The 115,343-nt window shown below is 61.9% G+C and carries 97 protein-coding genes, 1 tRNA gene and 3 pseudogenes (1 of these 101 cut by a window edge); 34 read left to right on the forward strand and 67 right to left on the reverse strand.

Translation table 11 applies throughout. The annotated features are described in order from the left end of the window. Positions 1-52: 52 nt before the first annotated feature. The 4 genes from AC097P_RS21910 to AC097P_RS21925 form a co-directional block, all read right to left on the reverse strand. Positions 53-739, reverse strand: a complete 687-nt coding sequence (locus AC097P_RS21910; protein ID WP_479612569.1) for a TetR/AcrR family transcriptional regulator — start codon at positions 737-739, stop codon at positions 53-55. Between the two features lie 16 nt (positions 740-755). After that, positions 756-3,023 (reverse strand): xanthine dehydrogenase family protein molybdopterin-binding subunit, encoded by a 2,268-nt coding sequence (locus AC097P_RS21915; protein WP_479612570.1) that lies wholly within the window; start codon positions 3,021-3,023, stop codon positions 756-758. Next, positions 3,020-3,505 (reverse strand): (2Fe-2S)-binding protein, encoded by a 486-nt coding sequence (locus tag AC097P_RS21920; RefSeq protein ID WP_479612571.1) that lies wholly within the window; start codon positions 3,503-3,505, stop codon positions 3,020-3,022. Before AC097P_RS21920 ends, AC097P_RS21915 begins: the two co-directional genes overlap by 4 nt. A gap of 196 nt (positions 3,506-3,701) precedes the next feature. Then, the gene (locus AC097P_RS21925; RefSeq protein WP_479612572.1) at positions 3,702-5,330 is read right to left on the reverse strand and encodes an ABC transporter permease; all 1,629 of its coding nucleotides are present in this window, start codon (positions 5,328-5,330) and stop codon (positions 3,702-3,704) included. A 96-nt stretch (positions 5,331-5,426) separates the two neighbouring features. On the opposite strand from AC097P_RS21925, the gene AC097P_RS21930 reads away from it, so the two are divergent. Then, entirely contained in the window at positions 5,427-6,494 is a 1,068-nt protein-coding gene (locus AC097P_RS21930) for an ABC transporter ATP-binding protein (RefSeq protein WP_479612573.1), read from the forward strand. Between the two features lies 1 nt (position 6,495). Here the strand turns inward: AC097P_RS21930 and AC097P_RS21935 are convergent, their stop codons facing one another. From AC097P_RS21935 to AC097P_RS21960, 6 genes are read right to left on the reverse strand one after another with little or no spacing between them, the layout of a single operon-like run. Then, a complete protein-coding gene (locus AC097P_RS21935; RefSeq protein WP_479612662.1) occupies positions 6,496-7,230 on the reverse strand; it encodes a lysophospholipid acyltransferase family protein in 735 nt (244 codons plus the stop codon). A 21-nt stretch (positions 7,231-7,251) separates the two neighbouring features. Continuing rightward, positions 7,252-8,553 (reverse strand): dihydroorotase, encoded by a 1,302-nt coding sequence (locus AC097P_RS21940; RefSeq protein WP_479612574.1) that lies wholly within the window; start codon positions 8,551-8,553, stop codon positions 7,252-7,254. Next, a complete protein-coding gene (locus AC097P_RS21945) occupies positions 8,553-9,533 on the reverse strand; it encodes an aspartate carbamoyltransferase catalytic subunit (RefSeq protein ID WP_479612575.1) in 981 nt (326 codons plus the stop codon). Before AC097P_RS21945 ends, AC097P_RS21940 begins: the two co-directional genes overlap by 1 nt. Before the next feature lies 1 nt (position 9,534). Then, positions 9,535-10,083: a bifunctional pyr operon transcriptional regulator/uracil phosphoribosyltransferase PyrR gene (gene pyrR, locus AC097P_RS21950; RefSeq protein ID WP_479612663.1), complete on the reverse strand. Its 549-nt coding sequence runs from the start codon at positions 10,081-10,083 to the stop codon at positions 9,535-9,537. Positions 10,084-10,088: 5 nt separating this feature from the next. Beyond that, complete coding sequence (gene ruvX, locus AC097P_RS21955) at positions 10,089-10,514, reverse strand: Holliday junction resolvase RuvX (protein ID WP_479612576.1); 426 nt, start codon at positions 10,512-10,514, stop codon at positions 10,089-10,091. Further along, on the reverse strand, positions 10,511-11,110 hold the full coding sequence (locus AC097P_RS21960) for a YqgE/AlgH family protein (RefSeq protein WP_479612577.1): 600 nt from the start codon (positions 11,108-11,110) through the stop codon (positions 10,511-10,513). The genes ruvX and AC097P_RS21960 overlap by 4 nt, the downstream gene beginning before the upstream one ends. A 20-nt stretch (positions 11,111-11,130) precedes the next feature. Between AC097P_RS21960 and AC097P_RS21965 the strand changes: the two genes are divergently transcribed. Continuing rightward, positions 11,131-12,600 carry a cryptochrome/photolyase family protein gene (locus AC097P_RS21965; protein ID WP_479612578.1) on the forward strand — a complete coding sequence of 490 codons (1,470 nt, stop codon included), beginning with the start codon at positions 11,131-11,133 and terminating at the stop codon, positions 12,598-12,600. Here AC097P_RS21965 and AC097P_RS21970 read toward each other — a convergent pair. The 6 genes from AC097P_RS21970 to AC097P_RS21995 all read right to left on the reverse strand — a co-directional run bounded on the left by AC097P_RS21970 (position 12,597) and on the right by AC097P_RS21995 (position 22,571). After that, the gene (locus AC097P_RS21970) at positions 12,597-18,650 is read right to left on the reverse strand and encodes a hybrid sensor histidine kinase/response regulator (RefSeq protein WP_479612579.1); all 6,054 of its coding nucleotides are present in this window, start codon (positions 18,648-18,650) and stop codon (positions 12,597-12,599) included. The two genes, AC097P_RS21965 and AC097P_RS21970, sit on opposite strands and share 4 nt — an antisense overlap. 54 nt (positions 18,651-18,704) lie before the next feature. Continuing rightward, on the reverse strand, positions 18,705-20,999 hold the full coding sequence (locus AC097P_RS21975) for a methyl-accepting chemotaxis protein (RefSeq protein ID WP_479612580.1): 2,295 nt from the start codon (positions 20,997-20,999) through the stop codon (positions 18,705-18,707). A 21-nt stretch (positions 21,000-21,020) separates the two neighbouring features. Beyond that, entirely contained in the window at positions 21,021-21,551 is a 531-nt protein-coding gene (locus AC097P_RS21980) for a chemotaxis protein CheW (protein WP_479612581.1), read from the reverse strand. A gap of 12 nt (positions 21,552-21,563) precedes the next feature. Continuing rightward, positions 21,564-21,929, reverse strand: coding sequence for a response regulator (locus AC097P_RS21985; protein WP_209394348.1), 366 nt, complete (start codon positions 21,927-21,929; stop codon positions 21,564-21,566). Then, a complete protein-coding gene (locus tag AC097P_RS21990; RefSeq protein WP_479612582.1) occupies positions 21,929-22,327 on the reverse strand; it encodes a response regulator in 399 nt (132 codons plus the stop codon). Before AC097P_RS21990 ends, AC097P_RS21985 begins: the two co-directional genes overlap by 1 nt. A 70-nt stretch (positions 22,328-22,397) precedes the next feature. Beyond that, positions 22,398-22,571 (reverse strand): rubredoxin, encoded by a 174-nt coding sequence (locus AC097P_RS21995; RefSeq protein WP_479612583.1) that lies wholly within the window; start codon positions 22,569-22,571, stop codon positions 22,398-22,400. 119 nt (positions 22,572-22,690) lie between these two features. Between AC097P_RS21995 and thiD the strand changes: the two genes are divergently transcribed. Together thiD and hemL are read left to right on the forward strand one after the other, a co-directional pair. Next, positions 22,691-23,599: a bifunctional hydroxymethylpyrimidine kinase/phosphomethylpyrimidine kinase gene (thiD, locus tag AC097P_RS22000; RefSeq protein ID WP_479612584.1), complete on the forward strand. Its 909-nt coding sequence runs from the start codon at positions 22,691-22,693 to the stop codon at positions 23,597-23,599. Then, entirely contained in the window at positions 23,583-24,887 is a 1,305-nt protein-coding gene (hemL, locus tag AC097P_RS22005; protein WP_479612585.1) for a glutamate-1-semialdehyde 2,1-aminomutase, read from the forward strand. The genes thiD and hemL overlap by 17 nt, the downstream gene beginning before the upstream one ends. An 833-nt stretch (positions 24,888-25,720) precedes the next feature. On the opposite strand, the gene AC097P_RS22010 is transcribed toward hemL, so the two are convergent. From AC097P_RS22010 to dusB, 5 genes are all read right to left on the reverse strand, one after another. Then, a complete protein-coding gene (locus AC097P_RS22010) occupies positions 25,721-26,128 on the reverse strand; it encodes a DUF2752 domain-containing protein (RefSeq protein WP_479612586.1) in 408 nt (135 codons plus the stop codon). Beyond that, positions 26,121-26,699 (reverse strand): hypothetical protein, encoded by a 579-nt coding sequence (locus tag AC097P_RS22015; RefSeq protein WP_479612587.1) that lies wholly within the window; start codon positions 26,697-26,699, stop codon positions 26,121-26,123. Before AC097P_RS22015 ends, AC097P_RS22010 begins: the two co-directional genes overlap by 8 nt. Before the next feature lie 185 nt (positions 26,700-26,884). Then, complete coding sequence (gene purH / locus AC097P_RS22020) at positions 26,885-28,498, reverse strand: bifunctional phosphoribosylaminoimidazolecarboxamide formyltransferase/IMP cyclohydrolase (protein ID WP_479612588.1); 1,614 nt, start codon at positions 28,496-28,498, stop codon at positions 26,885-26,887. A gap of 71 nt (positions 28,499-28,569) precedes the next feature. Continuing rightward, positions 28,570-28,806 carry a helix-turn-helix domain-containing protein gene (locus tag AC097P_RS22025; RefSeq protein WP_479612589.1) on the reverse strand — a complete coding sequence of 79 codons (237 nt, stop codon included), beginning with the start codon at positions 28,804-28,806 and terminating at the stop codon, positions 28,570-28,572. Continuing rightward, positions 28,803-29,858 carry a tRNA dihydrouridine synthase DusB gene (dusB, locus tag AC097P_RS22030; RefSeq protein WP_479612590.1) on the reverse strand — a complete coding sequence of 352 codons (1,056 nt, stop codon included), beginning with the start codon at positions 29,856-29,858 and terminating at the stop codon, positions 28,803-28,805. The genes AC097P_RS22025 and dusB overlap by 4 nt, the downstream gene beginning before the upstream one ends. Before the next feature lie 180 nt (positions 29,859-30,038). On the opposite strand from dusB, the gene AC097P_RS22035 reads away from it, so the two are divergent. Further along, positions 30,039-30,512: a YqaA family protein gene (locus AC097P_RS22035; RefSeq protein ID WP_479612591.1), complete on the forward strand. Its 474-nt coding sequence runs from the start codon at positions 30,039-30,041 to the stop codon at positions 30,510-30,512. Positions 30,513-30,555: 43 nt separating this feature from the next. Here the strand turns inward: AC097P_RS22035 and AC097P_RS22040 are convergent, their stop codons facing one another. Beyond that, positions 30,556-31,452, reverse strand: a complete 897-nt coding sequence (locus AC097P_RS22040) for a DMT family transporter (RefSeq protein ID WP_479612592.1) — start codon at positions 31,450-31,452, stop codon at positions 30,556-30,558. 19 nt (positions 31,453-31,471) lie between these two features. After that, a complete protein-coding gene (gene ychF / locus AC097P_RS22045) occupies positions 31,472-32,563 on the reverse strand; it encodes a redox-regulated ATPase YchF (RefSeq protein WP_479612593.1) in 1,092 nt (363 codons plus the stop codon). 30 nt (positions 32,564-32,593) lie between these two features. On the opposite strand from ychF, the gene AC097P_RS22050 reads away from it, so the two are divergent. The 9 genes from AC097P_RS22050 to AC097P_RS22090 all read left to right on the forward strand — a co-directional run bounded on the left by AC097P_RS22050 (position 32,594) and on the right by AC097P_RS22090 (position 42,236). Further along, a complete protein-coding gene (locus tag AC097P_RS22050) occupies positions 32,594-34,357 on the forward strand; it encodes a sensor domain-containing diguanylate cyclase (protein WP_479612594.1) in 1,764 nt (587 codons plus the stop codon). Between the two features lie 53 nt (positions 34,358-34,410). Continuing rightward, positions 34,411-35,571: an FAD-dependent monooxygenase gene (locus tag AC097P_RS22055; protein ID WP_479612595.1), complete on the forward strand. Its 1,161-nt coding sequence runs from the start codon at positions 34,411-34,413 to the stop codon at positions 35,569-35,571. Between the two features lie 4 nt (positions 35,572-35,575). After that, the gene (locus AC097P_RS22060) at positions 35,576-36,292 is read left to right on the forward strand and encodes a DsbC family protein (RefSeq protein ID WP_479612596.1); all 717 of its coding nucleotides are present in this window, start codon (positions 35,576-35,578) and stop codon (positions 36,290-36,292) included. Positions 36,293-36,312: 20 nt separating this feature from the next. Further along, a complete protein-coding gene (locus AC097P_RS22065) occupies positions 36,313-38,196 on the forward strand; it encodes a M61 family metallopeptidase (RefSeq protein ID WP_479612597.1) in 1,884 nt (627 codons plus the stop codon). 25 nt (positions 38,197-38,221) lie between these two features. Beyond that, a complete protein-coding gene (locus AC097P_RS22070) occupies positions 38,222-39,001 on the forward strand; it encodes an enoyl-CoA hydratase (RefSeq protein ID WP_479612598.1) in 780 nt (259 codons plus the stop codon). A 25-nt stretch (positions 39,002-39,026) separates the two neighbouring features. Continuing rightward, a tRNA-Met gene (locus AC097P_RS22075) sits at positions 39,027-39,103 on the forward strand. Positions 39,104-39,219: 116 nt separating this feature from the next. Next, a complete protein-coding gene (locus AC097P_RS22080; protein ID WP_479612599.1) occupies positions 39,220-39,672 on the forward strand; it encodes a hypothetical protein in 453 nt (150 codons plus the stop codon). Between the two features lie 112 nt (positions 39,673-39,784). Then, complete coding sequence (gene miaB / locus AC097P_RS22085) at positions 39,785-41,134, forward strand: tRNA (N6-isopentenyl adenosine(37)-C2)-methylthiotransferase MiaB (protein WP_479612600.1); 1,350 nt, start codon at positions 39,785-39,787, stop codon at positions 41,132-41,134. A gap of 52 nt (positions 41,135-41,186) precedes the next feature. Next, entirely contained in the window at positions 41,187-42,236 is a 1,050-nt protein-coding gene (locus tag AC097P_RS22090; protein WP_479612601.1) for a DUF3108 domain-containing protein, read from the forward strand. A 69-nt stretch (positions 42,237-42,305) separates the two neighbouring features. On the opposite strand, the gene ffh is transcribed toward AC097P_RS22090, so the two are convergent. Next, positions 42,306-43,679, reverse strand: coding sequence for a signal recognition particle protein (ffh, locus tag AC097P_RS22095; RefSeq protein WP_479612602.1), 1,374 nt, complete (start codon positions 43,677-43,679; stop codon positions 42,306-42,308). Positions 43,680-43,758: 79 nt separating this feature from the next. On the opposite strand from ffh, the gene AC097P_RS22100 reads away from it, so the two are divergent. The 8 genes from AC097P_RS22100 (at position 43,759) to AC097P_RS22135 (ending at position 53,882) form a co-directional block, all read left to right on the forward strand. Beyond that, positions 43,759-44,562, forward strand: coding sequence for a cytochrome C assembly family protein (locus AC097P_RS22100; protein WP_479612603.1), 804 nt, complete (start codon positions 43,759-43,761; stop codon positions 44,560-44,562). Then, a complete protein-coding gene (locus tag AC097P_RS22105; RefSeq protein ID WP_479612604.1) occupies positions 44,559-44,786 on the forward strand; it encodes a PP0621 family protein in 228 nt (75 codons plus the stop codon). Before AC097P_RS22100 ends, AC097P_RS22105 begins: the two co-directional genes overlap by 4 nt. Continuing rightward, entirely contained in the window at positions 44,787-46,544 is a 1,758-nt protein-coding gene (locus AC097P_RS22110) for a two-component system sensor histidine kinase NtrB (protein ID WP_479612605.1), read from the forward strand. Beyond that, positions 46,523-48,010 (forward strand): sigma-54-dependent transcriptional regulator, encoded by a 1,488-nt coding sequence (locus AC097P_RS22115; RefSeq protein ID WP_479612606.1) that lies wholly within the window; start codon positions 46,523-46,525, stop codon positions 48,008-48,010. Before AC097P_RS22110 ends, AC097P_RS22115 begins: the two co-directional genes overlap by 22 nt. Beyond that, complete coding sequence (ampD, locus tag AC097P_RS22120; RefSeq protein ID WP_479612607.1) at positions 48,003-48,602, forward strand: 1,6-anhydro-N-acetylmuramyl-L-alanine amidase AmpD; 600 nt, start codon at positions 48,003-48,005, stop codon at positions 48,600-48,602. Before AC097P_RS22115 ends, ampD begins: the two co-directional genes overlap by 8 nt. 411 nt (positions 48,603-49,013) lie before the next feature. Further along, the gene (locus AC097P_RS22125; RefSeq protein ID WP_479612608.1) at positions 49,014-51,941 is read left to right on the forward strand and encodes a ribonucleoside-diphosphate reductase subunit alpha; all 2,928 of its coding nucleotides are present in this window, start codon (positions 49,014-49,016) and stop codon (positions 51,939-51,941) included. A gap of 119 nt (positions 51,942-52,060) precedes the next feature. After that, positions 52,061-53,197 (forward strand): ribonucleotide-diphosphate reductase subunit beta, encoded by a 1,137-nt coding sequence (locus AC097P_RS22130; protein WP_479612609.1) that lies wholly within the window; start codon positions 52,061-52,063, stop codon positions 53,195-53,197. Between the two features lie 169 nt (positions 53,198-53,366). Further along, complete coding sequence (locus AC097P_RS22135) at positions 53,367-53,882, forward strand: histone H1-like DNA-binding protein (RefSeq protein ID WP_479612664.1); 516 nt, start codon at positions 53,367-53,369, stop codon at positions 53,880-53,882. Between the two features lie 50 nt (positions 53,883-53,932). Here AC097P_RS22135 and AC097P_RS22140 read toward each other — a convergent pair whose 3' ends face one another. From AC097P_RS22140 to AC097P_RS22170, 7 genes and pseudogenes are all read right to left on the reverse strand, one after another. After that, positions 53,933-54,538 carry a DUF3426 domain-containing protein gene (locus AC097P_RS22140; RefSeq protein ID WP_479612665.1) on the reverse strand — a complete coding sequence of 202 codons (606 nt, stop codon included), beginning with the start codon at positions 54,536-54,538 and terminating at the stop codon, positions 53,933-53,935. A 375-nt stretch (positions 54,539-54,913) separates the two neighbouring features. Continuing rightward, positions 54,914-54,979, reverse strand: a pseudogene (locus AC097P_RS22145) (zinc-ribbon domain-containing protein); the annotation flags it as partial. A 33-nt stretch (positions 54,980-55,012) separates the two neighbouring features. After that, positions 55,013-55,891, reverse strand: coding sequence for a 50S ribosomal protein L11 methyltransferase (prmA, locus tag AC097P_RS22150; protein WP_479612666.1), 879 nt, complete (start codon positions 55,889-55,891; stop codon positions 55,013-55,015). A gap of 12 nt (positions 55,892-55,903) precedes the next feature. Then, the gene (accC, locus tag AC097P_RS22155; RefSeq protein WP_479612610.1) at positions 55,904-57,253 is read right to left on the reverse strand and encodes an acetyl-CoA carboxylase biotin carboxylase subunit; all 1,350 of its coding nucleotides are present in this window, start codon (positions 57,251-57,253) and stop codon (positions 55,904-55,906) included. Between the two features lie 23 nt (positions 57,254-57,276). Next, a complete protein-coding gene (gene accB, locus AC097P_RS22160) occupies positions 57,277-57,738 on the reverse strand; it encodes an acetyl-CoA carboxylase biotin carboxyl carrier protein (protein WP_479612611.1) in 462 nt (153 codons plus the stop codon). Between the two features lie 171 nt (positions 57,739-57,909). Beyond that, positions 57,910-58,485 (reverse strand): TlpA disulfide reductase family protein, encoded by a 576-nt coding sequence (locus AC097P_RS22165; RefSeq protein ID WP_479612612.1) that lies wholly within the window; start codon positions 58,483-58,485, stop codon positions 57,910-57,912. Further along, positions 58,482-59,075, reverse strand: a complete 594-nt coding sequence (locus AC097P_RS22170; protein WP_479612613.1) for a hypothetical protein — start codon at positions 59,073-59,075, stop codon at positions 58,482-58,484. Before AC097P_RS22170 ends, AC097P_RS22165 begins: the two co-directional genes overlap by 4 nt. Positions 59,076-59,246: 171 nt before the next feature. Between AC097P_RS22170 and mpl the strand changes: the two genes are divergently transcribed. The 4 genes from mpl (at position 59,247) to AC097P_RS22190 (ending at position 64,698) form a co-directional block, all read left to right on the forward strand. Continuing rightward, positions 59,247-60,767, forward strand: coding sequence for a UDP-N-acetylmuramate:L-alanyl-gamma-D-glutamyl-meso-diaminopimelate ligase (gene mpl, locus AC097P_RS22175; RefSeq protein WP_479612614.1), 1,521 nt, complete (start codon positions 59,247-59,249; stop codon positions 60,765-60,767). A gap of 90 nt (positions 60,768-60,857) precedes the next feature. Beyond that, entirely contained in the window at positions 60,858-62,807 is a 1,950-nt protein-coding gene (locus tag AC097P_RS22180; protein WP_479612615.1) for an acyl CoA:acetate/3-ketoacid CoA transferase, read from the forward strand. Positions 62,808-62,904: 97 nt separating this feature from the next. Continuing rightward, positions 62,905-64,158: a WD40/YVTN/BNR-like repeat-containing protein gene (locus AC097P_RS22185; protein ID WP_479612616.1), complete on the forward strand. Its 1,254-nt coding sequence runs from the start codon at positions 62,905-62,907 to the stop codon at positions 64,156-64,158. Between the two features lie 72 nt (positions 64,159-64,230). Continuing rightward, complete coding sequence (locus AC097P_RS22190; RefSeq protein ID WP_479612617.1) at positions 64,231-64,698, forward strand: hypothetical protein; 468 nt, start codon at positions 64,231-64,233, stop codon at positions 64,696-64,698. 21 nt (positions 64,699-64,719) lie between these two features. Here AC097P_RS22190 and AC097P_RS22195 read toward each other — a convergent pair whose 3' ends face one another. The 5 genes from AC097P_RS22195 to AC097P_RS22215 all read right to left on the reverse strand — a co-directional run bounded on the left by AC097P_RS22195 (position 64,720) and on the right by AC097P_RS22215 (position 70,287). Continuing rightward, positions 64,720-65,853 carry a 3-deoxy-7-phosphoheptulonate synthase gene (locus tag AC097P_RS22195; protein ID WP_479612618.1) on the reverse strand — a complete coding sequence of 378 codons (1,134 nt, stop codon included), beginning with the start codon at positions 65,851-65,853 and terminating at the stop codon, positions 64,720-64,722. 233 nt (positions 65,854-66,086) lie between these two features. Next, entirely contained in the window at positions 66,087-66,797 is a 711-nt protein-coding gene (locus AC097P_RS22200) for a hypothetical protein (protein WP_479612619.1), read from the reverse strand. Between the two features lie 46 nt (positions 66,798-66,843). Next, positions 66,844-68,304 carry a metalloprotease TldD gene (gene tldD / locus AC097P_RS22205; RefSeq protein WP_479612620.1) on the reverse strand — a complete coding sequence of 487 codons (1,461 nt, stop codon included), beginning with the start codon at positions 68,302-68,304 and terminating at the stop codon, positions 66,844-66,846. Positions 68,305-68,384: 80 nt separating this feature from the next. Next, positions 68,385-69,539, reverse strand: a complete 1,155-nt coding sequence (gene rodA / locus AC097P_RS22210; protein ID WP_479612621.1) for a rod shape-determining protein RodA — start codon at positions 69,537-69,539, stop codon at positions 68,385-68,387. Positions 69,540-69,600: 61 nt separating this feature from the next. After that, positions 69,601-70,287, reverse strand: a complete 687-nt coding sequence (locus AC097P_RS22215; protein WP_479612667.1) for a LuxR C-terminal-related transcriptional regulator — start codon at positions 70,285-70,287, stop codon at positions 69,601-69,603. A gap of 236 nt (positions 70,288-70,523) precedes the next feature. Between AC097P_RS22215 and AC097P_RS22220 the strand changes: the two genes are divergently transcribed. From AC097P_RS22220 to ruvC, 6 genes are all read left to right on the forward strand, one after another. Then, complete coding sequence (locus AC097P_RS22220) at positions 70,524-72,596, forward strand: ribonuclease catalytic domain-containing protein (RefSeq protein WP_479612622.1); 2,073 nt, start codon at positions 70,524-70,526, stop codon at positions 72,594-72,596. Between the two features lie 2 nt (positions 72,597-72,598). Next, positions 72,599-73,453: an energy transducer TonB gene (locus AC097P_RS22225; protein ID WP_479612668.1), complete on the forward strand. Its 855-nt coding sequence runs from the start codon at positions 72,599-72,601 to the stop codon at positions 73,451-73,453. 2 nt (positions 73,454-73,455) lie between these two features. Then, positions 73,456-74,211 (forward strand): transglycosylase domain-containing protein, encoded by a 756-nt coding sequence (locus AC097P_RS22230; RefSeq protein WP_479612623.1) that lies wholly within the window; start codon positions 73,456-73,458, stop codon positions 74,209-74,211. A 215-nt stretch (positions 74,212-74,426) separates the two neighbouring features. Beyond that, positions 74,427-75,038 (forward strand): lysophospholipid acyltransferase family protein, encoded by a 612-nt coding sequence (locus AC097P_RS22235; protein WP_479612624.1) that lies wholly within the window; start codon positions 74,427-74,429, stop codon positions 75,036-75,038. 36 nt (positions 75,039-75,074) lie between these two features. Next, positions 75,075-76,064 carry a phosphatidate cytidylyltransferase gene (locus tag AC097P_RS22240; protein ID WP_479612625.1) on the forward strand — a complete coding sequence of 330 codons (990 nt, stop codon included), beginning with the start codon at positions 75,075-75,077 and terminating at the stop codon, positions 76,062-76,064. Between the two features lie 48 nt (positions 76,065-76,112). Beyond that, positions 76,113-76,661, forward strand: a complete 549-nt coding sequence (gene ruvC / locus AC097P_RS22245) for a crossover junction endodeoxyribonuclease RuvC (RefSeq protein ID WP_479612626.1) — start codon at positions 76,113-76,115, stop codon at positions 76,659-76,661. Positions 76,662-76,748: 87 nt separating this feature from the next. Here ruvC and AC097P_RS22250 read toward each other — a convergent pair whose 3' ends face one another. From AC097P_RS22250 to dapF, 29 genes and pseudogenes are all read right to left on the reverse strand, one after another. After that, positions 76,749-77,489, reverse strand: coding sequence for a substrate-binding periplasmic protein (locus tag AC097P_RS22250; RefSeq protein WP_479612627.1), 741 nt, complete (start codon positions 77,487-77,489; stop codon positions 76,749-76,751). Between the two features lie 39 nt (positions 77,490-77,528). Continuing rightward, positions 77,529-78,417: pseudogene (locus AC097P_RS22255) on the reverse strand (methyl-accepting chemotaxis protein); the annotation flags it as partial. 707 nt (positions 78,418-79,124) lie between these two features. Continuing rightward, positions 79,125-79,301 carry a hypothetical protein gene (locus AC097P_RS22260; protein WP_479612628.1) on the reverse strand — a complete coding sequence of 59 codons (177 nt, stop codon included), beginning with the start codon at positions 79,299-79,301 and terminating at the stop codon, positions 79,125-79,127. A 22-nt stretch (positions 79,302-79,323) separates the two neighbouring features. Further along, positions 79,324-80,247 carry a UDP-3-O-acyl-N-acetylglucosamine deacetylase gene (gene lpxC, locus AC097P_RS22265; protein WP_479612629.1) on the reverse strand — a complete coding sequence of 308 codons (924 nt, stop codon included), beginning with the start codon at positions 80,245-80,247 and terminating at the stop codon, positions 79,324-79,326. A 95-nt stretch (positions 80,248-80,342) separates the two neighbouring features. After that, positions 80,343-81,566, reverse strand: coding sequence for a cell division protein FtsZ (gene ftsZ, locus AC097P_RS22270; RefSeq protein WP_479612630.1), 1,224 nt, complete (start codon positions 81,564-81,566; stop codon positions 80,343-80,345). A 215-nt stretch (positions 81,567-81,781) separates the two neighbouring features. Next, a complete protein-coding gene (gene ftsA / locus AC097P_RS22275; RefSeq protein ID WP_479612631.1) occupies positions 81,782-83,011 on the reverse strand; it encodes a cell division protein FtsA in 1,230 nt (409 codons plus the stop codon). A gap of 30 nt (positions 83,012-83,041) precedes the next feature. After that, entirely contained in the window at positions 83,042-83,827 is a 786-nt protein-coding gene (locus AC097P_RS22280) for a cell division protein FtsQ/DivIB (protein WP_479612632.1), read from the reverse strand. Then, entirely contained in the window at positions 83,824-84,774 is a 951-nt protein-coding gene (locus tag AC097P_RS22285; RefSeq protein WP_479612633.1) for a D-alanine--D-alanine ligase, read from the reverse strand. The genes AC097P_RS22280 and AC097P_RS22285 overlap by 4 nt, the downstream gene beginning before the upstream one ends. Continuing rightward, the gene (gene murC / locus AC097P_RS22290) at positions 84,771-86,204 is read right to left on the reverse strand and encodes a UDP-N-acetylmuramate--L-alanine ligase (RefSeq protein WP_479612634.1); all 1,434 of its coding nucleotides are present in this window, start codon (positions 86,202-86,204) and stop codon (positions 84,771-84,773) included. The genes AC097P_RS22285 and murC overlap by 4 nt, the downstream gene beginning before the upstream one ends. Further along, positions 86,201-87,358, reverse strand: coding sequence for an undecaprenyldiphospho-muramoylpentapeptide beta-N-acetylglucosaminyltransferase (gene murG / locus AC097P_RS22295; RefSeq protein ID WP_479612635.1), 1,158 nt, complete (start codon positions 87,356-87,358; stop codon positions 86,201-86,203). The genes murC and murG overlap by 4 nt, the downstream gene beginning before the upstream one ends. Further along, positions 87,355-88,590 (reverse strand): putative lipid II flippase FtsW, encoded by a 1,236-nt coding sequence (gene ftsW, locus AC097P_RS22300; RefSeq protein WP_479612669.1) that lies wholly within the window; start codon positions 88,588-88,590, stop codon positions 87,355-87,357. The genes murG and ftsW overlap by 4 nt, the downstream gene beginning before the upstream one ends. A gap of 17 nt (positions 88,591-88,607) precedes the next feature. Then, a complete protein-coding gene (locus AC097P_RS22305; protein ID WP_479612636.1) occupies positions 88,608-90,614 on the reverse strand; it encodes a Mur ligase family protein in 2,007 nt (668 codons plus the stop codon). Next, complete coding sequence (gene mraY / locus AC097P_RS22310) at positions 90,611-91,789, reverse strand: phospho-N-acetylmuramoyl-pentapeptide-transferase (RefSeq protein WP_479612637.1); 1,179 nt, start codon at positions 91,787-91,789, stop codon at positions 90,611-90,613. The genes AC097P_RS22305 and mraY overlap by 4 nt, the downstream gene beginning before the upstream one ends. 21 nt (positions 91,790-91,810) lie before the next feature. Then, positions 91,811-93,226 carry a UDP-N-acetylmuramoyl-tripeptide--D-alanyl-D-alanine ligase gene (locus AC097P_RS22315; protein ID WP_479612670.1) on the reverse strand — a complete coding sequence of 472 codons (1,416 nt, stop codon included), beginning with the start codon at positions 93,224-93,226 and terminating at the stop codon, positions 91,811-91,813. A 5-nt stretch (positions 93,227-93,231) separates the two neighbouring features. Continuing rightward, positions 93,232-94,770: a UDP-N-acetylmuramoyl-L-alanyl-D-glutamate--2,6-diaminopimelate ligase gene (locus AC097P_RS22320; RefSeq protein ID WP_479612638.1), complete on the reverse strand. Its 1,539-nt coding sequence runs from the start codon at positions 94,768-94,770 to the stop codon at positions 93,232-93,234. Beyond that, positions 94,770-96,512 (reverse strand): peptidoglycan D,D-transpeptidase FtsI family protein, encoded by a 1,743-nt coding sequence (locus AC097P_RS22325; protein ID WP_479612639.1) that lies wholly within the window; start codon positions 96,510-96,512, stop codon positions 94,770-94,772. Before AC097P_RS22325 ends, AC097P_RS22320 begins: the two co-directional genes overlap by 1 nt. Further along, complete coding sequence (ftsL, locus tag AC097P_RS22330) at positions 96,509-96,850, reverse strand: cell division protein FtsL (protein WP_479612640.1); 342 nt, start codon at positions 96,848-96,850, stop codon at positions 96,509-96,511. Before ftsL ends, AC097P_RS22325 begins: the two co-directional genes overlap by 4 nt. Further along, on the reverse strand, positions 96,847-97,782 hold the full coding sequence (gene rsmH, locus AC097P_RS22335) for a 16S rRNA (cytosine(1402)-N(4))-methyltransferase RsmH (RefSeq protein WP_479612641.1): 936 nt from the start codon (positions 97,780-97,782) through the stop codon (positions 96,847-96,849). Before rsmH ends, ftsL begins: the two co-directional genes overlap by 4 nt. A gap of 9 nt (positions 97,783-97,791) precedes the next feature. Then, positions 97,792-98,220 (reverse strand): division/cell wall cluster transcriptional repressor MraZ, encoded by a 429-nt coding sequence (mraZ, locus tag AC097P_RS22340; protein WP_209394280.1) that lies wholly within the window; start codon positions 98,218-98,220, stop codon positions 97,792-97,794. A 285-nt stretch (positions 98,221-98,505) separates the two neighbouring features. Continuing rightward, entirely contained in the window at positions 98,506-99,831 is a 1,326-nt protein-coding gene (gene hslU, locus AC097P_RS22345) for an ATP-dependent protease ATPase subunit HslU (RefSeq protein WP_479612642.1), read from the reverse strand. Then, positions 99,828-100,391 carry an ATP-dependent protease subunit HslV gene (gene hslV / locus AC097P_RS22350; RefSeq protein ID WP_479612643.1) on the reverse strand — a complete coding sequence of 188 codons (564 nt, stop codon included), beginning with the start codon at positions 100,389-100,391 and terminating at the stop codon, positions 99,828-99,830. The genes hslU and hslV overlap by 4 nt, the downstream gene beginning before the upstream one ends. Positions 100,392-100,402: 11 nt before the next feature. Next, positions 100,403-102,205: an STAS domain-containing protein gene (locus AC097P_RS22355; RefSeq protein ID WP_479612644.1), complete on the reverse strand. Its 1,803-nt coding sequence runs from the start codon at positions 102,203-102,205 to the stop codon at positions 100,403-100,405. Between the two features lie 46 nt (positions 102,206-102,251). Continuing rightward, positions 102,252-102,980: an RNA polymerase-binding protein DksA gene (dksA, locus tag AC097P_RS22360; RefSeq protein ID WP_479612671.1), complete on the reverse strand. Its 729-nt coding sequence runs from the start codon at positions 102,978-102,980 to the stop codon at positions 102,252-102,254. Between the two features lie 671 nt (positions 102,981-103,651). Beyond that, positions 103,652-104,716, reverse strand: a complete 1,065-nt coding sequence (locus AC097P_RS22365) for a CobW family GTP-binding protein (protein WP_479612645.1) — start codon at positions 104,714-104,716, stop codon at positions 103,652-103,654. Between the two features lie 211 nt (positions 104,717-104,927). After that, the gene (locus AC097P_RS22370) at positions 104,928-106,136 is read right to left on the reverse strand and encodes a class I SAM-dependent rRNA methyltransferase (protein WP_479612646.1); all 1,209 of its coding nucleotides are present in this window, start codon (positions 106,134-106,136) and stop codon (positions 104,928-104,930) included. A 22-nt stretch (positions 106,137-106,158) separates the two neighbouring features. Continuing rightward, a complete protein-coding gene (locus AC097P_RS22375; RefSeq protein ID WP_479612647.1) occupies positions 106,159-108,492 on the reverse strand; it encodes a hypothetical protein in 2,334 nt (777 codons plus the stop codon). A 463-nt stretch (positions 108,493-108,955) separates the two neighbouring features. Continuing rightward, positions 108,956-109,993, reverse strand: coding sequence for a tyrosine-type recombinase/integrase (locus AC097P_RS22380; protein WP_479612648.1), 1,038 nt, complete (start codon positions 109,991-109,993; stop codon positions 108,956-108,958). A gap of 3 nt (positions 109,994-109,996) precedes the next feature. After that, positions 109,997-110,698: a DUF484 family protein gene (locus AC097P_RS22385; protein WP_479612649.1), complete on the reverse strand. Its 702-nt coding sequence runs from the start codon at positions 110,696-110,698 to the stop codon at positions 109,997-109,999. Beyond that, entirely contained in the window at positions 110,695-111,576 is an 882-nt protein-coding gene (gene dapF, locus AC097P_RS22390) for a diaminopimelate epimerase (protein WP_479612650.1), read from the reverse strand. The genes AC097P_RS22385 and dapF overlap by 4 nt, the downstream gene beginning before the upstream one ends. 97 nt (positions 111,577-111,673) lie before the next feature. Here dapF and AC097P_RS22395 point away from each other — a divergent pair. Both AC097P_RS22395 and AC097P_RS22400 read left to right on the forward strand, forming a co-directional pair. Then, positions 111,674-112,723 (forward strand): annotated as a pseudogene (locus AC097P_RS22395) (MBL fold metallo-hydrolase); the annotation flags it as partial. Further along, a complete protein-coding gene (locus AC097P_RS22400) occupies positions 112,720-113,892 on the forward strand; it encodes an RNA pseudouridine synthase (protein WP_479612651.1) in 1,173 nt (390 codons plus the stop codon). The pseudogene AC097P_RS22395 and the gene AC097P_RS22400, both read left to right, overlap by 4 nt. A gap of 13 nt (positions 113,893-113,905) precedes the next feature. On the opposite strand, the gene AC097P_RS22405 is transcribed toward AC097P_RS22400, so the two are convergent. Then, positions 113,906-114,922, reverse strand: a complete 1,017-nt coding sequence (locus tag AC097P_RS22405) for a tetratricopeptide repeat protein (RefSeq protein WP_479612652.1) — start codon at positions 114,920-114,922, stop codon at positions 113,906-113,908. A 55-nt stretch (positions 114,923-114,977) separates the two neighbouring features. Next, positions 114,978-115,343: the 3' portion of a CBS domain-containing protein gene (locus AC097P_RS22410; protein ID WP_479612653.1), read on the reverse strand. 63 nt of this gene lie beyond the right edge of the window; 366 of the gene's 429 nt are visible here — the last part of the coding sequence; the start codon falls outside the window, past its right edge — the gene reads right to left on this strand; it ends in the stop codon at positions 114,978-114,980.

Here is a 115,343-nt window from a genome sequence, read left to right on the forward strand (position 1 = left end):
GCGCAAAGTGTGTGGCATGGGCGTTGAAACCAGGTTGTAGCGGCGGTGGTGCTCAGGCGCCGGGTGATACGGTCCCGCGCACCAGTGCGGCTAGCGTATCGCGCAAGAAGGGTTCGAAATCAATCTGCATGGACTGCAGATCGGGGTCGCTGGCCATGACGCGGGCAATCACCGGTGGTGGCTTGGACAGTTGCGCCAGGCTGATGACCAGCGCATGCAACTGCAGCATCAGCGTGCCGGCCTGCACCGCGGTCAGCCCCGGTAGCTTGTTGCAAACGGCCGCGCTGGCGCGTACCAGCAGGTCGCGCAGGAAGAGTTTGAAATCGCGCGCCGCGGCCTCGTCTATCTTGGGTTCAATCACCGTGTGCAACAGCACCAGCAGGCGCTGCAGCGTGGGGCGCTGGGCGACGCTGCGCGCCAGGGCTGCGGGTACGGCCTCCAGTGGCTGGTGCGCGCGCAGACGCTTGAGGGCCAGTTCCAGGTCTTGCAGCCACAGCAGCAACTCAGCCCGCACCAACTCCAGAAACAGCGTCTCCTTGGTGGCGAAATAAATATACGCCGTGCCCTTGGCCACGCCGGCGGCCTCGGCCACGCGGGCGATGGTGACGGCGTCGAAGTCGGCGTCGGCAAACAGCTGCGTGGCCGCCTCGATCAGGTGCGCGCGCCGCAGGTCCTTGTCTTCGGCACTGCGGGCGCGTTGCTGGCTGATGGTTTTCTTGGCTGGGGTGCTGCTGCGCATGGAGATGGAGAAGGCGTCAGACGGTAAACGGCAGCGCGCGCTGGCGCTTGCCGGTCAACGCAAACAGCGCATTGGCCACAGCCGGTGCCAGCGGTGGCACAGCGGGTTCGCCCACACCGGCGGGTGCGCGCGTGCTGGGCACGATCCAGGTTTCCACCACCGGGGCCTGGGCCAGTTGCACCATGGGGTAGTCGCCAAAATTGCTTTGCTGTACGGCACCGTCCTTGATGTCGATACGGCTGTGCAGCGCGGCGGTCAGCGCGAAGATGACCGCGCCTTCCATCTGCTGGGCCACCGTGTTGGGGTTGACGACGGTGCCGCAGTCCACCGCGCAGACCACGCGGTGCACGCGCGGCTTGCCGTCTTGCAACGACACCTCGGCCACCTCGGCGACGATGGAGCCAAAGGACTCGTGCAGCGCAATGCCGCGGGCGCGGCCTTCGGGCAGCGCGTTGCCCCACCCGGCCTTGTCGGCAGCCAGGTTCAGCACGGCGAGGTAACGCGGAGCGTCTTTCAGCAGTGCACGGCGGAATGCCAGCGGGTCTTGTTTGGTCTCTGCGGCCAGCTCGTCCATAAAGCCTTCGGAGAAAAAGGCGTTGTGCGAATGCCCGACGGAGCGCCAAAAACCCACCGGCACATCCAGGCGCGTGGCCACGTGTGACATGTGCTGGTCGGCAAAACCATAGGGCAGATCGAACAGGCCTTCGGCCGTGGTCTTGTCCGGCGTGTCCACCGGCCCCGACAAGGCCGGCAGGCCACGGGCGATCCAACGCGGCGTGATGGCGTCCCCCGCCGACTGGATGCGCAGGCTGGTGACTGCGCCTTCGGCATCGATGGCTGCGTGCAGGCTGGCCACATGCATGGGGCGGTAGAAGTCGTGCGTGGTGTCCTGCTCGCGCGACCAGCCCAGTTGCACGGGTTTGCCGCCGCAGGCCATGGCCACGCGCACGGCCTGGCCCACGTGGTCCACCTCCAACCGGCGGCCAAAGCCACCACCCAACAGCGTGGTGTGCAGCGTGACTTTGTCTTCTGACACACCAGCCACTTTGGCGGCGATGGCACGCGCCATGTCGGGCACCTGGGTGGGTGCCCATACCTCCACCCTGCCGTCTTTGACCTGGGCCGTGCAGTTCATCGGCTCCATCGTGGCGTGGGCCAGGTAGGGGGCGCGGTAGATGGCCTCTACCACCTTGGCAGCGCCGAACTCGGCCTTGACGGTAGAGCCTTGTTTATGGAAGACAAAGCCCTCATCGGTCTTGATTGCTTCCAGTAATTTGGCTTCAATGGCTTGGGTGTCCAGCGGCCCGGCTGCGCGCTGCTGCCACGTAGCGACCACGGCATCGGCGCCCTGGCGTGCGTGCCACGTGGTCTTGCCCACCACCGCAAAACCGGCGGTCGATCCGGCAAAAGATTCCAGCGGTAGAACCTGCTCTACACCGGTCACAGCCAGCGCGGCTTTCGTGTCCAGGCTGCCCACGGTGCCGCCCAGCATGGGCGCCATGCGGGCCTGCGCGTACAGCATGCCGGGCAGGCGCACGTCCAGCCCGAACTGGGCTGTGCCATTGGTCTTGGCGGGTATGTCACTGCGCGGGGCGGGCTTGCCGATCAGCGTCCAGTCCTTGCGGTCTTTCAGCACCACATTGGCAGGGGTTGTGCCCGCAGCACCGGGGGCGAAGGTGCCGTAGTGCGCGCTTTGGCCAGAGGCGTGGGACACGACACCGTCCTTCACCCGCAACTCGCCCACCGGCAGCTTCCACTGCGCGGCGGCCGCGCCCAGCAGGCTGGCACGTGCGGTGGCGGCGGCCATGCGCAGCGGGTCCCAAGCATCGGCCACGGTGGACGATCCGCCGGTGACGCTGATGCCCAGCTCACGCGCGACCTTGCCCACCAGCCATTCGCCGATCTTGACGGTGGTGGTCTTGTGGCCCTCTTCCGCATTCAGCGGGTGGAACGGCAGGCTGCCGACGAACATGGAGACATTGCCGTACACGGCATGCGGGCCGGCTTGCTCCAGGCGCACGCGGGCCAGTGGCACGTCCAGCTCTTCGGCTACCAGCATTGCCAGCGCGGTGTGGACGCCCTGACCCATTTCGGCGCGGGGCATGGCCAGGATGACGCTGCCGTCCGCGGCGATCTTGATCCAGCCGTTCAGCGCCACATCGCCCTGCGTGGGCAGCATCATGTCGGGTGTGCCCAGGCGTGAGCGGGCGGGCAACACGCCCCAGCCCACGACCAGCGCGCCGGTGGCGCCCAACGCGCTCAGTATCCAGGTGCGGCGCTTCATGCTGATGCTCCGGCAGTTGCAGGAGTAGCCGCAACGGTGGTACCAGCCGCGCGGTGGATGGCGGCACGCACACGCTGGTAGGTGCCGCAGCGGCAGATGTTGGTCATGGCCGCGTCGATGTCGGCGTCCGTTGGCTTTGGCTTGCTCTCCAAGAGCGCGGCAGCGGCCATCAGCATGCCGCTCTGGCAGTAGCCGCACTGGGGCACCTGCTCGGCAATCCACGCGGCTTGCAGTGCGTGGGGCATGTCGACCGTGCCCAGGGCTTCAATCGTGCGGATGGGTTTACCCGCCACGGCCGACACCGGGAACACGCAGGAGCGCACCGCCTCTCCACCCACCTGCACGGTGCAGGCACCGCATGCGGCAATACCGCAGCCGAACTTGGTGCCGGTCATGTTGAGCGTGTCACGCAACAACCAGAGCAGGGGCATCGCGGGGTCGGCATCCACCTGGACGGGTTTGCCGTTGATGTTCAATTCCATGGGTTCTCCTGCAGAGTTTTAGGTGACTGGTGGTCAGATAATAAGTGAACCTGGTTCATTTGGGAATAGGGTTTACCAGACCTGCGCGGATTGGGGCCTTCGTGGTGCAAGCCAAACCGGAGCAAATTGCTATATTTTTAATAGCTGCTTACGCCCGTCCTACGAGGGCTACAGCCCGAAAAGACTTGGATAAAACCTAGCGGGCCGGGCTGCCACGCAGCGTGCGGCTCAGCAAAATGACGGGTATCAACCCCACCAGCACCAGCGCCAGACAGGGCAATGCGGCCTCGCCCAGGCGCTCATCGCGCGCCAGCTGGTAGGCCACCACGGCCAGCGTGTCGCTGTTGAAGGGGCGCAGCACCAGCGTGGCGGGCAGTTCTTTCATGACGTCCACAAACACCAGCAAGGCAGCCGCAGCCACCGAGCGGCGCAACAGCGGCCAGTGCACGCGCAACAGAGTTTGCGCACCACTTGCTCCCAGCATGCGGGCCGAATCATCCAGGCTGGTGGGCAGGCGTGCATAACCGCTTTGCAGCGACTGCAGCGCCACGGCGCAAAACCGCACCAGGTAGGCCCACACAATGCCCACCGCCGTGGCGGTGACCCAGTAGCCGACCTGCCAATCCGGTGCCCAGGCCTGCAGCCAGCCCACCGGCAGCAGCAGGCCCACCACCACCACGGCGCCGGGTATCGCATAACCCAGCCCCGCGATGTGTGCCGCACCGCGCACCGCCCAGTGGCCGCTGCGCCGCACCTGGAAGGCCAGCGCCAACGCAATGGCCACAGCCAGCACGGCGGTGATGCTGGCCAAGCGCACGCTGTTGAGCGCCCATTCACCAAAGCGCGACCAGGGCAGGCCCGCCCAATCGGCCAACAGCGGGCGCAGCATGAACAACACCGGCAGCACAAAGCCCATCAATATTGGCGTGGCGCACAGCAGCCACACCCAGATGCGCCGGTGCCCCACCAGCGGCACGGCATGGGCATCCGCCGAGCCGGCACGCGCGCCCTTGGTGACAGCGAAGCGCATGCGGTGCTGCGCGCGGTGCTCCAGGCCCAGCAGCAGCGCCACCAACACCAGCAGCATGGTCGCCAGCTGGGCCGCGGCGATACGGTTGTCCATCGACAACCAGGCTTTGTAGATACCCGCGGTAAAGGTCTGGATGCCGAAGTAGCTGACGACGCCAAAGTCGGCCAGCGTCTCCATCAGCGCCAGCGCAATGCCTGCCGCCACCGCGGGCCGCGCCAGCGGCAGGGCCACCTCACGCAGGCGGCGGCGCAACGGTGCGCCCATCAGCCGCGCGGCCTCCATCAGGTGCACAGTGCGCTCGCCCAACGCGGTGCGGGCCAGCAGGTAGACATAGGGGTAGAGCGCGAAAGTGAACACCCAGGCGGCACCACCCACGTTGCGCACCTCGGGGAACATGCGACCCTGCGCACCCAGCGCGGCGCGCAAGCCGTTTTGCAGCGGGCCGCTGAACTGCAAAAAGTCGGTATATGCATAGGCCACCACGTAGGCCGGCATGGCCAGCGGCAGCAGCAGCGCCCACTCGAACACGCGCCGGCCCGGAAACTCGAACAGCGTCACCGCCGCCGCGGTGGCCAGGCCGACCACCGCTACACCTACGGTCACCATCAGGCATAGTTGTACCGTGGTCCACAAGTAGTCTGGCAGCACGGTGGCGGCCATCTCGCGCAGGATGTCTGCCGCCACGTTGGATGCTGCGCCCACCGGTAGCCAGGCGCCCAGCACGGCTACCACCGGCAGCAGGAGCACGGTGACCAGAACCAGCAGCAGTGCGCGGGACAGGAAGGAGGAGGTCAAGGGGGGAAAGACACCAGGGAACAAAGCTTAGAGATGACCCGATGGGCCAAACAAGCCACGCTAAATGGGAAATTGTAGTCACCTAAAATTGGCTGCATGTTCCTGAACCTGGCTCACCTGCAAGTCCAATACCCCGGCAGAACCCGGGCCGCCGTACAGGATGTATCGCTGGGACTGCGCGCCGGCGACATTGGTGTGTTGATAGGCCCCTCGGGCTGCGGCAAGACGACGCTGTTGCGTGCGGTAGCGGGGCTGGAGCCAGTCAGCGGTGGTGAGATCCAGCTGGCCGGTAGCACGGTCAGCAGCACCCAAACCCACGTGCCGGCAGAGAAGCGCCGCATCGGCATGGTGTTCCAGGATTACGCGTTGTTCCCCCACCTGGACGTGGGCCGCAACGTGGCCTTTGGTATCCACGACTGGCCGGCCGCAGAACGCAAGGCCCGCGTGGCCGAGGTGCTGGAATGGGTGGGCCTGGGCGATGCGCTCAAGCGCCACCCGCATGAACTCTCGGGTGGCCAGCAGCAACGCGTGGCGCTGGCCCGTGCGCTGGCGCCCAGGCCGCAACTCTTGTTACTGGACGAACCCTTCTCCAACCTGGATGTGGACTTGCGCGAACGCCTGGCCCACGAGGTGCGCGGCATCCTGAAGGTCGCCGGTGCCACCGCATTGTTTGTGACGCATGACCAGTTGGAAGCCTTTGCGATTGGCGACATGATCGGTGTCATGCACGAGGGTGCGCTGCACCAGTGGGAAGACGCCTATTCGCTGTACCACCGCCCGGCCACGCGTTTTGTCGCCGAGTTCATCGGCCACGGCGTGTTTGCACCCGCCACGCTGGTGGAGGTGGATGGCCAGGTGGCGGTACAGACCGCGCTGGGTGATCTGACCGATATGGCCGAATGCCCTCTTCCATCCGCTTACCCGCAGGGTGAATGCGATGTGCTGCTGCGCGCCGATGACATCGTGCACGACGACAACGCGCCGGTGAAGGCCGAGATTGTGCGCAAGGCGTTTCGCGGTTCTGAATTCTTATACACGCTGCGCCTGGCCAGCGGCCAGACCGTGCAGGCCCACGTGCCCAGCCACCACGACCACCGGCTGGGGGAGTGGATTGGCATCCGCACCGAGGTCGACCACGTGGTGACGTTTAAGCGCGAAGCTTGAGCTAACCCCTCAGATTGGCAATGGTGGTACGCAGATCGGCCGCCCAGGCGCGGCGGTCGCGGCCCTGCGCATGCTCGGGCGTGCCGAACTGCACCACTGCCACCACATTATCGGCACATACGGTGCGCCACAGTGATTGCCACAAGGTGTCATCACCCACATAACAGGGCGCAAAACTGATCTGCCCGCTGACCACATCCTTAAACTGCAACGCCACCGGCTGCACGGGTGCATTGGCCGAGATGGCGGCCTGCAGCAGGTTGGCATGGAAGGGTAAAAGCGTGGAGCCATCACCGGTCGTGCCTTCCGGAAAGATGGCCAACACATCACCGTCGCGCAGGCACTGGGCCATCTGGTGCACCACGCGCATGGCGTCGCGGCGCGATTCACGGGTGATGTACAGCGTGTCGGCCGCGTTGGCCAACGTAGAGATAAGAGGCCAGCGACCGATCTCCTCTTTGGACACAAAGCGGCAATGGCGCGTGGCGTGCATGACCACGATGTCGGCCCAGGAGATGTGATTGGCCACCAGCAGCATCGGGCCGTGCGCGGGCGGGTTGCCTTTGACCACCAATTGGATACCCAGGCAATCCAGCGCGGCACGGGCCCAGGCTTGAACCCGTGCATGTTTCTGCGGCGGGGTCAGGCGCGGCAACAGGGTGTAGATGGTCCAGATTCCACCCAATAGGTGCAGCACAAACCGCAGCAAGCGCGCACAGGCGCGCAAACGCCGCATCATGGCTGGCAGGCCCGACGACTATGCGGCTTGGTACGCAAGGTGGCCGCCTACAAAAGTGGCGCGCACGCGGCCTGGCAGTTCGTAGCCGCCAAAGGGCGTGTGCTGGCCCTGGCTGCGCAAAGCAGAGCCTTCGACCGTCCACGCCGCTTGGGGGTCGAACACGCAGATGTCTGCCGCGCCACCGACTACCAGGCGCCCTGCGCAGGACGCGAATGCGCCAAAGGCCTCGCCCACCACGCCAGCCGGGCGGTGGGTCACCGTGCCCAGGGCTTGCTCCAGCGGGGTGCCACTGTCTTGCGCCCATTTGAGGGTCAGGCTCAGCAGCAGCTCCAGACCGGTGGCGCCGGGTTCGGCCTCGGCAAAGGGCAAGGCCTTGCCGTCTTCCTTGACGGGTGTGTGGTCCGACACCAGCGCGTCGATCGTGCCATCGGCCAGTCCGGCGCGCAGGACGTCGCGGTCGCGCTGCTGGCGCAACGGCGGGGTCAGGCGCATGCGGCTGTCGAAGTAGCCCATGTCCATATCGGTCAGGTGCAGCGAGTTGATGCTGACGTCACAGGTGATCGGCAGCCCCTCGGCCTTGGCCTGGCGCACCAGCGCCACGCCGGCCGCGCTGCTGATGCGGCACAGGTGTACGCGCGCTTGCGTAGAGCGCACCAGCTCAAAAATGGTGTGCAGCGCAATGGTCTCGGCAGCGACCGGTATGCCGGACAGGCCCATGCGTGTGGCCAAGGGCCCGCTGGCGGCCACACCCTTGCCCAGGTACAGCTCTTGCGGGCGCAGCCACACGGTGTAGCCAAAGGTACTGGCGTACTGCAACGCGCGCAGCGTGGCCTGTGTGTTGGCCATGGGCACTTCGGCTTGGCTGAAGCCAATGCAACCGGCTTGTGTGAGGTGCAGCATCTCGGTCAGCACTTCGCCTTCCAGGTTGCGGGTCAGCGCGCCCAGCGGGAACAGCCGGGCCTGCTTCAGCAACTCGGCGCGGTGGCGCAGCATCTCGACCAAGCCGGCTTCGTCCAGCACCGGCTCGGTGTCGGGCGGGCAGACCACGGTGGTGACACCGCCTGCCACTGCAGCAGCCATCTCGGAGGCCAGCATGCCAGCGTGCTCTTGACCCGGCTCGCGCAGGCGCACTGCCAGATCGACCAGCCCGGGCATGACGATGCAGCCGGTGGCGTCTATCGTGGTGTCGGGGGCAAAGTCAGTTACTACGTTGTTGATAGCAACAATGTCAGCACCGACGAGGGCTACATCCGCATTTTGCTTAAGGCCACTGGCGGGATCGATGACCTGGCCGCCTGTGATCAGTGTTTTCTTGGACATCATTTGCTGCCTCGGGAATCGGCTTCGTTGCCAGCCACTATGCTCATCACCGCCATGCGCACGGCGATGCCGAAGGTCACCTGCGGCAGGATCACACTCTGCTTGCCGTCGACCACGGCGGAGTCAATCTCCACGCCGCGGTTGATGGGGCCGGGGTGCATGACGATGGCGTCTGGCTTGGCCAGCAGCAGCTTCTCGGGCGTCAGGCCAAAGCTCTTGAAGAACTCGTGCATGGACGGCAGCAGCGCACCACTCATGCGCTCGTTCTGCAGGCGCAGCATGATGATGACGTCGCAGTCCTTGATGCCCTCTTCCAGCGTGTGGCAGACACGCACACCCATATGCGACAGGTCGGAAGGGATCAGCGTCTTGGGGCCGACAACACGCACCTCGGCACAGCCCAGCGTGGTCAGCGCGTGGATGTCGGAGCGGGCCACACGCGAGTGCAGCACGTCGCCAACGATGGCCACCGTGAGGTTGGAGAAATCTTTCTTGAAGTGCCGGATCGTGAACATGTCCAGCAGGCCCTGGGTAGGGTGCGCATGGCGGCCGTCACCGGCGTTGATGACGTGTACGTGGGGAGCGACGTGCTGGGCGATCAGGTAGGGCGCGCCCGATTCGCTGTGGCGCACGACGAACATGTCGGCGGCCATCGCACTCAGATTCGCAATCGTGTCCAGCAGCGATTCACCCTTGGAGGCGGATGAGCGTGCGATGTCGAGGTTGATGACATCGGCCGACAGGCGTTTGGCGGCGATCTCGAACGTGGTGCGGGTGCGGGTGGAGTTCTCGAAGAACAGGTTGAACACGCTCTTGCCGCGCAGCAGCGGCACCTTCTTTACCTCGCGGTCGTTGACGGAGACGAAGTTGGCAGCCGTGTCGAGGATGTGGGTCAGCGTGGCTTTGGGCAGGCCTTCAACCGACAGCAGGTGGACGAGTTCGCCGTGTTTGTTGAGTTGGGGGTTGCGTTTGTAGAGCATGTCAGGCTTCTTTCACATCAAAGCTGAATGCGCCGGCATCGCTGCGCGCCAGGGCTAACGATTGATTGGCGGCGAGGGTCACACGGGCTGCGGCAAAGTTCGCTTCGATGGGCAGTTCGCGCCCTCCTCTGTCCACCAGCACCGCGAGTTTGACGCTGGCGGGACGGCCGTAGTCGAACAGCTCGTTGATGACCGCGCGTATCGTGCGGCCGGTGTAGAGCACGTCGTCCAGAATCAGGATGTCGGCGCCGTTCACGTCAAACGGCAGCACCGTCTGGCCACCGCTGGAGAGGCCGCGCTGTGCGAAATCGTCGCGGTGCATGGCCGATGAGATCTTGCCCGCGTCGCCTGGCAGCTTCATGTCTTGCTGCAGGCGTTCGGCCAGCCAGGCGCCGCCGGATGTGATGCCGACCAACCGTGTGTCCGCATGACAAATCAACTGCACGCCGCGCAGCAATTCCTTGTACAGCGCCTCCGCATCAAGCAATAAGGCCCCCACGCTCGTCGCGGGGGCGCTCCCGCCTTGGGACGGCCCGGCGGCGCTCGTCAATGTACTCACGGCAAACTCCTCAAAAACTGTTCCAAAATAATGCAGGCCGACGCGGCATCGGCGTCTTTGGCGCCAGAGGCCAAAGCCTCGGTCGTGCTGTAGCGTTCATCCACTTCAAACACTTGCAGCTTGAAGCGCCCATGCAGCTGCCGACCAAATTTTTGCGCCCGCGCCGTGTTCTCATGCGCGGCGCCATCGGGGTGGTAGGGCACGCCGATGACCAGGGCATCAGGCTGCCATTCCTTGACGTGCTTTTCGATCAGCGCAAAGCGGGCGTCGCCCTCGGCCTTGACCGTACCGACCGATGTGGCGGTGCGCATCATGCGGTTGCCAACGGCCACGCCCGTGCGCTTCATCCCAAAATCAATGGCTAGGAAAGTGTTCAAAGTCGGCGACACGGCTACGGGCGCAGCCGGTGTTATGCCGCTCATGCGTGGCCTACCTGGTTGGAGATCATCCAGGCCTGTAGGCCCAACAAGGCCAACGCCTTGTCATAGCGTTCCTCAACCGGCGTGTCAAAAATCACCGACTGGTCGGCATCGACGGTGAGCCAGCTGTTCTCGCCCAGCTCGGTTTCCAGTTGGCCTTCTCCCCAGGCTGAGTAGCCCAGTGATACCAGCACGCGCCGCGGGCCTGAGCCACTGGAAAGCGCTTCCAGCACGTCCTTGGAAGTGGTCATCTCCAGCCCGCCGGGAATACTCATGGTTGAGGCGTACAGAGATTGCTCGGGCTTGTCGGCCTCGGAAAACAGGGACTCGTGCAGCACAAAGCCGCGTTCCGTCTGCACTGGCCCACCCTGGAAGACGGGTTTGTCGGTCAGGTCCTGGCGCTGCAGCGGCAAATCAATCTTGCCAAAGAGCGTTTCCATCTTCAGTTCGGCCGGTTTGTTGATGACCAGCCCCAGGGCACCGCGAGACGTGTGCTCGCAGACGTAAACGACGCTTTTGGAAAATAGTGCATCTTCCAGCCCCGGCATTGCGATCAGGAAGTGATTCGTGAGGTTGATGGGTGCAGAATCGCCGGACATGATTGGATTTTAACGGCAGCATGCACACAGAATTTGACACCGGTTTGGTATGGTTTCGCCGCGACCTGCGCGTGCACGACAACGCGGCGCTCTGCGACGCACTGCAGCGCTGCGCCCAGGTGCACTGCGTGTTTGTACTAGACCGCGCCATCCTGGACGAACTGCCGCACGCGGACCGGCGCGTGGAGTTCATTCGCGAAACCTTGGTGGAACTGGACGCCAACCTGCGCGCACTGGCGGGAAAGCCGCGTGCTGGCTTGATTGTTATGCACGGCTTGGCGACCGAAACCCTACCGGCGCTAGCCGTGGAGTTGGGTGCCAATGCGGTTTTTGCGGCGCACGACTATGAGCCGCAGTCCATCGCCCGCGACTACACCGTGGAAGCTGCGCTGAGGGCGCAGCACATTGCGTTGCTGACGGTTAAAGACCACGTCATTTTTGAGCGCCGCGAAATACTGACGCAAACTGGAACGCCCTACGGCGTGTTCACCCCTTACAAACGGGCCTGGTTGGCGCGGCTAGGCGACGTGCCACCCGCGCAGCATGACTGCGAACCCCGCGCCGCGGCCCTGGCCGAGCGCCCCGCGGCCCATGCCCGCGCCGTACCCAGCTTGGAGAGCCTGGGCTTTGAGGCAACCAACCTCAAGGCCCTGGGCATCGCGCATGGGGCCGACGGAGCACACACATTGGTGGAAGACTTTGTGGGACGCATGGACCGGTATGGCGAAACGCGTGACTTCCCGGCCGTCAAAGGTCCAAGCTACCTGAGCGTGCACCTGCGCTTTGGCACGGTGTCCGTTCGGCAGTTGGTGGGCCGAGCCCTGCAACGGATGCTGGAGGGCAGCGTCGGCGCGTCGGTGTGGTTGGGTGAACTGATCTGGCGAGATTTCTACTTCCAGGTGCTGGCCAATTTCCCGCGCGTGGCGCACAGCGCTTTCAAGCCCGAGTACGACGCGATCGGCTGGGAGCAAGGGGAGCGCGCGCAGGCGCTCTTTACGGCGTGGTGCCAGGGCGCAACCGGATACCCACTGGTGGACGCGGCCATGGCCCAACTCAACCAGACCGGCTATATGCACAACCGTCTGCGCATGGTGACGGGCAGTTTTCTGGTCAAGCACTTGGGGCTGGACTGGCGCTGGGGCGAGCGCTACTTTGCGGAGAAGCTCAACGACTTTGATCTGTCGGCCAATAACGGCGGGTGGCAGTGGGTCAGCTCCAGCGGTTGCGATGCCCAGCCCTACTTCCGCATCTTCAACCCGATCAACCAGAGCGAAAAGTTTGACACCCAGGGCAAGTTCATCAAACGTTATCTGCCACAGCTCGCGGGGTTGAACGCCAAACACATCCACGCCCCCTGGAAGCTTGGGGCGGTGGAACTGGCAGCTGCGGGCGTGGAGTTAGGAAAAGCCTACCCGCGCCCGGTGGTGGACCATGCCGAGGCGCGCGCGCTGACGCTGCAGCGCTACGCAGTCGTCCGAAAAACCTCTTAGGAGGCCGCCACCGCGGTGGCGCAGTAGCTACGCACCAAACCGAGCAATTCGTCTTCTGAGTAAGGCTTGCCCAGGTAATGGTCCACACCCAGTTCCTTGGCGTGCTCGCGGTGCTTGCCGGCGATACGCGACGTGATCATGATGATAGGCAGATCGCGCAGCTTGGCATCTCCGCGGATGTTGCGGGCCAAGTCGAAGCCATCCATGCGCGGCATTTCGATATCGGACAACACCACCGTTGGTTTTTCTTCCTGCAACTTTTCCAGTGCATCCAAGCCATCGGAAGCCAGTGCCACGCGGTAGCCTTCTCGCTTGAGCAAACGCTGCGTCACACGGCGCACGGTGATGGAATCGTCGACCACCAATATCAGCGGCACCTGGTTGACAACGCCCACCAGCGTCTGAACAGGTGCTGCAGCGCCAGAACCGCTTTCGATCGCAGCGCCCTCCACCGACTTGTGCAATGCGCGGGCTTGTTCGCCGTAGACGGCGGCCAAGGCTACTGGGTTGTAGATCAGCGCTACGGCGCCGGATGCCAGCACCGACACGCCAGCCAAACCGGGTAACTGCGCCAGTTGGGGACCCAAGTTCTTGACCACAACTTCTCGGTTGCCCAAGATTTCATCGACGTGCAATGCCAGGCGCTGGCCCGCGCTGCGGAACACCGCAACGGAACGGGTTTTGGTCTGTGGCTCGGTGCTGTGGGCCGAGACCTGCAGCAAGGCGCCAGCCCAGAAGAAGGGCAGTATCTGTCCACCCATGTCGAAACCGTCGCGCTGGTAGGCCTGCTCCAACACGGCAGCGGGCGTACGCAACACAGTTTCCACCAGGCCGGATGGCACGCCGATCGTGAACTCGCCTACGCGCAGCATCACAACCTGGGTTACCGCTGTCGTCAAGGGCAAAATCACTTTGAACGTGGTGCCGCGTCCCTGTTCGGTCGCGGTTTCGATGCGGCCACCGAGTGCGTTGACTTCAGAACGCACGACGTCCATGCCAATACCGCGTCCGGACAGCTCGGTGACCTGATCGGCGGTCGAAAATCCGGGCGTGAAGATCAGGTTGGCGGCATCGCCATCGCTCAAGGCTTCATCTGCCGACAGTACGCCGTTGGCAATGGCCTTGGCGCGGATCTTGTCCAGATGCAAGCCGCCGCCATCGTCACTGAACGAAACCGACACGTCATTGCTTTCCTGGTTGACGTGAATGGTGATCGTGCCAACGGGCGCCTTACCGGCGGCAGTGCGGTCGGCTGCGCTTTCGACGCCATGCGCCACCGAGTTGCGCAGCATGTGTTCGAACGCTGGACCCATACGGTCCAGCACGCCGCGGTCCATTTCAATGGAGCCGCCAGTAATGTCCAACTTGACCTGTTTGCCGGAATCTTTGGAAGCCTGGCGAACGACGCCATACAGACGGTCGGAAATGCTTTCGAACTCGACCATGCGCGTACGCAACAGGTCGCGCTGCAGTTCACGGGCCTGGCGACCCTGTGCGATCAAATCGTCTTCCGCGCCTTCAATGGAACGCTGCAGATTGCGCTGCACCGTGGCCACGTCGTGTACGGATTCGGCCATCATGCGGGTCAATTCCTGCACGCGGGTAAAGCGGTCGAACTCCAACGGATCGAAGGCCTGCGCCGAATCCTTGGTCTGCGCCAAACGCGACTGCATCTGCGATTCCGATTGCAATTCGACGTCGCGCAATTGGTTGCGCAGGCGCTCCAGATTGCCGGTCAAATCGGTCAGCGATGCGCGCAACTGGGTCAGGCGTGCCTCCATACGGGCACGGGAAATCATCACTTCGCCAGCCTGGTTGACCAAGCGGTCCAACAACTGCGAGCGCACCCGCACGGAGTGGTGCGCGGTTTGGCGAACGGCCGTGACAGCAGCCAGGCCGCGGGGAGCAACGCGAACGGGCGCACTGACGGTAGGTACGGCGCCGGCCACGGGTGCAATGCTGCTGCTTGTGTCGACAACCAATTCAGCTGGCGCTTCCACGACAACCGGCGCACCGCCCAGGGCATTGAACGTTGCCTGCAGACCGTCGAAACGCGTCAACAGGGGTTCGAGCTGAACCTGCTGGATCTGATCGGTACCGATTTGCTCGATGCTCGATTCCATGCGGTGGGACATTTCCCCCAAACGCATGGCACCGGCCAAACGGGCACTGCCCTTGAGCGTGTGCAGTACACGCAGAACCTCGTTGCGCGCCTTGAGGTTGTCTGGCGCTCCGACCCACAGGCGCAGCGCTGTACCCAGCTGCGGCATGAGTTCAATAGCCTCTTCCTCGAAAATCGGGAACAGGTCGTCGTCGAGGTTGTCGCGGGCATCGATTTCGTCGTCGTCTTCGGCCTGCGCAATATTGAGCGGGGCCGCGACGACGGATACCGGTGCAGGTGCCGGAAAGGAGACTGGCTCCACGGCAATGGGGGCCTGAACAGCGGCTTCTGCCGGCGCAACGTCAGCAATGGCATGAACTTCCGGCTCTTCAACCACCGGCTGGGACAGGTCGTCGTCCAGCGTGTCGACAATCGAATCAATGGTCGGCGCGGGGAATTCGGTTTCAATGATGGCCTGTAGGGATGCCAACACGCCAGCGTCCGACTCCTTCAAGAACCCGGCGGCGAACTGGTGCAACAGGCGGCGAATATCTTCAGCCGCGTTGGAGAACACTTCGGCCTGCTCCGGCGTGCCCTGGCGGTGCAATTGCACATGCTGCAAAGCCTGCTCCAGCGCGCGGGCCATTTCCGACAAAGCTGTAAAGCCGACGGTTGCCGAACTGCCCAACAGCGAGTGCGCCAAGGACACCAGGGAATCGGGCAGCGGACGCTGCAGTTCCAATGCCCATTCGCTGAGCTCGATTTGCAAACGGCGAGACCATTCGTCGGCCTCGTTCAGGTAAACGTTGTACAGCGGAATGCTCAGGCGCAGATGGCCGATGACCTTGACCTGCTCATCGACTTCTTCGCCCGGTGCAGTCGCGTCTACCGGCACGGCCAACATTTCAGGCACGGCCAATTCGAGCTCGTCCAACGGGGCTTCGAGCACCGGTGTTTCGGGCTCGGGCTGCGGCTCCGCGACAGCTTCAAGCTCGACCAGGACTTGTTCTAGCAGTGCGATATCTTTGGTCGGCTCGGGTACTGGCTCCGCCTGAGGCTCGACGTACGCTTGTGCTGCTACTTCTGGCTCAGGCTCTATAAGTTCTGCATCGAGCGAGGCGTAGCCGTCGCTTGGCGCATCGGCGTGCACGGCGGGTGCTTGCTCGGCAGGCAATTCCAGCGCCGCAAAAGGTTCTTCCACGGGCGCAGGTGCAACAATTTCTTCGGGCACCACTTCGGGCTGGGCCGCACTCGCGCCGTCGCCAAAATCGAAGTCACCAAAGTCGATCTCTGTGACTTCGGTCGACTGACTGGCCTTGTCCGCATCGGACTGGCCATCGCGCGAAAACGCTTGGGTGTTCTCGAAACCAAAAGTTTGCGTCGATACGAAATCGGGCAGCGCTTCCTCTTCTACCGCTGGTGGTTCAATGAAGCTCGGCGCCTCCGCGACTGGCTCGACAGCAGCTGAACCTTCGGGTTCGGGCAACGCGAAAGCTTCCACCGCTTCAGACACTTCCGGCGCCTGCGCCACCTCGACCACTGCTGGCGAGGGCGTGACAGGCTGCGATGGTTGGGCCGCGGCTGGCGTGACCAGGGGAATCCAGACGCCCTGCAGGCGCAATGAATCAGAGGACTTTCGGAAATCCTGCGCGTTCCACTGCCCTGCGCTCTGGTTGGCGATGTCGTCAACCCAGCGGCCAAATGCTTGCATGGCCGTGCTGGCGGCAGTGATTAAATCCGGGCTGGCAGGACGCTGTTCGGCAAGCCAGTTGTTGAACAACTGCTCAAATGACCAAGCGGCCTCACCAAACTCATTGAGCCCTACCATGCGGGAGCTGCCCTTGAGCGTGTGGAACGCACGCCGCAGCGTGGTCTGGTCAGCAAGATTGGACGGGTCATCGACCAGGGCACTGACGGCCGCCAAGCCGTTGTGCACCACCTCGCGCGCCTCTTCCAGGAAAATGTCGATCAGCTCGACTTCGTCCTCAGACAACTCTTGTGCAGGTGCAGGTGCAGGTGAGGGCGTTGGGACCGATGCTGCCACGAGTGACGTAACGGGCAACGGGGTGGGCACTGCCAGGGCCTGCGTGGTATCGAACACGGCTTCGGCCACGGGCTGGGGCGGTGCCGCTGCCACGGGTGCCGCGGCGGCCGGTGGCTCTACGGGTGCTTCTTCTTCCGGTGCACGCTCGCGCCCCATCAGGGGTTTGAACTCACCCAACTCTTCGTCATAAACAAACAGTTTCTTTGCCAGCGCACGCTGGTAGCTCAGCATGTCGATCAGGAAGCCCATGGCTCCCAGGCTGTTGCCCAGCTTTTCGAATATGCCGCGGCGGGCGGTTGCTTCGTCGATATCGTCCACCAGGAACTGCTCGACACTGGAGCGCATACGCAACGCGGCCAGGGAAGGCTGGTCCAGACCCAACACCGAGAACACGCCGCGCATTTGCGCCAACTGGCTGGGCACTTCGCGCAACGGTGCCTTGTCGTGCGGATTGCGGAAAAACTGGTCCAGTGACTTTTCGACTTCGCCCAGGGTGGTACGCAATTCGTCCACCACGCTGCCCATGGTTTGGCGGTCGCTGACGCGGCGGTACAGCTCCTCCATCCATGCTTCCAGCGGCTCGGGCTGTCCGCCCGCGCTGACATGCTCCAGACGTACGGCCAGGCGGGCACTGCGCTCCGCCATGTTGGTTTCAGTCGGGTCCAAGTCGTCGTAGGCAGCTTCCAGATACAGGATTGCCGTGGCGACCTCCATGGCGACCGGTGCAACCGGCGCAGCACCGGAACGCACGGTGACGTCGATGGCACGGGTCAGTGCTCGGCCCAGTTCCCCGCTCTCGGGGTGCAGCTTGACGACGGATTCGGCAACCACGGCGAACTGCTCGGCAGCAACCTTCAGCCGGTTGGTATCGCCGCCAGCCAGTGCCGACCAGGTTTCTGCAGCTGCGGCAATGCGCTTGCGCGCCAACACCATCAAGGCCGGATCAAAGCGGCCAAACTGTTCGGTTTCGTATTGGACCGGTTTGGTTCTCTCCAACCCATAGGCGGTACGCACCGCTTTGAGCGCGGGTGCACGTTGCTCGGCCGTAGGTACCGACAACGAGCAGAAGAAGACCAGATCATGGGCCAAACGGTCAGAGATGGTCAAATCCCCGCGAGAGAGGGAGGTGTACTGGCGCAAAACCCGCGATGCCGCGCGCTTGGTATAGACGTCGTCGGGGCAAAGGCCCAGCGCCACGCCTTCGAAAAAAGCTGCACAGATGGCCCAGAATGTCCTGGGCTCTATCTGCGATTGACCCACTGCGAGTCCCGCGCACAAATCGCCCATGCGACGCGCAGACTTGTGGTCACCCGTACGCATAACGTGCAGCACAGCTTGGTCCATCTGGCTGCGCAATGCTGTAGTGAAGGTCTGCCCTTCAATGCCTGATTGCAACGGCACATCCAGCCAGCGCCATTCGGCGGGCCACAGGTCGGCCGGGTGGGCGCCTTCGCCCCCAACCAGCTCCACAACCGCGCGGTACTGGGGGAACAACGCCACCGAAGACGCAGTTTTGCCTTTGAGCACACCTTCGAGGTATTCGGTAAGCGCAAAGCTGGCACGCTCCACACGATTGGCAGCATCTTCGCTGCACAACTCGGGGCGTTGCACAAACTTCTGGGCCAGGCCTTCCATCGCCCGCAGCATCTTCGCTGGAGCGCTGAGGCCGACCATTTCCAGCGCACCTACTGCCTGGTGCAGTTGTTGCCGCGCAATTCGCAGGTGGCTGGCATCCAGTTCTGACAAATTTGAACCACGGGCCAGCTCCGCATCGCGAACGAAACGGCGCAGGGCCTTGGTTGCGCCGTCCAGGGACTTGCGAAGCTCGTCCAGCACCCAGGCCAAAGGGCCCAGGTCGCTGACCGCCAGTTCATTGTCGCCGGGAGCGGCAGAATTCGATGACATGGGTTCGGGCTCTCCTGGGATCTCTGTACAGATGGGACGCGCTTGGGTCCGCTATCAGCTAATTTTGAAACGCGATACCGACTGGCGCAGTTCTTCCGCCATGCGGGAGAGTTCACGCACCTGGGTCGCCGTAACACGGGTACCTTCACCCGTTTGCTCGGTCACCGCAAAAATGTGCTGGATGTTTTCGGCCACGACGTTGGCAAGGCCAGCTTCGCGGGATGCAGAATTAGAAATTTGCTCAATCAGATCCGCAACCTGGCGTGACACGCGGTCAATCTCAGTCAGCGCGGTACCTGCGTTATCGGACAGTTTGGCCCCTTCAACCACACCCTGTGTGGAGCGTTCCATAGCGCCGATGGCATCCTGTGTGTCGGTCTGAATCGCCTTCACCAGCGCGGAAATCTGGCGCGTCGCATCCGCGGAACGTTCCGCCAGTCGCTGCACCTCTTCCGCAACCACCGAGAAGCCGCGACCGGCTTCACCAGCGGACGCCGCCTGGATAGCAGCGTTCAACGCCAACACGTTGGTCTGTTCGGTAATGTCCGAGATCAGCTCGGTAATTTCACCAATCTCCTGCGACGACTCACCGAGGCGCTTGATGCGCTTGGAGGTTTCCTGGATCTGGTCCCGGATGGAGTTCATACCGCCGATAGCGTCCTGCACGGCTTTCAGGCCGGACTCTGCAGCCAACAGCGACTGGCGCGCAACCGTCGCCGATTCCTGCGCCTGGGTGGACACCTCGTTAATACGACCCGCCATATCCACAACCGAGCGACCGGTTTCGCGAATTTCGTGCAGCTGTTCGTTGGAAGCAGCCAGCAGTTCGGTGGATGTGGCATCCACGTCCGATGTAGTTTGTGCGACCCGTGCCGCCGTGTTTTGCACGTTGGACACCAAGGAGCGCAACTCTTCGACCGTGTAGTTCACCGAGTCGGCGATCGCGCCGGTAATGTCTTCGGTCACCGTGGCTTCTTGCGTCAAATCGCCCTCCGCCACTGTTTGCAATTCGTTCATCAAACGCAAAATGGCGGCCTGGTTGGCGTCGTTGACGCGCTTGGCTTCGTGCTCCTGGCGCTCGGCTTCCACACGCTGGTCTTCGGCAACCACTTGGCGGCGACGGCTGTCCTGCAGCTGCACATAAGACAGACCACCCGCGCAAGTCAGCGCGAAGGCTGCTGCCAAGATCAACACGGCCAGCGCGCCGCCACCGATACCGGTCTGCGTGGACAGTGCAGCCTGCACTTCTTCCAGGTTACGGCGCAGCGGCTCGCTGTCCGCAATAATCGCGTCCTGCGCTTCACGCGCGGACACCAGACCCTGCAGATTGCCCAAAATGGCACTAGCCTGTACCCGTGTTTCCTCGTACATCTTGATCAGCGCATCAAGCTGTTCACGCGTGCCGGCATCCTTGGATGCGACCAGGCGCAACTCTTGGCTGCCTGACAACAGACCCTGTGAGATTTCCTTGAAGGTGTTCAAGTCTTTGCCCAGCAGGAAAACCGCTTCGGGGCTGACGCCCTCGGCTGTCAAGAACTCGTTGGAAGACTTACCAATACGCTGGGTCAACATCACCAACTGCCCCACGGCGGAGATTTCCACAGACGGAGCGTTCTGTTGGAGCTTCATTGCCAGAATAGCCTCAGCAATTTCCAACAGGTCTGACGATTGGCGATTGATCAGGCGCAAAGCCGACCCAATCTGCGTCAGAATCTTTTGCTGACCCATAACGGCCTTCGCACTTTTTTCTGCGCGGTCCACCAGGGGCATAATCTTTTCGAGTTCGCGGACATATCCATCACCCAAGGGCTTCAAGCGCAGCTCGTTGTCACCATCCTGCAGACCGTGGGTGGCTTTAGACAGCACGCCCGCGCTATCCGACACGTCGGGGAAAGCCTGCGCGCTGCCAACCACCGCCTGGGACACCGATTTGGCCAGCCGTTGCGACTGCATCAGCGCCTGACCGGTCGCACCCAACTGCTGCGCCACTTTGTCCGACTGGTTCAGTGCGTAGAACGTAACGCCCGCCAAAACTGACAGCGCAATACCAAGCAGCACAAACAACGTCCGCTGCTGCTGCACGACCGTTCGGCTACCCAGTCCGGGTACCGATACCAAGTCCCCAGCATCCTGCTTTTGCACAACCTCGTCCACCGCTTCTTTCATCGGCGTGGCGCCCATTGGCACTCCACCGAGCTTGAGCCCCATGGGGGCTTCGTCTTCCTGCACTGTTTCGCCGCCCGCCGCACTGGACAGATCTTCCGGCATGGCGAGACTCAGGCGCGAATCCAGCTCGGACTCCGATGGCTTTTTAGTGAAAACGTTTTTTAATTTATCGACGACGGACATGGTGAAACCTTAGGGAAGGGTCTAAGCGCTGATACTCAAGAACTGAGGGGTTTGGGACAGGATACGCAGATCAATTTCCTGCCATCGCTCGCCGGCGGCGTCGATGAATTGGTGTCCGAAATAGGCGGGAGCGCCGGGGTCGGCAGCGGATGACGAAGCAAAGGCATCGCCACCGCGCAGTCCCAAAAGGCCATCCACCTGCAATGCGCAGTTCACTTCGAGGGCCACGTTAAGGGTGACCACGCTCAGGTCCTGGGACGCGGGCGCGGCGCGCGTAGCGCCAGTGTCGCCTGCAATGAACCCCGCCAGATCCACCACACCATAAAGGCCACCGCGGATGTTGATCACGCCGCGGAACCAGTCGCGGGCGTAGGGCACAGGCTGCAGGTTGGCCAGCGGAAAAATCTCACCGGACTGCCCCAGCGGGAACAGCAGGTTTTTGCCCCCCACGCGCAGGGCGAGCCAGGCCACCGACATACCTTCGGTACGGGCAGCCTGCAGACGACTGGCGAGCCGGGACTGGAGTTCTCTGAGTGCTTCGCGATTTGCCATGGGAACAGCGAATCAACCCAATGCTTTGATCTTGGCGAACAACTCGGCAGCATCCACCGGCTTGGTGATGTAGTCACGTGCGCCCTGGCGCATACCCCACACGCGGTCAGTTTCCAGGTTCTTGCTGGTGCAAATGAAGATCGGGATGTCGGTGTATTCAGGCGTGCGGTTGATGGCACGGGTCAGCTGGAAGCCGTTTTGGCCGGGCATCACCACGTCCATCAGGATCAGGTCGGGTTTTTCTTCGGTCAGGCGCTTGAAGGCCTCATCCGCGTTTTCTGCCGAGCGCACGGTGTAGCCGTTTTTTTGCAGCAGATCCGTCAGAAACATGATCTCGGTTTTTGAATCGTCAACGATTAGTACTTTATGTATTGCCATCAATTAGCTCCTTGCATAACGGTCCCAAATTGCCGCACCGCTTGCAACAACTGATCTTTTGTAAAAGGTTTAGTCAAATAATCCTGCGCGCCCACCATGCGGCCACGCGCCTTGTCGAAAACACCATCCTTGGAAGATAACATCACCACCGGCACGGACGAGTACTTCTGGTTGCGCTTGATGATCGCGCAGGTCTGGTACCCGTCCAGGCGCGGCATCAGGATGTCGCAAAAAATGAGTTGCGGCTGGTAGTCATTGACCTTGGCCAGCGCATCAAACCCATCCTCAGCCAGCATCACATCGTGACCGCCCTGCTTGAGGAAAATCTCTGCACTGCGGCGAATGGTGTTGCTGTCGTCGATAACCAGAACTCTGACAGTGGATGCTGCGTTACTCAAAAGAGGTTGCTCCTGGCTATGTAGGGATGTTTAGTAGGGAATGGTACGTGCGTTCTCGCCTCATACCCTCTCAAATCTGAACCATTTCAAAATCTTCCTTGCGTGCACCACACTCGGGACAGGTCCAATTCATGGGCACATCGGCCCAATGTGTACCGGGAGCGAGTCCATGCTCGGGGGCACCAGCCGCCTCGTCATAAATCCAGCCGCAAATCAGGCACATCCAAGTTTTAGTATCGCTCACAGCTTAAAGGGCCTTCGAATAGAATGCAAGGATTGTATAGAAGCAGCATTGGCAAATCGCCAGCCGCCCGCCCAAAAGCCGCCATTCTGTCTGCTGACAAACCCTAAGACAGGAATCTCATGACGGCACTCCCCGCCCCCAGCATCGCAACCGAAGCCGACGAAGAAGGACCCGGTGCCTGTGTCATGGTTTTCAACGCCAATGACCCCAGCGGTGCTGGCGGCATCACGGCCGATATCACGGCCATCGCGTCGGTCGGCGCCCATGCTTTGCCCATCATCACGGGTGCTTATGCCCGAGACACGTCCGAGGTGTACGACCACTTTTGCATGGACGACGAGGCTGTCACCGAGCAGGCACGCGCCATCCTGGAAGACGTGCCGGTGCAGGTCATCAAGGTCGGTTTTGTGGGCTCGCCCGAGAACCTGAGCGCCATTGCCGAGCTGGCGTCTGACTACTCGGACATCCCGCTGGTGGCCTATATGCCCGACCTGTCGTGGTGGCAAGAAGACCAGATTGACCTGTACCAGGACGCCTTTAACGAGCTGCTACTTCCGCTGACGACCGTGTTGGTTGGAAACCACAGCACGCTGAGCCGTTGGCTGTTGCCCGATTGGAGCGCCGAGCGCAGCCCCACGGCCCGCGACATTGCCCGCGCGGCTGACGCCTTTGGTGTGCCCTACACGCTGGTCACCGGCATACCGCTGCCCGACCAGTTCATCGACAACGCGCTGTGCAGCCCGACTGCAGTGCTGTGCAGCAACAAGTTTGAGCGTTTCGAAGCCGTGTTTGCCGGCGCTGGCGACACACTGTCGGCTGCGCTGGCGGCCTTGATCGCCAGTGAAACCGAGCTGACCGAGGCGGCCACCGAAGCCCTGAGCTACCTGGACCGCTGCCTGGAAAGCGGCTTTCGACCCGGTATGGGTAATGTGTTGCCCGACCGTCTGTTTTGGGCCCATCCCGAGACTGACGACGAAGAACCTGAAGAATCCTCTTTTGAAATCTCGCCCAATGACACCCGACACTGACCGCAACCTGCAACTCTTCCAACGCGCCCAAAAAGTCATCCCCGGCGGCGTCAACTCCCCAGTACGCGCCTTCAAGGCGGTCGGCGGCACACCGCGTTTCGTCTCCCGCGCCCAAGGAGCCTATTTCTGGGACGCCAACGGCCAACGCTATATAGATTACATAGGCTCCTGGGGTCCGATGATCCTGGGCCATGGCCACCCCGCCGTGGTCGAGGCTGTTACCAAAGCCGCGCTGGACGGTTTTTCGTTCGGCGCCCCAACCGAGCGCGAGGTGGAGCTGGCCGAAGAAATCCTGAGCCTGGTGCCCAGCATGGACATGGTGCGCCTGGTCAGCAGCGGCACCGAAGCCGGCATGAGCGCCATCCGCCTGGCCCGCGGTGCCACCGGCCGCAGCAAGATTCTGAAGTTCGAAGGCTGTTACCACGGCCACGCCGATGCGCTGTTGGTCAAGGCCGGCTCTGGCTTGGCCACCTTCGGCAACCCCACTAGCGCGGGCGTCCCCGCCGAAGTGGTGCAGCACACGCTGGTGCTGGAGTACAACAACATCCCGCAGCTGGAAGAAGCCTTCGCACTGCATGGGCCCGAGCTGGCCTGCCTGATGATCGAGCCGATTGCCGGCAACATGAACTTTGTGCGCGCCTCCGTGCCCTTCATGCAGCGCTGCCGCGAGCTGTGCACGCTGCACGGTGCACTGTTGGTGTTTGACGAGGTGATGACTGGCTTCCGCGTGGGCCTGGGCAGCGCCCAGGGCGTCTACGCCAAGTCCATACCCGGCTTTGCGCCTGACATCACGGTGCTAGGCAAGGTCATCGGCGGCGGCATGCCGCTGGCGGCCTTTGGCGGCAAGCGCGCCGTCATGGAGATGCTGGCCCCGCTAGGCCCGGTCTACCAGGCCGGCACGCTGTCCGGCAACCCGGTAGCCACCGCCTGCGGGCTGGCTACGTTGCGCGAGATACGCAAGCCCGGTTTCTACGAGGCGCTTGGCGCCAAGACGCAGAAGCTGATGGCCGGCTTGAAGGGCGCGGCCCACAAAGCTGGCGTGCCGTTCAGCGTCGATAGCGAAGGCGGCATGTTCGGCTTCTTCCTGTTCGATGTGTTGCCGCAAAACTACGCCCGGGTCATGACGACCGACAACAAGCGCTTCAACACCCTGTTCCACGGCATGCTGGGGCGTGGCGTGTACTTTGCGCCTGCGCTGTATGAGGCGGGTTTTGTGAGCGCTGCGCATACGGATGCGGATCTGGCGGAGACCATTGCGGCAGCTGAGGCGGTATTTAAACTGCTATAAATTTGCTAGCTGGTTACGCGCGCTACACGAGGGCTGCGGGCTAGTCCGGCTTGTGAATTCTGGCGAAATTCGGCTCGCGGAAGGTAGGTGCGCGGCAGGCGGCGTGGCTTGCATTCTCCGGCTCACGCTCGCGGCGGACTAGTTTGGTTCTCTTGCGGTACTTCATCAACACCGTTGGTGGTACGCCGGCTTTTGCAACAACGCGAATGGAGCCTGCGCCCGCAAGCCCCACCACCCGCCTGAAGTAAGGGTTGCAGATTGCGACACAGGAGTGCTCCTGGTTTCCCGCCGCGCAGAAGAGAAACCGCTATTTGCTCCGAATTGGCGCCCACGGCCTGCCGCTCGCTTGCCCCGGCTTTGCGTAACCCCTTGCCACCAGGGCATATGCCAAACCACTACCGATGGCTATGGAGACTGGAGCCCAAACGATGAGCGTTAGCCCCATCAACCACCAAACTGTTTCGGCATGGCGTTTAGAAACGAGCCAACCCAGGTACGGTGCAGCCTCATCACGCATCACCAACCGAGCAGCCTCCCAGTACAACCAAGGAAAGGCCACTACGCCTGCAAAAAGGGTAAGCGCCAACAAAGCTATCAGTACACGTTTCATAGAGATGCCGAATGGCTAACAAATGGTGACAGCATAGGCAAAGAACTATAGCCTGCCAGATCCGCTCCGTGACTCCTCTGCCAAGAGCCGCAAAAGCCACCCGCAGAGTGCGGGGCAGTGGTCCCCGCCGATTTGTGGGCCTTTGACACCATGAGGCGGGGGCCACTGCCCCGCACTCTGCCACCACGAAGGCAGCAGCCAGACGGCATCCCAAAAGAGATAACTAGATAAGCCCTAAAAGACGCAGAACCCAACTGGCCAGAAGTACAACCAGCCCGGCCCGCCAAGCGTCAGCCCCAATCCGCCAGCGCTGCACGCGACGCCCGGTCCAAGCCTCGAAACCGAGTTGCGCTGAGTGCGCCGCCGCTATGGCCAGCAACACCATCAACCCAGGATTGAACTGCCAGGCAGTCAAGAAATTGCCATCCGCCAACGCCGCACATGCGCGCGTGCCACCGCACAGTGGACACGGTGAACCCGTCAGGTGGCGAAAGCCACACAGCGGTAAATCCCCCACGGACAGCACGAATGGAGCACCCAACAGGGCTAGCGGCCAGCCCAACGTCAGCGCGGAGCGCCATTGGCGCTCCGGCGGGCTGAGCAGCCCGCTATCGGTGCTGGTGTCAGCCAAGGGTGATGGCGGCTGGCGGGGCGCCGCCGTCGGTGAGTTGTTTGGCCATGTGGTAGCTGCCGATGAAGGCGATGGGCAGCGTCAGGATGATGCCGATGCCGCACAGCAGGCCACCAATGGAGCCGACAATGCCCAGCACCAGTGCACAAAAGACGGAACCCAGCAGATTCGCCTTGATGGCATCGAACGCGCGCTTGATCGCGTTGATACCGTCCGTCTCGCCCACTGCCACCAAATAGGCGGCGGTAGGGACCAAGGCCATGATCAGCAGGCCGGGGATGACACAAAACATGAAGCCAATGCCAACAATGATGCTGGACAGCAGCACGGCTAGCAAAGCCGGCACGAAATCGTCAAAGCCCTTGAACACGTCGGCGATCTCGGCCTTGCCGCCCTGTTCTTCGTGCTTGATCATGCGCATATAGCCCACCATCATCGGCCCGGTCAGCAAGCCGGCGGTAACCCCACCCACAATCCCGATCAACAGAGAAGTCACGATGTGGGTGACCGGGTCTTTCTTCAGACCGTTGATGCCAGCAGAAACGCAGGTACCGATATCGGGAGCAGCCATGTTTAACCTCTCTGAGAGAACGGGTTGGAAACGGGCATGCTACCACCACAAGCTGGCGTGAGGACCTACCGGCCGTCGGTTTGACCCGCAAAACAAGCTACAAAATCAATAGCGGCTTACGCCCGCTACACGAGGGCTACACCCGGATTAGGCTTATGAAGCTGGGTACAGCGGGTGGTGCCAATTCAGTGCCGGAAATGGCGCACGCCACTGAACACCATGGACACACCGCGCTCGTTGGCGGCGTCAATCACTTCTTGGTCGCGCATGGAGCCGCCGGGTTGGATGATGCAGGTGGCGCCGTGGTCGACGACCACGTCCAGGCCGTCGCGGAACGGGAAAAAGGCGTCGCTGGCAACCACAGTGCCGGCCAGTGACAGCTTGGCATGACCGGCCTTGATGCTGGCAATGCGGGCAGAGTCCAGGCGGCTCATCTGGCCAGCGCCCACACCCATGGTCATGCCGCCCTTGCAGAAAACGATGGCGTTGGACTTGACGTACTTGGCGACCTTCCACGCAAACAGCAGATCGTTCAATTCTTCGGCTGTGGGTTGTTTGGTGGTGACCACTTTCAAGTCGCTCAGGGCCAGCTCGTGGTTGTCCGCCGTTTGCAGCAGGATGCCGGAGCCGATGCGCTTCATGTCGATGGCGTTGCGGCCGTTGTCCCAATCACTCACCCCGCCCTTGGGCAGGTCGATTTGCAGGATGCGCACGTTGACCTTGGTCTTGAACACTTCCAGTGCCCCGGCGGTGAAGCTGGGGGCCATCAGCACTTCGACAAATTGCTTGGCGATCTGCTGTGCAGCAGCTTCGTCCAGTTCACAGTTCAGCGCGATGATGCCGCCGAATGCGGACGTGGGGTCGGTCTGGAAGGCCTTGTTGTAGGCGTCCAGCGCGTTGTTACCCACGGCCACGCCGCAGGGGTTGGCGTGTTTGACGATGACGCATGCTGGCGTGCCGTCAAAGCTCTTCACACATTCCCACGCCGCGTCGGCATCTGCAATATTGTTGTAGCTCAGTTCCTTGCCCTGCAACTGCTTGGCGGTAACCAGGGAACCGGGCGCGGGGTATAGGTCGCGGTACAGCGCGGCCTGTTGGTGGCTGTTTTCGCCGTAGCGCAGATCCTGCACCTTGATGAAGCGGCCGTTGGACTGGCCGGCAAACAGGTCCAGCTTGGGTGCCTGGTCACCAGCGGGCACAGACTCACCGATCTGGATAGCGGACAGGTAGTCGCTGATGGCGCCGTCGTACTGGCTGATGCGGTTGAACGCGGCAATCGACAAGCCCAGCTTGGTCTTGTCGCTGACTTTGCCATCGGCTTTCAACTCGGCAATCACGGTTGGGTACTGCGACGCGTCAGTCAGCACCGCGACGTCTTTCCAGTTCTTGGCAGCGCTGCGCACCATGGCGGGGCCGCCAATGTCGATGTTCTCGATCGCGTCTTCCAGCGTGCAACCCGGCTTGGCCACCGTGGCTTCGAACGGATACAAGTTGACCACCAAAACGTCGATCGTGCCAATCTTGTGCTCGGCCAGTGCGGCCATGTGTGCAGGCACATCGCGGCGCGCCAACAGGCCCCCGTGCACGCGGGGGTGCAGCGTCTTGACGCGGCCGTCCAGCATCTCCGGGAAGCCGGTCATCTCGGCCACTTCGGTCACGGGCAGGCCGGCTTCTGACAACAGCTTGGCAGTGCCACCGGTGGACAGCAGCTTGATGCCTTGCCCATGCAGCGCCTGGGCCAATTCAACGATGCCGGTTTTGTCAGAAACAGAGATTAGTGCGGTTTGGGATGCGTTCATGTCAGATGCGTGCCAGAGTTAGGAATCGGGAGGAAGCCTGGCAGCATCTTGCCGCACAAAGGCAAGCGGCATTAGTCGAGCAGCCGGTGTTCCAGCAGCTTCTTGCGCAAGGTGTTTCGGTTCAAACCCAGCCATTGCGCGGCCTTGGATTGGTTGTGGTCGGCCTGGGCCATGACCACTTCCAGCAGGGGTTTTTCGACCGCCCGCACCAGCATGTCGTGCATGCCGCCGGGTTCGGTGCCGCGCAGGTCCTTGAAGTAGCCTTCCAGGCTGGTGCGCACGCAGTCTTCTATGAGCTTCTTGCTCATGGTGTTGCCGTTTCCATGGTGTTGTCTCTTCCTTTGATTCCGGCCGTCAGCCCCTTGTGGGGAATGCGGTCCGTGTGTTCGTTCAAGTGGTCCAAAAATTGTTCTACTGCGGCCACCTGTGCGCCGCTGTTGTCCAGTGCATTCATCTGCGCGCGGAAGGCCTCGCCCCCCGGAAGCTCGCGCAGATACCAGCCAATGTGCTTGCGCGCCGAGCGTACGCCAATGAACTCCCCATACAGGCTGTAGTGGTCCTGCAGATGCTCGACCAGCAAGCGCCTGACCTCGCTGACCAGCGGCGGCGCAAGATGCGTGCCGGTGGTTAAAAAGTGGTTGATCTCGCGGAAGATCCAGGGCCGGCCCTGCGCGGCGCGGCCAATCATGATGGCGTCGGCGCCAGTGGCCTTCAGGACAGCCTGTGCTTTTTCGGGCGAGGTGATGTCGCCATTGGCGACCACGGGAATTTGCACCGCAGCTTTGACTGCCGCCACGGTTTCATATTCGGCATCACCTTTGTAGCCCTGCTCGCGCGTGCGGCCATGCACGGCCAGCATCTGCACGCCGGCACCTTCAAAGGCGCGCGCCAATACGACGGCATTCTTGTGGGACTGGCACCAGCCGGTGCGCATCTTCAGCGTGACCGGCACGTTGTGCGGTGCACAAGCGGCCACCACGGCTTCGACAATCGCCAGCGCCAGGGTCTCGTCCTGCATCAGCGCCGAGCCGGCCCATTTGTTGCAGACCTTCTTGGCCGGGCAGCCCATGTTGATGTCGATGATTTGTGCACCGCGTTCGATGTTGTAGACGGCGGCATCGGCCATCATCTGCGCCTCGGTGCCGGCAATCTGCACGGCGATGGGGCCGGGTTCGCCGTCGTGGTTGGCGCGGCGCGAGGTCTTCAGCGTGTCCCACAAATCGCGGCGCGATGTGACCATTTCACTGACCGCGTAACCCGCACCCAGGCGTTTGCACAACTGGCGGAAAGGCCTGTCCGTCACACCCGCCATGGGTGCGACAAACAGGGGATTCGCCATAGCGAATTGGCCGATGTGCATGTGAGGTATTTTTTGGAATTGGGGTGCGGCCGAGGCAACCGGGTTGCGGACCGGACGCCATTCTAGCTGCTCAAAATTTCAGCAATTGAAATTCTTGTGTAAATGTTTCCGGCGGTGCAATCGGGCGCTTGGTACGGCAGCGAACAGGGGCGCGGTTGGCGAACAGCCTACACTCGCGGCATGCCCGTCTGGATAGAACAATTGCTTACATTGTTGGCGCTGCCCGAGTACAGCTTGACAGCGGTATTTGTGGTGTCCTTCATCTCGGCCACGCTGATTCCGTTGGGGTCTGAGCCTATCGTCCTGGGCCTGATTCACCTCAATCACGCGATGTTTTGGCCCGTCGTGCTGGTGGCCACCGTTGGCAATACGCTGGGCGGTGCCGTGGACTGGTGGATGGGCTACGGCGCCCATAAGGTGGCCGACAAATACCAACACTCGGCCCACCACACCCGCGCGCTCGACTGGCTCAGGCGGATGGGGCCCAAGGCCTGCCTGCTGGCCTGGTTGCCACTGGTCGGAGATCCGCTGTGCGCGGTGGCCGGCTGGCTTAAGCTGCCATTCTGGCCCTGTCTCTTCTATATGGCGATTGGCAAGTTCGCCCGCTATGTGACGATGACGGCCGCCGCCATCGGCGCGTTTGGCATGTTTTGAGTTGCTATCTTTTCAATAGCTGCTTACGCACAGCTGGCGAGGGCTAGCGCACCAATACGAGCACAGTCCCCAGCACGGTGAGCGCGGCACCCAGCCATGCACCCGATGCCGGAGCGCGGCCCAGGCGCCACCACAACAGGGGCAGCACCAGCACCGGGGAGACCGAGGAAAGGATGCCCACCATGCCCACATCGCCATGCTGCAGCGCCAGAAGGATCAGGCTCATCCCCAACCCCATGCCGATGAAGCCACTCAAGCCGGTACCCGCCAACACGCGCAGCGTGGCTGGCCTGTGGGCCTGCGCCGCCGCCGCGCCCCACCACAGCAATACAAAATGTGCGGCGCACGTAGCGGCCACGCGCAGTACGGTGGCTGATACCGGATCGACGCCGCTGGCCATGACCGGCTTGGCGATGAAGGAGCCCATGGCCTGGCACAGCGCCGCCAACAGCCCCAGCGCCACGCCCGCCGCCCAGTGGCCCCGGGTGGATTCCCATGCATGCGTCTCATCGCGGCGCGTGCCCCAGGCCACCGCCGTCATCACGCCGCCCACGACCAGTGCGGCCCCCAGCATGGCCTGCGCGCCCATGCGTTCGTCCAGGAAGAAGTAGCCCAGCAGGGCGCTGAACACGGCGTGGGTTGCAAACAGCACGCCGGTGCGCCGTGGCCCCAGGCGGTTCATGGCGGCAAAGAGTGCCGTATCACCGATGAAGATGCCGACCAAGCCACTGGTGATCAGCACGCCACCCTGGGCCAGGCTCAGGCTGCGCCAGCCTTCGGTGACCAGCACAACCGGCACCAGCATGCAAAACACCAGCAGCATGCGCCAGCGCGTGAATGCAAATGCGCCCAGATGGCGCGCCTGCGGCGCTGATAGAAGGCTGGTCACCGCCCAGCAGGCGGCCGCACCCAGTGCGAGCCAGTCGTAGGACCAGGTCACGTGGTGCGCGGCGAAAGGACTAGGAGCTGAACAGGAAGTTCATGACGTCACCATCCTTGACAACATATTCCTTGCCTTCGGCCCGCATCTTGCCCGCGTCCTTGGCGCCTTGCTCGCCCTTGAATGCAATGTAGTCGTCAAAGGCGATGGTCTGGGCGCGGATGTAGCCCTTCTCAAAATCGGTGTGGATCACACCGGCCGCTTGCGGTCCGGTATCGCCGACGTGGATGGTCCAGGCACGAACTTCTTTCACACCGGCGGTGAAATAGGTCTGCAGGCCCAAGAGCTTGTAGGCCGAGCGGATCAGGCGGTTCAGGCCGGGCTCGGTCTGGCCCAGCTCTTCCAGGAACATCTGGCGGTCGTCATCGCTCATCTCCGACATCTCGGCTTCCATCTTGGCGCTGATGGCGACCACGGGCGCGTTTTGCGCGGTGGCGTAGGCAGTCAAGCGGTCCAGCATAGGATTGTTCGTGAAACCGTCCTCGGCCACGTTGGCGACGAACATCGCCGGCTTCGCAGTGATGAAGAAAAACTGCTGCAACAGCGGCAGTTCTTCCTTGCTGAAGTCCAGCGTGCGCACAGGCTTGGCCAGGTTCAGCGCGGCCTGGCATTTCTCCAGGATGGCGACGAGCTTGATGGATTCCTTGTCCCCCGATCGTGCCGTCTTGGTCACGCGGTGCAGGGCTTTTTCGGCGGCGGCCAGGTCGGCCAGGCACAGTTCGGTCTGAATGACCTCGATGTCGGAGATCGGGTCGACCTTGCCGGCCACGTGGATGACGTTGTCGTCTTCAAAGCAGCGCACCACATTGATGGTGGCATCGGTTTCGCGGATATGGGCCAGGAACTTGTTGCCCAGACCTTCGCCGGTGCTGGCGCCGGCCACCAGACCGGCAATATCGACGAACTCCACGACGGCGGGCACGATGCGCTCCGGCTTGACGATGTCGGCCAGCTGCGCCATGCGCGCATCTGGCACTTCCACAATGCCGACGTTGGGCTCAATCGTACAAAACGGGTAGTTTTCCGCGGCTATGCCGGCCTTGGTCAGGGCGTTGAACAACGTCGATTTACCAACATTGGGTAGGCCTACAATGCCACACTTCAAACTCATAAAAACCTCTAAAAAAGGGGTGTCAAGTGTATGCCATCCCTGTTGGTACGACTGCTGGTCACCGTTTGCTGCCTGTGCGGTCTTTCCGCCCAGGCCGGCCAGCCGCCCTCCGGCAACATTGTGGTGCTGGCGGACAACGTTCCATCCATGCAGATCGCCGATGCTGTCAGCACCTGGACAGATGAGGGCTCACATGCGACCTTGGAGCAGATCCTCAGCGGCGGCGCCCGTTTCAAATCCGAACCCGCACTCACACGCAACACGCTGAACAAGTACGACACCTTGTGGATCAAGCTTGTCGTCACCCGCGCGCCAGGATCTACCGCGCAGTGGACGCTGAATGTGCCCCTGCCCTTTGTAGACCATGTAGTGCTTTACAGCACGGACGCTCACGGGCGGTGGACGGCGCGGCAGGCGGGCGATACGCTGGCGCAGTCCGACTGGCACAGGCCCGGTCTGTACCCGGACTTTGACTTCGAGTTCGATCCTGCCGACACCGCCCCAAAGGATATCTACCTGCAGGTGCGTAACTTCAAAGAACTGGCAGTGCCGATTCGCCTGGCCACAGTGCGCACGCGCGAGACGCAACGTCAACAGGAATTCATCGGATTGGGGCTGATGTTTGGCGCCCTGTTGAGCATGGCTGTGCTTTCGATGTTGCGCTTCCTTGAGCACCGCAAGGCCATTGATGGCTGGGCCGCGCTGTTTGCACTGCTGATCGCGGCCACGCTGGCCCAGATTGCAGGTGTCCTCAATGCCACGGTGTGGGCGCAGATACCGATACTGGGCAATTCAGCATCCAACGCAATGCCAGTCATCGCGGTGGGCAGTACTTTGCTGTTTATCCGCAATGTTTTCGTGCTGCACGTGCACTTCCACCGCTATGACCGCTTTCTTTCCTCGGTGGGCTGGGGCACGATTGCATCGGTATTGCTGTTCGCGGTAGCCGATCGCTTCATAGCAGACAGGGTATGCGCCATCATCATGCTGTTTGCCGCCCTGATCGGAACGGGTGCCACCGTACTCAGTTGGCACCAGGGCTCTACCGTCGGGCGCTGGATGATGATTGCGCTGCTGCCCCAATTTTTTTCGCTGACATATCTGCTGTGCGAAACGGTAGGCCTGGTCCCGCTTATATGGCAGGTGCGCTATCTGACCACGGGTTTCGTCGCCATATCGATACCCATTTTGATGTACGCGCTGACCCAGCTCACCCATGACCGCAAGGAGTTGGTAGTACGCGCCAACCATCTTCCGACGCAAGATGCGCTGACAGGATTGTTGACGCCAGAGGTGTTCCAGACCCACCTGGAGGGTGCCGTTCAGCGTGCCATAGACCACCGGGAGCCGTTGGCCCTGGTCATCGTGCACGTCACCAACCACGAACACATCCGCCAGGCCTACAGCGACACCACGGCCGAGCAATGCTTGCTCCGGGCTGTTGTCAAGATTCAACGCATTCTGCGCGATGTGGATCCCGCTGGCCGCGTGGGCACCGCCCAATTCGGGCTTTTGATGGAGGGTGTTACCACCCGCAAATTTCTGACCGAGCGCATGGTCAAACTGGTCGGCTCAGGCTTGATCCCGCTTCCGGGGCTGGTGCCAGAGGTTACCCTGCACTTCCATGCAGCGTGCGTCTTGCTGCATGAGAACCCAGTCCCGCCCGAGCGGGTACTCAATGACCTGCGCGACCTATTGGCCGAGATGTCACCCAACACGCGTCGCCCCATCCGGTTCCTGGAGGCAGCGCCGACTGAAGCCTCTGCTTGGGAAACCGGTTCCAAAACCTCGTAGGGCCAAAAAGCGGGCCAACAACCCGCTGCAGCCCCAACTTTTACAATCGCCCCATGACAAGACCGTTTGATATCTGCATCCGGGGCGCAGGGATCGTCGGGCGCACCCTGGCCCTGCACTTGGCGGGCAAGCAATTGCGTGTAGCCCTAGTTGCCCCGGCACCGCTTGCGCCCCAAGCCGCCGAAGCACAGGCCACGGACGTACGGGCTTATGCCCTGAGCCTCCCCTCGCGTCGCATGCTCAAGGCCGTGCGCTGCTGGCCCGATGCACAGCACGCCACACCGGTGTTGTCCATGCAAGTGCACGGGGATGACGGCGGCCAGGTCGCTTTTGACGCAGCCAAGAACGCCGCCGAGGCATTGAACTGGATTGTGGACGTGCCGGCACTCGAAGCCCGACTGGCCGATGCGGTGCGCTTTCAACCCTTGATCGAGGTCGTTGATGCCCCCCAGCCTGCCGCCCTGACCGTGGTGTGCGAAGGCAAGGCCAGCCAGTCGCGCCAGGAGTGGGGTGTGGAATGGGACGTCACGCCCTATGACCAATGGGCGCTGGCAGCACGCGTGCAATGCGCGCTGCCCCACGCCCAGGTGGCCCGCCAGTGGTTCAACAACAAGGGAGAAATTCTCGCCTTTTTGCCTTTGGGGGGCGCCCAGGGGAACTTGTGCGCAGTTGTCTGGTCTGTCAGTCCAGAGCGTGCGCAAGCGCTGCAGGTAACCAGTGAAGAAGATTTTTGTCGCGCGTTGGAGTCTGCTGGGCATGGCGCGCTGGGCACCGTCCAATTGACCAGTGCGCGCAGGGTGTGGCCCTTGCAGCAAGCGCTGGCGCGGCGTTGGAGCGGAGTGTCGTCGCAGGGCGCATGGGTACTGGCGGGCGATGCGGCCCACACCGTGCACCCGCTGGCGGGGCAGGGGCTGAATATGGGCTTGGCCGATGTAGCCGAGCTGGTGGATAGAGTCACCGGGCGTGCCTATTGGCGCAGTGTGGGTGACGCCCGCTTGCTGCGCCAGTATGAACGGGCACGCAAGGCGGAATTTGCAGTGATGGGCCAGGCAAACGATGTGCTGCAGCAGCTGTTTACCAACCGCCACCCGGCAGTGCAGGCTATGCGCAACTGGGGTATGAACCGATTTGAAGCGAGTGGACCGATCAAGCAATGGGTTGCACGGCGCGCGATGGGCACCGCGAGCAAGCCAACCAATCACAACGAGAACTGACTATATGAAGACACTACTGAAATCCCTGCTGGCCGCATCCGTGGTTGTGCTGTGCAGCCAAGCCACGGCGCAAGAGGCACAGATCCGCAAAGCCATCGCCGAACGCCTCCCACAGCTCAAAAATGTGGATGAGATCAGTAAAACCCCAATTCCCGGCGTGTACGAGTTGCGCATCAATGGCAGCGAAATTTTCTACACCGACGCGCAGGCCAACTACCTGATCGAAGGCAACATCATCGATATACGGGCCAAACGCAACCTGACGGAGGAGCGGGTGAACAAGCTCACGGCCGTCAAATTCGACGAGCTGCCTTTCAAAGACGCATTCACTATCGTCCGCGGCAACGGCAAACGCAAGGTGGCCGTTTTTGAAGACCCCAACTGCGGATACTGCAAACGCTTCGAGCGCGACCTGCAAAAAATCGACAACGTTACCGTCTATATGTTCCTGTACCCCATCCTGGGGCCAGACTCTGCAGACAAATCCAAAGCCATCTGGTGTGCCAAGGATCAGGGCAAGGCATGGCAAGACTGGATGGTGCGCGACCAACCGGCCCCTGCGGCTAGCTGCGACACGGCGGCGCTGACACGCAACGGCGAATTTGGCCGCACTTACAAGATCACCGGTACGCCAACGCTGTTTTTCGTAGATGGCACCCGCGTACCGGGCGCGGCCGACGCAGCGCAGATCGAGAAGATGCTGTCGGGTAACAAAGGCTAGGCCGCTGGCCAGGGATGTTCATGACCACGACGCGCACAAAAGCACCTTCACGTACCCGCTCCAACCCTGCACCCGCCGTTCACTACCGTGTGGAAGTGGCCAACCTGCACGCCCACCTGTTTGGCGTCACGCTAACCATTGCCGCCCCCGCCGCGCGACAGGTGCTGCGCCTTCCGGTGTGGATACCTGGCAGCTACCTGGTGCGCGAATTTGCCAAGAACCTGCAAAACCTCAACTGCCAGCAGGGCAAGAAAACGCTGGCCGCTGAGCAATCCGACAAGGCCACTTGGACAGTGGACTGCGCGCCCGGCCAGCCCTTGATCGTGCGCTACGAGGTCTATGCATTTGACAACTCGGTGCGCACTGCGTGGCTGGACGCCACGCGCGGCTTTTTCAATGGAACAAGTCTGTGTTTGCAAGTAGAAGGGCTGCACGACCAGCCCCATGCGCTGGAACTGGTTGCTACCGAATCGATAGCGCAATGGTCAGTCGCGACGGGGGCCACCGCACAAAAAGTCAACAGGCAGGGTTTTGGAACCTACGTAAGCCCCGACTACGACACGCTGGTCGACTGCCCGTTCGAGTTGGGACCTTTCTGGAGCGGAAGCTTTGTCGCATGTGGCATACCGCACCGCTTCGTCGTGGCTGGCGCGCCACCGAGCTTTGATGGCGACAAGCTGCTGGCGGATACGCAAGCGATCTGCGAAGCGGAAATCCGCTTCTGGCATGGCGCCAACATCAAAAACAATAGCGGCTTACGCGCGTCTGGCGCGGCCCTCAGCCCGATTCCGTTTGAAAATTACGTCTTCATGCTGAATGCCGTCGCTGACGGTTATGGCGGCCTGGAGCACAAGAACTCCACCGCGCTGATCTGCAAGCGCGCCGACCTGCCCCGTTTGCCGCGCACCACGCTAGCCTCCACCACACACAAGCAACCCGAAGGCTACACCACGCTCTTGGGGTTGATCAGCCACGAATACTTCCACACCTGGAACGTCAAACGGCTACGCCCGGCCGAGCTGGCCACCTATGACTACACGCAGGAAAACTATACCGAGCTGCTGTGGTTTTTTGAAGGCTTCACCAGCTACTACGATGACCTGCTGCTACGCCGCGCTGCGTTGATCGACAACGCGACCTACCTCAAGCTCATCACCAAAACCATCAACGGTGTGGCCCAGGCGCCGGGGCGCAAGGTGCAAAGCGTGGCCCAGGCCAGTTTTGACGCGTGGATTAAGTATTACCGCCAGGACGAAAACACCGCCAATGCCACGATCAGCTACTACACCAAGGGTTCGCTGGTTGGCCTGTGCCTGGACCTGACGCTGCGCGCAGAGGGCAAAACGACTTTGGACGCCGTAATGCGCGCACTGTGGGCCCGCTGCGAAGGCGGTCCGATGTCAGAACAGGACTTGCTGGCCGTGCTGACTGCATTGGGCGGCCGGTCCTTCGCACCTGACATCACCCGCTGGGTCCACAGCACGGCGGATCTGCCGGTGGCTGCGCTGTTGGAGCGCCACGGTGTGCAGATCCATTACGAGCCCGACCAGGTAGCCCAGCAGCTGGGATTGCGTGTCAAGGAAGGCGGGAGCCTGGTCATCCAACAGGTGCTGCGCGGCGGCGTCGCTGAAAAGGCCGGCTTTGCCAGTGGCGACGAGTGGATTGCCGTGCAGCCTGCGGGCAACGATGCCCATGGCGCCTGGCGCCTGCAGTCGCTGGACGATTTCACACTGTGCGCCGGCAACGCCAAAAAAGTGACAGCCATCGTCTCACGCGACAAGCGTTTGCAGAGCCTGACATTGACGCTGCCCAAGGCCAGCCAGGCTGTGCGGCTGGCCGTCAAAGACGCGACGCTGGTCGACGCGTGGCTAGGGCCGCAGAATGCCATCACTCCCTCCAAATAAACTCCGCTGAACAGGTCCACGCAACATGAACTACGAATGCATCACCACCCGCGTCGAGGGCGACAAAGTTGCCATCATCACGCTGAACCGGCCCAAGCAACTTAATGCGCTGAACGACCAGTTGATGGACGAGCTAGGCCACGCGCTCAAGGCTTTTGACGCCGACCCGGCCATTGGCTGTATGGTCATCACCGGTAGCGAAAAAGCATTTGCTGCCGGCGCCGACATTACCGCCATGGCCAAGTTCAGTTTCGCAGATGCCTACAAGGGCGACTTCATCACCCGCAACTGGGAAACCATCCGCAGCATCCGTAAGCCCGTGATTGCTGCGGTCAGCGGCTTTGCGCTGGGAGGCGGCTGCGAGCTGGCGATGATGTGCGACTTCATCATCGCCGCCGACAACGCCAAGTTCGGCCAGCCCGAGATCAAGCTGGGCATCATCCCCGGCGCGGGCGGTACGCAGCGCCTGCCCCGCGCCGTCGGCAAGGCAAAAGCCATGGACTTGGCGCTGACCGGCCGCATGATGGACGCGACCGAGGCCGAACGCGCCGGCCTGGTGAGCCGCGTGGTGCCTCTGGACAAGTTGCAGGAAGAGGCCCTGGGCGCCGCGCTGCAGATTTGCGCCTTCTCGCAAGTCGCCACGATGGCAGCCAAAGAATCCGTGAACCGCGCGTTTGAAGGCACATTGGCCGACGGCATCGTGTTTGAACGCCGCCTGTTCCATGCGCTGTTTGCCACTGCTGACCAGAAGGAAGGCATGGACGCCTTCGTCAACAAGCGCGCCGCCAACTTTACCCACCAATAATTTTTGGTCTATAATTCTGGGCTGCGGTCGTATAGCTCAGTTGGTTAGAGCGCAGCATTCATAATGCTGATGTCGGTGGTTCAAGTCCACCTACGACCACCAAAATTCTGCAAAAAACCCGCTGTGGCCCACGCCGTAGCGGGTTTTTTATTGCTGCATTGTCAAAGGGCGTTGGCCCTAAAATCAGGCCTTCTCTCAACAGCCTCTGGACATACACCATGAACCGCTGCATTCCCTCTCTCCGTTCATTAGCTCCCGCATGGCGCGCTACGCTCCTCGCCACCGCTGTGCTATCGATGGCCGGCACCGCGTTCGCGCAGGAAGCCCAACGTGCCTTCCCCGCGGCGGCCAAGCGTGCGACGCTGCAGGTTACCTACCCGCCGGACATTTTGTTGAACGGCAAGCCTGCGCGCCTATCACCCGGTGCTCGCATCCGCGGTACCAACAATCTACTGATGGTCTCTGGTGCACTGGCCGGCCAACAGGTAGTCGTGAACTATGTGCTGGACCCTGTAGGACTGGTGCATGAGGTCTGGGTGCTCAACGCCACTGAGGCCCGGCAGCCCCGCGACGGCTCCGTCCAGCCGCCCAATTACGTGACAGACGCAGCGACGGCGACCGGCGAGGCCGGGAGCAAGTCCAGCGCCCCTGCCTACAGCACACAGCAGTAAAACCGGCCCGGCCACGGCTGGCACCGCTATCTACAAGCCAAATAGGGCTGTAGCCCTCGTGCAGAGGGCGTAAGCCGCTACCAAATCCATAGCATTTTCCAGAGAAGTCTCTATGACCAACGGCAAAAAAGTATTCATAAAAACCTTTGGCTGTCAGATGAACGAGTACGACTCGGACAAGATGGCCGACGTGTTGGGCGCCGCCCAGGGCTACACCCCGACGCAAAACGTGGACGAGGCCGATTTGATCTTGTTCAACACCTGTTCGGTGCGTGAAAAAGCGCAAGAGAAAGTGTTTTCGGACCTGGGTCGCGTGCGCCACCTGGCCAAGAAGGGCGTGCTGATCGGCGTGGGCGGCTGCGTCGCCAGCCAGGAAGGCGCAGAGATCATCAAACGTGCTCCCTTTGTGGACGTGGTATTTGGCCCGCAGACGCTGCACCGCCTGCCCGAGATGCTGAACGCGCGCAAGGCGCTGAACAAGCCGCAGGTGGACATCAGCTTCCCCGAGATCGAGAAGTTCGACCACCTGCCGCCCGCCAAGGTGGAGGGCGCGTCGGCCTTTGTCAGCATCATGGAAGGCTGTAACAAATACTGCAGCTATTGCGTCGTCCCCTATACCCGTGGCGAAGAAATCAATCGCCCCTTTGAAGATGTGTTGGTGGAAGTGGCCGGCCTGGCCGACCAGGGCGTCAAGGAAATCACGCTGCTGGGCCAGAACGTCAATGCCTGGCGTCACACCATGGGCGGTACCAGCGAAGAGGCCGACTTTGCAACGCTGCTTGAATACGTGGCCGACATCCCAGGCATCGAGCGCATCCGTTTCACCACCAGCCACCCCAACGAGTTCACACCGTCGCTGATCGCGGTGTATGACAAGATCCCTAAGCTGGTCAGCCATTTGCACCTGCCGGTACAACACGGCAGCGACAGGATTCTGATGGCCATGAAGCGCGGCTACACGGCGATGGAGTACAAGAGCACCGTGCGCAAGCTGCGCGCGATCCGGCCCGACATGGCGATGAGCAGTGATTTCATCGTCGGCTTCCCCGGAGAGACCGAGGACGATTTCAACAAGATGATGAAGCTGATCGACGACATCGGTTTCGACAACAGCTTCAGCTTTATCTTCAGCCCCCGCCCCGGCACACCGGCGGCCAACCTGCACGACGACACCCCGCATGACGTCAAGTTGCGCCGCCTGCAGCATTTGCAAGCGGCCATCAACGCCAACATCACACGCATCTCTGAGAGCCGCCTGAATACCGTGCAGCGCATCCTGGTGGAGGGCAATAGCAAGCGCGACGGCGGCGAACTGATGGGCCGTACGGAGTGCAACCGCGTCGTGAACTTCGCCGGCCAGCCACGCCTGGTAGGGCAACTGGTCGATGTGCGGATCACCGAGACGCGCAGCTATACGCTAAGGGGCGAGGTTCTGACCAACGAGGCTGTTGCCACGGCCTGACTCCAGAATGCCGCTACATCACCCCGGCGTTCCGCGGCCCTACTGATTACGCATGCACCATCCCAGCCTCGCCAGCCTTCGCAGGCGGCTGTACACACATTTTGCCCTGTCCACCGCAAGGCGCCGCAAGCTAGGCACCATGGCGCTGGTGGTTATAGCCCACTGGCTGCTGCTCGGCGGCCTGCCGCGAAGCCTCTACAGCGCCAGGTGGACGGGGTCGCCGCATGTGGCGGTCAGCGCCCTCCCCACCACCACGACTGTGTATGTGGAGTTGAGCCCCGCCCTGATGCCGCCACCCAGCCCGCCGGTGGCAAGCACAAATACTGTCCCCCCTGCGGCTGCCCAGGCCCAGCCGGCCGCCGAGCCCGGCGCGCCGTCCGATATCCCGCCATCGGACGAGGTCTTCTTTGGCGTCGCTGGCATGGTGGACGAGGACCAGTCCATCCTGCTGGCGACCCCCACTCCCGTGCGGCTGCAATACGAAATTCAGCGCCAGATCAATGGCCGCCGCGACTTCGCGCAGGCGGAGCTGCGGTGGCAACACGACGGAAGAAGTTACACCGCCCGCATGGTGCTCAGCGATTTTGAAACCGCGCCGCGGACCGTGATCAGCGAAGGGCAACTGAGCGACAAAGGGCTAGAGCCTGTGCGGTTTGAGGACAAGGTTCGCAACCCAACCGCCGTGCAGTTCGACCGCGTGGCCGGCAAGCTGCGCTTTGGCCCCACCATGCTGGAAGCAGACCTCACACTGGCGGCGCAGGATCAACTCAGCGTCTGGGTGCAATTGGCCTCGCTGTTTTCAGGCAATGCAGAACGGCTGCCAGCGGGAAGTCTGCTGGCCTTTCAGGTAGTCGGCGCTACGGCGTCCGAGCGGTGGGTGTTCCGGGTGGCAGAGTCGACTGTGCTGAAGACCGTGCCTGCGGCCCCCTCCATGAACGCAATCCATCTTATTCGCGAACCGGTCGCGCAAACCGGGGGCGCGTCACCACAATTGGACGTATGGGTGGCACCCGACCTTGGCTTCATGCCGCTACGCATCCGTCTGTCCCGCAGCAATGGGGATTTTGTGGACCAGTTATGGTGGACGAGCGGGAAACCCTGACACCCTGTCTGACACCCGGGATCAATTGACGACAGAGCTCCGCTGCGCCGCGGTTTGTCCCGCACGGTCTCAGAAAGGCATTCCCGGCATACCCTTCATTCCCTTCATGCCCCCCAGTCGCTTCATCATCTTCATCATGCCGCCGCCTGAGAATTTCTTCATCATGGTTTGCATCTGCTCAAACTCCTTGAGCATGCGGTTGACTTCCTGAACGTGGACGCCGGCGCCGGCGGCAATGCGGCGTTTGCGCGTGGCTTTGATGAGCTCGGGCTTGCGGCGCTCCAGTGGCGTCATGCTGTGGATGATGCCTTCTTTGCGCTTGATGTCTTTCTCGGCCTGGTCCATGTTCACATTGCCGGCCTTGGCCGTCATGGCGGCCGGCAGCTTGTCCATCAGGCTGGACAGGCCACCCATCTGCTTCATCTGCTGGATCTGGGCCAGGAAATCGTTCAAATCAAAACCGGCGCCGCTCTTGACCTTGGCGGCCAGCTTTTGCGCCGCAGCAATATCCACCCCAGAGGTGACCTGCTCCACCAGTGCCAGGATGTCGCCCATGCCCAGAATACGACCGGCGTGGCGCTCCGCATCGAACACCTCCAGGCCGTCCAGCTTTTCGCTGGTACCGGCAAACTTGATCGGTGCACCGGTGATCTGGCGCACCGACAGCGCTGCACCGCCGCGTGAATCGCCGTCCAACTTGGTCAGGATGATGCCGGTCAGCGGCAGCGCTTCCTTGAAGGCCTTTGCCGTGTTGACCGCATCCTGGCCCTGCATGGCATCAACGACAAACAAGGTTTCAACTGGGTTCAGCGCAGCGTGCAGTTCCTTGATCTCGGCCATCAGCACTTCGTCGATCGCCAGGCGGCCAGCAGTGTCAACGAGCAGCACGTCAAAGAAATGCTTCTTAGCATAGTCCAGCGCGGCACGGCCGATGTCGACTGGCTTCTGGTCCGCGGTGGACGGAAACCATTCTGCGCCGGCCTGGGCAGTCACCGTCTTCAACTGTTCAATAGCGGCGGGGCGATACACGTCGCCCGATACCGTCAACACCTTCTTTTTACGCTTCTCAATCAGGTGTTTGGCCAGCTTGGCCGTGGTTGTGGTTTTACCAGCACCCTGCAGACCGGCCATCAGGATCACGGCAGGGGGCTGCGCGTTGAGGTTGATGTCGCTGACACCCTCCCCCATCGTTGCAGCCAGCTCCTTGCTGACGATGCTGACCAACACTTGGCCTGGCTGCAGCGAGCCCATGACTTCCTGGCCCAGGGCCTTGTCCTTGACTCGGGCGATGAAATCGCGCACGACCGGCAATGCCACGTCGGCCTCCAGCAGCGCCATGCGCACTTCGCGCAGCATGTCGGAGACATTGGTTTCGGTAATGCGGGCCTGGCCTCGCATTTCCTTGACGAGGCGAGATAGTTTGTCGGAGAGTGCGGAAGCCATAGAGGGACGTATTCCGTTGACGGAACCAGGTGTGAAGGCCAACAAAGGCTGGCGAAAAGCGAAACGCTAAACTGTACCCATGATTTTAGCCAGTGCGCCTCCCCTTAGCCTGATCCTGTCGATTTTGGCCGCCGTTGCCTATGGCTGGCCGGCGCTGCGCACGGTCCAGGTGAACGCGCATGCCGCGCGGCTGTGGGTTGGTGCAGCCTGGTTGATGCACGGTGCCGTGCTGGCCATCACACTCCTGGGCCAGCAACCGCACTTTGGTTTTGCGCCGGCGATGTCGGTCACCGCGTGGCTGGTAGCTGCCATCTATGCGGTGGAGAGCCAGATATTTCCGCAACTCCCAACCCGGTGGACGCTGGGTGTCGTGGGTGCGGCCGCCGTGCTGGCGGCCTTTTTCTTCCCTGGCGGCCCCATGCCGGTAGCAGCATCGGCCTGGCTGGCGGTGCACCTGGCTTTCGGCGTGGCCTGCTACGGTTTGTTTGGCATTGCCGTGGTGCATGCCTGGTTCATGACGCGGGCTGAGACCCGTATCCGCCACGCGCAGGACCCCGATAGCGGATTGCCGTTGCTGACGCTGGAGCGGTTGACCTACCGTTTCGTCGGAGCCGGTTTTGTGCTGCTCAGTGCGACCCTGCTGGCCGGAGTACTGTTTGGTGAGACGCTGTACGGCTACGGCCATGCCTGGCGATGGGACCACAAGACCGTTTTTTCTACACTCGCATGGATCACCTTTGCGATATTGCTGATCGGTCGCTCGGCGTTTGGCTGGCGGGGCAAGCGCGCGGTCCATGTACTGTATGTGGGATCCGCCTTTTTGCTACTGGCCTACGTTGGCTCGCGCTTTGTGATGGAAATCATTCTGGGTCGCACGCCGTGAGGTTTGTGCTCGTCTTTCTAGTGGTGCTGGTGCTGGCTTGGCGCTGGCGCAGTTGGCGCGAGGCCCGTCAGCGGGCGCTTCAAGACAAGAACCGCACAACACCGGAGATTGTGGGCATGGTGGCCTGTCACCACTGCGGGTTGCATATTCCTCAGCGGGACGCCGTATCTGGCACCCTGGGTAACTATTGCAGCGCGGCCCACCGGTTGCGCGTGGAGCCCTGAATGGAGCAGTCGCGGCTGGCCGCATCGTGGTTCGACCTGGACCCGTCCGACGCCCAAGCGATACCGGCCGAGGACGCCTATGAAATGGTGCGCCAGTGGCAGGGCTTCATGACGGCCCGGCTGGTACTGGGTGTGGTGCTGGTGGGGTTGCAAATTGCTCTGTTCGTGACAGGCACGGCGCACAGCAATGTGCAGATTGCCATCAGCGCGGCCTACCTGCTCGGCACCCTGGCGAGCAAGCTGTTCGTCAAACCCCGTCCGCTGGGGCAGTCCTTCAACCGGGTCTGGGGCGCGCTGGTCGGGCTCGATCTACTGACCTTCTCGGCCCTGCAGATGTTGCAAGCCAGCAGCGGAACCAGCATCAACTACACCCCGCTCTTTGCACTGCCCATCCTGGTTGCATCCGTATTGGGCTCGTTGCGCCTCGCCCTGGGCACCGCCGCCGGCATCACCGTACTGATGCTGGCAGAAGCTTTGCTGTCGTACCTCAAGGGGCCGACCGATGCCACGCCGTATTTCGCCCAATCTGCGCTCAGTGGCGTTGGCTACTTTGCGATCGCCTGGTTGTCCAACCAGTTGTCGACCCGTTTGGCGAATGAGGGACGCCGCGCCCACCAAAGCCACTTGGCCGCAACCATCCAGCGTCAGGTGAATGAGCTGGTCATAGAGTCCCTGCCGGACGGCGTCCTCGTCGTCGATGAACGGGGTATCGTGCGCGCAGCCAACCCCATGGCGCGGCAGCTGCTGGGTTCACAGCAGGCGCTGCGCGCCCAGGTGTTCGACCTGAACGATGAGTTGGGGTGGCGCCCGTTGGTAAATCTGACGCGCCTGTGCGTGGGCACGGGCCACAGCCAGGAAGAAGACGTGACCATACGCCACGGTAATGAAGGCCCGCGCCGTGTGCATGCCCGCGCGCGGCTGGCAACGCACCCGGGCCAAACCGGTGACAGCCTGTGTGTGCTGTTTTTACAAGACCAGCGCGAGCTCGAGGCCCGCGTGCGCACCGAACGGTTGGCCAGCATGGGCCGGCTGTCTACCGCCGTGGCCCACGAAATCCGCAACCCGCTTTCAGCGATCACACAGGCCAATGCGCTGCTGGAGGAGGACCTCTCGGACCCACGGCTCAAAAAACTGACCAGCATGGTGACGCAAAACGCCAAGCGGCTGGAGAAGATTGTCAACGACATCCTAAATATCTCCCGCGTGCAGCCCTACGATCCGAGCTACCTCGTGCCCACGGTTCCGCTGGACGCATCCACCCACCGCATCTGCAGCGACTGGTCCACACAGACCAACAGCCAGCAACGCCTGACGATTCACCCTGGAGACCAGGCCATAGGCGTGCGCTTTGACACCGAGCACCTGCGCCGGGTGCTGGTCAACCTGCTGGACAATGCACTCCGGTATACCGAAGACCAGCCAGATGCCATTCAGGTTTTTCCAGGCGTCACCGATGGGCAGCACGCCACAGTCTCCATCTGGAGCGACTCGGCTCCGATGGACCAGTCGGTGGAGCGGCATCTGTTCGAACCCTTTTTCTCGTCGGACAGCCGCTCCAGTGGTCTGGGCCTGTACATCTGCCGGGAGCTGTGCGAGCGCCACGATGCATCCCTCATCTACCAGCGTACGGTGCGCAGCGCGCGCGGCCAACCGACTGAGGGCAATGAGTTTGTCGTTACATTCAGACGTGCAGAATCCCCGGATAATTCGCCATCGGCAGAAATGACCACAACCCCATGGCAACCCACGCTGTACTGAACAACGCCCAGATTCTGGTCATCGACGATGAACCCGATCTGCGCACGCTGTATGAGCTCACGCTGTTGCGCGAGGGCTATCGTGTGGACACCGCCGGCAGCGTACAGGAAGCCCTGCAACTGCTGAACGCGCAGCGCTTTGACGTCGTCATCACCGACATGCGCCTGCCGGACGGCTTGGGTACCGAGATCCTTGCCCACATGAAGACGCAGCACCGCTCGGAGCGCAGCATTGTCATCACCGCCCATGGGTCGGCGGAAAACGCCGTGGAGTCGCTGAAAGCCGGAGCATTCGATTACCTGACCAAGCCGGTGGACCTGAAACAGTTCCGTACCGCCATTGCCTCGGCCGTACTGGGCACTACGCAGAAAGCCGGTCCCGCCCGGCGTGCCACCGATGCCAGGTCCTTGGACCCGGGAGATGCCAACGGCCATGGCCAACGGGCGCTCTCCAGACTAGCCGGTGAGTCGGCGGCCATGCGCCAGGTCAAAGACCGCATCGTCAAAGTGGCGCGCAGCATGGCCCCTGTATTGATCCGTGGTGAATCCGGCACCGGAAAGGAATTGGTCGCCAGTGCGCTACACGCCACCAGCCACCGCGCCGCGGGCCCGTGGGTGGCCGTCAATTGCAGCGCCATACCCGAGAACTTGCTGGAGAGCGAGTTCTTTGGCGCCAAAAAGGGCGCCTACACCGGCTCGGTACAGGACCGAGAAGGATTCTTTCAAGCGGCCAAAGGCGGCACGCTCTTTCTGGATGAGATCGGCGATCTGCCGCTGGCGATGCAATCCAAATTGCTGCGTGCCATACAGGAGCGCTGCGTGCGTCCGGTGGGCTCCAATCAGGAAGAAACGGTGGATGTTCGCATCGTCAGCGCCACCCACAAGGATCTGCCCGCCGAGGTCGCGACGGGGCGCTTCCGCCAGGATCTCTTTTACCGGCTTAATGTCATCGACATCGTGATACCGCCGCTGCGCGAGCGCTGTGAAGATCTTCCGGCCCTGTGCCGCGCATTGCTGGCCCGCATCGCAGACGAATCCCAAATGCCAGTTCCCGAACTGGCCGAAGGCTGTATGGAACAGCTCGCTCTGCTGCCCCTGCATGGCAATGTGCGGGAGCTAGAAAATCTATTGCACCGCGCCGTGGCCTTGTGCGATGGAGACACCTTGCGGCTCGATGACCTGCCCCAGCCCAGCAGTAGTGCCACCCCGTTGGCGGCTGATCAAGCGCCCAACCCAGTCCCCTTCGTGATTCCTGCCCCCGTCCCGACCCACGACATTGTCCTGCCGAGTGACCTGCAGGGTCACCTGGACCAGCAGGAACGCGAGATCCTGATCAAAAGTTTGAAGGAAACCAACTTCAACCGGACGCTGGCCGCATCCCGTCTGGGCTTGAGCCTGCGGCAGATCCGCTACCGCATCGCACGCCTGAAAATTGATGTGCCGCGTGACGACAGTCCCGATGAATGATCCGCATGGGTCAGACTCGGCGACATGGCACAACGGCCGGTATCGCCTTGCGCAATGGCTGGCATCACCGAACTTTGGCCCCAGGCCTTCACAGGCGCACACAGACCTCATCGTTTTGCACTCCATCAGCTTGCCACCGGGCATCTATGGCGGCAACTACGTGCAAGACCTGTTCACCAACCGGTTGGATTGGGATCAGCACCCGTATTTCAAAGAGATCAAGGGGCTGGAAGTCTCCGCACATTTTTACGTACGGCGCGACGGCGAGGTCTGGCAGTTCGTCAGTACCGACGACCGTGCGTGGCATGCCGGTGTATCCCACTACCGGGGGCGCAGCAACTGCAATGACGACTCCGTAGGCATAGAACTCGAAGGCCTGGAGGGCTACCGGTTTGAACCCGCGCAATACGAAGCCCTGTGCGCACTGTGCTCTGCACTGATTCAGCGATACCCTATTTCGCACATTGCAGGGCATGAACATATTGCCCCAGGTCGCAAAGCTGATCCTGGTTTAGGCTTCGATTGGAATTTGTTACAAAAATGCCTGGGTCTGGGAGATCAGTGTTTTCCCGAGGGCGTTCGGCGCAAGTAGAAGCGACGGCCTTAGCCGCTTGCGCGGCGGTACTCCACTGTCTCCATCCGCTGCAGCAATACGGGCACTATGCCCGTCACGTTTCCATGCGGCTCTTCAAGCCAAATACCCTTGAGAGCCGCATATGCATTGGCTGCAGCCGCACACATCCCCAACCGGCAAGGCCTGCAGCTCGCAACCGAATCGCGCACACCAAACAAGTCGCCCTGTGCTGCCCTGCAGCACTTTTTCTGCGCCCCCGGCCATTTGCCCCGAGGAGCCCGGGTACACTACCGGTAGTGGCTTGCAAGCACTTCACACCCCATATATAGTGTGCGCTGTCTTTACCGACTTTTCGACAATCGCGACCCGGAAGTCAGTCACAACGCCCTGCTAAGCCCAAGAAAAAATAGCCATTTAGACGAGGAAACCATGCAATCAGTAGCTTTAAACACCGGCGCACAAGCGTCTCCCGCCCTGCTGTCCACGCACAGCGATAACGCGGCTGATAGCGCAGGCGTGAACAACCTAGCGCACTACCAGATCATTCGCCGCAATGGCGCCGTTGTGCCCTTTGAGCCCAACAAGATCGCCGTGGCCATGATGAAGGCCTTCCTTGCCGTCCACGGCACCCAGGGCGCGGCGTCTGCCAGCGTGCGCGAGGTAGTCGAAACGCTGACGCAGCAGGTCATCCGGGCCTTGGTGCGCTCGCGTCCAGGCGGCGGCACCTTCCATATTGAAGACGTGCAAGACCATGCGGAATTGGGACTGATGCGTGGTGGCCACCACGAAATCGCACGCGCCTATGTTCTGTACCGCGAGCGCCGGGCCCAGGAACGCGCCAAGCAGGTAGCCGAGGTGGCGCCGCCTGCACCGGTACTGCACGCCATTGACAATGGTCAGCGCGTGGTGCTGGACCTGAACCAACTGAAGAGCCTGATTGAGACCGCCTGCACCGGCCTGGGTGCCGATGTCAGCGCCGGCCCCATCCTGGCCGAGACCATGCGTAACCTGTACGACGGCGTTCCCATGGAGGAGGTCTACAAGGCCTCCATCCTGGCGGCCCGTACGCTGATCGAAAAAGACCCGGACTACACCTACGCCACCGCGCGCCTGCTGTTCCACACAATCTCCCGCGAAGTGCTGGGCCGCGATGTGGCGCCGGCGGACATGGCAGAGGCCTATACCGATTACTTCCCCGGCTTCATCAAGCGCGGCGTGAATGCCGAGTTGCTGGACGAGCGCCTGATGCAGTTCGACTTGGCACGCTTGGGCGCGGCCTTGAAGGCCGAGCGCGACATGCAGTTTGATTACCTGGGCCTGCAGACCCTGTATGACCGCTACTTCCTGCATGAAGGCAAGACCCGTATCGAATTGCCGCAAGCCTTCTTCATGCGTGTGGCCATGGGCTTGTCGCTGAACGAGATCGACCGCGAAGCCCGTGCCATTGAGTTCTATGAAGTGCTGTCGCGCTTCGACTTCATGTCCAGCACGCCCACGTTGTTCAACAGCGGTACGCTGCGCTCGCAACTCTCCAGCTGCTACCTGACCACCGTGCCGGATGATCTGGACGGCATCTACGAGTCCATCAAGGAAAACGCCCTGCTGTCCAAATTTGCCGGCGGCCTGGGCAATGACTGGACCCGCGTGCGTGCACTCGGTGCCCATATCAAGGGTACCAACGGTGAATCCCAAGGCGTCGTGCCTTTCCTGAAGGTCGTCAATGACACGGCCGTTGCGGTCAACCAGGGCGGCAAGCGCAAGGGCGCGGTCTGCACTTACCTGGAAACCTGGCACCTGGATATCGAAGAGTTCCTGGAGCTGCGCAAGAACACCGGCGATGACCGCCGCCGCACCCACGACATGAACACAGCGAACTGGATCCCCGATCTGTTCATGCGCCGCGTCATGGAAAAAGGAACCTGGACCCTGTTCTCCCCCAACAACGTGCCTGACCTGCACGATCTGTTTGGCGCTGAATTCGAAAAAGCCTACGTAGCTTACGAAGAAAAAGCGGCACGCGGCGAAATCAAGCCAGCCCGCACCATCCAGGCAAGCGACCTGTGGCGCAAGATGCTGACCATGCTGTTCGAGACCGGCCACCCCTGGATCACGTTTAAGGACGCCTGCAATGTGCGCTCGCCGCAGCAGCATGCCGGCGTCGTGCACTCCAGCAACCTGTGTACCGAGATCACGCTGAACACATCCGATACTGAAACGGCAGTCTGCAATCTGGGCTCGGTCAACCTGCGCCAGCATTTGAAAGACGGTAAGCTGGACCACGACAAGCTCAAGCGCACCATCGGCACGGCCATGCGCATGCTGGACAACGTCATCGACATCAACTACTACGCAGTCAAGAAGGCACGTGACTCCAACCTGCGCCACCGCCCAGTGGGCCTGGGTGTGATGGCCTTCCAGGACAGCCTGTACGAACTGCGCATCCCGTATGCCAGCGAAACCGCCGTGCAGTTTGCCGACGAGTCCATGGAAGCCATCTGCTACTACGCCTACTGGGCGTCGACCGAGTTGGCCAAGGAGCGCGGCAAGTACTCCACCTACCGTGGTTCGCTGTGGGACAAGGGCGTGCTGCCGCTAGACACGCTGGATATGCTGGCATCGGCCCGCGGCGGTTACGTCGAGGTGGACCGATCCTCCACGCTGGACTGGAATGCTTTGCGCAACAAGATCGCGCAAGATGGCATGCGCAATTCCAACTGCGTGGCTATCGCGCCGACCGCCACCATTTCCAACATCATTGGTGTGGACGCATCCATTGAGCCCAGCTTCGGCAACCTGTCGGTCAAGTCGAACTTGTCGGGGGAGTTCACCGTCATCAATGGCTACCTAGTCAAGGACCTGAAACGGCTCGGTCTGTGGGATGACGTCATGGTGATGGACCTGAAGCACTTTGACGGATCACTCGGTCCCATCGACCGCGTCCCTGCCGAAGTCAAGCAGCTCTACGCCACCGCATTCGAAGTGGAAACGCAGTGGCTGGTGGAAGCCGCAGCCCGTCGCCAGAAGTGGATTGACCAGGCGCAATCACTGAACATCTATATGGCTGGCGCATCGGGCAAGAAGCTCGACGAGACCTACAAGCTGGCCTGGTTACGCGGTTTAAAAACAACCTACTACCTGCGCACCATGTCGGCAACCCATGCCGAGAAATCGACCGTGACGGCAGGCAAGATGAACGCTGTTTCTTCGGGCAACGATGCCAAGGGTTCTATGCGCTCCTCCAGTGCATTGGAAGCAGCTGCAGCAGCGGCACAAATGCAAATGGAAATGGCCACCGTTGCTGCAACCGACATCAAGTTTTGCGGTGTTGATGACCCAACATGCGAGTCTTGTCAGTAAACACACGCCACACACCGCACGTGATGCGATGCTATTGAGCAACACATATTTGCAGTGAAGTGCATGATTACTTTTCATTTCATTTCACTGCTCTCATAATCCGCAGATTGGAATTATTTATGTTGACCTGGGACGAAGAAGTCAAGCCCACACCGCTAACAAAATTTGCGTTCACGCCGACGGAGACCCCGCCGGTCGAGCGGGCGCAAAACACTCCCGTAGTTAAACCTGCAGTCCCCCTTCGTATGAAGGCTTCGGACAAGCGCATCATCAACGGTCAGACCGACGTCAACCAGTTGGTGCCCTTCAAATACAAATGGGCTTGGGAAAAATATCTGGCCAGTTGCGCCAACCACTGGATGCCGCAAGAGGTCAACATGACCCGCGACATCGCACTGTGGAAAGACCCCAATGGCCTGACCGAAGACGAGCGCCGCATCATCAAGCGCAACCTCGGTTTCTTTGTGACCGCTGATTCGCTGGCCGCCAACAACATCGTGCTGGGCACCTACCGCCACATCACCGCACCCGAGTGCCGCCAGTTCCTGTTGCGCCAAGCCTTTGAAGAAGCCATTCACACCCATGCCTACCAGTACATCGTGGAGTCACTGGGCCTGGATGAGAGCGAGATCTTCAACGCCTACAACGAGGTGCAGTCCATCCGCGACAAGGACCAGTTCCTGATCCCGTTCATCGAAGCGATCATGGACCCCAATTTCAAGACCGGCACGCACGAAACCGACCAGACGCTGTTGAAGTCGCTCATCGTTTTTGCCTGCTTGATGGAAGGCCTGTTCTTCTACGTCGGCTTCACGCAGATCCTGGCACTGGGCCGGCAAAACAAGATGACCGGTGCAGCCGAGCAGTACCAGTACATCCTGCGCGACGAGTCCATGCACTGCAACTTCGGCATCGACCTGATCAACCAGCTCAAGCTGGAGAACCCGCAGTTGTGGACGGCGGAGTTCAAGGCCGAAATCAAGGGCCTGTTCGAAACCGCTGTTGACCTGGAATACCGTTATGCCGAAGACACCATGCCGCGCGGCGTGCTTGGCATGAATGCATCCATGTTCAAAGGCTATCTGCGTTACATCGCCAACCGCCGCGCGACGCAGATCGGCCTGGAAGCTCTGTACCCCAACGAGGAAAACCCTTTCCCGTGGATGAGCGAGATGATTGATTTGAAGAAGGAACGTAACTTCTTCGAAACCCGTGTCATTGAATACCAGTCGGGCGGCGCGCTGTCCTGGGACTAGTCAAACAAATGTATTTTCGAATTTCACCTGACCAACAACAGACCGTAGAGCCTGTGCTGGGCGGGTGTCACCAAGTTCATGCCGCTGGGTACTTGCCCAACCGCATGAATCACTTCCTGCAAACCAACTGGCAAGAAGTGCTCTTTGTAAATTGATCAAGGAGAAAATCATGGCAACTGCAAAAAAACCGGCCGCAAAAAAGGCCGCTCCCGCTAAGAAAGCTGCACCAGCGAAGAAAGCTGCACCAGCAAAGAAAGTAGCTGCTAAAAAAGCAGCCCCCGCGAAGAAGGCAGCTCCCGCTAAAAAGGTAGCCGCCAAGAAAGTAGCTGCGAAGAAGGCAGCTCCCGCGAAGAAAGCGGCTCCCGCCAAAAAGGCCGCTGCTAAAAAGGCTCCGGCCAAAAAAGTAGCAGCCAAAAAGGCAGCCCCAGCGAAGAAGGCGGCTCCTGCGAAAAAAGCAGCCGCTAAAAAGGCCCCTGCCAAAAAAGCAGCAGCCAAAAAGGCCCCGGCTAAGAAGGCTGCCGTAGCCAAGAAGCCAGCCGCTAAAAAGGCAGCCAAAAAGCCGGCTGCGAAGAAAGCCGCGAAAGCACCCGCTGCCAAAGCAGCGTCTGCACCCGCTGCGCCTGCTGCTCAGACAACACTGAACCCGCAGGCCGCATGGCCGTTCCCAACCGCAAACAAGCCCTAATCAGGTTTTTTGACGCGTTCAAGGCCCGGTACCGCAAGGTCCGGGTTTTTTCATGGGTAGAAGGACAGCAGCCGGTAGCCCGATATCTTCTCGTGGCCCGCACCGTTTTTCACGTTGACGTGCACCGTTGCCAGCAACTCAGCACCGGGCTCAATGACCTGGGATTGTTTGGCGAAATCGGTGGGCGTGAAAATACGCCGCACGACAGCCTGGTCCTGCAAATCCGTCAGCGTCAACTCCAATGCTGGAGTGGCAACCGCCGTTTGCGCCGAGTTCTTGAGCGCAAAGCTCAATCGGAATACATCGGAGCGCACTTTGGTGAACGCCGAACTGTCAATGACGATGGCTTCGATTTGTCGCAGCGGCTCTATTGTGCACTTGAAGGCTTCACACAGCGGCTCCAGGAAACGTCTTGCAGACGGCTCGGTCGCCACGATGCGGTCGCGTTCATGCACGACAAGCTGCAATAGCAGGCCGCCCACCAACAGCAGGCTCACACCCGACAAGCTGCCCCGAACCCAGCCCCGGTCCCATGCGGACGGCGAGTGCTTGGTACGCATGAACGAGTGCTGCGCATATTCTTCATCGACCTGGGGCGTTTCTTCAGTAACGCTGGCAGGCTTCAGCACCTCGTCCCTGGGTTTGCGGACCGTCATGTCTCCGCGGCCCAGGTTATCCCTCTGCGCTCGTAGCGTTGTCGCAGGTGGAGGGGTTACCTCCTGTTCAATGTGCAGAGCCCGCGGATTCACCTCTAAAAACGGCTCTGCCGCCGACGTTGCTATCGCTGGAACAGCCTCTTGCACCTTAGCCACTGGAGCTGGAGCTGGAGCTGGAGCTGGAGCTGGAGCTGGAGCTGGAGCTGGAGCTGGAGCTGGTGCTGGAGCTGGTGCTGGTGCTGGTGCTACTGGTGCGGCGGAATCGTGCCGAGCCAATGCTGGGGTGCTTGGCGCAGCCGCTGGACCTGCCTGCAGGTGGGCGTTGGCATCAAAGACTTCATTGCACTGGCCACACCGCACCCAGCCATTCGACACACGGAGCTGGTCTGGCACGACCTTGAACATCGTGGTGCATACCGGGCATCGGGTTATCAGGCTCATGTCGTCGCCATTGTAGAGACCCGACGCGTGTGCTTACAGCGTGGCGGTCATCAAAATCCAGCCATCTTCGCGGTCAGCAACGGCCAGCCGGCAGTGGGCAGAGTAGGCTTCAATCAACTCATCGGCCTGGCGCTCCAGAATGCCGGCCAGCACCAGGTTGCCGCCTGGCGCTACATGCGCACACAGCAGTGGAGCCAACACCTTCAGCGGTGTTGCCAAAATATTCGCTAGCACCGTCGCATACAAACCGTCGGCGCGATCGGGCAGGCCCGCCTTCAGTACCACGCCGTTTGCCGTGGCATTCAGCTCGGTCGTCTGAACGGCCGCCAGGTCAATGTCCACTGCAATCACATCAGTGGCACCAAATTTGGCCGCGCCGATGGCCAGGATGCCCGATCCACAACCATAGTCCAGCACCCGCCCTTGCACGGGATGGGTTGCTATCCAGCGCAGGCACATGCGCGTGGTTGGATGGGTGCCAGTTCCGAACGCCAGCCCCGGATCCAAGCGGATGATTTGCTTGGCTGCAGCAGGGGGCTCATGCCAAGTGGGCACAATCCAGAACTCGGGCGTGATGTCGACCGGCGCAAACTGCGATTGCGTCAGGCGCACCCAGTCTTGCTCGGGCACGGGCCCCATGGCCAGAACTTGGCAGGCTTCAAAAAAGTCTTGCGCCTTGAGCAGCCCTGCCGCTTCGTGCGCCTGCTTTTCGTCGGCGAACAGTGCGGTAATACGCGAACGCTGCCAACCATCCTTGGGCGGTGGCATACCGGGCTCGCCAAACAGCGCCTGCTCGGCATCGGTCTGCGCATCCGCATCTTCAACGCTGACACTCAAGGCGTCCAGCGCGTCCAGCGCATCGCTCAACTGCTCGACCCTGTCCTCAGGGCACATCAGGCTCAGTTCAAACAGGGCCATGCTGACTCAACGCTTGCGCTGGTCCAACCACTGCTCAAGGTAGTGGATGTTGGTGCCGCCATCCATGAACTTGGCGTCCACCATCAGTTCGCGGTGCAGCGGGATGTTGGTGTTGATGCCTTCAACCACCGTCTCTGCAAGGGCCGTACGCATGCGTGCCATGGCCTGCTCTCGCGTGTCGCCGTGCACAATGATCTTGCCAACCATGGAGTCGTAGTTGGGCGGCACAAAGTAATTGGTGTACACGTGGGAGTCGACCCGCACGCCAGGTCCACCCGGTGCGTGCCAGGTCGTCACGCGCCCTGGCGACGGGATGAACTTGTAAGGATCTTCGGCATTGACCCGGCACTCGATGGCATGGCCTCGTATCTCGATCTGGCGCTGGGTAAACGGCAGCTTCTCACCGGCGGCCACCATGATCTGGGTGCGCACGATGTCGATGCCGGTGATCATCTCCGTCACCGGGTGTTCCACCTGGACGCGGGTGTTCATTTCTATAAAGTAGAACTCGCCATCTTCGTACAGGAACTCAAACGTGCCGGCACCGCGATAACCTATCTTCTTGCAGGCATTCACACACCGCTCGCCCACGCGCTCGATCAGCTTTCGGTTGATGCCGGGCGCCGGCGCCTCCTCCAAAATCTTCTGGTGGCGCCGCTGCATGGAGCAATCGCGCTCACCCAGGTAAACCGCGTTCTTGTGCTTGTCGGCCAGGATCTGTATTTCGATGTGGCGCGGGTTCTGGAGGAACTTCTCCATATAGACAGCCGGGTTGCCGAACGCAGCACCAGCCTCGGCCTTCGTCATGGTCACGGCATTGATCAAGGCCGCTTCGGTGTGGACCACGCGCATTCCGCGCCCGCCACCGCCACCCGCCGCCTTGATGATGACCGGATAGCCAATGGTTTTGGCTATCCGCCGAATCAACGCAGGATCGTCGGGCAACTCCCCCTCGGACCCGGGCACGCAGGGTACACCAGCGCGGATCATCGACTGTTTGGCGGATACCTTGTCGCCCATGATGCGGATGGACTCCGGCGTAGGTCCGATGAATTGGAAACCGCTTTTCTCCACCCGCTCGGCAAAGTCCGCGTTTTCGCTGAGGAAACCGTAACCGGGGTGAATAGCTTCCGCGTCGGTCACCTCCGCTGCAGAAATGATGGCCGGAACATTCAGATAGCTTTGGGCCGACGGTGCGGGACCTATACAAACCGCCTCATCGGCCAGTTTGATGTATTTGGCATCACGATCGGCTTCGGAATACACCATCACCGCTTTGATGCCCAGCTCGCGGCACGCGCGCTGGATACGCAGCGCGATCTCGCCACGGTTGGCAATCAGGATTTTTTTGAACATGGAATGAATGCTGGGCGCCGGGCTTACTCGATGGTGAACAGGGGCTGGCCGTATTCGACCGCCTGCCCGTTGTCGCACAGGATGCGGGTGATGGTGCCGGATTTGTCGGCCTCGATCTCATTGAGGATCTTCATCGCCTCAATAATGCAGATGGTCTCACCTTCCTTGACCACAGAGCCCACCTCCACGAAGGCTTTGGCACCAGGGGATGAAGAGCGATAGAAGGTGCCGACCATTGGCGACTTGACGGTATGGCCCGATACGGCTTCTGCAGCAACGGGTGTAGCGACGGGCGCAAGGCCGGCGGCTGGTGAGGCGGGGGCTGGCGCCTGTTGTGCGTAGACGGGAGCGGGTGCGTAGCTGTGAACCACGGCACCACCGCCTTTGACGATCCTGACCTTGCCTTCAGCTTCGGTGATTTCAAGTTCCGACACATTGGAATCCGATACCAGGTCGATCAGCGTTTTGAGTTTGCGTAAATCCATGTCATCTCCAACAACCGTTATTCAGTAGGGGGCGAATTTACAGCAAAAAAGTCCGATTTGTCGATAAATCTTTTTATCCCCGGACAACGCCGCGCAAAATCACAGAAAGTGAATGCCGGTTCAGAGGCGCTGAAAGCACGTCGGCTGTCGCCCCGCCTACTTTGTAAGCAGCTATTTTAGACCAAGCACCTTACCTAGGTCCCCCGGCTGCAGGCGCCCCATCTTGCGGTATAGCACGGCTCCGTCGGCGCCAAAGACGACCGAAAAAGGCAGTCCACCAGCTACATTGCCCAAACTATGGCCCAAGTCAGCGCCCTGCAAACCTGCCATACCGACCGGAAAATCCAACGGCATTTTCTTCAAAAAGCTTTGAACGGGTGCAGGCTTGTCGATGGCCAGCCCCAAGACTTGCCAGCCGTTAGCCTTGTTTTGGCGATAAAAGTCGTTGATTAGTGGCAATTCTTCGACACAGGGCGAACACCATGTCGCCCAAAAATTCAGCAGCAGCGGGCGCCCTTGGAAAGCCTGCATGGCCAGTTTGTCGCCCTGCGGGGTATCCCAGTGCATGGTCCAAAACCCTTCTACCGGCTCGGCAGCGGGCACTGCCGTGCCGGCAGGGTTGCGCCACAGGGCGGCGCCAACGCCCAGTAACGCTGCCCCGGCCGCCGTAGCGCCCAAAAGCAGGCGGCGGTTGCGCGCCGCTGGGGTGGTCAATGCGCTTTTGGAATCAGGATGGGGGACAGTCATGGCGCTACATCATGCAGCAAACTGCGCAAAGCTGCTGCATCACCCCGTGGCCGCCGCCCCCGGGCGTCAGCGCGCAGGGCGCCCCGCAGGTCGTCAAAGTCGTACACCAGCAGGTGCACGCCGACATGCTCGCCCAGCTCAGCGCTGTATGCCTGCACGCTGAGTGCATCCACCGTCTCACCATGGAAACCGGTCACCGAACGCGGCTCGTAGCGCACCTGCATATCAATCAACCCGATTTCCGCCGATTTGGAGTCATCGCAAAACAATTGCAGGTATATGTCGGACCGGCGCGTGGCCGTGCCGTGCCAGACCGCACCGCCGATATGGGGGCGAAAGCGCTCCAGTCGCTCCATCCACTCCAGGGCCAGCGTGCGCAGCGCATGCAGTTCTACCGGCTGCGTGTCGGCACAAAAGATGGCGATGTAGTCCTCCACAGCCGCGTCCAGTTGCGCGTTGTCCGGCAGCGCGGTGCGCGCTGGCAAGCCAAGCTGCTTGACCGCCCGCCGTTTGGCTGCGCCATATTCCAGACCTTCTTCGACAACCATGCGTGCGGCAACGGCAGCCACTTCATCCTTCAATGCATCCATGCCTGCATTGTGCTACCGAAATTTTGCAGGCATATGTCCCTACACCCATTGAGCCAGCATGCCGGAAGGCAAGAGGCGCAACAGGTCTGCTTCAATTTTGATAGCGCCTCACGGTCGCCACACGGGGGCTAGAGGCCTAAATGGCCATGAATGCCCCGATAGAATGCAGCCATGCATATTCACATACTGGGCATTTGCGGCACTTTCATGGGCGGCCTTGCGGCCTTGGCACGCGAGGCAGGCCACCGGGTCACCGGCTGTGACACCGGGGTCTACCCGCCAATGAGCGACCAGTTGCGTGCGCTAGGCATTGAACTGATCGAAGGCTATGGCAGCGACCAGATGGCGCTCAAACCCGACATGTTTGTCATCGGCAACGTGGTCAGCCGCGCCCGCCTGGCCGACGGCACACCGCGTTACCCGCTGATGGAAGCCATCCTGGATGCCGGCGCCCCCTACACCAGCGGCCCTGAGTGGCTGGCAGAGCACGTACTACAGGGCCGCCATGTGCTGGCAGTCGCCGGCACCCATGGCAAAACCACGACAACCGCCATGCTGACCTGGATTTTGGAAAGCGCTGGTTTACAACCCGGTTTTCTGATCGGCGGCGTCCCACTGAACTTCGGCGTCTCCGCAAGATTGGGTGGCGGGGCGGCATTGGGTTCTGCGCAGGTAAAGGAGGAGGCCGCAAAGCGGGCGGGGGACACGGAGCAGAACCCGATGCCGCCTCGCCAGCCCCCCGCAGCCCCCCTTTTCGTCATAGAAGCCGACGAATACGACACCGCCTTCTTCGACAAACGCAGCAAGTTCGTCCATTACCGCCCCCGCACTGCGGTGCTGAACAACCTGGAATTCGACCACGCCGACATCTTCGACAACCTGGCGGCGATCGAGCGCCAGTTCCACCACCTGGTGCGCACCGTGCCAAGTTCGGGCCGCATCGTCGTCAATGGCCTGGAAGAAAGCCTTACCCGCGTGCTGAGCCAGGGATGCTGGAGCGACCAACGCAGTTTTGGCAGCGCGGTCAGCGACTTCACGGCTGTCGGCGAGCCCCACGCTTTTGATGTTTTGCAGAGCGGCAAGACGGTAGCTCGCGTGGAATGGTCGCTAAGCGGCGTACACAACCAGTTGAACGCACTCGCCGCCATCGCCGCCGCAGATCACGTTGGCGTGGCACCCAGTGTGGCTGCCCAGGCACTGGGCCAGTTTGTCAATGTCAAACGCCGTATGGAGGTACGGGCCCGCGTGTCCCTTGGCAGCACTGCGCCCGCGGCCACAGACCCGGCCGCAGTCACCATTTACGACGATTTTGCCCACCACCCGACCGCTATTCGCACCACGATCAATGGCCTGCGCCGGCAAGTGGGTGCGGCCCGCATCCTGGCCGTGTTCGAGCCGCGCAGCAACACCATGAAGTTGGGGGCAGTCAAATCCCAACTGCCATGGAGTCTGGAAGAGGCCGACCTCGCCTTTTGCCACGCGGGGGGATTGGACTGGGATGCGGCAGAGGCCCTGTCCACCATGGGCGCTCGGGCCAGCGTGGCGGGCAACGTGGAGACCACCATCCGCCAGGTGCTTGCCCAGGTGCAGCCCGGCGACCACATCCTGTGCATGAGTAATGGCGGCTTTGGTGGCATCCACCTGAGGCTGGCCGAAGCGCTCAAACAACGTCGCCCAGCCGAGGATCAGTAGCTACCCCTAGGTAGTAGCACAACTAGACGGAGCGTAGGGCTCCCATTAGCATCGCAGGCTCCACCTCATCGGTGTCAAACGGATCCGGCCATGCACTCCCTTTTCAAAGATTCCGCCCCCCAAGGCGCGCAACGCAACAAGGTCGTCAGTGCAGCCGAAGCCGTGCGCCTGATCCACGACGGGGACACGGTGGCCACGGGTGGATTTGTCGGTATAGGGTTTGCCGAAACCATCGCCGTGGCGCTGGAACAGCGATTTCTGGAAACCGAAAAGGAAACCGGAATCGGTGCACCACGCAACCTGACCCTGGTCTACGCCGCCGGCCAGGGTGATGGCGCCAGCCGCGGGCTCAACCACTGGGGCCACGCCGTCATGGTCAAGCGCGTCGTGGGTGGCCACTGGGGGCTGGTGCCAGCCCTGCAAAAGCTGGCAATTGCCAATGCGATTGAAGCCTATAGCCTGCCGCAGGGCGTCATCGCCCATCTGTTTCGCGACATCGCCGCCGGCAAGCCCGGCACCTTGACCCACGTGGGCATAGACACTTTTGTCGACCCGCGCTGGGGTGGCGGCAAGATCAACGCGTGTACGACCGAAGACCTGGTGCGCCTGATGGAGATTGATGGCAAGGAATATCTGTTCTACAAGGCCTTTCCCATCTCGGTCGGCATCATCCGCGCCACCACCGCCGACCCCGATGGCAACCTGACGATGGAGCGCGAGGCCCTGACGCTGGAAGCGCTGGCGATTGCGATGGCGGCGCGCAATTCGGGCGGCATCGTCATTGCGCAGGTGGAGCGCATTGCGGAGCGCGGCACGCTGCACCCGCGCATGGTCAAGGTGCCTGGCATTCTGGTGGACGCCGTGGTGCTGGCCACCGAGCCGGCCCACCATATGCAAACGTTCTCCGAACAGTACAACCCGGCCTACTCCGGAGAGATCCGCGTGCCGCAGGATTCGCTGCCTGCGATGCCACTGTGCGAACGAAAGGTGATTGCCCGCCGCGCCGCGCTGGAGTTACGCCCCAACAGCGTCGTCAACCTCGGTATCGGCATGCCCGAGGGTGTGGCCAGCGTGGCGGCGGAGGAAAAAATCCTCGACCTGGTGACACTGACGGCCGAGCCCGGCGTCATTGGCGGCATACCGGCCAGCGGCATGAGTTTCGGAGCCGCGGCCAACGCCCATGCGGTGATAGACCAACCCAATCAGTTCGACTTTTACGATGGCGGCGGCCTTGACATTGCCGTGCTGGGCCTGGCCCAGGCCGACGCCCAGGGCAATCTCAACGTCAGCAAGTTCGGCCCACGCCTGGCAGGTGCCGGTGGTTTCATCAACATCAGCCAGAACGCCAAGACCGTGGTGCTGGTCGGCACTTTCACAACCGGCGGGCTGGATGTGCGTCTGGAGGACGGCCGGCTGCACATCCACCGCGAGGGCGACACCCGCAAGTTTTTGAAAGCCGTGGAGCACCGTACATTCAGCGGCCGCGAGGCCTGCCGGCGCGGCCAGCGCGTGCTGTACGTGACCGAGCGCTGCGTGTTCCAGCTGCGCGCCGACGCCGCGGGCCAGAGCAGCATGGAACTGATCGAGATTGCGCCGGGTGTCGACCTGGAGCGCGACGTGCTGGGCCAGATGGACTTCATGCCCATCATCAGCCCGCATCTAGGCTTGATGGACGCCGCCCTGTTTGCGAATCAGAACATGGGTCTGCGCGAACGCCTACTGGCCACGCAACTGGCCCAGCGCTTCGAACTGGACCGCGAACACCGGCTCTTGTTCATCAACTTCGAAGGACTGTCGGTGGACGCGGCCAGCGACATCAGCGACATCGAGCAGCATTTGACGGCCCTGCTGGAGCCCTTGGGCGACCGGGTCGCCGTCGTCGTCAACTACGACAACTGCAGCATCCTGCCACCGCTGATCGATGCCTACTCGGCCATGGTCATGCGGCTGACGGACAGGTTTTACAGCAGGGTTACCCGATACGGCACCGGTGGATTCCTGAAGGCAAGGCTGGAGACGCCCAAACCCACTGGCGACTGACCGTGTCCACCCGCATTGGTAAAGAATTGCTGCGGCGGGCAGACGCAGCGCCAGCACTTGTAAAATCGGCGGTCTACTTTCTTCCAGGTGGTTTTTCATGCTCTTCTCTTCCCTGCGCCAGACACTCGCCACTCTGATAGTTGCCGTGCTGGTTTCTGCCTGTGGTGGCAGCGGCGGCAGTTCTGCTCCACCGCCGGCCGGCGGTATCGCGGTAATGCCCGGTGACGGCGCTGCTACGGTCACCTGGACCATGGTTCCAGGGGTGAAATACTGGTTGTTCTACGCACCCTCCAGCACCATTTCGACGACCGACTGGATCAACATCCGCGGTGCCAGCGCAATCATAAATGTGACCTCTCCCTACACGCTGACTGGTCTTACGAATGGCGTCAACTACTCATTTACTGTCAACGGTCGTACTGGCGATGGACCCGGCGGCAGCGGCAGCCCTACCGTGACCATCGTGCCGCGGCCAGCGGGCACCACCTGGAAAACCGGTGGGCAACTGGGCAGCAATACGATCCGCGGTCTCACCTACGGCACCAGCAGTGCCGATTCGCTGGGCTACTATTTTGCCGTGGGCGACGCCGGCAGCACCTACCGCAGCACCGATGGCCTCACCTGGTCCGGCCTGCCCGCCGCCGCCAATGCCGACATCAACGCCACGGTCTACACGCTGGGCAAGTTCATCGTGGTGGGGCCCAATGGCAGCATCCGCTACGGCACCGATATGGCAAACTGGACGACCGCCACGTCCAATACCACCCAAACACTGAATGCAGTGGCCAGCAATGGTGCGATGGCTGTGGCCGTCGGTAACAACGGCACGCTGCGCACCTCGGCAGATGGGATTTCGTGGACCGCTGTCAGCGTGCCCACGACGCAGAACCTGTATGGCATCGCCTACGCAGGCAACGGTGTCTGGTTAGCCGTGGGCGCTGCGGGCACCCTGATGACCAGCACCGACGCCACCAACTGGAAGCTTGTCAGCTCCGGGACCACCGCCGACCTGAACGCGGTGGCGGTGCAAGCCTCTATCAGCTACACCTATGTGGTCGCGGGTAATGCCGGCACTATCCTGACCAGCAGTGACGGCGGCGCCACGTGGACCGCGCAGGCCTCGGGCTCCACCGCCAACCTGCTGGCCATCAGTGCCACCGGCAATCAAATGCTGGTCACTGGGGTAGGTGGCACCGTGCTGACCAGCCCCAGCGGAGCCACCTGGACCGCGCAAAGCAGCGGCACCACCGCCAGCCTTTATGCTGTGATTGCCAGCATTTATGGCGTGATCAACGGATTTCTCCAGTACGTGGCGGTGGGCCAAGGCGGTACCAGCATCAATTCACAGTAAGCCGCTCGGATTCGGGCTCTGGCGGTAAGATGGATGCGTCAGCATTCACCTTATCGAATCCGGAGCCCCGACGTGCAAAACGACAAGCCGCTGATGGCCAGCACCAGCCTGATCGCGGGAACGCGGTTCAAGGCGCATGGACGCATCGATATGTGGATGCAGGATGATGCCCTGCACTACGAAGCCACTGGGCCATTCAACGAAGAGGTTTTTGACCTGCTAGCGATAGCGCAGATGGACTTTCTGCGCAGTCTGCACGTTACGGGCCCGTGGGCCAGCATCACCACGCTGCGCCACAGCGCCATGACCACGCCCGGCGGCGTACAACGCTACACCGAGTTGATGCAAAGCCCCAAGCCGCCGGAACTGCAACCGGTGGCTACGGCCTTCGTCATCGCCCCTGACATTGAAGGCGGGCGGCTGATGACACCCCACTTTGCCAGCATCTATGCGTCGATCAATCGGCCGTTCAAGGCCTTTGAGACACTGGCTCCAGCTGAAGCCTGGGTCCGGTCCATGGTGGCCGCCGCACGCAGGTGACGGCGGCCTCGCGCGCGGCGCTCAGCGTGCGCGCCGTGCCTTGACCGCTTCCGACAGCAGGTCCAGCGCCTGCAGCGAATCATCCCAACCCAGGCAGGCGTCGGTGATGCTCTTGCCATAGTCCAGCGCGTTGGAGTCGTCCTTGCCCGGTGTGAACTTCTGCGCACCGGCGTTGAGGTGACTCTCCACCATGACGCCAAACACGCTGCGCGAACCGGCTGCGACCTGGTTGGCGATATCGCGGGCCACTTCGACCTGTTTTTCGTGCTGCTTGCTGCTGTTGGCGTGGCTGCAATCCACCATCAGGGTTGCAGGCAATTGGGCTTTTTCCAGGTCCTTGCAAGCGGCAGCAACGCTGGCGGCGTCGTAGTTGGGCGCTTTGCCCCCACGCAGGATAACGTGGCAATCCTTGTTGCCATTGGTCTGCACAATTGCCACCTGGCCGTTCTTGTGGACCGACAAGAAATGGTGGCCACCGGCTGCGGCCTGGATGGCGTCCGTGGCGATCTTGATATTGCCATCAGTACCGTTCTTGAAACCAATCGGCGCAGACAAGCCGGAAGCCAGCTCACGGTGCACCTGGCTTTCGGTGGTACGCGCGCCAATCGCGCCCCAGGCAATCAGGTCACCCAGGTACTGCGGCGAGATCACGTCCAGGAATTCGCTACCAGCGGGCAACCCCAGGCGGTTGATCTCGATCAGCAACTGCCGGGCGATACGCAGGCCCTCGTCGATGCGGAAGCTTTCGTCCAGGTAGGGGTCGTTGATCAAGCCTTTCCATCCGACGGTGGTACGAGGCTTCTCAAAATAGACCCGCATCACGATTTCCAGCGTGTCCTTGTATTTCTCGCGCTGGGCCTTGAGGCGGCGCGCATAGTCCAGCGCGGCTACCGGGTCATGGATGGAACAGGGTCCGATCACCACCAGCATGCGGTCGTCAGTGCCGCCCATGATGTTATGGATCGTGTGGCGGGTTTGGGTGATCAACTTCTCTACCGCGGTCCCCTGGATCGGGAAGAAGCGGATCAAATGCTCGGGTGGGGGCAACACGGTGATGTCCTTGATGCGTTCGTCATCGGTCTGGCTGGTGCGGTCGGTCTGCTGGGGCGCATGCGGATACCAGGCGTCGGATGTGGGAGTGGCATTTGCGGTCATCGGGTGGCTCCTGAGGTGAACAAGTTGAACAAAAGGAAAAGAAGTGAACGGGCAAAAAAAAACCGCCGGGAGCCGGCGGTTTGATGAGGATTTGGGACGTCTGGTGTTCAGGTACGTTCAGATCTCTCTACCGCCAAAAGCGCTTGAGAACCAAAAGTAGCTAAAGTAAAAACGACCGAAATGCATGGGCTGGAATGTAGCACAGTTGTTTTTGACCCCTCGAAAGAGACCGGTCAGTCGGATTTGCGGCGCCCCCGGCGGCCCTCTTGGCGCACGACGGTGCGCTTGATCTGGCGGCGCTTCCACCAGGCACTCCAACGGCTCCAGACCGAAAGTGGCACGCGTTCCTCATCCGGCATGGATGCAGAGGCCAGGCGTGATTGCTCGTAAACGTCCAGCAGCAGCGATCCTGCGCCGAGCACCCGCCATGCATTGAGATCGAAGTCCGTCAGCACCGGTGCGCTGTTGCGGGGCGGCGCCGCCTCCATCGCCCACTGCGTGACGAGGATGCGGAAGTGGTTGAGCGCGGCGAAGTGGGCGTCAAACTCGTAGTTGCTGTGCCAATCGGCGCTTAGCCCAAGCAGCAGTGCCCTATGCGTACGCAAGTCACCGACCAGGTTGATCAGTGCCAGCGACAGGGGCCTGGGCTCCGTATTGCCCTGTTGCAGCATGGCCACCAAGGCTTCGATTTGCACAGCCAGCGCTTGCAGGCTCTCCCCGACTTGTAGCGATTCTTCGTCGGCTACTGCCGAGCGCAGAAACTGGCTGTACTCGCCAAACGACTGGAAACTGTGCGACTGGGATTGCGACTGGGAATGCGAGGGCGCCAGGGAATGCACCAGTGGCTGCGCTCCGACCGTTGGGTCCGCCGAGGGACCCGCCTGGGGGGCGGTCGAATCCTCGGTCTCTGGCGTGGGGTTGGCGGGCTGCGGCTCTGTGCTCATGTCAGACGCCATGCTCACATGCCCTTCTAAAGTATGTCAAGCGTTGTCAAGCCGTTCCACCCACCGTCAAACCATCGATACGCAGAGTCGGTTGGCCTACGCCCACCGGCACGCTCTGGCCTTCCTTGCCACAGGTACCCACCCCGCTGTCAAGCTTCATGTCGTTGCCGATCATGCTGACCCGCTTCAGGCACTCCGGCCCGCTGCCGACAATAGTGGCACCCTTGACCGGGTACAAGATCTTGCCGTTTTCAACCCAGTAAGCCTCAGAGGCGGAGAACACAAACTTGCCGGACGTGATGTCCACTTGCCCACCGCCGAAGTTGGTGGCATACAGGCCCTTCTTGATACTGGCGACGATTTCCTTGGGGTCCTTGTCGCCACCCAACATATAGGTGTTGGTCATGCGCGGCATTGGCACGTGGGCGTAGCTTTCGCGGCGGCCATTGCCCGTGGGGGCCACGCCCATCAGGCGCGCGTTCATCGCGTCCTGGATATAACCCTTCAGGATGCCGTCCTCGATCAATACGGTGCGCTGGCTGGTGTTGCCCTCGTCGTCCACATTCAGCGAACCGCGGCGGTCTGCAAGCGTGCCGTCGTCCAGCACGGTCACGCCCTTGGCGGCAACGCGCTGGCCGATGCGGCCGCTGAACGCGCTGGAGCCCTTGCGGTTGAAGTCGCCTTCCAAGCCGTGACCGATGGCTTCGTGCAGCAAGATGCCGGGCCAGCCGGACCCCAGGACCACCGTCATTTCGCCTGCAGGTGCCGGGCGCGCTTCCAGGTTGGTCAGTGCTGCGTGCACGGCTTCGTCCACATATTTTTCGATCTGGGCGTCGTCAAAATAAGCCAGGCCGAAACGGCCACCGCCACCGGCCGAACCGACTTCGCGGCGGCCCTTCTGCTCGGCAATCACCGTGACCGACAGGCGCACCAGCGGGCGTACATCGGCGGCCAGCGTGCCATCGGCGCGGGCCACCATGACGACGTCATATTCACTGGCCAGGCCTGCCATGACTTGGGACACACGGCTGTCTTTGGCGCGGGCGAGCTTTTCGACCTTGCCCAGCAGCGCCACTTTGGTCGCGCTGTCCAGTGTGGAGATGGGGTCATGCCCGGTGTACAGCGAGCGCGATTTCGCTATTTTGGGTGTGGCCACCTTGGTCCGCTTGGTCTGGGCCGCGCTGGAGATCGTGCGCACGGTGCGGGCGGCGTCCAGCAGGCTGGCTTCGGAAATATCGTCAGAATAGGCGAAGGCAGTTTTCTCGCCGCTGACCGCACGCACACCGACGCCCTGGTCAATGCTGAAGGAACCAGTCTTGACGATACCCTCTTCCAAACTCCAGCCCTCGGAGCGCGTGTACTGAAAGTAGAGATCGGCCTCGTCAACCTGGTGCGCCTTGATCTCGTTCAGGGCGCGGGTCAAGTGGGACTCATCCAGACCAAAAGGGGTGAGCAAGAGGCGCTGGGCAATGGCCAAGCGTTCGATGGTAGGTTCGCGTGCAATCATGTAGCGATTCTAGGCGCGCGATCGGCAACCCGTGCGGGCACGGGATTCAAGTCAACAAATAGGGGGCGAAGGTGGTCCTGTCAGGACTGCACCAGCCGTTTAGAGTTTGAAATGGCCATCAGGATCCCCACCGCCAGCCCCAGTGTCACCATGGCCGTGCCGCCATAGCTGATGAAGGGCAGCGGCACACCCACGACGGGCAAGATTCCGCTGACCATACCCATGTTGACAAAGGCGTAGGTGAAGAAAATCATCGTCACGCTGCCAGCTAGCAGGCGCGAGAACAGCGTAGGCGCGTCCAGCGCAATGGCCAGACCGCGCAAGATCAGGAAGATAAAGGCCAAGATCAAAAACAGCGTACCTATCAGGCCGAACTCTTCGGAGTAGGCGGCAAAGATGAAGTCCGTGGTGTGTTCGGGAATGAATTCCAGGTGGGTCTGCGTGCCCTTCATGAAACCTACCCCGCTGACGCCTCCCGAGCCGATGGCGATCATGCCCTGGATGATGTGAAAGCCCTTGCCCAGCGGATCGCGCGTGGGGTCCAGCAGCGTGCAGATGCGCTGCTGTTGGTATTCCTTCAGCACCGGCCAGCGAACGCCATCGGCACACAGCGATGGCTCCAACACCACAATCAGCGTAATGCCGATCGCCGCCAGCAATACCGCAGGGATGACAAGTTTCCAACTCATGCCGGCAAAAAAGATCACCGAAAGGCCGGCCGCCAAAATCAGCAGCGAGGTGCCCAGGTCTGGCTGCTTCATGACCAAAATTACAGGCACGCCCAGCAGCAGGGCTGCGACGCCAAAGTCCAAAGGGCGCAATTGGCCCTCGCGCTTCTGGAACCACCATGCCAGCATCAACGGCATAGCGATCTTGAGAATTTCACTGGGCTGTATCGTGATCCCCAGGTTAATCCAGCGTTTGCCGCCTTTTTTTGAAATACCGAACAGGGCAACCGCCACCAGCAGGGCTACACCCACTGTGTAAAGCGGTACAGCCATTGTCATCAGGCGCTGCGGCGGTATCTGGGCCACCACAAACATGATGCTCGCCGCGATCAGCATATTGCGGCCGTGGTCCTCGAAGCGGGTGCCATTGTTGAAACCGGCCGAATACATAGTCAACAAGCCGGCGCAGGCCAATATGAACACAGCGAAGGCCAACGGCCCGTCAAAGCCGTGGAACCAGGGCGCAATGCGCCGCCAAACAGAGGGTTTATCGAATACAGAGGCCATACAGTGGCGCGATTATCCCGCAGTGGGGCGCCCGGCGTGGCCCATGGGGCAGAAGAAGCGCTTACTTCGAGAACGCGGCCTCGGCACGCCGTGGCAGCAGGCCCATGCGGGTGGCCTCCAGCACGGCTTCCATCTTGGAATGCACTTCCAACTTGCCGTAAAGGCTCTTGATGTGGGTCTGTATGGTGTGAACGCTCAGATTTTTCTGGTCGGCAATCTCGGCATAGGAGAAGCCGCGGGATACCAACTCCAGCACCTCCTGCTCACGGCGCGACAGCAAACCCTTGCTGGGGTCGGGTACTTCCATTTTGATAGCGCTATGCGCAATATCTACGGGGGCTAGGGCGATATTGGTGTGCATCGATCGATACTTAGACAGCACCCGGCGCGCAATCATCGGCGAAATCGGCGAGGCGCCGGCCTTCATCTCGAGGATGGTGGTGGCAATATCGTCGGGCGCGGCGTCCTTGTGGATATAGCCCAGTGCGCCGGCTTCGATGCTGGACAGCACATTGTCCTCATCGCCAAACATGGAGATGACCAGGGCCTCACAGTCGGGGTGGCGCAGGCGCGCATGGCGTATTACGTCCAGGCCACTGCCGTCGGGCAGGCCCAGATCGGTCAGCAGCACATCCACGGGCTGGGTCGTATCGTCCAGCCAGGCCTTGGCCTCGGCGACGCTGGCTGCGCTGTGAACCAGCGTCAGCTGCCCGCTGCGCTGCACGCTGCCGGCGAAAAACGACCGCATCTGGGTGTCGTCCTCAACAATCAATACTCGCCACACGGTCTGCACTCCCTTATCGCCACAGCGTCCTGTGGGGCGCCAATTCTGACAGGCCCCAAGCATATAGCCATACGGCGCGGCGCAAACTCCCATAAACAGGGGAAGTTGGTAACAGAAATATGGCCCCCACGCTACGCCACTATGCGGGTCGCTGCCCCCACCTCAAAGTGGGCGCTGGAGGCGTGGGACAATGCCGCCCTATGTTTGTATTGTTTGAAGAAGCCGGAAAATTCATGGCCGGTCGGGTGCTGTCTGAAGCGGAGGCTTCGGCGCAGGTGGAGTTGGACAGCGGCAAGCGCGTCAAGGTCAAAACCGCCAACATGCTGCTGAAGTTTGAGAAGCCCTCGCCGGCCGAGTTTGTGGCTGCGGCGCAGGCCGCCAGCCAGAACATCGAGCTGGAAATGGCCTGGGAATTCGCTCCCAACGAAGAATTCGGCTTTGCCGATCTGGCCCGCGAATATTTCTCCGCGCAGGCCCCGTTGTCCGAGCAGGCGGCGATGCTGTTCCGGTTGTTTGAATCACCGCACTACTTCCGCCGCGCCGGCAAGGGGCGCTTCCGCAAGGCGTCTGCCGACGTCATCGCACAGGCGTTGGCCGCGATTGAGAAGAAGAAGCTGGTCGCGCTGCAGATCACGCAGTGGGCCACTGAATTGGGCGCGGGCCAGTGCCCGGCGGCTATCCGCGAGCAGTTGTACAAGATTCTGTTCAAGCCCGACAAGAACGCGCCGGAGTACAAGGCCGTCGTAGAGGCATCGCGCGCCACCAACACGGCCCCGCTGGCGCTGCTGCAAAAGTCAGGCGCCATTGCGTCGCCCTACCAGTTCCACTGGAAACGCTTTTTGCTGGAGAACTTTCCCAAGGGGACGGGCTTTCCCGCAATTGCCGCGCCAGCCGTCGACGGCAAGAATCTGCCCTTGGCGGCGGTGCAGGCCTTCTCCATCGACGATTCGCAAACCACCGAAATCGACGACGCGCTGTCGGTGCAGGGTCTGGGCAGTGGCACGGTCACGCTGGGTATCCACATTGCTGCGCCCGGCCTGGCGATACAGCCCGGAGACGTCGTGGACCAATTGGGCCGTGCACGCCTGTCCACCGTCTACATGCCCGGCTACAAGGTCACGATGCTGCCGGATGCGCTGGTGCAGACCTATACGCTGCAGGCCGATCGCGACTGCCCGGCGCTCTCTTTGTATGTGACGCTGGACGAAGCCACGCTGGAGATCAAGGGCCACGAATCCAAGATCGAGCGTGTGCCGATTGCGCACAACCTGCGCCACGACAAGCTGGATGGGATCGTCACCGAACAATGGCTTCTGGATACAGCCTTCCAACACGAAAACACGCCCCATCCCTTGCCAGCCTTGCGTGAGCAGCTATCATTTTTATACCGCCTGGCCAAAGACCTGAAGGCCAAACGTGAATTCGTGCGCGGCAAGCCCGAGACCTTCAACCGGCCGGACTACAACTTCCGCCTGGTCGGTAACGACGGCAACGAACCCCAGGGTGACGAGACCGTGCAGATCACCACCCGCCAACGCGGCGCGCCGCTGGACCTGATCGTCGCTGAGGCGATGATCCTGGCCAACAGCACCTGGGGCAGCTGGATGGCCGAGCTGGGCGTGCCCGGCATCTACCGCAGCCAGGCGTCACTGGCACCCGGCGTCAAGGTGCGCATGGGCACCAAGGCCCAGCCGCACGCCGGCATTGGTGTCAAGAGCTATGCCTGGAGCAGCTCGCCGCTGCGCCGCTATGTGGATCTGGTCAACCAGTGGCAGATCATTGCCTGCGTGCAGCACGGCAAGACGGCGGCGCTGGCCGCGCCCTTCAAGCCCAAGGACGCCAGCCTGTTCTCCATCATCTCCAGCTTTGATGAAGCCTACAGCGCGTACAACGGCTACCAGGGCGGCATGGAGCGTTTCTGGACGTTGCGCTATCTGCAGCAGAATGGCATTACTGAGCTGGAGGCCACGGTCTTCAAAGAGAACATGGTGCGTGCCGACACGCTGCCGCTGGTGCTGCCCGTCATGGGTGCGCAAAACCTGCCGCGCGGCGCGCGGGTGCGTGTCAAGCTGGGAGAGATGGACCTGATCACACTGGACATCAACGGCACGGTGCTGGAGCGGCTGGATACACCGACCGCAGACGCCTCTTCGGACGAGGCAGACGATGACGGTGATGATGACGAGGTCAGTGGCCCGATTGCGATTGCAGTCGACGTCAGCGAAGCACCTTCTGATGCAGCCGAGGCCGCCGTGGATAATCCTGCTCCGTGAACCTGCGGTCCTTCAGCACCCTTCAAATTGCCCTCGTTGCATCCGTTGCGGTGCATGCGGTGCTGTTGACGGTGCGCTTTGTCGATCCTGACGCCTTCAACCGCGTGTTCGAGGACATGCCGATGGAAGTGATTTTGGTCAACGCCAAGACCAACGAGAAGCCCGACAAGGCCCAGGTCATCGCGCAAAATTCTCTGGCCGGCGGCGGCGATGCCGACAAGGGCCGCGCCACCAGCCCGCTACCGCCTTCCGCGCTGACCGATTTCGGTGATGCGACGGAAGAAGAAGCCGCTCAGAAACTGCATACGCTGCAAGAGCAGCAAACCCTGCTGCTGGCCCAGGTCAAGAGCCAGTTGGCCGCACTGCCCCCACCAGACCCCAACCAGGCCGCGACCAAGACCGAGCAGATGGAGCGCGAAGAAAAGCGCCGCCAGCTGGTCAAGATACTGGCCGAAATCGAACGCCGCATCAACCAGGAAAATGCGCGGCCCAAGAAGCGCTACATCAGCCCGGCTGCGCGTGAAGAGGTGTACGCCGTGTACTACGACGCGCTGCGCCACGCCATCGAAGACAAGGGCACCGAAAACTTTCCGCAATCGGCCAGCAAGAAGCTGTATGGCGAGCTGACGATGATCGTCACCGTCAATTTCAACGGCCGTGTGCTGGACACCGAAGTCGTGGAAAGCTCGGGCAACCGCGCGCTGGACCGTGCAGCGGCCGCCATTGCCCGCGCCGCCGGGCCGTTTGGCAACTTCAGCCCCGCCATGCGCCGCCAGGCGGACCAGATTCTGGTGGTATCGCGCTTCAAGTTCACGCGCGACGAGACGCTGGAAGCCTCCATCTCCACGCAGAAGTAGCCATGAAAACCCTGGCGCGTTGGCTTGGGCTGTTGATGATCGCCTTCCTGGCGCTGCAGCTGTATTTTGTGGCGCGCATCGCGGCCATGGCCGTCGTGGCGCCGCAGTCCACGAGCTTCCAACGCTCCGAAGCCTGGCGCCTGGCCAATGACAAGGGCGGCCTGCACTGGCGCCAGCAGTGGGTGCCCTACAAACAAATTTCCGACAACCTGAAGCGCGCGGTCATTGCGTCGGAAGACGACAGCTTCACCAACCACGAGGGCGTGGACTGGGATGCGCTGGAAAAAGCCTGGGAGAAGAACGCCAAGGCCGAGGCCCGGGCTGCCAAGCAGGCGCCAGCCAAGCCCACCGCCAATCCCGCGAAGGTAGCCGCAGTGCCGAAGCCCCCCAAGATCGTGGGTGGCTCCACGATCACACAGCAATTGGCCAAGAACCTGTTTTTGTCCGGCGAGCGCACGCTGGTGCGCAAGGGCCAGGAGCTGGTTCTGACGGTGCTGCTCGAGCACTTGCTGAGCAAGCAACGCATTCTGGAGATTTACCTCAACAGCGTGGAATGGGGTGAAGGCGTGTTTGGTGCCGAGGCTGCCGCGCAGCACTATTACCGCAAGCCAGCTTCACAACTGAGCGCGTACGAAGCCGCGCGGTTGGCAGTGATGCTGCCGCGGCCGCGGTATTACGAGAAGTTGCCCAATTCGGGGTATTTGGGAAGCCGGGCTGGAGTGATTGCGGGGCGGATGGGGGATGCGCAGCTGCCCTGATCGGTGCTGGTGTAGCTTGCCCCGCAGCAGGCGCACAACACCTTCGGATGCGGAGGCTGGGTGTTCTGCAAAGTGAGGTAAAGGAGGAGGCCGAAGGCCGGGGGACACGAACGGCGCAGAGCAGCCAGCCTCCGCATCAGCGCGATCCAACAGCGCCAACCCAGCCCTCGTAGAAACCCACATCAGAGCGTCACATAGCTCTGTATCATCCGCCCATGCTTGCCAAGTTAATGAGCTACTTTCTGCTGGGCCTGATCCGGGTGTTGACCGGCTCGCAGGCCCGCTGGCATGGTTGTCCACCCAAGGCTGAGCAACGCATCTACTTTGCCAACCACCAAAGCCACGCCGACCTGGTGATGATCTGGGCGGCGCTGCCGCTGGAGTTGCGCAGCGTGACGCGGGCCATTGCTGCCAAAGACTACTGGACCAAGACGCCGTTCAAGAAATGGCTGACTACGGCGGTCTTCAATGTGATTTATGTGTCGCGCGACCGCACAAGCGACGAAGACCCGCTGGAGCCACTGTTCGAGGCGCTGGCCAATGGCGACTCCATCATCCTGTTCCCCGAAGGCACGCGCGGCTTCACCGGTGATCCCCAGCCGTTCAAGGCCGGGCTGTACAACCTGGCGCTCAAGTGTCCCAACGTCGTGCTGATACCGGCGTGGATCAACAACGTACAGCACGTGCTACCCAAGGGCGAGGTCGTGCCGGTACCGGTGCTGTGCTCGGTGACCTTTGGCGCACCTATGCAGTTGGAAGAGGGCGAAAACCGGCGGGTGTTTCTGGAGCGGGCCCGCGCTGCTGTCGTAGCGCTGCGCGACGTATAGAAACATGCACCCCCACGCCCACAATCGTTCGCTGCTATGTATTTCTACCTCAAGAACCTGACCCCCACGCAGCAGATCGGCGCGCTGTTCGTCATCGTGTTCGGCCTGCTGCTGACGGCCAGCGTTGTCACCTTCCTGCTGTCGGTGCGCGACCACGGCGATGCGCCCCACGCCGAAAGGCTGGGCAAGGAACTGAAAGACGTTTCCGCGATGATCCGCACCAGCTGGTTGATGGTGTTTGTGTTCTGGGTGAGCTGGATCGCGGGCGAAGGCGTGGCGCTGACGCTGTTTGGCCTGGTGTCGTTTTTCTCACTGCGCGAGTTTTTGACGTTGTCGCCGACGCGGCTGGGTGACCACCGCAGTCTGGTGCTGGCTTTCTTCGTGGTGCTGCCGGTGCAGTACTGGCTGATTGGCAGCGGCCACTTCGACCTGTTTGCCGTTTTCATCCCTGTCTACGTGTTCCTTGCGTTGCCGCTGACCAGCGCACTGGCAAACGACCCACTGCGCTTTCTGGAGCGCAACGCCAAGCTGCAGTGGGGCATCATGGTCTGCATCTACGGCATCAGCCATGTGCCCGCGCTGCTGCTGCTGAAGTTCCCTGGTTATGACAACCGCAACGCTTTTCTGGTGTTCTTCCTGGTGTTCGTGGTGCAGGTCTGCATGGTGACGCAGCACTTCGCGTCGCGCCGGCTGCAACGGCCGCCGGTGGCACCGGCCATCAGCAAGAGCTTCAACTGGCGCAGCTGGGGCATTGGCGTTGCCACCGGCAGCCTGCTGGGCGCGCTGCTGGCCGGTATCACGCCGTGGGTGCCGGGTACCGCGTTCGCGGCTGCCTTCGTGGCCTGCGTGGCCGGCTCACTCGGGCACCTGGTGATGAAGGCGCTCAAACGCGACCGCGGCATACCCAGCTGGGGCGCCGAGGGGCAGTCCGTCACCGGTGCCGGCGGCCTGCTGGACCGTGTGGACGCCCTGTGCTTTGCAGCACCGGTGTTCTTCCATTCGGCGCGGTGGTATTTTAATGTTTAGGCCTGCAGCCCCCGTGCAGAGCGCGTGAGCAGCTACTAAAACTATAGCATGCGAATACTGGGCATTGATCCTGGACTGCGCACCACCGGCTTTGGCGTCATCGACGCGCAGGGTTCTGCGCTCAGCTACGTGGCCAGCGGCACGATCAGCACGCAGCACCTGGAAGTGGGTGCCCTGCCCCAGCGGCTCAAGGTGTTGTTTGACGGCATACGCGAGGTGGTGCAGCGCTACACCCCCGACTGCGCGTCGGTGGAGATCGTGTTCGTCAACGTCAACCCCCAGTCCACCCTGTTGCTGGGTCAGGCCCGTGGCGCCTGTATCACCGCGCTGGTTTCCAGCGACCTCCAGGTGGCCGAATACACAGCCCTGCAGATGAAACAGGCTGTGGTCGGCTATGGGCGGGCCGACAAGACACAGGTCCAGTCCATGGTGCAGCGCCTGCTGAGCCTTCCCGGGCTGCCCGGCCCTGACGCGGCCGACGCGCTGGGCATGGCCATCACCCACGCCCATGCGGGTGGCGCCATGGCTCGGTTGGCACAGGCCACCGGGCTGGGCGGCAAGATCGGCGGGAACTACAGAGACGGACGCAGCCGATAAATGCCCTACCCGAATCCGGCGGGGTCGACAGGCCGCCTGCACGCCGTTTGACCCTTGTCTGTGGCCGCCACGCTCCGCCCTGCAGGCCTATTCAATGATCTTGTGCTTGGCTTTGAGCTTTTGCACCATGTCTTTTTCCTTGGCCAGGAACTCGTCCATCTGCTTGATCACCTCGGGGTGGCCGATGCTGGACAGTGAGAAATCATTGGTGCTCTTGGGCAATGTGTCGTCCAGCACCAAGAGGCCGGGCTTTTTCATGCCCTCCGACATGATGTGGTTGGCAGCCAGCACTCCGAGATAGACGCCGTCGACCCGCCCGGCTTCCGCCATGCTGATCGCCGCATCGGCAGCGTTGACTTCTGTTACTGCGATTTTTTTGGCATTGATCTGGTCCAGGTATGGGAACGGCGTAAACCCGCGCAGCGTGGCCATCTTGGTCACAGTTGGGACCTTGCCCTTCTTGGCGGGCAATACCAGCAGGCCTTCCGTGACGGCGACCAAGCCCTTGCTGTAGTGGATAGCAATACCCTTTTTCGCGTCCGCTGCCCAGTAAGCGTTGTCCGGGAACTTGAAGTCCACCGATTTCTGGATCGCGAACTCGTCGAACAGACGTGAAACGGGCAGTGGCTTGTAGGTAAAGGTATGGCCGTATTTGGCGGCGAAGGCATCAAGAATATCGCGTGCGTAACCGCTATACGTGCCGCCCTCTCCCTTTGAAATCGGCAGGTAGTCATGGCCTTCCACGCCTACGGAAAAATTACCGGCCCATGCGGGAGCGGAGCCCACCACAGCGAACAGCGACACGAGTAACAGTTTTGGTTTCATCATCACGAACTCCTCCTGGCAAAAATTCCGGGACCTCTTCTATCAACGCAGAGCCAAAGCGCTTGAAGAATGGCCCAATGTGAAGACACTTACTGCAGATGCCAAACTGGCAGCCTGTGATTGCATAGAGGCTGCAGCGGCAGCTGCCTCCTCCACCAAAGCCATTCTGCTGCGTGTTGTTGTCCATCTGCCGCACCGCCTCGTTGATCTGGCTGATGCCCAGGGTTTGCTCTTCGCTGGCGGACTGGATCTCGGCCATGATGCTGGTCACCTTGCGCACGCTGTCCACGATTTCGGTCATCGTGGCACCGGCCTCGTCGACCAGCTTGGTGCCTATGCCCACGTTGTTGACGGACTCGTCGATCAGGCCCTTGATCTCTTTGGCTGCCGCAGCCGAGCGCCCGGCCAGGCTGCGCACCTCGCTGGCCACCACGGCAAAGCCACGCCCCTGCTCACCAGCCCGTGCGGCCTCGACCGCGGCATTCAGCGCCAGAATATTAGTCTGGAATGCGATGCCATCAATGACGCTGATGATGTCGACGATCTTGCGCGACGACTGGTTGATGGACCCCATCGTCGTGACGACCTGCGACACGACGGCGCCGCCGCGCGACGCCACTTCGGCCGCGTTCTGCACCATGCGGTTGGCAGTCTGCGCGTTTTCGGCGTTTTGCTTGACGGTGCCCGTCATCTCTTGCATCGATGCGGCCGTTTCCTCCAGAGAACTGGCCTGTGACTCGGTGCGCGAGGACAGGTCCATATTGCCGCTGGCGATCTCGTCGGAAGCGTGAGAGATAGTCGTGATGCTGCCGCTCACCTGTGTGATGATTTGTTGCAGGCGTTCGATGAAGGTGTTGAAGCCATCGGTGACCGCGTTGAACTCGTCCGACTGGCCGCGTGGCAGGCGCTTGGTGAGGTCGGCGTCGCCCACGGCGATGTCTTGCAACGCTTCACCAATGCGCGCCAGCGGCGCCAGCACAACGGTGCTGAGGATGCGCGACAGCACCAGCACGATGATGACGTCCAGCACCAGAATCTGAAGCACCGCCCAGACCAGCTCCGAACGCAGCGCCTTCTTGATCTCGTCGTAGGACACAAATACCGTGGCTTTGCCCACGGCGTTAGGTTTGCCGCTGTCTACATAGACCAAGTCCACGCTCTTCGTGGAGTCGGCGACCGGCATCTGGGTCACCTGCACGATCTTGCCATCGGCATCGCGTGCACTGCCGCCCAGCATCTTTTCGCCATTGGTGATGGTGATACCCACGATGAAGGAGGACGACATCTCCGAGGCCAGGTTCTGTTCGATCTGTGCCTTGTCAAAGTTCCACAAAGAATTCGGCAAAGAGGCGCCCATGCGGCTCAACGTTGCATCAACCTGGTTGTTGGACGTGGCCTCCAATGCGGCCTTGGTCTTCACATAGTTGACGGCGCCAAAAGCCATCAGCAACACCGAAATGATCAGCACGAACAGCACGTTCAAACGGAATTTGATACTGGTCATTTTCATTTTGCGTACGTCTTCCTGGTGGGTTGACAGGCTGGCGCGAACGCCGTGTGTAACCAATAGTACGCCGCCCAACACGGCATGGCAATCGCCATAGCCCGCCCTCCCGCGGTTGCGGGTCGCCGTGTGGGCTAGAGGAAGTTTTCCAGCGCCAATACGCCGAAGAAGATGAAGGCTGCGACCAGCGTCCAGCGCAGCACGCGCAGACCGATCAATTTGTAACGCTGCTGCCCAGTGGCCAGAAAGTGCACAAAAAAGGCGCCCGAGGTCAGCAGTAGCACCAGGAAGAGCCCCCTCAGAAATGCCATGGTGGTCTCAACGCAGACCGGCCTACCAGGCAGGGGCCAGTTGCGCAAAGCCGGCCGGGGCCTGGCTCTCGTCCTCAAAGCTGACCAGTTCCCATGCGTCCGAATGAGCCAGCAATTCGCGCAGCAGCTTGTTGTTCAGCGCGTGGCCCGACCGGAAGGCACTGTAGCTGCCCAGCAAGGGCTTGCCCACGCAGTACAAGTCGCCAATCGCGTCAAGCAGCTTGTGTTTGACGAACTCGTCGTCGTAGCGCAGCCCCTCTGCATTCAATACTTTGTAGTCGTCCATGACGATGACATTGTCCAGGCCACCGCCGAGTGCCAGGCCATTGGTGCGCATCATTTCCACATCCTTGGTGAAGCCAAAGGTGCGGGCACGGGCGATGTCACGGGAGTAGGAGTCCGTGCCCATGTCAAACGACACGCGCTGGCCGGTAGCATCGACCGCCGGGTGGTCAAACACAATCTCGAAACTGAGCTTGTAGCCGTTGTACGGCTCCAGTCGGGCCCATTTGAGATTGGGGCCCTCACCTTCGCGCACCTCGACCGCGCGCTTGATCCGCATGAAGCGCTTGGGCGCGCTCTGCAGTTCGATGCCTGCGCTCTGCAGCAGAAACACGAAGGATGCGGCAGACCCATCCAAGATCGGGATCTCTTCAGCCGTGATGTCCACGTACAGGTTGTCCAGCCCGAGACCGGCACATGCCGACATCAGGTGTTCAATGGTCTGCACCTTGGCCCCACCCTTGGAAATGGTGGAGGCCATGCGCGTGTCGGTCACCGATTGCGCCGACACCGGTATGTCCACCGGCACCGGCAGGTCGACCCGGCGAAAGATGATGCCGGTGTCAGGCTGCGCGGGCCGCAAGGTGAGTTCCACCCGCTGCCCACTGTGCAGCCCAACCCCCACGGCGCGGGTGAGGGACTTGAGGGTTCGTTGTTGTAGCACCCTGGGATTTTACTCGCCGCCGGGCCGCCCCAAGGCGAGTGCTGCCCCCTTGGGGGGAAGGGAGCCACATGCAATGGGCGACCGTGGGGGCAACATCAGTCGGCCTGTTTCCGCAAAAACGCGGGGATTTCATAGTCGTCCATGCCGCCATTAGATAGAGCATCCACCTTGGCCGCGGCCGAGGTACGGCCGCGCCACACAGCAGGTGTACCCATGCCCGCGTAATCCGGCTGTGCCACACCCATCGAAGGACTCGCCGCTGGGCTACCAACCGGTGTGTTCAGCGTGGGCACGTGGAATGGCACATTGTCGGTACCGGTGCGCAGCACTTGCAGCGGCGGTGCGTTGCGGCGAGCGCCTTGGCGGGAGAGGCCGGTGGCCACCACCGTCACGCGGATGTCGTCACCCAGTGCATCGTCGTATGCCGTGCCGTAAATGACATGCGCATCGGGCGATGCATAGGCGCGGATGGTGTTCATCGCCAGCTTGGACTCGGCCAGTTTCAACGAGCCCTTGGCGGCTGTGATCAGCACCAGCACGCCCTTGGCGCCCGACAGATCGATGCCTTCCAGCAGCGGGCAGGCGACCGCCTGTTCCGCCGCGATGCGTGCACGGTCCGGGCCATTGGCCAAAGCCGTACCCATCATCGCCTTGCCCGGCTCACCCATCACCGTGCGCACGTCTTCAAAGTCGACGTTCACATGGCCGGGCACGTTGATGATTTCAGCGATACCGCCCACGGCGTTTTTCAACACGTCGTTGGCGTGGGCGAAAGCCTCGTCCTGCGACACGTCATCACCCAGCACATCGAGCAGTTTCTCGTTCAGCACGACGATCAGCGAATCGACATTCGCTTCCAGCTCCATCAGGCCGGCATCCGCATTGCTCATGCGGCGTCCGCCTTCAAAGTCGAAAGGTTTGGTGACCACGCCCACGGTCAGAATGCCCATATCCTTGGCCACGCGGGCAATCACTGGGGCCGCGCCGGTGCCGGTGCCACCGCCCATGCCTGCGGTGATGAACAGCATGTGTGCGCCTTCAATCGCGGCGCGGATGTCGGCTTCGGCCAGCATTGCGGCCTCACGGCCTTTGTCGGGCTTGCTGCCAGCGCCCAGACCACCAGCACCCAGCTGGATAGTCTTGTGCGCGGTGCTGCGGCTCAGGGCCTGCGAATCGGTGTTGGCAGTGATGAATTCCACACCGCCCACGCTTGAGAAGATCATGTGTTCGACGGCATTTCCGCCGCCGCCGCCCACACCGATCACCTTGATTTGTGTGCCCTGGTTAAACGCCTCTTCTTCAATCATTTCAATGGCCATGTTTCTCTCCTGATGTTTCACTAAATTTAATAACTTGGAATCTTTGCCGTTGCAGTATTCTGCGAAAGTCGGTGGCGGGCCCGCGCCCGGCAACCGCTCATGCGGGCTGGCGCGTGCCCCCACGCTTGCCGCTTCGCGTGCTACGCTGCCCCCCGAGGGGACCTTCGCGCCTTGGGGCGGCCCGGCGGCGCTTATTGCCATAACGTTGTTCATAGTCAGAAGTTCCCTATGAACCAGTCTTTGACTGATCCAAGTGCTGTTTTCATCGAGCCGTTTTTCTGCGCCACCTTGTAGCCGCGCATGCGGGCCACACGGGCTTCTTCGAGCAGGCCCATGACGGTGGCAGCGCGGGGCTGGGCCACCATATCGGCCAACGCGCTGGAGTATTTGGGAATGCCGCGGCGCACGGGCTTGAGGAAGATGTCTTCCCCCAGCTCCACCATGCCCGGCATGATGCAACTGCCACCGGTCAGCACGATGCCCGACGACAAAACCTCTTCGTAGCCAGACTCGCGCATGACCTGGTTAACCAGCGAGAAGATTTCTTCAATACGGGGCTCGATGACACCGGCCAGCGCCTGGCGGCTCAGCATGCGCGGGCCGCGGTCACCCAGGCCGGGCACCTCCACCTGCGTCTCCGGGTCCACCAGCAGTTGCTTGGCGTGGCCGCTTTCGACCTTGATGTCTTCCGCGTCCTTGGTCGGCGTGCGCAGCGCCATCGCAATATCGCTGGTGATCAAATCACCGGCAATGGGAATCACAGCCGTATGGCGGATCGCGCCATTCGTGAAGATGGCGATGTCGGTGGTGCCAGCCCCAATGTCCACCAGCGCCACGCCCAGCTCGCGTTCGTCTTCGGTCAGCACCGACAGGCTGCTGGCCAGCGGGTTCAGCATCAGCTGTTCCACCTCCAGGCCGCAGCGGCGCACACACTTGATGATGTTCTCAGCCGCGCTTTGCGCACCGGTCACGATGTGCACCTTGGCTTCCAGCCGTATGCCGCTCATGCCGATGGGCTCTTTGACATCCTGGCCGTCGATGATGAACTCTTGCGGCTCCACCAGCAGCAGGCGCTGGTCGGTCGAGATGTTGATGGCCTTGGCGGTCTCCACAACGCGGGCCACATCGGCAGCGGTCACTTCGCGGTCTTTCACCGCCACCATTCCGCTGGAGTTGATGCCGCGGATGTGGCTGCCGGTGATGCCGGTGTAGACGCGCGTGATCTTGCAGTCGGCCATCAGCTCGGCTTCACGCAGGGCCTGCTGAATGCTTTGCACCGTGGCGTCAATGTTCACAACAACACCACGCTTGATGCCGTTGCTGGGCGCCACGCCCAGGCCGGCGAGCTTGAGTTCGCCGCCGGGCAACACCTCTGCCACCACCACCATGACCTTGGCGGTGCCGATGTCCAGTCCTACGACGAGGTCCTTGTATTCTTTTGCCATATGGTTACCTGCTGAGTTCGTCTTTCACTGCTATTTCTTGGGCGCCACTGCCGCCACGGTGCTGATGCCGCGCAACCGGATGGCATAGCCGTTGTCATGCCGCAAATCGGCCGACTCCAGCGCGCCGGGTTGCCGCGCATAGCGCGACGTGACCTGCGTCAGAGTTGCCAGGAACCGGCGCACACGCTCCGACACCTCGGCCGCCCCGCCGCGCCCTAATTCAATGCTGGCGCCGCTCTCCAGCTCTGCCCGCCAGCTGCCGCCTACCGACAAGTTCAACTCGTCCAGCGGCATGTCCATCTTTTCAAACAGCGGAGCCAGCGCACGGTACATGGCCAGCACATCGGCGCTCTGGCCCTGCGGCCCGTTCAGGTGCGGCAGCATGTCTTGCTCAATCTCCCCGGCATTGGCTTCGAACACTTCGCCAAAGTTGTTGATCAGGCGCAGCTCGGCTTCATTGCCCCAGTAAGCCACAGCCTGGTGCTCTTGCAGCACCACCTGCAAGCGGTTCGGGAATTCGCGGCGCACCGTGGCGCGGCGCACCCAGGGCACGGCCTCAAATGCGGCGCGCACGCGCGGCAGGTCGACGCTGAAGAAGGTGCCCGACATGCGGGGCGCCACGTTGGCGCGCAGCGTGACCGCGTTGTTGTGGCTCACATCACCGCTGACCACAATGCCCTTGATGTCAAACGCCGACAGCCGCGCCGCCCAGCGTGCAGTGGCCAAGCCCACCAGGACGACAAAAGCCAGGAACAGCACCGCAGCGGTGATGTTCATCAGCTTGACGTCCAGGGGGGGAGCCACTGCAGTGTTCATAGTGCGCTCACGTCCAGCGCTGCCGTTGCCAGCAATTGCACGCACAGGTCTTCATAGCTGATACCCGCAGCCTGCGCCGACTTGGGCACCAGCGAATGGCTGGTCATGCCGGGCGATGTGTTGACCTCCAGCAAATACGGCTTGCGCGTCCTGCCGTCGATCATCACATCGACACGGCCCCAGCCGCGGCAGTCGAGCACGCGGTAGGCCTTCAGCACCAGGGCCTGGATGGCTTCTTCCTCGCCGGCAGGCAGTCCGCAGGGCACCAAATACTGCGTGGTGTCGGTGAAGTATTTGTTCTGGTAGTCGTAGTTGCCCCCGGGCGCCACGATGCGGATGACGGGCAGCGCACGTGCGCCGTCGCCGGTACCGAGCACCGGGCAGGTCACCTCGTCACCTTCGATGCACTCTTCGCACAGGATGTCGGCATCCAGCTTGCCGGCAGCTTCCACTGCACCGGCCATGCCCGAGTAGCCCACCACCTTGGTGACACCGATGGACGAACCTTCGCGTGCGGGCTTGACGATGACCGGCAGGCCCAGCGTGTCCGGCACTTCAACCACCTGGCGGCGGTCAAAACCCCCGCGGCGCAGCAGCGTGTAGCGCGGTGTGGGAACGCCTTCGGACAGCCAGATGCGCTTGGTCATGACCTTGTCCATCGCAATGCTGGAGGCCATGATGCCGGAGCCGGTGTAGGGAATGCCCAGCAGCTCCAGCGCGCCTTGCACCGCACCGCCCTCACCCAGGCGGCCATGCAACGCAATGAAGCAGCGCGCAAAGCCCTCTCGCTTCAGATCGGCCAGGTCCCGTTCGGCCGGGTCAAAGGCATGGGCGTCCACACCTTTGGACAGCAGCGCCTTCAACACCCCGGCGCCCGACATTAGCGACACCTCACGCTCGGAGGAATCGCCCCCCATCAATACCGCGACCTTACCGAATTGGCTCATAGCCCCCGTCCCCCTTGCGTAAGGTGCTCATTAACTTGTAGCAAATCGACGACCTTGGCGGGCACGGCACCTATCGATCCTGCACCCATGCACAGAATCACATCGCCCGCCAAAGCGTTATCCACAATCGCCTGCGGCATGTCGGCGATGTCGTCAACAAAAATGGGTTCGACCTTGCCACCGATGCGCAAGGCACGCGCCAGCGCACGGCCGTCTGCGGCCACAATGGGCGCCTCGCCGGCGGCATACACTTCGCCCAGCAGCACCGAATCGGCCTGGCCCATGACCTTGACGAAATCTTCAAAACAATCGCGCGTGCGGGTAAATCGGTGCGGCTGGAAGGCCAACACCAGGCGCCGTCCGGGAAACGCGCCACGCGCTGCAGCCAGCGTGGCCGCCATCTCCACCGGGTGGTGGCCGTAGTCGTCGATGATGGTGGCAACGCCGCCAACGGCCAGCGGCAGGTCGCCATAGCGCTGGAAGCGCCGGCCTACGCCTTTGAATTCGCTCAGGGCTTTTTGCACGGCGGCGTCCGCGATATTGAGTTCCGCGGCCACGGCAATCGCCGACAGCGCGTTGAGCACGTTGTGCATGCCCGGCAGGTTCAGCACCACGTCCAGGTCGGGCAGCACAACGCCATTGCGGCGCTGCACCGTGAAATGCATCTGGCCGTCCACCGCGCGCACATTGATGGCCCGCACCTGGGCTTCCTCGTTGAAACCGTAGCTGGTGACGGGGCAGGTCACCTGGTCCACGATCTCGCGCACGGCCGCGTCGTCGGTGCACAAAATCGCCACGCCATAGAACGGCATGCGGTGCAGGAAATCGACAAACGCTTTCTTGAGCCGTCCGAAGTCTTGGCCATAGGTTTCCATATGGTCCGCGTCGATGTTCGTCACCACAGCCATGATGGGCAGCAGGTTCAAAAATGACGCGTCCGACTCGTCCGCCTCGACCACGATGTAGTCACCACTGCCCAGCCGTGCATTGGCCCCGGCACTGTTGAGCCGCCCGCCAATGACGAAGGTGGGGTCCAGCCCGGCCTCGCCCAGCACACTGGCCACCAGGCTGGTGGTCGTCGTCTTTCCGTGCGTACCGGCAATCGCAATGCCCTGTTTGAGGCGCATCAGCTCAGCTAGCATCAGCGCGCGTGGCACGATGGGGATGCGCATCTCGCGCGCCTTGAGCACCTCGGGGTTGTCGCTCTGCACGGCGGTGGACGTGACGACGGCATCGGCGCCATCGACATTTTCCGGAGCATGGCCGACATAGGTTTTTACGCCCAAGCTGGCCAGACGCTTCAGCGTTGCGCTGTCGGACAGGTCCGAACCCGATATCGTGTAGCCCAGGTTGCACAGCACCTCGGCGATGCCGGACATGCCAGAGCCGCCCACGCCCACAAAATGAATATGTTTGATTGCGTGCTTCATGGGCACAACTCCTCGCAGGCGGCCACAACGGCCTCGGTTGCCTGTAGCTTTTGCATCTTTTTGGCCTGTAGCCCTCGTGAGAGAAGCGTAAGCCGCTCTGTTTTTTGTAGCATGTCGGCGAGCAATTCGGGGGTCAATTCGTTTTGTGGCACCAGCCAACCGCCGCCCTGGTCGACGAGGAAGCGGGCGTTGTGGGTCTGATGGTCGTCCACCGCCGCCGGGAAGGGCACAAACAGCGCCGGCGCGCCAACGGCGGCGATCTCGGTCACCGTGCTGGCACCGGCGCGGCAAATCACCAGGTCCGCATCCGCAAAAGCTTGGGCCGTGTCGGTGATGAAGGGGGTCAGCTCGGCCTGAACGCCGGCGGCGTCGTAATTGCGCCGCAGCTCTTCAATCTGCTTTTCCCCACTCTGGTGGGTCACGATAGGGCGTGCGTTGGCTGGAATCAATGCCAGCGCTTGTGGCACCACGGAGTTCAGCGCGCGGGCGCCCAGGCTACCGCCGACAACCAGCACGCGCAGCGGGCCGCTGCGTCCGGCAAAGCGGGCTTGGGGTTCGGCCTGCTTCAGGAATTCGGCCCGCAGCGGGTTACCCACCCATTGACCCTTGGCCATGACTTTGGGAAAAGCGGTGAAGACGCGGCGTGCGACGACGGCCAGTGCCTTGTTGGCCATGCCGGCCACGGAGTTCTGCTCGTGTAGCACCACGGGCTTGCCCATGAGCGCGCCCATAACGCCACCGGGTAGGGTGATGTAGCCGCCCAGCCCCACCAGCACATTGGGTTTGACGCGGCGCAATACCTGCCGGCTCTGGACCATGGCGCGCAGCAGGCGCTGCGGCACAGCCAGCAGTGTGCGCAAGCCTTTTCCGCGCACGCCGGAGAAGTCCACGGGTTCGAGCGGGAAACCCTTGGCCGGCACCAAACGGCTCTCCATACCGTCGGGGGCGCCCATCCAGTGCACGCGCCAGCCGCGCTCGCGCAGGGCTTGCGCCACAGCCAGACCGGGGAAGATATGCCCCCCGGTACCGCCCGCCATGATCAGTGCGCACCGGCTGTGTGCCCCCACGCTTGCCACTGCGTGTGCTGCGCTGCCCCCCAAGGGGTCCCTCACGCCTTGGGGCGGCCCGGCGGCGTTCATTTGCTGGGCGGTCATACGCGCCCCCCGTGCATCAATTGGCGGTTCTCGAAGTCAATACGCAAAACGATCGCAATGGCGACCATGTTGATCAGGATGGCCGAACCCCCGTAACTCATCAGTGGCAGCGTCAGCCCCTTGGTCGGCAAGGCCCCCAGGTTGACGCCCATGTTGATGAAGGACTGAAAGCCCATCCAGATGCCAACGCCCTGAGCGACCAGACCGGCAAACACGCGGTCCAGTGCGATAGCCTGGCGGCCGATGTGCATGATGCGCCGCGTCAGCCACAGGAACAGGCCGATGACGACCAGCACGCCGACCAGGCCAAACTCTTCACCGATGACGGCCAGCAAGAAGTCGGTATGTGCTTCGGGCAACCAATGCAGCTTTTCGACACTGCCGCCCAGCCCCACGCCAAAAATCTCGCCGCGCCCGATGGCGATCAGCGAGTGCGACAACTGGTAGCCCTTGCCCAGCGCGTACTTTTCGGTCCAGGGGTCCAGGTACGCAAAGATGCGCTCGCGCCGCCACTCGCTGAAGGCGATCATCAGACTGAACGCGACCAGCAGAATGCCGGCGATCAGGAAGAACATGCGGGCATTGACGCCGCCCAGAAACAGGATGCCCATCGCAATCACGGCAATCACCATGAAGCCGCCCATGTCAGGCTCGGCCAACAGCAACAGGCCGATCACCGCCACAGCCACCGCCATCGGCAGCACCGCGCGGAAGAAGCGCTCCTTGACCTCCATCTTGCGCACCATGTAGTCGGCTGCGTACAGCAGCACGGCCAGCTTGGCCAGTTCCGACGGCTGGAAGCTGAACGGCCCCAATGCGATCCAGCGGCGCGCGCCGTAAACCACCTTGCCGACGCCAGGGATCAGTACCGCCATCAGCATCACCAGCGAGGCCACAAGCAACCAGGGCGCATATTTCTCCCAGGTAGCCACTGGCACCTGGAAGGCGATCAGCGCGGCAACGAAAGCCATAGCGACCCACATGGCGTGGCGCACCAGGAAATAGGTGTGGGTGTACTTGGCAAACTTGGGGTTGTCCGGCATCGCAATCGACGCGGAATACACCATCACCAGGCCCCACAGCAGCAGCGCCACGACAACCCAGGCCAACGGCTGGTCAAAGCCACGGACCTGCGGCACTGATGTGGTCGCCGCAAACGATCCGCGACCGCCCAGGCGCACCGGTAACGGCCCGGTGCCCGAGCCCATGCGGGCCGAGAACCACTGGGACATTGATTGCGCCACGCTGCTCATGCGAACTGCTCCAGATCCACACCGGCAGCCAGCGCCAGGTCCCGCACAGCGGCGATAAACACGCGTGCCCGGTGTTCGTAGTTGTCAAACATGTCGAAGCTGGCGCAGGCCGGTGACATCAGGACAGCATCGCCAGCGTGGGCGCGCTGGTTGGCCTGGGCCACCGCTTCGTCCATGGAAGCGGCATCCACCAGGGTCACACCCGTATCCTGCAGCGCCTGGCGGATCAGCGGGGCGTCGCGGCCGATCAGCACAACGGCGCGGGCGTGGCGGGCCACGGGCGCGGCCAGCGGCGAAAAATCCTGGCCTTTGCCCTCCCCGCCCAATATCAGCACCAGCTTGCGGTCCGCACCCAGGCCTTGCAGCGCGGCGACGGTGGCGCCGACGTTCGTGCCCTTGCTGTCGTCAAAGAATTCCACGCCATTGAGGATGCCGATGGGTTCCACCCGGTGCGGCTCACCACGGTATTCGCGCAGGCCGAACAGGATGGGGCCCAGCGCACAACCGGCCGCCGCGCACAGCGCCAGTGCCGCCAATGCGTTGCTGGCGTTGTGGCGACCGCGGATGCGCAGCGCATCCATTGGCATCAGGCGCTGGAAGTGCAACTCTTCAGCAGCTTCCTTGCGCTTGCGACGCGTCTCATCCGCCTCTAATGCGCGCACCAGCCAGACCATACCGTTGATTTCTTCGATGCCAAAGTCACCGGGGCGCTGCGGCATGTCGGTGCCAAAGGTGGTTTGCGTACGCTCCACCGGCTTTTGCAGCTTGGCGCGCGTGGGCGGTGGGAGGATGGCCCCCACGCTTGTCGCTGCGCGTACTGCGCTGCCCCCCAAGGGGGCCTTCGCGCCTTGGGACGGCCCGGCGGCGCTCAGCATCGCCATCACTGTCGCGTCGTCGCGGTTCAGCACCATCAAGCCAGCGGCGCCAAAGATAAGGGCCTTGGCCTTGGCATAGGCGTCCATGCTGCCATGCCAGTCCAGATGGTCCTGCGTCACATTGAGCACGACAGCCGCGGTAGGCTCGAAGCCCTCCACACCGTCGAGCTGGAAGCTGGACAACTCCAGCACCCAGACCTCGGGCAGCGTGTCCGCATCCAGATGGGCTGCCAGCGTGTCCAGCAGCGTGGGGCCGATATTGCCGGCCACGGCGACGGTCTTACCGGCATGGGCCACGAGCTGACCGGTCAGTGAGGTCACGGTAGTCTTGCCATTCGTGCCGGTGATGGCCAGTACGGCCGGCGCATAGCCACGGGTGTCGCGCAGCGCCTGCAGGGCCATCGCATACAAGCCCAATTCGCCGCCAGCCCTCGCACCATGCGCGTAAGCCGCTCCTAAAACAGGAGCAATTGTTTCGGGACTCAACCCCGGCGAGCGGTAGACTGCATGCAGCTCCTGTCCCTCGACCAAGCTCGCGTCGAATGGCCCGGCGACGAACTGCACCCCGGGCAATTCCCGCTTGAGCGTCGCCAGTTGCGGTGGCGCTTCGCGCGTGTCGGCGACGGTCACACGGGCTGCACCGGTGCGCGCGCACCAGCGGGCCATGGCCAGACCTGAGGCGCCCAGGCCCAGGATCAAAATGTTCTGGCCCAGCAGCGGTTGCAGCGGTGCCTCGACAGGGCTGTCGTCTGCCTCTGCAACGATGTCTGCGGGGGCTACCTCAACCGCGGCGGCTTTCAGCGCCTTGTCCGCCTGCGCGGCCTGTTCGGCCTTGGTCTCGGCAAAGATGTGTGCGACAAAAGCTGCGGCGTCGGCAGCGGCGGTAAGCGTCGTGGGCAGGGCTCGACCGGCGTCGGCAGGTGCCTGCGTGGTGGGTGCGGCCGTTACCGCGGGCGTGGCCTGCACGTCTTCGGTGGGCTCGACAGCCACAAGCTCCTCCGGTTCGGCCGCTCCAATTGCAGCATCGACGTTCCCGTCCAACACATCCGGTACGCGCGACTCCACCGCACCCGCTTCGACGGGCGATGGCTGCTGGCCGTGGATGGTCAGATCGTCTTCTGGGTTCATCGCAATTTCAACGTGGACAGGCCGACCAGGCACAGCAGCATCGTGATGATCCAAAAACGGACCACAACCTGCGTTTCTTTCCAGCCGTTCTTTTCAAAGTGGTGGTGCAGCGGCGCCATCTTCAGCAGGCGCCGGCCTTCGCCATAGCGCCTCTTCGTGAACTTGAAATAGCTCACCTGCAGCATGACCGACAGGGCTTCGGCAACAAAGATGCCGCCCATGATGGCCAAAACAATTTCCTGGCGCACGATGACGGCGATGGTGCCCAGCGCCGCGCCCAAGGCCAGCGCGCCGACGTCGCCCATGAACACCTGGGCGGGATGGGTGTTGAACCACAAGAAGGCCAAACCAGCGCCAGCCATGGCCGCGCAGAAGATCAGCAATTCGCCCGAACCCGGAATATGCGGGAAAAACAGGTACTTGGAGTACACCGCGCTGCCGGTCACGTAAGCGAACACACCCAGTGCCGACCCCACCATGACTACCGGCATGATGGCCAGGCCGTCCAACCCATCGGTCAGGTTCACTGCATTGCTGGAGCCGACTATGACCAGGTAGGTCATCACGACAAAGCCCAAGACGCCCAGCGGGTAGCTGACCTCTTTGATGAAGGGCAGCAACAGGCCGGCCTTGGGTGGCAGGTTCACGTCAAATCCCGAAGCCACCCAATTGAAGAACAGCTCCAGCACGCGCAGGTTGGAGTTTTCAGAGATGCTAAAGACCAGGTACAACGCAGCCAGCAGGCCGATCACCGATTGCCAAAAATACTTTTCACCCGAGGGCATGCCCTCGGGGTCCTTGCGCACGACCTTGCGCCAGTCATCGACCCAGCCGATGGCGCCAAAACCCAGCGTGACCAACAGTACGATCCAGACAAAGCGGTTGCTCAAATCCACCCACAACAGCGTGGACACGGCGATGCACAGCAAGATCAGAACCCCACCCATCGTCGGAGTACCGCTCTTTTGGAGATGGGTTTCCATTCCGTAGCCACGGATGGGCTGTCCGATCTTCAGGGCCCGCAGGCGCCCAATGACGTACGGCCCCGCGGCCAAGCCGATCAGCAGGGCCGTGACGGCAGCCATCACCGCGCGGAAGGTCAGGTACTGGAACACCCGGAAAAAACCAAACTCTGGCGACAGGGTTTGCAACCATTGGGCCAGGCTCATCAACATAGGGGAACTCCAACAAAAAACTCAAGGCCCATGACCGGCCTCCTGCATGGCGGCGCCCGCCATGGATTCCATTGCCTGCACCACGCGCTCCATGCGCATGAAGCGCGAGCCCTTGACCTGCACGCTGCGCACGGTTGGCAGGGCCTGCAGCGCAGCCACGATCAGCGCGTCCACGCTGTCGAAATGGCGTGCGCCCGGGAAGGCGCCGACGACAGCCTGCGCCAGATCGCCAACGGCCAACACCTGCTCTATGCCCCGAGCTTGTGCATAACGCCCAGCTTCGGCGTGGAAGGCTGGGCCCTGCTCGCCCACCTCGCCCATGTCGCCCAGGACCAGCAGGCGCGGCCCGGGCAGATCGGCCAGCACGTCGATGGCGGCGCGCACGGAGTCGGGGTTGGCGTTGTAGGTGTCATCCACCAGCGTGACATCTTGCCCCTGAACGGCCAGCAGCACGGCCCGGGAACGGCCCTTGACGGGCTGGAAGGCCTGCAGGCCCGCAACCACGGCCTGGACGGATACGCCGGCAGCCAGCGCGCAGGCGGCTGCGGCTAGCGAATTCTTTACGTTGTGGCGGCCCGCAATCGCCAGCCGGTACTGCAGTTCGCAGCCCATGCCATGGGCATGTACCTGCCACCCTCCCGCAACCCAATCGGCGCGCACACAGGCCAACGCATCTGATCCTGCGGCTGCGTCCAATGCGAAGGTGGCACTGCGCCGACCACCAGCCAGGTTTTCCCAAACCGCCGCGTAGTCGTCGTCTCGCGGGAATACCGCTACCCCGCCGGGGCGCAAGGCGTTGATCACCGTGCCGTTTTCCTCGGCCACGGCGCGTACCGTGTGCATGAACTCCAGGTGCTCGCGCTGCGCGTTGTTGACCAAGGCTACCGTGGGTTGTGCCATGGCTGCCAGAGCGGCGATCTCACCGGGGTGGTTCATGCCGAGCTCGACCACCGCAATCTGGTGCGTGGCGCGCATGCGCAGCAGCGTCAGCGGTACGCCAATGTCATTGTTCAGGTTGCCGCGTGTTGCCAGCGCGCCACCGTCCGGTCGGAAGGCGTTCAAGATGGCGGCCAGCATCTGCGTGACGGTGGTCTTGCCGTTGCTGCCGGTGACTGCAATCAGTGGCAGCTGAAACTGCGCGCGCCAGGCCTGGGCCAAGGCACCCAAGGCCAACCGGGTATCCGGTACGGCAATGCAAGCCATATTGCCTACGCTACTGCGGTCTGCATCGGGGTGGCAAATGGCCGCCACTGCGCCGCGCTCTGCGGCTTCCGTCAAAAATGCATTGGCATCAAAGCGCTCACCTTTCAGGGCCACAAACAGATCGCCGGGTTCGATGCTGCGCGTGTCGGTGTGCACACGCTGGAAAACGGCGCTGCCATCGCCGAACAATTGCGCGCCACTGAGCCACTGGGCAGCTTGGGTAACGCTCATCATGCTGCTCATGCGCGTGGCTCCGCGGTGTGGGGGTGGCGGCTTCGCAGGGCGCGTTGGGCTTGGTCACGGTCTGAGAATGGGTGTTTGACGCCGGCAATCTCTTGTGTCTCTTCATGGCCCTTGCCCGCCAAGAGCACCACATCCTCGGGCGCTGCCCGGGTGATGGCCTCGGCAATGGCCAGCGCACGGTCCGCCTGCACATCCACCGCTTTGCTGTGCGACAGGCCCAGCAGGATGTGGGCGATGATGGTCTCAGGCTTTTCGCTGCGCGGGTTGTCGCTCGTCACCACGACCTGGTCGGCCTTTTGCGATGCGATGGCACCCATCAAGGGCCGTTTGCTGGCGTCGCGGTCGCCGCCGCATCCAAAGACACACCACAGGCGGCCACCGCGCTGGGCGGCAAGGGGCTGCAATGCCGACAGCGCCTGGCTCAGCGCGTCGGGCGTGTGGGCGTAGTCAACGGCGACCAGGGGTTCACTGGCGCCACCCAGGCACTCCATGCGCCCGGGCACCGGGTGCAAGGTGCTGCATGCCTCCACCGCCGCCTGCAGCGGCACGCCCAGCGCGCGCATGGCGCCCAGTACACCCAGCAGATTGGATACGTTGTAGCTGCCGATCACGCGAGTCTGCAGCCGGTGCAACGCTGCGCCCTCGACCACGTCAAAGCTCAGGCCCAGCGTGTCGTAGGCAATAGCGCATGCACGCAAGCGGGCGTCGCATTGACTGGACACGGTCCAGACCTCCAGCGCGGATGTTTGTAAGGATTCAGCCAGACCTTGGCCCTGTGCATCGTCCACGTTGATGACGGCGGCGGCCAGACCAGGCCATGCGAACAGGCGGCGCTTGGCCTGCCAATAGGCTTCCATGCTGCCGTGGTAGTCCAGATGGTCCTGCGTGAAATTGGTGAACAGGGCAACCTTGATGTCCGTGCCGTCCAGGCGGTGCTCTTCGATACCGATCGACGATGCTTCCATGGCGCAGGCCTTCAGCCCGTCATCGCAGAACTGGCGCAGCGTGCGCTGCAGCAGAACCGGATCAGGTGTCGTCAACCCGGTGGGGACGACCGTGGGGCCAGCCTGACCGGCTCGCACGGCACCACTGGCGGGCGGGCGCCCAACGCCCAGTGTGCCCACCATGCCGCAGGGCAGAGCATGCGCATCCGGCAGCGCCGACAGGGCTTGTGCAAGCCACCACACGGTAGAAGTCTTGCCGTTCGTACCGGTCGCAGCCACAACGCTCAAGGCTTTTGACGGTGTGCCAAAAAATTCGGCAGCAATGGCACCGGTGTCGGCTTTCAGGCCCTGGTAGCTGGCGATGCGGTCACCCTTCAGGCTCCAGCTGGCCACATCGGCATGCTCGACCAGGCAGGCGGTCGCGCCGGCTTTCAGTGCATCGCCAACAAACTGGCGGCCGTCGACCGCGGCACCAGGCCAGGCGATGAAACCATCACCGACCTTCAACTTGCGGCTATCGCATTGCAGCGTGCCGATAACCTGCTGGCGCAGCCACTGGGCGGCCTGTACGGGGGTATGAAGCTGCTGCATCAGAAGCTCTCTTCCGCCGCTTGCGCCACGATTTGCGGGCGCACTGCCAGGTCCGGTTGTATGCCCAATATGCGCAGCGACTGTTGCACCGTCTCCGAAAATACCGGCGCCGCCACATCGTTGCCGAAGTGCTTGCCGTTGTTGGGTTCGTCAATCATGACGGCAACGATGACGCGCGGATTGTCGATGGGAGCCATGCCAACAAACCAGCCGCGGTATTTGCGGTTCTTGTCGGTGCCGTAGCCCTTGCCGATCTGCTTGTATGCGGTGCCGGACTTGCCTCCCACTGAGTACCCAATGGTTTGCGCTTTTTGCCCTGTGCCGCCGGGGCCAGCCGCCATCTGCAGCATCTTGCGTATCTGTGCCGCCGTGCGTGACGACAGCACCTGCACACCGACGGCGGGTTCGCTGTTCTTCATCAGAGTCGCAGGAATGATTTGGCCGTCGTGAGAGAACACGGTGTAAGACCGTGCCATCTGGAACAGCGATGCCGACAAGCCGTAACCATAGGACATGGTGGCCTGTTCTATCGGCCGCCAAGTCTTGTAGGGACGCAGCTTGCCCGATACGGCGCCCGGAAAACTGATTTGCGGCTTTTGCCCAAAACCGGCCTGGCTGAACAGCTCCCACATTTCGCGCGGCTGCATCTGCATCGCAATCTTGGTCGTGCCCACATTGCTCGATTTCTGAATCACGCCTTCCACAGTCAGCACGCCATTGGAATGCGCGTCAGAAATCTTGGAACCGGTAATGGTGATACTTCCGGGGCTGGTGTCAATGATCGTTTGCGGCGTGACCCGCCCGGTCTCCAGTCCGAGACCCACGGTAAACGGTTTCATCACCGAACCGGGTTCAAACGAATCGGTCAACGCGCGGTTGCGCAGCTGTTCTCCGGTCAGGTTGCGCCGCTTGTCCGGAACGTAGCTGGGGTAGTTGGTCAATGCCAGCACCTCGCCGGTGATAGCGTCAAGCACCACCACGCTGCCGGCCTTGGCCTTGTGCTCCAGCACGGCTTCGCGCAGCTTCTGGTAGGCGAAAAATTGCACCTTGCTATCGATGCTGAGCTGCAGGTCCTTGCCATCCACCGGTGGGATCTGGTTGCCCACGTCCTCGATGACCTGACCCAACCGGTCCTTGATGACGCGGCGCGACCCGTTGCGGCCGGCCAGGTCCTGGTTAAAGGTCAGTTCAACGCCCTCTTGGCCCTTGTCTTCCACATTGGTGAAGCCAACCACATGCACAGCCGACTCGCCCTCGGGGTACTGGCGTTTGTATTCCTTGCGCTGGTAGATGCCCTTGATATTGAGCTCGGCCACTTGCTTGGCAACGGACTCGTCGACCTGGCGCTTGACCCAGACAAAGGTCTTGTCCTCGTCGTCAAATTTCTTGGCAAGCTCGGCCACCGGCATGTCCAGCAGCTTGGCCAGCTTTTGCAGCTTGGCCTTGTCGATGTCTACATCTTCCGGAATGGCCCAGATGCTGGGCGACGGCACGCTGGAGGCCAGTATCAGCCCATTGCGGTCCAGGATACGGCCGCGGTTGGCAGGCAGGTCCAGCGTGCGGGCAAAGCGCACCTCACCCTGGTGCTGGAAGAAGTCATTGGCCACGACCTGGATGTAGGCGGCGCGTGCAGCCAAGCCGCAGAACGCCAGCGCAATGGCGCCTACGACCAGCTTGCTGCGCCACACTGGGGTACGGCTGGCCAGCAGCGGGCTGGATGTGTACTGCACGCCACGCCTCATCGTGTCACCCCGCTGCCGGTTGACGCCGGGCCTTGCGGCACGGTGCTATCCGCCGCCGTTGCTGCCGCTGAGGAATCCGAATAGGTCACATAGGTCGTGATGCCCGGTTTGGCCTGGCTCATCTGCAGCTTCTCACGCGCCAGCTTCTCGACCCGCGCGGGCGTGGTCTGCGCGCGCTTTTCGACCTGCAGGCGATCGTTTTCCAGTTCGAGCCGGTGCGCTTCGGTCTTGGCCTTGTCCAGCTCCGTGAACAAACGGCGCGAGTCGTACTGCACGCTGACCAGATAGATGGCACTGGCCAACACTGCCAGCAAGAGAACGAGGTTTAGCCTGATCACGCCGCCGTCCTCTGCGCCACGCGCATGATGGCGCTGCGCGAACGGGGGTTGCCACTGACCTCGTCCTTGCTGGGCTTGATGCGGTCCAGCGCCTTCAGCTTCATGACCTTGGGCGCGGCAAAGGGCGCGCGGCGGTCATACTCGTCCTTGGAATGCTTGGCGATGAACTGTTTGACGATACGGTCTTCCAGCGAATGGAAGCTGATCACCGCCAGGCGCCCGCCCGGCTGCAGGATGTGCAGGCAGGCTTCTAGCGCTTGTTGCAGCTCCTCAAGCTCGGCGTTGATGAAAATCCGAAAAGCCTGAAATGTGCGCGTTGCAGGGTTCTGGCCCGGCTCGCGGGTTTTGACCGTGTCAGCCACGAGTTGGGCCAGCTCGGTGGTGGTTGAAATTGGGCCCCGTTCCTGTCGGCGAGCAGCAATCGCCTTTGCAATGGGGCCAGCAAACCGTTCTTCACCATATTCACGTATCACCTCCGCGATTTGATTGGTTTCAGCCGTCTCCAGCCATTGCGCCACACTCTCCCCACGCGTGGTGTCCATGCGCATGTCCAGCGGCCCGTCGAAACGGAAGCTGAACCCGCGAACCGGGTTGTCGATCTGGGGCGAACTGACGCCCAGATCCATCAAAATTCCTGAGACGCTGGAGCTGGGCAGTTCTGCCACATGCGAAAACGCTTCGTGTCGGACAGAGAAGCGGTCGTCGGTGATAGTGTTGGCCTCTGCGACCGCATCCGGATCGCGGTCAAAGGCAATCAGACGCCCCACTGGCGACAGGCGCGACAGGATCAGACGCGAGTGGCCGCCACGCCCGAAGGTGGCGTCCACATAGGTGCCATCAGCCTCGGGAGCTGATGGGTCCGTTGTGTTGTTGAATAAGGCATCCACGGCTTCGTTCAACAATACGGTGGCGTGGTTCCATGGAGTTTCCACCACCCGGCCTTAGAAGGAAAAGTCCTTGAAGACATCGGGCATGGCAGCTTGCATGGCCTTCGCTTCCTGGGCGTCGTAAGTCGCCTTGTCCCACAGTTCGAAGTGGGTGCCCATGCCGAGCAGCACGGTGTCTTTGGCAATCCCTGCTGCTTCTCGCAATTCGGGAGACACCAGCACGCGCCCGGTGCCGTCCATCTCCACGTCCATGGCGTTGCCCAAGAAGATGCGCTTCCACCACTGGGCTTCCATCGGCAGCGCGGCGATGCGGGCCGCGAATTTTTCCCACTCCGGGCGGGGGAACACCATCAGGCAGCCGTGGGGGTGCTTGGTGATGGTCAGTTGGCCGGCAGCCGTCGCGCTCAAGACGTCACGGTGCCGGGTTGGCACGGAGAGCCTACCCTTTGCATCCAGACTGAGAGACGAAGCCCCTTGAAACACCAGAATCCACCTTTTCTTGCACGGACAGGCAAAAAGCTCCGATTAAAGACACTTTTCACCACTTAATTGCACTTTTTTGCACTGTATCAGCAAAAGTGAAGACCGCAAGAGGGCAAACGAGAATTTTTTCCAATGAAATCAAGGACTTAGAAGCGATTTCGAAGCCAAATACATGGCAAAACTCGTTCTAAATTAAGGACTTAGCGCAGGCTCTGAAAGTAACGCTTGAGAAGCCGCATCGCTTACGGGGTATTCACGGCACACACCATGAATCGCACCAAGCTGTCACAAGATGTAACGTGACAGGTCTTCGTCCTGGCTCAGCTCGGCCAGACGGGTGTTCACGTAAGCCGCGTCGATGCGCACCGTCTGCCCGGAGAGTTGGGCTGCACCGAAGCTTACATCATCGAGCAGCCGCTCCATGACGGTTGCCAAGCGGCGAGCACCGATATTCTCGGTGCGTTCGTTCACGTCGAAGGCGATGTGTGCCAGGCGGGTGATGCCGTCGGCGGTGAACTCTAGCGCCACGTTTTCCGTGGCAAGCAGAGCCTGGTATTGCTTGACCAGCGACGCATGGGTCTGCGTAAGGATACATTCGAAATCCTGCACTGACAGCGACTGCAATTCCACGCGGATCGGAAAGCGCCCCTGCAACTCGGGAATCAAATCGCTGGGTTTGCTCAGGTGAAAGGCACCGGATGCCACGAACAAAATATGGTCTGTCTTGACGACACCGTATTTAGTGGACACCGAGGTGCCCTCAACCAGCGGCAGCAGGTCGCGCTGCACGCCCTGGCGCGACACTTCGGCACCACTGCCTTCGCTGCGGGATGTCACCTTGTCGATTTCGTCGATAAACACAATGCCGTTTTGCTCCAGCATGTGCAGGGCTTGCGCCTTGATCTCGTCCTCGTTGACCAGCTTGGCGGCCTCTTCGTCGAGGAGTAGCTTGTAGGCCTCGCTGATTTTGAGCCTGCGTTTCTGGCGCTTGGCCTGGCCCATCTGGCCAAACATGCCACGCAGTTGTTCGGTCATTTCTTCCATGCCCGGTGGCCCCATGACGTCGAGCTGGGGCGCCGGTTGGGCTACGTCGATTTCAATTTCGCGGTCGGCCAACTCGCCTTCGCGCAGCTTCTTGCGAAAGCTCTGCCGTGCACTGCTCGGGGGTTGGTCGTCGGCATTGGCAAAACCAAAATCGCTGCGCGCCGGCGGAATGAGGATGTCCAGGATACGGTCTTCGGCGGCATCTTCCGCTCGCGCACGCACCTTGCGCTTTTCGGCCTCGCGGGTCTGTTTGACAGCGATGTCGGCCAGGTCGCGGATGATGGAATCGACATCCTTGCCGACGTAGCCGACTTCGGTGAACTTGGTCGCCTCGACCTTGATGAAGGGCGCGTCCGCCAAGCGCGCCAGGCGGCGTGCAATTTCGGTCTTGCCGACGCCGGTGGGGCCAATCATCAAAATACTCTTGGGCGTGATCTCACTGCGCAGGTCGCTGGCAACCTGCTGGCGCCGCCAGCGGTTACGCAGCGCAATGGCGACCGCGCGTTTGGCCTGAGCCTGGCCGACGATGTGTTTGTCGAGTTCGGCGACGATGTCCTGGGGTGTCATGTAAGTTCGGTTGGCCCAAGGGTCTCAATGGTGTGGTGCATATTGGTGTAAATGCACAACTCGCCGGCGATTTCAAGCGAGCGCTTGACGATGTCGGCGGCCGAGAGTTCGGTATGCTTCAGCAGCGCAACAGCCGCGGCCTGCGCATAGGCTCCGCCCGATCCTATCGTCACGATGCCGTTCTCGGGCTCCAGCACATCGCCATTGCCGGTGATGATCAGTGATGCATCCTTGTCGGCCACCGCCAGCATGGCTTCGAGCCTGCGCAGCACGCGGTCGGTGCGCCAGTCTTTGGTCAACTCGATGGCGGCGCGCACCAGATGGCCCTGGTGCTTCTCCAACTTGGCTTCAAAGCGTTCGAACAGCGTGAAGGCATCAGCGGTGGCGCCCGCAAACCCAGCCAGCACCTTGCCGTGGTACAGCTTGCGAACCTTGCGCGCCGTGCCCTTGACAACGATATTGCCCAGTGTGACCTGACCATCGCCACCGATGGCAACCGAATACCCGGCGGCAGTCTGGCGGCGAACACTGATGATGGTGGTGCCGTGGAAGGCGTCCATAATAAAAAAAACTAAATTGGGCGCGGCAGCACGCGGGCGTGCTCATTGATGCCGATGACATTGAAGAAGGCGGCAACGAGGCGGTGCACGTCGCGGAACTGCACGTGGCAGCCTTCAGCCTCGCGCATGGCGACCCAGTTCAGGATGCTGCCGGCCGCGGAGAAATCGACCCGCACCAGACCCTTGCACGACACGACGATGCCCTCGCCGCGGTGCTCGGCCGCGTCAAAGTCATCAAAGGCATGCGTCGCATCGCCCAGCACACTGCCCTTTAACTCCATGGTGACGGCCCGCACGCCATCGAGACCGATGGGTGCCGTTGGCGCCTGTGCAAAACCAGAGTTCCAAGCACTGGGCTGTGTCGAAGGAATCGTGATGGCTGATTCCTCTTCCGACTCCACATTTGCATACTCGCAGCGCGCCTCCTGCCAGGCGGGTGGTGACACCTCATAGGTGACGCAGTAGTCCAAGGCGGCCAATTCGAAATCGTCATGCATCTGCAGCGTGCGCATGGCGTTAAGGCGCATCGCCCACCAGTCGGGATTGATATTGCTGTCGCCGGCCGGCATCATTGTGCGCAGCGTATCCACCAGCCGCTGCGCGCCACTGAAACGCAAAGCCACCGGCTCGTCGCACAGGCTGCTGAACAGACCGGCCAAGAGTGGCATGGCGTCCGCATCAATACGGTCCAGGCGCGACCAGTCCAAATGCCAAGGCGTGGGGTTGGATGCCATCGCATCGCGCAAGTCTTCTAGAGCCAAGGCGTTCAGATCGCCAGGGCTGCTCCAGATGGCACCGATGGAGTAGTCACGGCTGGCACGCCGTGGCGCGCCCTGCTGCGCACCATGGTCGGATTCGGAGGACGCCGCCGGGGCCTCTTCACCTATGGCACTCCACTGCGGAGTGACGGTTTCAAACCGGTAGGAAAACTCGGCCACCGCCTCGTCAAATCGGCCTCTGGCATGGGTGGCGCGGTACAAATCCAGCAGCGCGGCCGCCCAGGACTGCGCGACTTCAGGCATCAGCGCGTCACCGCGCAAGGCCGCCAGCAAGCCGTCTTCGGCGCCTTCGTCGTCGCCATTGGCAAAGCGGATTGCAGCCTCCTCCAGCTCCGGGTCTGTGGCCATGTCTTCCACGTCGATGGCAAACATCTTGGAAGTGGAAAAGCCCTGCTCTGCACCGTCGTAGCTTTGCGCCAGCGAGCCCATGATGGGCAGCTTTCCGGCAGCGGGACGGGCCTTGGCGGGCAATGCGGGCATGGGTTCCATGCCATCGCCCATCTCGGTGGCGGTGAAATCTGCGCCGGCCGGGCCTACATCGCTCAGATTCAGGCCGGATGCGGCCGTGGAATCAAACTGCTCGGAGATTGAACCCGCCCGGTTAGCGACAGGGGCGGGTGCAGGCTCTGGCGCATTGGCAGCCGCGGAGCCCGCGCCCTGTGCAGCGGCGGCGGCATCCTGCTTGCCTTTCCACCATTGCTTGGACATCTGGGCTTCTATCTCATCGATTTTCTTCAATGTAACAGCGCGGCCGTCGGGATCGGTCGCCATGCTGGACTGGAACACCGAGGGGCGACCCATGCCGGCAACAGCCGACACGCCGCGGCTGCGCAGTTTGCGCAACTGGTCAAATTCACGCTTGCGGATGAAATCGTTCTGCCGCTTGCGCTCAATCATCTGCTTGAGCACCTGCTTGTCAAAACTGCTGTCCTGGTCGGGCTGCGCGCGCTCCAATTCCGACCAGTCCTTGGTCGGGTTGCGCACGAACATCGCCATCTTGGACAACAATCCCGGACGATCGGTTTTAGTGGACATGTGCTCAGTTTACCGAACGGGCAGGCGCATCAGGACGACTGCCGCATTAATCCCCAAACATCTTCTGTTTGAGCTCTCGGCGTTGCTGCGCTTCAAGCGACAGCGTTGCCGTGGGGCGGGCCAACAGGCGACCAACGCCGATGGCTTCGCCGGTCTCATCGCAATAGCCATAGTCGCCGGCATCGATGCGACCGATGGATTGCTCAATCTTCTTCAACAGCTTGCGTTCACGGTCGCGGGTGCGCAACTCCAGCGCGTGCTCTTCTTCGATCGTCGCACGGTCGGCCGGATCGGGCACCACCGATGTGTCTTCGCGCAGATGCTCAGTGGTCTCACCGGCGCTGTTCAGGATGTCCAGCTTGAGCTTGGTCAGCTTGAGGCGAAACGCAGCCAATTGCACCGAGTTCATGTACTCGGAATCGGGCATAGCCATCAGATCGGCATCGGTGAGGTCGGCCACGGGCGTTGTCTTCCAGTTGTTGGCGAGCTTGGGGTCCTTTTTGATAGAGGACGGCAAGGCAGGAACAATGATAGGCGTTGGCGCCGACTGCGTGTAGCTGGCTTTCGCGGCGGTGGACGCCACGGTCTGGGCAATGGATGGCACTGTCAATTGGGCCAGGCGGGAAGACGGACGCCCCGCTTTGGCGGGCGCTGCAGCTGCTGCTGGCGCGGGAGCCGCTGCTTTTTCGGCGACCACAGGTGCGGTCGCGGGAGATTTGGACTTGGAAGGAGCGGTTGTCTGCATTGGCTTGGCTGACGTTTTGGAAACGGGCATGGGAGCTGGGCTGGCAACAGCCCGGGTTTTGGAAATAACGGGTTTTGAATCCGATGGAGATGGCTTTTTGGCCGGCACGGTTTTGGCCTGAACTGCGGTTTTTGCAGTTGGCTTGGGCGTTGATTTTGCGCTGACTTTCGCTACGGGCTTGGTAGTTTTTGCTGCCGCGCCCTTGGCAACAGGCTTGGCGACGGGTTTCACCACCGGTTTGGCAGCTGGCTTGGCAGCAGCCTTCAGGGGCATTTTTGTCACAGGGGCCTTGGCCTTGGAAGCGCTGGCCACCTTGGCAACTGGCTTGGCTGGCGCCTTGCTTGCGACCTTGGCCACCGGCTTGTCAGGTTTACTGGACTTGACGGCCTGGGCGACAGGCTTCCCCTTGGGTTTGGCGACGGCCGTGGCTTTGGTTTTAGCGGCGGCAGCCTTGCCGTCTTTTCCAGATTTAGCGTTCACTTCGTGTCTCCTGGCAGAAATCTCCTGCGCATGGTCGATGGGGCCTGCTACCCCAGCCTTACCTTTAACAGGCTTTTGTGGCTGGGCTTCTCCGGCGCGCGAGTGTACAGGCTTCCCCTTGGCAAAACCCATCCGTTGCAAAATCGAGACAATCATTTAGCTTTCAATCTGAAAAACATTTCAAAGCCGTGCGGCGAATCCCCGACCTTCACGCGCACCCATCACACTAAAGACTGCTCCATGCCCTGCAGCAAAATTTCCTTGGGCAGATCGATGCCGATAAACACCATTTTGCTGCACCGCAGCTCGCCCTCGGCCCACTGAGGCCCCAGGTCGCTGCCCATCAGCTGGTGCACGCCCTGGAAAATCACCTTGCGATCGGTGCCTTTCATATAGAGAACACCCTTGTAGCGCAGCATGCGCGGACCATAGATATTGACGATGGCGCCCAAAAAGTCTTCCAGTTTGGCCGGATCGAACGGCCGGTCGGACTTGAAGACGAAGCTTTTGACGTCGTCATCGTGGTGGTGGTGATGACCTTGGCCATGCCCATCGTGCTGGTGGGAGGGGTGGTCACAATGCTCGCCATGGTCATGGTGTTCATGCCCATGGTCGTGGTCGTGCGTGTCTTCCTTCAAAAAGTCGGGGTCAATGTCCAACTTGGCATTCAAATTGAAACCACGCAGGTCAAACACTTCGCTCAATGCCACTTCGCCAAAGTGCACGGCCCTTTGCGGCGCCCGGGGATTCATGTGCTTGATGCGGTGCATCAGCGCATCGGTTTCTTCCTTGGAGACCAGATCGGTCTTGCTGATGAAGATCTGGTCAGCAAAACCCACCTGGCGGCGCGCTTCCTGGCGGTCATTGAGCTGCGCTTCGGCATGCTTGGCGTCCACCAGCGTCAGGATGGAGTCCAGCAAATAGGACTCGGCGATCTCATCGTCCATGAAAAAGGTCTGCGCCACCGGGCCAGGGTCGGCCACGCCGGTGGTCTCTATGACAACCCGCTCAAAATCCAGTTCGCCCTTGCGCTTTTTCTCGGCCAGGTCGCGCAGCGTGGCGCGCAGGTCTTCGCGGATCGTGCAGCAGATGCAGCCATTGCTCATCTGGATGATCTGCTCCTTGGTGTCGCTGACCAGAATGTCGCTGTCGATGTTCTCTTCGCCGAACTCGTTTTCAATGACAGCTATCTTCTGGCCGTGGGCCTCTGCCAGCACGCGCTTGAGCAGCGTGGTTTTGCCCGAGCCCAAAAAGCCGGTCAGGATGGTCGCGGGAATCAAACTCATGTGGCAATCCAAAATTCAGCAGGTGGGGAGTGTACTGGTCATTTCAAGCCCTGACGCTTACAGGTTACTGGCTGGTTTCACTATGGTCTCTACAACAAATCGAGCGGCAGGGATGGGGTGAATGGCAAAGTGAGGTCAAGGAGGAGCCCGAAGGGCGGGGGACACGAACGGCGGCGTTTACCCTGACGCGGGCGCCCGGCGACGCAGTTCTTCATTTACGCATGACGACCAGGCCCTTGAGGTACTCGCCCTCTGGAAAGGCAATCGTCATCGGATGGTCCGGCGCACCGCCCATGCGCTCGGTGATAAAGCCATCCACGCCCGCATCCGACCCCGCGCCGGCCACGATCTTGTGGAACAGGTCGGCGCTGATGCCGCCCGAGCACGAATACGTGAACAGCACTCCACCCGGCTCCAGCAGTTTGAGGGCCAAACGGTTGATGTCCTTGTAGGCTCGCGCAGCGCGCTCGGCATGGGCAACCGTGGGCGCAAACTTGGGTGGGTCCAGCACGATGGCGTCGAACGTCCGGCCTTCGGTCAGAAACTGCCGCAGCGAGGCATTCACGTCTGCATCCATAAACGTGGTTTGCGACGTATCCATGCCGTTGAGTTCGACATTGGCGCGGGCCTGCGCCAGCGCGGCACCGGAGGAATCGATAGACGTGACATGCCCACCGCTAAACCCGCCAGCCCGCAGCCCTGCCAGCGCCGCTACCGTGAAGCCACCGGTGTAGCAAAAGCAGTTCAGCACGCGCTGAAACCCCAGGCGCTGCGCGTAGTCGGCAAACTTCTTGCGGCTGTCGCGCTGGTCCAAGTAGAAACCGGTCTTGTGGCCGTCGGCGATGGACAGGCTCAGTTGCCACCCGTGTTCGCGCAGCACAAAGTCGGTGGGCGTGTTTGCATCACCACCGCGCAGCCAGCCCTTGACCTCGGGCAGGCCTTCGAGCGCGCGGCTGCTGGCGTCCGAGCGCTCGTACAGCTTGGTCAGGCCAGTGTGCGCCAACAGGGCATCCGCCAGCACGGCCTTCCAGCGCTCGGCACCGCTGGACAAAAATTGGGCCACCAAGGTGTCGCCATAACGGTCCACGATCAGGCCCGGCAGGCCGTCGGATTCACCGTGGACCAGACGTACGCCATCGCTCTGTATGTCAAATCGGTCTCTAGCCCTTGCGGAAGTTGCGACTGCCGCTACAAAAAACGGAGCATCTATACGCTGCGCCTCATCAAAGCTCCAGACCCGCGCACGAATCTTGGACGTGGGGCTGAAGGCCGCCCAACCGAGAAAGGCACCGCTGTCGGACTCGACTCGCACGGTCTCGCCGCTGTCGGCGTTGCCTTTGGCAATGGCGGATTCAAAAATCCATGGGTGGCGGCGCTGCAGGGAGCGCTCTTTGCCAGCGCGGAGTCGTATGGTTTTCATGGACACCGATTGTGCCGCGGGTCTACCTTGGAACGATGGCGAACTGCGGTCCCAGGCCGTAATCGGGCTTGACGGTGCGCGCCATGAAGACAGACCATGCTTGGGCCCCAGCGGCACCGCCCGCGTCGGCAGCATAGGCAAGAGCCGGTTGCATATTCGACGGGAAGCCGGTTGTCGAGTACGAATAGCCGGTCATTTCACCTACCTTCAATTGCAGCGACGCGGCCATGGCGGGGCTGTTGCAGGCCAGGGCAGCAAAGTCGGGCGTCACGCTTGCCCTATAGGCTTGACCGATGCTGGTATACAACGGCGAAGTTTGGCTGTCCCGAACTTTGAGCGCGTAAAGGGAGCCCTTGATCCAACAGAATTCTGGATCGATCATGCGGGAAATGGGGAACTTGGATTTCCATTTCAACAGAGGAACGGCTTTGGCGTAACCAAGTTCTGCCGCATGGCCAATGGCCGATGTGAAGAAGTCATCCATCCAGGGGGCAACGCCGGTTCCGTTGTCGTAGACGATAGCGTAGCCGTGGGAGAGTATCCCAAAAACATTGTCCGACGCATTCGTGTAATTCGTGTTGTACCAGTCCAGGTTGGCATCCAGGAAGCCTTCGAATTGCCTTTTAAGGGGATCGGCATCCGGCGAAATGTATGCAGCCTCTGCCAGGGTGCGGATGCTCCAGGCCTGGCCCCGCACTTGGTCTGATTTGAGCAGCCCCTTGGCATATAGGCGGTAGCCTGGATTACTGGAAAAAGTATTCCACATGGCCCAAAACTGCAGTTCCTCCAGGTAGTAGTAATCGCCAGTGACCAGGTACGGCAGGTAGGCAAAGGCGGCCTGGTGCGAGGTGTCATGGCTGTTGGGCGAATTGCACAACCCGGCTCCCGCGCATACCGGGAAGGCCTCCGACTTTCGGGTCGCCGGGTTGACCGTGTCCGTGCTGCGGCCCAAGATGGTCATGTAGGGAAAATCCACCACGCTGACCGGGCGATCGGTATTGCGGTCACGGTAGTGCGAAGACCAGCTGCCCGACAGGTCGGCCGTGCCCAAGGTCACGTCCTTGGCGCGTTTGTCCATGCTCAACAGGTAAGTGGCCGCCCAGCCAGGCAAGAGCCCAATGTCGTCGCGCCCGCCCGTGGTTGGCATGTAGGGCTGTGCCAGCCCCACACCCATCGGCTCGGTCTTGGGGCCCGTCCATTTGGCACTCCACGCGGCCAGCTGGGTATTGGAAAAAGTAACGCTCTGGTCGAAATTAGACAAGGCCCGCGACGCAATCAGGTAGCCAGTGTTGTGCTTGATATGCACACCAGGCTCGCCGCCCCACCAGAACACCTTGCGCCAGCGAGCATGGTTCAGGTGATTGAGCCCTGGCTTGGAATAGACGCTCTGGCCGCCCACCAAGACCTGCGCGTCGTACAAGAAGTTTTGCGGGTTGGGCTCAAAGGCCCATGCGTTTTCGATCGTCACGTCCACACGGGCCCGCTGGGTACCGGTCACGGCGCGGATGGCGAAACGGGCGGTCAGGTGGGGGTGGGGGATGCCCGCGGCGGTCGTTAAAGGTGCCGTCACCAACCATTCGTTGACGATAGGACCGGACAGCCAGGTCTTGTACTGTCCGCTGCGCAGCAGTGCGTCGGCCGATGCGCTGTAACGGGTGCCGTTAAGGTCGGCATGCACGGCGGCCGTAAAGCCCGCGCCAAGCAGGGCGGCGGGGGTGATCAGCCCTGTCGCGGCGCCGCTGCTGCTGACCTTTTCCAGCCGCATCAGATGGCTCTGGCCGACAGCCAGCTTAGCCAGCTTGGCTGACAGGATCGCATGGCGCACCGAACCGTCCGCGTGAAGTGCCTTGACGTCAACCTGCAACGGCACCAACGTGCCGTCGCCAAGCTTGCCAGTGACGGTGTATCCCGCGCCCAGATTGCCTGCCGCAAATACCTGGCCGAAGGTGACGGGTACAACTGTCTGTTCCTGAGCCAGCGTGTTTTCGAAACGCACGTCCGTGATGGCATTGGTGCCGGGCACGGTGTTGACGGGTGGCGTGACCGGTGGCGGTGGCAGTGTTGACGTCGGGGGCGGGGTCGTAGACGGTGGCACGGCCAATGGTGGTACGGTCTCAGGGGGTACGTTGTCAAGCGGCGCGGTATCCGGCGGCGGCAGAGATGGTGGTAAAGGTGCCGGAACAGGTGACGGCACCGTTGTGTCAAGCGGTGGTGAAGGAGCAGGCAACGGTGCGGTAGGGACCGGTGCGCTCTGGCTGGCGGGCGCGGGTACCGCAGTGGTCCCCGCGCCGCCGCCGCAGGCGGTCAACAACGCGCTGGCAAGTATCAATGCCAAATTGAACGGTGGAAGCTTCATGTTGACAACCAAGTTTAGGAAGACAGCCGTGGCGAGTGCCAAAAATGTTTCGCAGTGTAGTGTTCAGGTGAACGCACGAAAACCCCGTCCAAGAGGGCTCGGCTTACACAGCACCCGTATTTCTGCTCATATAACGCTCCGGGTGGGATGCTTTAGGCAACACTGCCATTGGCCCGCTATGCAATCAGCCCCGCAGTGATAACGCTGTACGCGCAATATAAGAAATTACATCTACTCACAAAGGATTCGACTGGAACGCAACCGCACGGTACTGGTCGACAAGGCCGGCTAACCATGGCCGAGGTGGTCACCAGCATACGCCGCGTGACCGACATCATGGGAGAGATCAGCGCGGCGCCTGAAGGCACTGGCAAACGAACAGGTGCGGGCTGTTGCCGTCGTCCGCCTGCCCGCCGACGGTCGGCTTGCAACTTCGGTTAGACCGATACGTTTTTGCAGACCGTCAATTCTCTTGGTTGCCCTTGAGCTTGGCGCGCGGGTGGGCCGCGTCATACGCCTTGGCCAAGTGCTGGAAATCCAGCCGCGTGTAGACCTGCGTGGTGGTGATATTGGCATGGCCCAGCAGTTCCTGCACGGCACGCAAATCCCCGCTGGACTGCAGCACATGGCTGGCGAACGAATGGCGCAGCATGTGCGGGTGCACCGGCGTGGCCAGCCCGGCCTGCAGGCTGCGGCTGCGCAGGCGCTGCCACACCGACTGGGCCGTGAGGCGCGTACCGTTGCGCCCTACAAACAGTGCCGCACTGGGTGTGACCGACGCCGAAAGGCCCGCGACCAGCGCAGCGCGCGCCTGCAGCCAGGCCTGTAGCGCGGCCAAGGCGTGGCGCCCCACCGGCACCGCGCGCCACTTGCTGCCCTTGCCGCAGACATGGGCCTGGGCGGCGTCCGTATCGATCCAGCCCCGGCCCTCGGCATGGCCCTTCGGGCTGGCCTGGGCGTCCAGGCCGATCAGCTCACCCACGCGCAAGCCACTGGAGTACAGCAGCTCCACGATGGCCGCGTCGCGCAGCTCCAGGAACTGTGCCTCTGCCGTGGTGCCGGGCGCGGATTCTCTAGAAGAAAAAGGGCTGTAGCCCCCGTCTGGCGCGCGTAAGCCGCTATCATTTTTGAAGTCCGCCAGCTGCATCGCCTCGTCCACACCCAGCGCCTTGGGCAACGGCTTGGGGGATTTCGGGGCACGCACGTCCTGCACCGGGTTGCTTGCGACCAGCCCCTCCCGGCCCAGCCAGGCATAGAAGCCGCGCCAGCCGGACATGATCAGCGCAATGCCGCGCCCGCTGCGCCCACCACCGTGCATCTGCGCGACCCAGCGGCGGATGTGGGCGTTGCGTACCTCGATCAGCGGTACCGGAATCTTGGCGGCGTTGTCCTTGAGCTTCAGCAAATCCAGCGCGTACAGCTCGACCGTACGGGCCGCCAGGCGCTTCTCGACGCGCACGTACTCGAGATACTTCTCGACCAGTGCGCTGTCCTCCGCCACGATTTACTTCAGCCTTGAGAGCGCAGCGCTGGCTAGCTCGCCCAGGCGGGCCAAAAAGTCGGTGCCCATGCCGCTGTGGAAGCGGTGGGCGTCGGGCGATGCCAGCACCAGCATGCCAAAGGCAGGGTTGGAGCCATCGGCCGAAGTGCCGCCGCGCAGCGGGATCAGCGCCAGCGAGCTGACGGTGCCAGGCTCTTGCAACCAGCTCACGGCTTCAAAACCGGTGTTCAGACCGCAAAAGGGTTCCATCAGCGACGAGGCAAACACGCGGGCGTCATCGCTGACCTCTTGCGCCACCGTCAAGCCGGCGTACTCCGGCGCCACGCCCCACAGCCGCATGCCCACTTGTGGCACCGAAAACTGGGTCTGGATGTCGTGCTCGATCGCAGCGGGCAAAGCTTGCAGGTCGGTGGCGGTCAGCAGGCTGCGCGCCCAGCGCAAAACCTTGTCTGACAGCATGACGTTTTCGCTGCCGTGGCGGATCATCTCCATGATGCGGTGTTCCAACGCCTTGATCTTCTCGCGCAGCATCTCGGCCTGGCGCTCCTGCAAGCCCACTGTGCGGTTGCTGTGCGGGCTGGTGAACTGCACGGCAGCCAGCAACTCGGCATGGCGCACAAAGAAGTCCGGCGTATTGCTCAGGTAGTGGGCGATGTCGTCTTCGGTGATGGGGTTGTTCATGGCGTCGTTGCGGTGGAAGGTCATAGGGTGTCGGGGATCTCGATTTCTGCCTGGAAAACTGCGGTGGCCGGGCCGGTCATCAGCACCGGCGCAGTATCGCCGGCCCACGCGATGCTGAGCAAGCCACCGCGGGTTTGCACCTCCACCGGCGCGCCCGCATCCAGCAAGCCCATGCGTATGCCGGCCACGACGGCCGCGCAAGCGCCCGTGCCGCAGGCCAGCGTCTCGCCGACGCCGCGCTCGTACACACGCAGGCGAACGTGGCTGCGGTCCTGCACCTGCAAAAAGCCGACATTGACGCCTTGGGGGAAATGCGGGCTGGCCTGCACCTGCGGGCCTATGGTGCCGACCGCTGCGGTGTCCACATCGTCCACCAGCAGCACAGCATGGGGGTTGCCCATGGACACAGGCGCTACAAAAACAGTAGCCTCTTGTGGAGTACCCACGAGGGCTAGCGGCCAATTACCCCAGTTGCCTTGGGCGTGGAATGCAAGGTTGTCGGCATGAAACGGGATCTGCGCCAGGTCAAACACCGGTGCGCCCATGTCAACGGTGACGCGGCCATCGGCGGTCAGGCGCGGCTCGATGACGCCCTTCATCGTTTGCACGCGGATCACGTCCTTGTCGGTCAGCCCGCGGTCATGCACAAAGCGGGCAAAGCAGCGCGCACCATTGCCGCACTGCTCGACCTCCGCTCCATCGGCGTTGTGGATCAGGTATTCGAAATCGATGCCTGGCGCCGGCGACGGCCGCACGGTCAGGATCTGGTCGGCGCCCACGCCAAAGTGGCGGTCGCCCAGGAAGCGGTAGTGGGCGGGTGTCAACCCCAGGCGGCCACGGGTCTCGTCCAGCACGACGAAGTCGTTGCCAGCCCCTTGCATTTTGGTGAATGGAATGCGCATGGGGGTGGATTATCAGGCCAGCGTGGCGTGGCTCTGACCGCTGTTGCAAAATGCCTGCATGGTACGACCCCAGCAGCGACTGCATCCCCCCCCACCCGCCGTCCCCGGCACAGAACCCCCTACCAGCCCGGCCCAGCGCACCGGCCTGCGAGGCGGCATTGCCACGCTGTTTCTGCAGCACGACATGGCATTCGGCGAGCTGGCATTGGTCAGCCCCACCGGCACCGAGCCGCACCACGCGCTGGACTGGCAGGCCGAGCGGCCCGTACCGCTGACGCGCAATGTGCAGCGCCTGACCGCGCCCAACCCCGGCTTCATGACCGGCCCTGGCACCAACAGCTACCTGGTGGGGGATGCCAACACCGGCTTCATCGTCATCGATCCTGGCCCGGCGGATGCCAACCACGTGCAGCGGCTGTGGCACGCTGCCGTGTACCCCGACGGCAGTGGCGGCAACATCCGCATGATCGTCTGCACCCATTCGCACGCCGACCATTCGCCAGGCGCCAAGCCGCTGCAGGCGCTGTGCACCACCACGCCGCCGATCCTGGGCCTTGCTTCGGCCCCGACTGCCCGTGCCGCCAGCGCGTTCACGCCCGACAGGGTGCTACAAAATAATGAGCTGCTTACGCTTATTCCACGAGGGCTAGCGGCCGATTCAGCTTCTAGGCATACGCTTGAGGTGCTTTACACCCCCGGCCACGCCGCCAACCATGTCTGCCTGCTGCTGGTTGAAGATGGCCTGCTGTTTTCGGGCGACCACATCCTGAACGGCAGCACGACCGTCATTGACCCGCCGGACGGCCATATGGGTGACTACCTGCAGTCGCTGGACACGCTGCTGGCGGCCTGCGCGCAGCATGACGTGCAGTTCATCCTGCCGGCCCACGGCCATGTGATGGGCGGCTCTGCAGCAGCGGCCAGTGGCGTCATCACGCACCTTAAGGCCCACCGCCTCAAGCGCGAGGCCAAGATCGCCGCCGTGATGGCCGCGCACCCAGACGGCACATTGGACGACTGGCTGCCGCTGGCCTATGACGACGTTGATTCACGGGTGTGGCCGGTCGCCAAGCGTTCGCTGCTGGCCCATGTGGAACATATCCAAAGTTTGAACAACAACAATACCAAAGAGGCCGCTACGCCATGACCAAACCCACCACCCCGCCCAGCACGCTGCGGCTGAGCGCCAAACCCGCAAAAACGGCCGCTGCCAAACCACGCCCGGCATTGCGCCCAGGCAAAGCAGCCGCCATCCCGCATGCAGCCAAACCCATGCTGGATACCACCCAGTTCCCGGTCGTGGTAAGGCCAGCAGCAGAGACGGGCTCCGAGCACCTTGCAACCCAACTGCCCGCAGCGGCGCGACCCGCCCCTGCGCCACGGACGGCACGGCCACAACACAACCCGGCCGTCCGTACAGAAATCAATGTGCCCAATCCAGACAAGCGCCCCAACGCAAAACCGCGCCAACGCCCCGTCACCGCGCTGCGCACCAAGCCGCCAGCGCCACTGCAGCCTGCCGAACCCCAAGTCCGGCAACAAGCAGACACGGGCGACCGCCTGGCCAAGCGCGTGGCAACCATGGTGCCCTGCTCGCGCAGCGAGGCCGAGCAATACATTGAAGGCGGCTGGGTCAGCGTCAACGGCCAGGTCGTGGAGGAACCCCAGTTCCGCATCCAGAACCAGACCATCACTATTGATCCCAACGCAAGCCTGCTGGAACTCAACAGCATCACCATCGTGATGCACAAGCCGGCGGACTGGATAGACGGCACCGAAGAATCACTCGCCAAGCTGAACCGCAACGCCCGTCGTGCGCACTTCGACGATGCCCGCACGCTGCTTGTGGCTGCCAAGCACATGGCCAAGGACCCGTCGGGCATTCGCATGCTGCAGCGGCATTTCAAATCATTGACTGCAGCTGTGCCGCTGGAGAACGCGGCCAGCGGGCTCATCGTGTTCACACAAGACTGGCGGGTGGAGCGCAAGCTGGCGGAAGACATGGGCTCCATGGAGCATGAGGTGATAGTCGACGTGCAGGGAGAAGTCACACCCCAAGCCCTGCACCTGCTGAACCGTACGCTGGATTCAGACGAAAACCTGCCACATGCCAAGGTCAGCATCAACAGCAACACGCCCGAGCGCAGCAAGCTGCGTTTTGCCATCAAAGGCGCGCACCGTGGCCTGATCGCCTATCTGTGCGAGCGTGCCAAGCTGGAGATTATTGATATGCGCCGCATCCGCCTGGGCCGCGTGGCGCTGGCCGATCTGCCGGTGGGGCAGTGGCGTTATCTGGCGGCGGGAGAGAAATTCTAGAACTGATCAGTTCCTAGCCCTTCAGCGTTTTCAACTGATCCTGGGCATCCGAGCGCTGCTTTTTGTTTAACGCGGGTTTAAAAGCCAGTGCCTTCTCGTAGGCGGCAATGGCGCGGCCCTTGTCACTGACGGCCTGCAGGCTCTGACCCAGCCGGTAGTGGATGTGGGCCGCCGCTTCCACAGACAAGGCCCGTTCAAACACCGGCAAGGCATCCTGGTGCTTGCCCTGCTCCTGCAACACACGCGCAAGACCATACGCACCCCAGTTGCTGTCGGGGTAGCGCTTCTCAACGTCAGCAAAGATGCGCTGCGCCTCAGGGTACTGTTTGCTGCGGACATACTGCGTGCCAATGGTGACCAGCGTGCCGCGCTGGGTTTCCACCAGCACGTCCGCGCCCTTGGAGTTGGCCGACAGCGCCGCCGCTTCGGCTTTCGCAAAATCCTCGTCGGCCAGCGCGATTGCGGCCTGCATCAGCTTGCCAGCCTCGGGGTTGACCTTGGCTGTATCGGCCGCTAGATCCTTTGCCTTGCCGCTGCCGCCGCCAACAATGCCGGGGGCCTGCTGGTAGTAGGTCAGCAGTGCAAAGCGGGCGTCAAGATTCTTGGGGTCCAGCTCCACGGCTTTCTTGAAGGAATCGCGGATGGTGCCGGCGTAGCCCATGGCCGACATGATGCCGCCCATCATGGCCTTGGTGCCCAGCGCATTGCCCAGGGCTTCGTGGCATTCGGATTTTTGCGGGTGGGCCGCAATGCATTGCTCGGCCAGCTTGACGGCCTCGTCCAGCCGCGCTTCCTGGCCCTGCGTCGTTATCAGGTCCACGCGGGCGATCAAGGCATCGGCATTGTTAGGGTCGGCTGCCAGTTTGGCATTAGCGGCCTGCTCGACCTCGGTATATTTCTTGGCCTTGATGGCAGCCGAGTACTCATGCGCCTGTGCAAAAGGGTGGGCCGCAATGGAAAGGACCAGTACGACTATGGCGTTCGTCGCCGCACGGGCGCGGGGACGCGCCAGGAAATGCATGGGGTTCATAAAAAAAAGAAGATGGAGGGATCTGCATCACAGCCGTGCAGCTCCCATTGTTTACTCAGCTTGAAATGTAGTGCTGTAGCTGGTTGATGGTCATTTCATGGTCCGCAATGATGTCGTCCATGATGTCGCGCACCGAGATCATACCCAGCACATTGTCGCCATCAACGATTGGCAGGTGGCGGATCTTCTTCTGGCTCATCAGGGCCAGGCAATCCCGGGTGCGCACGGTGGGGGCCACCGAAATCACATTGGACGTCATGATGTCCTGCACCTTGGTGTCTTTGGATGACTTGCCGGCCAGCGCGATCTTGCGGGTGTAATCGCGCTCGGAGAACACGCCCACCAGCTTGCCGTTGTCCAGCACCATCAGCGCGCCGACGTTGTGGTTGGCAAGGGTCTGCAGCGCGTCGAACACCGTGTC

The sequence above is a fragment of the Rhodoferax sp. ZS1R8 genome, assembly GCF_056521325.1.

Coding starts and splice junctions, on each gene's coding strand:
- AC097P_RS21910 (WP_479612569.1), bottom strand. CDS start 739: ATGCGCAGCAGCACCCCAGCCAAGAAAACCATCAGCCAGCAACGCGCC.
- AC097P_RS21915 (WP_479612570.1), bottom strand. CDS start 3,023: ATGAAGCGCCGCACCTGGATACTGAGCGCGTTGGGCGCCACCGGCGCG.
- AC097P_RS21920 (WP_479612571.1), bottom strand. CDS start 3,505: ATGGAATTGAACATCAACGGCAAACCCGTCCAGGTGGATGCCGACCCC.
- AC097P_RS21930 (WP_479612573.1), top strand. CDS start 5,427: ATGTTCCTGAACCTGGCTCACCTGCAAGTCCAATACCCCGGCAGAACC.
- AC097P_RS21935 (WP_479612662.1), bottom strand. CDS start 7,230: ATGCGGCGTTTGCGCGCCTGTGCGCGCTTGCTGCGGTTTGTGCTGCAC.
- AC097P_RS21940 (WP_479612574.1), bottom strand. CDS start 8,553: ATGTCCAAGAAAACACTGATCACAGGCGGCCAGGTCATCGATCCCGCC.
- AC097P_RS21945 (WP_479612575.1), bottom strand. CDS start 9,533: ATGCTCTACAAACGCAACCCCCAACTCAACAAACACGGCGAACTCGTC.
- ruvX (WP_479612576.1), bottom strand. CDS start 10,514: ATGAGCGGCATAACACCGGCTGCGCCCGTAGCCGTGTCGCCGACTTTG.
- AC097P_RS21960 (WP_479612577.1), bottom strand. CDS start 11,110: ATGTCCGGCGATTCTGCACCCATCAACCTCACGAATCACTTCCTGATC.
- AC097P_RS21965 (WP_479612578.1), top strand. CDS start 11,131: ATGCACACAGAATTTGACACCGGTTTGGTATGGTTTCGCCGCGACCTG.
- AC097P_RS21970 (WP_479612579.1), bottom strand. CDS start 18,650: ATGTCATCGAATTCTGCCGCTCCCGGCGACAATGAACTGGCGGTCAGC.
- AC097P_RS21975 (WP_479612580.1), bottom strand. CDS start 20,999: ATGTCCGTCGTCGATAAATTAAAAAACGTTTTCACTAAAAAGCCATCG.
- AC097P_RS21980 (WP_479612581.1), bottom strand. CDS start 21,551: ATGGCAAATCGCGAAGCACTCAGAGAACTCCAGTCCCGGCTCGCCAGT.
- AC097P_RS21985 (WP_209394348.1), bottom strand. CDS start 21,929: ATGGCAATACATAAAGTACTAATCGTTGACGATTCAAAAACCGAGATC.
- thiD (WP_479612584.1), top strand. CDS start 22,691: ATGACGGCACTCCCCGCCCCCAGCATCGCAACCGAAGCCGACGAAGAA.
- hemL (WP_479612585.1), top strand. CDS start 23,583: ATGACACCCGACACTGACCGCAACCTGCAACTCTTCCAACGCGCCCAA.
- AC097P_RS22015 (WP_479612587.1), bottom strand. CDS start 26,699: ATGGCTGCTCCCGATATCGGTACCTGCGTTTCTGCTGGCATCAACGGT.
- purH (WP_479612588.1), bottom strand. CDS start 28,498: ATGAACGCATCCCAAACCGCACTAATCTCTGTTTCTGACAAAACCGGC.
- AC097P_RS22025 (WP_479612589.1), bottom strand. CDS start 28,806: ATGAGCAAGAAGCTCATAGAAGACTGCGTGCGCACCAGCCTGGAAGGC.
- dusB (WP_479612590.1), bottom strand. CDS start 29,858: ATGCACATCGGCCAATTCGCTATGGCGAATCCCCTGTTTGTCGCACCC.
- AC097P_RS22035 (WP_479612591.1), top strand. CDS start 30,039: ATGCCCGTCTGGATAGAACAATTGCTTACATTGTTGGCGCTGCCCGAG.
- ychF (WP_479612593.1), bottom strand. CDS start 32,563: ATGAGTTTGAAGTGTGGCATTGTAGGCCTACCCAATGTTGGTAAATCG.
- AC097P_RS22050 (WP_479612594.1), top strand. CDS start 32,594: ATGCCATCCCTGTTGGTACGACTGCTGGTCACCGTTTGCTGCCTGTGC.
- AC097P_RS22055 (WP_479612595.1), top strand. CDS start 34,411: ATGACAAGACCGTTTGATATCTGCATCCGGGGCGCAGGGATCGTCGGG.
- AC097P_RS22060 (WP_479612596.1), top strand. CDS start 35,576: ATGAAGACACTACTGAAATCCCTGCTGGCCGCATCCGTGGTTGTGCTG.
- AC097P_RS22065 (WP_479612597.1), top strand. CDS start 36,313: ATGACCACGACGCGCACAAAAGCACCTTCACGTACCCGCTCCAACCCT.
- AC097P_RS22070 (WP_479612598.1), top strand. CDS start 38,222: ATGAACTACGAATGCATCACCACCCGCGTCGAGGGCGACAAAGTTGCC.
- AC097P_RS22080 (WP_479612599.1), top strand. CDS start 39,220: ATGAACCGCTGCATTCCCTCTCTCCGTTCATTAGCTCCCGCATGGCGC.
- miaB (WP_479612600.1), top strand. CDS start 39,785: ATGACCAACGGCAAAAAAGTATTCATAAAAACCTTTGGCTGTCAGATG.
- AC097P_RS22090 (WP_479612601.1), top strand. CDS start 41,187: ATGCACCATCCCAGCCTCGCCAGCCTTCGCAGGCGGCTGTACACACAT.
- ffh (WP_479612602.1), bottom strand. CDS start 43,679: ATGGCTTCCGCACTCTCCGACAAACTATCTCGCCTCGTCAAGGAAATG.
- AC097P_RS22100 (WP_479612603.1), top strand. CDS start 43,759: ATGATTTTAGCCAGTGCGCCTCCCCTTAGCCTGATCCTGTCGATTTTG.
- AC097P_RS22110 (WP_479612605.1), top strand. CDS start 44,787: ATGGAGCAGTCGCGGCTGGCCGCATCGTGGTTCGACCTGGACCCGTCC.
- AC097P_RS22115 (WP_479612606.1), top strand. CDS start 46,523: ATGGCAACCCACGCTGTACTGAACAACGCCCAGATTCTGGTCATCGAC.
- ampD (WP_479612607.1), top strand. CDS start 48,003: ATGAATGATCCGCATGGGTCAGACTCGGCGACATGGCACAACGGCCGG.
- AC097P_RS22125 (WP_479612608.1), top strand. CDS start 49,014: ATGCAATCAGTAGCTTTAAACACCGGCGCACAAGCGTCTCCCGCCCTG.
- AC097P_RS22130 (WP_479612609.1), top strand. CDS start 52,061: ATGTTGACCTGGGACGAAGAAGTCAAGCCCACACCGCTAACAAAATTT.
- AC097P_RS22135 (WP_479612664.1), top strand. CDS start 53,367: ATGGCAACTGCAAAAAAACCGGCCGCAAAAAAGGCCGCTCCCGCTAAG.
- AC097P_RS22140 (WP_479612665.1), bottom strand. CDS start 54,538: ATGACGGTCCGCAAACCCAGGGACGAGGTGCTGAAGCCTGCCAGCGTT.
- accC (WP_479612610.1), bottom strand. CDS start 57,253: ATGTTCAAAAAAATCCTGATTGCCAACCGTGGCGAGATCGCGCTGCGT.
- accB (WP_479612611.1), bottom strand. CDS start 57,738: ATGGATTTACGCAAACTCAAAACGCTGATCGACCTGGTATCGGATTCC.
- AC097P_RS22165 (WP_479612612.1), bottom strand. CDS start 58,485: ATGACTGTCCCCCATCCTGATTCCAAAAGCGCATTGACCACCCCAGCG.
- AC097P_RS22170 (WP_479612613.1), bottom strand. CDS start 59,075: ATGGATGCATTGAAGGATGAAGTGGCTGCCGTTGCCGCACGCATGGTT.
- mpl (WP_479612614.1), top strand. CDS start 59,247: ATGCATATTCACATACTGGGCATTTGCGGCACTTTCATGGGCGGCCTT.
- AC097P_RS22180 (WP_479612615.1), top strand. CDS start 60,858: ATGCACTCCCTTTTCAAAGATTCCGCCCCCCAAGGCGCGCAACGCAAC.
- AC097P_RS22185 (WP_479612616.1), top strand. CDS start 62,905: ATGCTCTTCTCTTCCCTGCGCCAGACACTCGCCACTCTGATAGTTGCC.
- AC097P_RS22195 (WP_479612618.1), bottom strand. CDS start 65,853: ATGACCGCAAATGCCACTCCCACATCCGACGCCTGGTATCCGCATGCG.
- AC097P_RS22200 (WP_479612619.1), bottom strand. CDS start 66,797: ATGAGCACAGAGCCGCAGCCCGCCAACCCCACGCCAGAGACCGAGGAT.
- tldD (WP_479612620.1), bottom strand. CDS start 68,304: ATGATTGCACGCGAACCTACCATCGAACGCTTGGCCATTGCCCAGCGC.
- rodA (WP_479612621.1), bottom strand. CDS start 69,539: ATGGCCTCTGTATTCGATAAACCCTCTGTTTGGCGGCGCATTGCGCCC.
- AC097P_RS22215 (WP_479612667.1), bottom strand. CDS start 70,287: ATGCGGTCGTTTTTCGCCGGCAGCGTGCAGCGCAGCGGGCAGCTGACG.
- AC097P_RS22220 (WP_479612622.1), top strand. CDS start 70,524: ATGTTTGTATTGTTTGAAGAAGCCGGAAAATTCATGGCCGGTCGGGTG.
- AC097P_RS22230 (WP_479612623.1), top strand. CDS start 73,456: ATGAAAACCCTGGCGCGTTGGCTTGGGCTGTTGATGATCGCCTTCCTG.
- AC097P_RS22235 (WP_479612624.1), top strand. CDS start 74,427: ATGCTTGCCAAGTTAATGAGCTACTTTCTGCTGGGCCTGATCCGGGTG.
- AC097P_RS22240 (WP_479612625.1), top strand. CDS start 75,075: ATGTATTTCTACCTCAAGAACCTGACCCCCACGCAGCAGATCGGCGCG.
- ruvC (WP_479612626.1), top strand. CDS start 76,113: ATGCGAATACTGGGCATTGATCCTGGACTGCGCACCACCGGCTTTGGC.
- AC097P_RS22250 (WP_479612627.1), bottom strand. CDS start 77,489: ATGATGAAACCAAAACTGTTACTCGTGTCGCTGTTCGCTGTGGTGGGC.
- AC097P_RS22260 (WP_479612628.1), bottom strand. CDS start 79,301: ATGGCATTTCTGAGGGGGCTCTTCCTGGTGCTACTGCTGACCTCGGGC.
- ftsZ (WP_479612630.1), bottom strand. CDS start 81,566: ATGGCCATTGAAATGATTGAAGAAGAGGCGTTTAACCAGGGCACACAA.
- ftsA (WP_479612631.1), bottom strand. CDS start 83,011: ATGGCAAAAGAATACAAGGACCTCGTCGTAGGACTGGACATCGGCACC.
- AC097P_RS22280 (WP_479612632.1), bottom strand. CDS start 83,827: ATGAACACTGCAGTGGCTCCCCCCCTGGACGTCAAGCTGATGAACATC.
- AC097P_RS22285 (WP_479612633.1), bottom strand. CDS start 84,774: ATGAGCCAATTCGGTAAGGTCGCGGTATTGATGGGGGGCGATTCCTCC.
- murC (WP_479612634.1), bottom strand. CDS start 86,204: ATGAAGCACGCAATCAAACATATTCATTTTGTGGGCGTGGGCGGCTCT.
- murG (WP_479612635.1), bottom strand. CDS start 87,358: ATGACCGCCCAGCAAATGAACGCCGCCGGGCCGCCCCAAGGCGTGAGG.
- ftsW (WP_479612669.1), bottom strand. CDS start 88,590: ATGTCCCAGTGGTTCTCGGCCCGCATGGGCTCGGGCACCGGGCCGTTA.
- AC097P_RS22305 (WP_479612636.1), bottom strand. CDS start 90,614: ATGAACCCAGAAGACGATCTGACCATCCACGGCCAGCAGCCATCGCCC.
- mraY (WP_479612637.1), bottom strand. CDS start 91,789: ATGTTGATGAGCCTGGCCCAATGGTTGCAAACCCTGTCGCCAGAGTTT.
- AC097P_RS22315 (WP_479612670.1), bottom strand. CDS start 93,226: ATGATGAGCGTTACCCAAGCTGCCCAGTGGCTCAGTGGCGCGCAATTG.
- AC097P_RS22320 (WP_479612638.1), bottom strand. CDS start 94,770: ATGCAGCAGCTTCATACCCCCGTACAGGCCGCCCAGTGGCTGCGCCAG.
- AC097P_RS22325 (WP_479612639.1), bottom strand. CDS start 96,512: ATGAGGCGTGGCGTGCAGTACACATCCAGCCCGCTGCTGGCCAGCCGT.
- hslU (WP_479612642.1), bottom strand. CDS start 99,831: ATGACACCCCAGGACATCGTCGCCGAACTCGACAAACACATCGTCGGC.
- hslV (WP_479612643.1), bottom strand. CDS start 100,391: ATGGACGCCTTCCACGGCACCACCATCATCAGTGTTCGCCGCCAGACT.
- AC097P_RS22355 (WP_479612644.1), bottom strand. CDS start 102,205: ATGTCCACTAAAACCGATCGTCCGGGATTGTTGTCCAAGATGGCGATG.
- dksA (WP_479612671.1), bottom strand. CDS start 102,980: ATGCCCGTTTCCAAAACGTCAGCCAAGCCAATGCAGACAACCGCTCCT.
- AC097P_RS22365 (WP_479612645.1), bottom strand. CDS start 104,716: ATGAGTTTGATTCCCGCGACCATCCTGACCGGCTTTTTGGGCTCGGGC.
- AC097P_RS22370 (WP_479612646.1), bottom strand. CDS start 106,136: ATGAAAACCATACGACTCCGCGCTGGCAAAGAGCGCTCCCTGCAGCGC.
- AC097P_RS22375 (WP_479612647.1), bottom strand. CDS start 108,492: ATGAAGCTTCCACCGTTCAATTTGGCATTGATACTTGCCAGCGCGTTG.
- AC097P_RS22385 (WP_479612649.1), bottom strand. CDS start 110,698: ATGACCTTCCACCGCAACGACGCCATGAACAACCCCATCACCGAAGAC.
- dapF (WP_479612650.1), bottom strand. CDS start 111,576: ATGCGCATTCCATTCACCAAAATGCAAGGGGCTGGCAACGACTTCGTC.
- AC097P_RS22400 (WP_479612651.1), top strand. CDS start 112,720: ATGACCAAACCCACCACCCCGCCCAGCACGCTGCGGCTGAGCGCCAAA.
- AC097P_RS22405 (WP_479612652.1), bottom strand. CDS start 114,922: ATGAACCCCATGCATTTCCTGGCGCGTCCCCGCGCCCGTGCGGCGACG.